This window comes from Pseudomonas rhizozeae (genome assembly GCF_031583775.1).
Lineage (GTDB): Bacteria > Pseudomonadota > Gammaproteobacteria > Pseudomonadales > Pseudomonadaceae > Aquipseudomonas.
This window is the reverse complement of the sequence record NZ_JAVLSB010000020.1, coordinates 1-87,043: the sequence shown is the minus strand read 5'-3', so window position 1 is coordinate 87,043 and position 87,043 is coordinate 1. Positions and strand designations below refer to the sequence as shown.

The following is an 87,043-nucleotide window of genomic DNA, read 5'->3' as shown; positions in this document are numbered from 1 at the left end:
GCAGATCAAAAGCAGATCAAAAGCAGAAGCGCCCGAGGCGGCCTAGTAGCCGACCTGGTCTCGGGTTGTACGAAATCCCCATATGGGAGCGAGCCTGCTCGCGAAGGCGGATTATCCGGCGATAGTTTTTTTGCCTGCAAAGCGGTCATCGCTGGGCAAGGCAGACTCTCGCAAGATCTGCAGCATCGGCAGCTCTCAATTAATCCCAAATCCCTCCAAAACCCTTCTATTTCAACCCTCGGCAAAAGTTGGAAGGCTTCTTGCAGTAGGGCTTCTGCGCCTGCGTTGGGCGTCAAAAGTTTGCTTTACGGGAACGGGGATATTCGGTGGATCGGTCTCAGATGCTTAGCAGTGCTCGCACAAACCTGACAGACCTCAGTCGAGGCAATCTGGGTGTGCCGCTGTTGCTGCTGGTTATGCTGGCGATGATGATGCTGCCGATCCCGCCGTTTCTGCTGGACGTGTTTTTCACGTTCAACATTGCATTGTCGATTGTGGTGTTGCTGGTCTGCGTGTACGCCTTGCGGCCGCTGGATTTCGCGGTGTTCCCGACCATTCTGCTGGTGGCGACGTTGCTGCGGCTGGCATTGAACGTGGCGTCGACGCGGGTGGTGATGCTCCACGGCCAGGACGGTCACGCCGCCGCCGGTAAGGTGATCCAGGCCTTCGGTGAGGTAGTGATCGGCGGTAACTATGTGGTCGGTATCGTGGTCTTCGCGATTTTGATGATCATCAACTTCGTCGTGGTGACCAAAGGCGCCGGGCGGATTTCCGAGGTGAGTGCGCGGTTTACCCTCGACGCGATGCCCGGCAAGCAAATGGCGATCGACGCCGATTTGAACGCCGGCCTGATCGATCAGAACCAAGCCAAGCTGCGCCGCATGGAAGTCGCTCAGGAAGCCGAGTTCTACGGATCCATGGACGGTGCCAGCAAATTCGTGCGCGGTGACGCCATCGCTGGCCTGCTGATCCTGTTCATCAACCTGATCGGCGGCATGGCGGTCGGTATCTTCCAGCACAACATGACCTTCGCCGACGCCGGCAAGGTGTACGCCTTGCTGACCATCGGTGACGGTTTGGTGGCGCAATTGCCATCACTGTTGTTATCGACCGCTGCCGCGATCATGGTGACCCGTGCGTCGGGCTCCGAAGACATGGGCAAGCAGATAAACCGCCAGATGTTCGCCTCGCCCAAAGCCTTGGCGGTGGCCGCGGCGTTGATGGCGGTGATGGGCCTGGTGCCAGGCATGCCGCATTTCTCCTTCCTCAGCATGGCCGCGCTTGCCGCCGGTGGTGCTTATCTGTTCTGGCGCAAGCAAAACGTGGTCAAGGTGCAAGCCTTGCAAGAGGTCAAGCGTCAGCAGGAGCTGCTGCCATCCCCGGCCCGCGCCATGGAGACCAAAGAACTGGGCTGGGATGACGTGACGCCGATCGACATGATCGGCCTGGAAGTCGGTTATCGCCTGATTCCGCTGGTGGACCGCAACCAGGGCGGGCAACTGCTGGCGCGGATCAAGGGCGTGCGCAAGAAGCTGTCCCAGGACCTGGGCTTCCTGATGCCGACGGTGCACATCCGCGACAACCTCGACCTGGCGCCCAGCGCTTATCGTCTGACCCTGATGGGGGTGATCCTCGCCGAAGCGGAGATCTACCCGGACCGTGAGCTGGCGATTAACCCCGGCCAGGTCTACGGCACGTTGAACGGCATCACCGCCAAAGATCCGGCTTTCGGCCTGGAAGCGGTGTGGATCGAAATCAGCCAGCGCGCGCAGGCGCAGTCACTCGGTTACACTGTGGTCGATGCCAGTACAGTAGTGGCCACCCACTTGAACCAGATTTTGTACAAGCATTCCAGCGAGCTGATTGGGCACGAAGAAGTCCAGCAACTCATGCAATTACTGGCCAAGAGTTCGCCAAAGCTTGCCGAGGAACTGGTACCGGGCGTGGTGTCGCTGTCGCAGTTGCTCAAGGTGTTGCAGGCGCTGTTGGCCGAGCAGGTGCCGGTGCGCGACATTCGCAGCATCGCCGAAGCGATCGCGAACAACGCGGCCAAGAGTCAAGATACTGCCGCATTGGTGGCAGCGGTTCGCGTCGGGGTGTCCCGCGCAATCGTCCAAAGCATTGTAGGCACTGAGTCCGAGCTGCCTGTGATCACTCTGGAGCCAAGGTTGGAACAGATATTGCTCAATAGTCTGCAGAAGGCAGGACAAGGCTCTGAAGAGGGCGTGCTGCTGGAGCCAAGCATGGCGGAAAAACTGCAGCGTTCGTTGATCGATGCCGCGCAGCGCCAGGAAATGCAAGGTCAACCGGTGATTCTGCTGGTGGCCGGTCCGGTTCGCGCCATGCTCTCGCGCTTCGGCCGTCTCGCCGTCCCCGGTCTGCATGTGCTGGCTTACCAGGAAATACCGGACAACAAGCAAGTGACCATCGTTGCGACAGTAGGGCCCAACGGCTGAGGTAGTGGTTTATGCAAGTTAAGCGTTTTTTCGCCGCCGATATGCGTCAGGCCATGAAGCTGGTTCGTGATGAGCTGGGCGCTGATGCCGCCATCATTGGCAACCGCCGCATTGCCGGTGGTGTCGAGCTGACGGCGGCGCTGGATTACAAATTGTCGGCGCTGGCCCCGCGGGTTCCTAACATGGAACTCGAGGATGAGCTGCGCAAGACTCAGTCGCGCATCGTCACCGCCCAGGCCGAACTGAGCCTGCGCAGCGATGGCGACAGTGACAAGGTCACCAACCGCCAGTTGTTCGCCGGCCTGCCGCTGACCGCTGCCGAGCCATTGATCGAACCGACCTACAACGAACCCAAGCGTCAGCCAGCCCCAGCGCCGGCCGCCGTGGGGGGCGTCGATCCGCGTGCCTTTGACTCGATGCGTTTCGAACTCAACAGCCTGCGCGAGCTGATGGAAGTGCAGCTCGGCACCCTGGCCTGGAATCAATTGCAAGGCAGCCGTCCGGCCCAGGCCAACCTGTGGCGTCGTTTGCAGCGCATTGGTCTGTCCGGGCCGTTGTCCCGCGACCTGCTGGCGATGATCACCGATATCGAAGAACCTCGTCAGGCCTGGCGCATGCTGCTGGCGCACCTGGCGCGGATGATCGCCACCCCGGAAATCGAGCCATTGGAAGAGGGCGGCGTGATTGCCATGGTCGGCCCTGCCGGCATGGGCAAGACCACCACCCTGGCCAAGCTCGCCGCCCGTTATGTGCTCAAGTACGGCGCGCAAAACATCGCGCTGGTGAGCATGGACAGCTTCCGCATTGGCGCCCAGGAACAGCTCAAGACCCTCGGCCGCATCCTTAATGTCTCGGTGACTCACGTCGATCCGGGCCAGTCGCTGGTCCAGGCACTGGAACCCTTGCTGCGCAAGCGCGTCGTATTGATCGACACGGCCGGCCTGCAAGCCAGTGACCCAGCGTTGCGCATGCAATTGGAAAGCCTGGCAGGCCGCGGGATCAGATCGAAGAATTACCTGGTTTTGGCCACCACCAGCCAGAAACAAGTGCTGACTGCCGCTTATCACAGTTACAAGCGCTGCGGGCTGGCCGGGTGCATCCTGACTAAACTGGATGAGACGGCGAGCCTGGGCGAAGTGTTGAGCCTGGCCATTACTCACGAATTACCGGTGGCCTACCTGACCGACGGCCCGCGGATCCCGGACGATCTGCACTTGCCGCGCCGGCACCAGTTGGTCAGCCGCGCGGTGAGTGTGCAAATGCAGGAAGAACCCAGCGAGGAAGCCATGGCTGACATGTTCGCTGATATCTACCACAGCCCGACCAAGCAGGTCGGCTGAGGTATTCATGAACACTTTTTGTACCTACATCGATGGTCTGCCATGCATTGTTCCATTGGTGAACGCGCAGCCAGTAATGTGGCCTCCGTCTAAGTAAGACAAGGTAAAGAAAAAAACATGGGCAGCATGCATCCCGTACAGGTGATCGCGGTGACCGGCGGCAAAGGTGGCGTCGGGAAGACTAACGTGTCAGTGAACTTGTCCCTGGCTCTAGCTGAACTTGGCCGTCGTGTCATGCTGCTGGACGCCGACCTGGGGCTGGCGAACGTCGACGTTCTGTTGGGGCTCACCCCCAAGCGGACGCTGGCGGACGTTATCGAAGGGCGCTGCGAGCTGCGTGACGTCTTGCTTCAAGGCCCCGGCGGGATTCGTATCGTGCCGGCCGCGTCCGGCACCCAGAGCATGGTGCACCTGAGCCCGGCGCAGCATGCCGGTCTGATCCAGGCGTTCAGCGACATCGGCGACAACCTTGATGTACTGGTGATCGACACCGCTGCAGGTATTGGTGACTCGGTAGTCAGTTTTGTCCGCGCGGCCCAGGAAGTGTTGCTGGTGGTGTGCGACGAACCGACCTCGATCACCGACGCCTACGCCCTGATCAAGTTGCTCAACCGCGATTACGGCATGAACCGCTTCCGCGTCCTGGCCAACATGGCCCAGAGCCCGCAAGAAGGCCGCAACCTGTTCGCCAAGTTAACCAAAGTCACCGACCGCTTCCTCGACGTCGCCCTGCAATACGTCGGCGCCGTGCCGTATGACGAAAGTGTGCGCAAGGCCGTGCAGAAACAGCGCGCGGTGTATGAAGCCTTTCCGCGTTCCAAATGCGCCTTGGCCTTCAAGGCCATTGCGCAAAAGGTCGACACCTGGCCATTGCCTGCCAACCCGCGTGGGCACCTGGAGTTTTTCGTTGAACGCCTCGTGCAACAGACGGCAGGACCCGTGCTATGACAGCCAGCGGCTACAACCTTTACAAGAAGTCGGCCCGTGATGCGCAGTACGAGTTGATCGAGCGTTACGCGCCCCTGGTCAAACGCATTGCCTACCACTTGCTGGCGCGTCTGCCGGCCAGTGTTCAGGTCGAAGACTTGATCCAGGCCGGCATGATCGGCCTGCTCGAAGTGTCGACCAAATATGACGCCAGTAAAGGCGCCAGTTTTGAAACCTACGCGGGCATTCGAATCCGCGGGGCCATGCTGGACGAGGTCCGCAAAGGGGACTGGGCGCCACGCTCGGTGCACCGCAATACCCGAATGGTCAGCGACGCGATTCGCTCAATTGAAGCTAAAACCGGTCGTGACGCTAAAGATCACGAAGTTGCGGCCGAACTCCAATTGAGTCTCGACGATTATTACGGGATTTTAAATGACACCTTGGGCAGTCGCCTGTTCAGTTTCGACGACCTCTTGCAGGACGGCGAACACGAAGGGCTGCACGAGGATGGCGCGAGTGCTCATCTCGAGCCGTCACGCGATCTGGAGGATGAACGCTTCCAGGCGGCGCTGGCGGATGCGATTGCCAATTTGCCGGAGCGTGAGCGACTGGTGTTGGCGCTGTACTACGACGAAGAGCTGAACCTCAAGGAAATCGGTGAGGTCCTGGGGGTCAGCGAATCGCGGGTCAGCCAGTTACATAGCCAGTGCGCGGCCCGTTTGCGGGGGCGTTTGGGGGAGTGGCGAGCGCGCTGAAGGCAGTGTGGGGACACTGCGAACGAGGCTGGCGGGTGCAAAAACCTGCCGGTCGCGATCTGTTGTGCTCCACGCAGCCATTGAGTGCTTTGCCAGATTGAATGAAATGGCGTGTCCAGGTGCTGGGCGCGTTTAAGTCTGCTTGGAGGTCGAATTGGACAAGAACATGAAAATCCTCATCGTTGATGACTTCTCAACGATGCGGCGGATCATAAAAAACCTGTTGCGTGACCTTGGGTTCACCAACACGGTCGAGGCTGACGATGGCACCACCGCCATTCCGGTCCTCAACAGCGGCAGCATCGACTTTCTGGTGACGGACTGGAACATGCCTGGCATGACCGGTATCGAACTGCTGCGCCACGTGCGCGCCGATGAAAAACTCAAAAGTCTCCCCGTGCTGATGGTGACCGCTGAAGCCAAGCGCGAACAGATCATCGAAGCAGCCCAGGCCGGCGTTAACGGCTATGTGGTCAAGCCTTTCACCGCCCAGGCGCTGAAAGACAAGATCGAGAAGATCTTCGAACGCATCGGTTGATCGCCACGCCACTGCGCCACGGGGGAGCTATGGAGCACAAAGAATCTTCACTGGGCGATTTTGAATCGACCCTGAAAAAACACGCGGTCGAACTGGTCGCCAGCCTTGAAAAAGGCAAGTTCGGCGACGCCGTGCAACTGATCCATGAGCTCAACCAGACCCGTGACCGCGGCCTGTATCAGGAAGTGGGCAAGCTCACCCGTGAGCTGCACAGTGCGATCGTCAATTTTCAGATTGACCCGCACATGCCGCAAGCCGAGGAAGTCTCGCAGATCACCGACGCTACCGAGCGCCTGGGCTATGTGGTCAAGCTGACCGAAGCGGCGGCGAATCGCACCATGGACCTGGTGGAAACCGCGACCCCGCTGGTCAATGCTCTGAGCACCGATGCCCAGGCCTTGAGCACCGATTGGGGCCGATTCATGCGCCGCGAAGTCGGCGCCGAAGAGTTCCGCGAGCTGGCTCGTCGCGTCGACGGTTTCCTGACGCGCAGCGCCGAGGACAACCGTGCTGTTTCCAGCAACCTCAACGACATTCTGCTGGCCCAGGATTACCAGGACCTCACCGGCCAGGTGATCAAGCGCGTGACCCAATTGGTCACCGAAGTGGAAAGCAATTTGCTCAAGCTGGTGTTGATGGCCAGCCAGGTTGATCGCTTCGCCGGGATCGAACACGACCGCGATGCGATGCTGGCTGAAAAAGATCCACAAAAACATCTCTCTCAGGGTGAAGGTCCGCAGATTCATGCCGATAAAAGAGAAGACGTTGTGTCCGGTCAGGACGATGTGGACGATTTGCTGTCCAGCCTTGGATTTTAGGTTTCTTTAGGAGCACCCCTACACATGAGCTTCGGCGCCGATGAAGAGATCCTTCAGGATTTCCTGGTTGAGGCCGGCGAGATTCTAGAGCAACTGTCCGAGCAACTGGTCGAGCTGGAAAGCCGTCCGGATGATGCGGATTTGCTCAATGCAATTTTTCGCGGTTTTCACACTGTAAAAGGGGGCGCCGGCTTCCTCCAGCTCAATGAGTTGGTGGAGTGCTGTCATATCGCCGAGAACGTGTTCGACATCCTGCGCAAGGGTGAGCGGCGCGTCGACTCGGAATTGATGGACGTGGTTCTCGAAGCACTGGACGCGGTGAACAGCATGTTCACTGAAGTCCGCGAACGTGGCCCGATCACCCCGGCCACGCCTCAATTGCTGGCGGCCCTGGCGCGTCTGGCCGAGCCGCAATCGGCTGACGAAGTGGCGCCGGCCGCTGAGGTCGAAGCGCCTGCCGCCGAAGCGGAACCGGGCGATATCACCGATAACGAATTCGAACAGTTGCTGGACTCGCTGAACGCCGTCAAGGCCCAGGCCGAGGCCCCCGTGTCTGCTGCCCCCGTGACCGCCAGCAGCGATGCGGCGAGCGATGAAATCACCGACGCCGAGTTCGAGTCGTTGCTTGATCAACTGCACGGCAAAGGCCAGTTCGCCGCCGACGCCGTCACGCCTGCAGGGGGCGCATCGTCGGCCGCCGCGGCAACGAAAGCGCCGGGTGACAGCTCCGACATTACTGACGACGAATTCGAAGCACTGCTCGACCAGTTGCACGGCAAGGGCAACTTTGCCGTTGATGCGCTGGAGTCGGCCATTGCCTCGGTTCCGGCCGCTGCACCGACCGCTGCGGCGGCGGGTAGCGACCTGATTTCCGATCACGAATTCGAATCGCTGCTCGACGAATTGCACGGCAAAGGCAAGTTCAGCGAGGTCAACGCGGGGGCCGCGGTGGGCTCTGCGTCCTCCAGCGCTGCAGTCGCCGAACCGGTGGCCAAGGCTGTGCCAAAACCGCCGGCCAAGGTCGAAGCACCGAAGACTGCCGCCGCGCCAGCCGCTGCCGCGCCGGCCCGTGCGCCAACCCCCGCTCCGGCCGACAAACCGGCCAGCGAAGCCGAGACCACCGTGCGGGTCGACACCGCACGCCTCGACGAAATCATGAACATGGTCGGCGAGCTGGTGCTGGTGCGTAACCGCCTGGTGCGCCTGGGTGCCAACAGCGCCGACGAAGCCATGTCCAAGGCCGTGTCCAACCTCGATGTGGTCACCGCCGATTTGCAGACCGCGGTGATGAAGACGCGGATGCAGCCGATCAAAAAAGTCTTCGGGCGTTTCCCGCGCCTGGTTCGCGACCTGGCTCGCCAGCTCAAGAAAGAGATCAACCTGGAACTGGTTGGCGAAGAAACCGACCTCGACAAAAACCTCGTCGAGGCCCTGGCCGATCCGCTGGTCCACTTGGTGCGCAACGCGGTCGACCACGGCATCGAATCGCCGGAAGAACGCGAAGCATCGGGCAAGGCCCGGGGCGGTCGCGTGATACTGGCGGCCGAACAGGAAGGCGATCACATCCTCTTGTCGATTTCCGATGACGGCAAAGGCATGGACCCTAACGTCCTGCGCTCCATCGCGGTCAAGCGTGGGGTGATGGACAAGGATGCCGCCGACCGGTTGAGCGACACCGAATGCTACAACCTGATCTTCGCGCCTGGCTTCTCGACCAAGACCGAGATCTCCGACGTGTCCGGTCGTGGCGTGGGCATGGACGTGGTGAAAACCAAGATTTCCCAGCTCAATGGTTCGATCAACATCTACTCGACCAAGGGCCAGGGCTCGAAGATCGTCATCAAGGTGCCGTTGACCCTGGCGATCATGCCGACCCTGATGGTGATGCTGGGCAACCAGGCGTTCGCCTTCCCGCTGGTCAACGTCAACGAGATTTTCCACCTCGACCTGTCGCGCACCAACGTGGTCGACGGCCAGGAAGTGGTGATCGTGCGCGACAAGGCACTGCCATTGTTTTACCTCAAGCGCTGGCTGGTCAGCTCCGCCGCTCACGAAGAGCAGCGTGAAGGCCATGTGGTGATCCTTTCGGTGGGCACCCAGCGGATCGGCTTTGTCGTCGATCAACTGGTGGGCCAGGAAGAAGTGGTCATCAAGCCATTGGGCAAAATGCTCCAGGGAACCCCGGGCATGTCCGGCGCCACCATTACCGGTGACGGCCGCATTGCACTGATTCTCGATGTCCCGAGCATGCTCAAGCGTTACGCCGCACGGCGTATTTGATTCTGGTGGAGCGGGGCGATGTTGCCCCGCGCCATCTAACGGAGTGTTTATGGCAGTCAAAGTCCTGGTGGTGGACGATTCGGGGTTTTTCCGCCGCCGCGTCTCGGAGATTCTTTCAGCGGATATCAATATCCAGGTGGTCGGTACCGCGACCAATGGCAAAGAAGCGATCGATCAGGCCCTGGCCCTCAAGCCGGACGTGATCACCATGGACTACGAGATGCCGATGATGGACGGCATCACCGCGGTGCGGCACATCATGCAGCGCTGCCCGACGCCGGTGTTGATGTTCTCCTCGCTGACCCATGAAGGCGCCCGGGTGACCCTCGATGCGCTGGACGCCGGGGCGGTGGATTTCCTGCCGAAGAATTTCGAAGACATCTCGCGCAATCCCGAGAAGGTCAAGCAACTGCTGTGCGAGAAAATCCTCAGCATCTCGCGCAGCAACCGTCGGGTCAGTGCCTACAGCGCTCCGACGCCAGCCCCGACGCCCGCGGCGGCACCGTCGACTTACGGCGGCAGCGCGCCGGCTCGTCCCGCGCCCGCAGCGATTCCCGCGCGTGCACCGGTAGCGACGGCACCGTCGTCACCCGCGCCGAAACGCAAGGCTTACAAACTGGTGGCCATTGGTACGTCCACCGGCGGGCCGGTCGCCCTGCAACGGGTGTTGACCCATCTGCCGGCGAACTTCCCGGCGCCGATCGTGTTGATCCAGCACATGCCGGCGGCCTTCACCAAGGCCTTCGCCGAGCGTCTGGACAAGCTGTGCCGCATCAGCGTCAAGGAAGCCGAGGATGGCGACATCCTGCGTCCGGGCCTGGCGTTGCTGGCACCGGGTGGCAAACAAATGATGATCGATGGCCGTGGCGCGGTGAAAATCCTGCCGGGCGACGAGCGTCTGAATTACAAACCGTGCGTGGACATCACCTTCGGTTCCGCAGCCAAATCCTACGGCGACAAAGTTCTGGCGGTGGTCCTCACCGGCATGGGCGCTGACGGCCGTGAAGGCGCACGTCTGCTGAAGCAGGGCGGCAGTGCGATCTGGGCCCAGGATGAAGCCAGCTGCGTGATCTACGGCATGCCCATGGCCATCGTCAAAGCCAACCTCGCGGACGCGGTGTATGGCCTGGACGATATTGGCAAGCACCTGGTCGAGGCGTGTATCTGATGGATGTATTAAGCCTGATTGGCATCATCATGGCGTTCGTCGCCATTGTTGGCGGCAACTACCTGGAAGGCGGCCACCTCGGCGCCCTGGCCAACGGCCCGGCGGCGTTGATCGTGATCGGCGGCACCGTCGGCGCGGCGTTGCTGCAGTCGCCGATGAGCGCCTTCAAGCGCGCCATGCAAATTGTCGGCTGGATACTGTTTCCGCCGCGCGTTGACCTCGAAGGGGGCATCGACCGCGTGGTGAACTGGAGCCTCACCGCGCGCAAGGAAGGCTTGCTCGGACTCGAAGGTGTGGCGGACGCCGAACCGGACAGCTATTCGCGCAAAGGTTTGCAGTTGCTGGTGGACGGCGCCGAGCCGGAAGCGATCCGTAGCATCCTCGAGGTGGATTTCTACACCCAGGAAAGCCGCGACATCGAAGCCGCCAAGGTCTTCGAAAGCATGGGCGGCTATGCGCCGACCATCGGCATCATCGGTGCGGTGATGGGCCTGATCCACGTGATGGGCAACCTGGCCGACCCGACGCAACTGGGCAGCGGTATCGCCGTGGCGTTCGTCGCCACCATCTACGGGGTGGCCAGTGCCAACCTGGTGCTGCTGCCGGTGGCGGCGAAACTCAAGTCCATCGCCTTGCGCCAGTCGCGTTATCGCGAAATGTTGCTCGAAGGCATTCTGTCGATCGCCGAAGGTGAAAACCCGCGCTCGATCGAGCTGAAGCTCCAGGGCTTCATGGATTGATGGGAGGCATGGACCATGGCACGACGCAGGCAACCTGAAGAACACGTCAATCACGAACGTTGGCTGGTGTCGTATGCCGACTTCATCACCTTGCTGTTCGCCTTCTTCGTGGTCATGTACTCGATTTCGTCGATCAACGAAGGCAAGTACAAGGTGATTTCCCAAGCGCTGATTGGCGTGTTCAACGATGCCGACCGCAGCCTCAAGCCGATCCCGATCGGCGAAGAGCGGCCGCAGACCGTGACCCCGGCCAAGCCGCTGGTCAAGGACAGTGAGCAGGTTGACGCCGGGATTGCCGGGGCCAGCGATCCGCTAAAAAGCATCGCCGATGACATCAGCGCGGCGTTCGGCGACCTGATCAGCTCCAACCAGATGACCGTGCGCGGCAACGAGTTGTGGGTCGAGATCGAACTCAATTCCAGCCTGTTGTTCGGCAGCGGCGATGCCATGCCCAGCGACATGGCGTTCAACATCATCGACAAGGTCGCGGGCATCCTCAAGCCGTTCGACAATCCGATTCACGTTGAAGGCTTTACCGATGACCAGCCGATCCGCACGGCGCAGTACCCGACTAACTGGGAGCTGTCCTCGGCGCGCTCGGCCAGCATCGTGCGCATGCTGGCGATGCAGGGGGTGAACCCCGGTCGCCTGGCGTCTGTGGGCTATGGCGAATTCCAGCCGGTGGCCAACAACGCCACCGCCGAGGGCCGTGCGCGCAACCGTCGCGTGGTGCTGGTGGTATCGCGCAATCTGGATGTGCGCCGCAGCCTCACCGGTACCGGGACCGCTCATGCGCAACCGGACGCCGCGCTGAAGCGTGCTGGCACACAAACTGCACCTCCGAGCGTCAAGCCGCCGGTACGAGAGAGCGCCGTCAATTCTCCGTCACCCGCTTTAACACGTTGAGCTATTTCTCGGTTGCCCCTGGCGACCGAGAGGAACCATGCACATGAGAGTCTGGGCCGTTGCCAATCAAAAGGGTGGTGTTGGTAAAACCACTTCCTCTATCGCTTTAGCCGGGTTGCTGGCCGAGGCGGGCAAACGCGTGGTCATCGTTGATCTAGACCCCCACGGCTCAATGACCAGTTACTTCGGCTACGACCCGGATGCCCTCGAACACAGTTGCTACGACCTGTTCCTGCACAAGGGCAACGTGCCCCAGGGCTTGCCCGGCCAATTGCTGTTGTCCACCAGCGACTCGCGCATTTCGCTGCTGCCGTCGAGCACCGCGCTCGCCACCCTTGAGCGTCAATCCCCCGGCCAAAGTGGCCTGGGCCTGGTGATCGCCAAGAGCCTGGCGCAACTGTGGCAGGACTTTGATTACGCGCTGATCGACAGCCCGCCATTGCTGGGCGTGCTGATGGTCAACGCCTTGGCCGCGAGCCAGCAACTGGTGATCCCGGTGCAGACCGAACACCTGGCCGTCAAAGGCCTGGAGCGCATGGTCAACACCCTGGCGATGATCAACCGCTCGCGCAAACAGGCGCTGCCGTTCAGCATCGTGCCGACCCTGTTCGACCGCCGCACCCAAGCCTCGATGGGCACCTTGCGGGTGCTGCGCGACTTGTACCCGGAAGACATCTGGCAAGGCTACATCCCGGTGGACACCCGCCTGCGCGATGCCAGCCGCGCCGGGGTCACGCCGTCGCAGTTCGATGGCAAAAGCCGTGGGGTGCTGGCCTATCGCGCGCTGCTCAAGCACTTGCTTGCGCAACAACTCGTCGCGCAGGTGGCCTGAACATGAGTCGGCCACTGAAACTCACCACGCGCCCGCAATTGGCGTTGCAGTCCTACCTCGACAATCTGCTGCAGGAAGCCACCGATGAACTGCCGGACCTGGTGGTTGAGGCGGCTGAAGTAGCGAGCCCGCTGGATGAGTTCCAGGCAGCGGTGCTGGAAGAGCAGGCGCGGGATGCGCGCAAGCCGATTGCGCCGAAAGTCGAAGCAGTCACGCCGGTTGTGGTCAGCGCGCCAGTGGTTGAAGTGCTGGAGGCTCCGACGCCGATCCTGGCCCCGGTCTCCACGGTGGCGCCGCTGTTGCAGGCCTTGGTCACGCCACTGGTCGAAGTACATATTCCGCCCAGCAACACGCCGCCACCGGTGGACACCGATGGCCGCCCGAGCTGGGCCGCCGAGCCGTTCGAATGCCTGTTGTTCGACGTCGCCGGGTTGACCCTGGCGGTGCCGCTGGTGTGCCTGGGTTCGATCTATTCGCTGGCCGGCCACGAGTTGACGCCGCTGTTCGGTCAGCCGGAGTGGTTCCTCGGCATCCTGCCGAGCCAGGCCGGCAACCTCAAGGTGCTGGACACTGCGCGCTGGGTCATGCCGGATCGTTATCGCGACGACTTCCGCCAGGGCCTGCAATACGTTATTTCGGTGCAGGGCTACGAATGGGGGCTGGCGGTGCATCAAGTCAGCCGTTCGTTGCGCCTGAACCCGAACGAAATCAAATGGCGTTCGCACCGTGGCCAACGGCCGTGGCTGGCGGGCACCGTGATCGAACACATGTGTGCCTTGCTCGATGTGTCTGAACTGGCGGCGCTGATCGCCAGCGGCGGCGCGAAACAGCTGAGCATCAGCAAACCACTTAAAACCAACTAACAAACACACGCCGGCCGCTTGCGCGCCGGCGAACGGAACACACACCGCCACAGCGGTTTTTCGAGGGGTCAGGGTATGAATGATAAGGCGACGGCGGCAAAAGGTTCTGAAGATCCGATCCTGCAATGGGTAACCTTCAAGCTCGATAATGAGACCTACGGCATCAACGTAATGCGCGTCCAGGAAGTGCTGCGCTACACCGAAATCGCGCCGGTCCCGGGTGCTCCGAGCTACGTGCTGGGCATTATCAATTTGCGCGGTAACGTGGTCACCGTGATCGACACCCGCCAGCGCTTCGGCCTGGGTACCGTGGAAGTCAGCGACAACACCCGCATCGTCATCATCGAAGCCGACAAGCAAGTGGTCGGGATCATGGTCGACAGCGTCGCCGAAGTGGTTTACCTGCGCCAGTCGGAAATCGAAACCGCGCCGAACGTCGGTAACGAAGAATCGGCCAAGTTCATCCAGGGCGTGTGCAACAAGAACAACGAGCTGCTGATCCTCGTCGAACTCGACAAGATGATGAGCGAAGAAGAATGGTCGGAACTGGAGAGTATCTGATTGATGCTTGAGGTAGCGGTCATTGTCCTGTTCCTGTTCTGGGCAGGCACCCTGGCGATGTTCCTGGCTTACATCCGTAGCCAGCGGCACATCGCCGCGCAACAGGCCCAAAGCGATGCGCTGCGTGATCAGCGCATCAAAGAGCTGGCCAAACGCGTCGACGACTATCAGAACGGCACCGTGCGCATGGGCGAAGCCCTGCACGAACTGCGCTCGGTGGTCAGCCCGATCCCGGACAAACTCGCGCAACTCGAACAGCGCGACCCCTCGAGCCTGTCCTTCGCCCAGGCCGCCCGCCTGGTCGGCATGGGCGCCAGCATCAACGAACTGACCCAGGCCTGCGGCTTGACCCAGGCTGAGGCAGAGTTGATGAGCAAGCTGCACAAGAGCTGAGCAGCGGGCTCGTGATCGTGTTGGGAGCGGGAAGCTGCTATCGCGAGCAGGCTCGCTCCCACAGGTCTGTGGTGTGATCCCAGAATCAGGCGCACGCCACTAAACTCTGTGGGAGCGGGCCCGCGATGGCGTCCTCGAGGCCTCAGTAATCCTCCCCCCGCTCAGTCACATCCTTCTCCAGCACCCCCGTCTCCTCATCAAACCCCTGCGGGAATTTGCCTTTTAGATTCCACGCAAACGCAATGATCTCGGCAATCGTGCGGTACAACTCCTCCGGAATACTGTCCCCCAACTCCATCTTCGCCAGCAGCCTTACCAGCTCCGGGTTTTCATAGATCGGCACTTCGCATTCGCGGGCAATCTTCAAAATCGCTTCAGCCAGTTCGTCGTCGCCCTTGGCGGTAAGGGTCGGGGCGTGGGTGCCGTCGTATTTGAGGGCGATGGCCTGGCGGGGGGCGTTGGCGGTGCTCATGCGGTTTCGTCCACCCAGCGTTGTTCGAGGCGGGTTGTCGGGCCTTGGGGCGGGGTGCCGTGGTGGCAGTCGAGGTCGCCGACGTTGAGGCCGGAGGCGAGCAAGCGTTCGCGCAGGGCTTGCAGGTTGGTTTCGATCAGGCTCGCGGTGTACGGGCGTTCGGCCCACAACTGACTGGAGAGGCTGCCCTTGATCAGTTGTGCCTGGATCTGCATCGGCCCGAGGGGTTCCATGTCGAAGGCCAGTTCGACGCGCCACAAGGATTGCTTGGGCTCGCGTTCGTCGCGGCGTTCGTGAGGCGGCTGTTTCTCTGACTCGGGGGATTCTTCGCGCTGGAACTTGACCTGCAACGGCACGATGTCTTGCAGGTTGCGCATCGGAATTTCCAGTTGCCAGGTACTTTGCAAGCGGCCGTCGCTGGTGACGCCGGTCTGTTCCAGGCTCGACAACTGATGGGTCTGCAAGCGCGACACGGCGGCGGCGGCGAGGCGCAGCAGGTGTTCGAGGCCACCTTCGCCTTCACCTTTCTGGATCAGCCGCTCGGACAACGGAAAACCGGTAGGCTCGGGTTTGGCACTTACTTGGCCGAGCATGCCGAGGGCGCTGCGCACGAAAGTCGGCATGGCCTGGGCCAGGGTGTTGGCGGCGATGATCGCGCTGAGGTGAGTGCCGCCGGGCAGGCCGGGGGTGAGTTGCGCGATCAGCCGCAGTAGGTCGCCTTTCATGTCGGCGGCAATATTCGTCGGCTGACCGGTCAAGAGCTTACTTTCGAGGAACATCCCGCTGTTGGCCAGCGCCAGGGCCACACCCTTGGCGGTGCTCAGTTGTTGAGCGTTGGGCAGGCCGGCGAGCAATTTGTCCACCGCCGCGCGCAGGTCGCTGGAGGTTTGATCAGACGCGGGCAGGTTTTGCAGCAGTTTGAGCAAGCCGTCCAGCGAACCCTGGCGGCTTTGCTGGCTGACCAGTTGTTGAGTGATCGCCAGTTGTTCCTGGCGATTGCTCAGCGGCACGAATTTGAGGGTTTGCGAATCCTGCACCAGGGCGCTGAGCAAAGTGCCGATGCGCAGTGGCTGCGGGCTGTCGATGTTCAGGGTGCTGCCGCTCAGCGCGGTGTTGAGCAGGCTGACCAGTGAGCGATACACCACCGGTTGACCGGGGACTTGCGGCATCAACTGGCTGGTTTGCACCTTGCCTTGCAACAGCGTGCCGACCGGCAGTTGCGCGGTGTCAATGCGGGTGAGGGTGGCGACGCTGGCCGCGATCGCCTGCTGCACGGTGACCGCCAGGTTGCCGGCTGATGGCTGCGTAATAGCGAAGTTGGTGCCCTGCGGCAACGGCTGGCTGCTGGTGGCCTGGACCGTGGTCTGGCGACCGCTGTCGAGGGTGACCTTGAGCAGCAACTGGAAAGTCTGGTCGGCCTGCTTGAGCGACAGCACTTCGGCCTTGGCGCTCTGCCCGGCGCTGATCAGGCCTTCGATCGGCGTCAGCAACTTGAGCAGGTCGCCGCTGACCACCAGCGGACGAGAGCCGCTCGGCGTCGGTTGCGGCATCGGCAGGATGTTCATTTCGCCAGTCATTCGCGGTTACAACCTATGGAAATTGCCCTCTTTAGAGTAGGGCATCGCATGTATAATGCCGCCCGTCTTTCGGGGAGTGGTGAAAACTTTGCATTTGTTTGACGCAGGTCTCTGGAACAGGCCGCCAAAGCCTCTATGCTGCCTCTCTTTAACGGCTGCGCGACGGCCGACTTGAATCGCCGCACTGAGCTGCTCCACTGATGCCGCACTGAACTGAATAGGCCTTTGATCCTTTGACCAGCCCGATCCTGCACACCGTTGGCCTTGCTTGTGAGCGAGATCTGCGGCTGTTGTTCGAAAATCTCGAACTGCGGCTCGGGCCGGGCGAAATGGTGCAGATCAGCGGGCCTAACGGCAGTGGCAAGACCAGCCTGTTACGCCTGCTGGCCGGGTTGATGCAGCCGACCGCCGGTCAAGTGCTGCTCAATGGCCAGCCATTGCACGAGCAGCGCAGCGAACTGGCGCGCAACCTGTTGTGGATCGGCCACGCCGCCGGGATCAAAGACCTGCTGACTGCGGAAGAAAACCTCAGTTGGCTCTGCGCGCTGCATCAACCGGCCAGCCGCGACGCGATTTGGCAAGCATTGGCCGCCGTCGGCCTACGCGGTTTCGAAGACGTGCCCTGCCATAGCCTGTCCGCTGGCCAGCAACGTCGCGTCGCGCTGGCGCGGCTTTATCTCGACAGCCCGCCGCTGTGGATTCTCGACGAACCCTTCACTGCCCTCGATAAGCAAGGCGTGGCCCAGCTCGAAGAGCACTTGGCCGCGCATTGCGAGCAGGGCGGCATGGTGCTGCTGACCACGCACCACACGCTGAGCCGGATGCCGGCCAGCTACCGCGATCTGGATTTGGGGCAGTGGGCCGTATGAGTGTGTTCGGACTGCTGGTGGCCCGTGAAGCGCGTCTGTTGTTCCGTCGTCCGGCGGAGTTGGCCAATCCACTGGTGTTTTTCGCGATCGTTATCGCCCTGTTCCCGTTGGCGGTCGGGCCTGAGTCGCAATTGTTGCAAACCTTGTCTCCTGGACTGGTCTGGGTCGCGGCGCTTTTATCAGTCCTGCTCTCGCTGGACGGGCTGTTCCGCAGTGATTTCGAGGACGGTTCGCTGGAACAGTGGGTCCTTTCGCCGCACCCCCTGGCTCTTCTGGTTTTGGCCAAGGTGCTGGCACACTGGCTGTTTTCCGGCCTGGCGCTGGTGTTGCTTTCCCCGCTGCTGGCGTTGATGCTCGGTTTGCCGGTCGCGTGCCTGCCGGTGTTGCTGGTTTCGCTGCTGCTGGGTACTCCAGTGCTTAGCCTGTTGGGCGCCGTGGGCGCAGCCTTGACCGTCGGCTTGAAGCGCGGTGGCCTGTTGCTGGCCCTGCTGATTCTGCCGTTGTACATCCCGGTATTGATCCTCGGCAGTGGCGCGTTGCAAGCGGCGCTTCAAGGCATGCCGGCGACCGGTTATCTCTTGTGGCTTGGTAGCCTGACTGCCCTCGCGATAACGTTGACACCTTTTGCAATAGCGGCTGGCCTGAAGATCAGCGTCGGCGAATAATGAGGTCTGGTCATTTATTGATCAGTAAAGACCCTTGGCTTGTCACCCTGATGACAAGCAACCGTGATGGAAACAGCAATGAACTGGACTTGGTTTCATAAGCTCGGCTCACCCAAATGGTTTTACGGCATCAGTGGCAAACTGCTGCCCTGGCTGAGCGTCGCGGCGTTGCTGCTGATTGGCGTCGGCATGATTTGGGGCCTGGCGTTCGCGCCGCCGGATTACCAGCAGGGCAACAGCTTTCGCATCATCTATATCCATGTGCCAGCGGCGATGCTTGCCCAGTCCTGCTATGTGATGCTGGCGGTGTGCGGGGTGGTCGGGCTGGTCTGGAAGATGAAACTGGCCGACGTCGCCCTGCAATGCGCGGCGCCCATCGGTGCCTGGATGACCGCCGTGGCGCTGGTTACCGGGGCGATCTGGGGCAAGCCGACCTGGGGCTCGTGGTGGGTGTGGGATGCGCGGCTCACCTCCATGTTGATTCTGCTGTTTTTGTATTTCGGCCTGATCGCCCTCGGCAACGCCATCAGCAACCGCGACAGCGCCGCCAAGGCCTGCGCGGTGCTGGCGATCGTCGGGGTGATCAACATACCGATCATCAAATACTCGGTGGAGTGGTGGAACACCCTGCACCAGGGCGCGACCTTCACCCTCACCGAAAAACCGGCGATGCCCGCCGAGATGTGGCTGCCGCTGTTGCTGACGGTGCTGGGTTTCTACTGTTTCTTCGGCGCCGTGCTGTTGCTGCGCATGCGCCTCGAAGTGCTCAAGCGTGAAGCCCGCGCCAGTTGGGTCAAGGCTGAAATTCAGACCAGTCTGGGGGGCGCTCGATGAGTTTCGCGTCATTCGGCGACTTCCTCGCCATGGGCCATCACGGCCTCTATGTGTGGTCCGCCTATGGCATCTGCCTGGCGGTGCTGGTCCTCAACGTGGCGGCGCCAGTCCTGGCCCGCAAGCGCTATCTGCAACAAGAGGCGCGCCGTTTGCGCCGGGAGAACGGTCAGTGAATCCGCTGCGCAAAAAGCGTCTTGTCATCATTCTTGCGATCCTGGTGGGCGTCGGCGCGGCCGTCGGCCTGGCCCTGAGCGCATTGCAGCAGAACATCAATCTGTTTTACACCCCGACCCAGATCGCCAACGGCGAAGCCCCGCACGACACGCGTATCCGTGCCGGCGGCATGGTCGAAAAGGGCTCGCTGCAACGTTCCGGCGATTCGCTGGACGTGCGCTTCATCGTTACCGACTTCAACAAATCCGTGACCATCACCTATCGCGGCATCCTTCCGGACCTGTTCCGCGAAGGCCAGGGCATCGTCGCCCTCGGCAAGCTGAATGCCGACGGCGTGGTGGTGGCCGATGAAGTGCTGGCCAAGCACGATGAAAAATACATGCCGCCGGAAGTGACCAAGGCTCTGAAAGACAGCGGCCAGTCGGCTCCCACTCCCGTCAAAGAGGGTTAACGGATGACCAGTGGAATCTTTATCCCGGAGCTTGGCCACTTGGCCATGATCCTGGCCCTGTGTTTTGCCCTGGTGCAGGCCGTGGTGCCGTTGCTCGGTGCCTGGCGCGGTGATCGTTTGTGGATGAGCCTGGCGCAGCCGGCGGCCTGGGGCCAGTTCGCGTTCCTCGCATTCGCGTTCGGCTGCCTGACCTATGCCTTCATGACCGACGATTTCTCGGTGGCGTACGTCGCCAGCAACTCCAACAGCGCCTTGCCGTGGTACTACAAGTTCAGCGCGGTATGGGGCGCCCACGAAGGTTCGTTGCTGTTGTGGGCGCTGATCCTCGGCGGCTGGACCTTCGCGGTGTCGGTGTTCTCCCGGCAACTGCCGCAGGTGATGCTGGCGCGGGTGCTGGCGATCATGGGCATGATCAGCATCGGTTTCCTGCTGTTCCTGATCCTCACCTCCAACCCGTTTGAACGCATCCTGCCGCAGATGCCAACGGACGGTCGCGACCTTAATCCGCTGCTGCAAGACATCGGCCTGATCGTCCATCCGCCGATGCTCTACATGGGTTACGTCGGTTTCTCCGTAGCCTTTGCCTTCGCCATTGCCGCGCTGCTCGGCGGCCGACTGGACGCAGCCTGGGCCCGCTGGTCGCGGCCGTGGACCATCGTCGCCTGGGCATTCCTCGGCATCGGCATCACCCTCGGCTCCTGGTGGGCCTATTACGAACTCGGCTGGGGCGGCTGGTGGTTCTGGGACCCGGTGGAAAACGCCTCCTTCATGCCGTGGCTGGTGGGCACGGCGCTGATCCACTCGCTGGCGGTGACGGAAAAACGTGGCGTGTTCAAGAGCTGGACCGTGTTGCTGGCCATCGCCGCGTTCTCGCTGAGCCTGCTCGGGACCTTCCTGGTGCGTTCAGGCGTGCTGACCTCGGTGCACGCCTTCGCGTCCGATCCGGAGCGCGGGGTATTTATCCTGATCTTCCTGTTGTTCGTGGTCGGTGGTTCGCTGACCCTGTTCGCCCTGCGCGCGCCGGTGGTCAAGAGCCATGTCGGCTTCAACCTGTGGTCGCGGGAAACCCTGCTGCTGGGCAATAACCTGGTGCTGGTGGTGGCGGCGTCGATGATTCTGCTCGGCACCTTGTACCCGCTGATTCTCGATGCGTTGACCGGGGCCAAGTTGTCGGTCGGCCCGCCGTACTTCAACGCGTTGTTTATCCCGTTGATGGCCTTGCTGATGCTGGTGATGGCGGTGGGCATGCTGGTGCGCTGGAAAGACACCCCGGTGAAATGGCTGCTGCGCATGCTGACCCCGGTACTGCTCGGCAGTGCCGCGCTGGCGGTGGTTGCCGGCATCGCTTACGGCGACTTCAACTGGGCGGTGATCGCCACCTTCATGCTGGCGGCCTGGGTGCTGCTGGCCGGGGTACGCGACATTCTCGACAAGACCCGCCACAAAGGCCTGATCAAAGGTTTGCCGACCCTGACTCGCAGCTATTGGGGCATGCAAATTGCGCACTTGGGCATCGCGGTCTGCGCCTTGGGCGTAGTGCTGTCGAGCCAGAACAGCGCCGAGCGCGACTTGCGCCTGGCGCCGGGCGAGTCGATGGACCTGGCCGGCTACCACTTCGTGTTCGAAGGCGCCAAGCACTTCGAAGGACCAAACTTCACGTCCGACAAAGGCACCGTGCGGGTGATCCGCGACGGACAGGAAATCAGCGTGTTGCACCCGGAAAAACGCTTGTACACGGTGCAGAACTCGGTGATGACCGAAGCCGGGATCGACGCCGGTTTCACCCGCGACCTGTACGTCGCCCTCGGCGAACCCTTGGGCGACGGCGCCTGGGCCGTGCGGGTGCACGTCAAGCCGTTCGTGCGCTGGATCTGGTTCGGCGGCTTGCTCACCGGTTTCGGTGGCTTGCTGGCGGCGCTGGATCGTCGTTATCGGGTCAAGGTGAAGAGCCGCGTGCGTGAAGCGCTGGGCATGACGGGAGCGGCGGCATGAGACGTTGGTTGATGCTGTTACCGCTGGCGATTTTCCTGGTCGTCGCGGTGTTCCTCTATCGCGGGCTCTACCTGAACCCCGCCGAGTTGCCCTCGGCGATGATCAACAAACCGTTCCCGGCGTTCTCGCTGCCGTCGGTGCAGGGCGACAAGACCCTGACCCGCGCCGACCTGCTCGGCAAACCAGCACTGGTCAACGTGTGGGGCACCTGGTGCATTTCCTGCCGGGTCGAGCACCCGGTGCTGAACAAACTGGCCCAGCAGGGCGTGGTGATCTACGGCATCAACTACAAGGACGTCAACGCTGACGCCTTGAAGTGGCTGGCAGAATTCCACAATCCGTATCAACTGGACATCCGCGACGAGGAGGGCACCCTGGGCCTCAACCTGGGCGTGTACGGTGCGCCGGAAACCTTCTTCATCGACGCCAAAGGGATCATCCGCGACAAGTACGTCGGGGTGATCGACGAGCAGGTCTGGCGCGAGAAACTCGCCGCCAAGTACCAGGCGCTGGTCGACGAGGCCAAACCATGAAGCGCTGGATCGCGGCGCTGATACTTGGCGTGAGCCTGGCCGGCGTGGCGCACGCGGCCATCGACACCTACGAATTCGCCAATGACGGTGATCGCGAGCGTTTCCGCGAACTGACCAAGGAACTGCGTTGCCCCAAATGCCAGAACCAGGACATCGCCGATTCCAACGCACCGATTGCCGCCGACTTGCGCAAAGAGATTTTCCGCATGCTGGGCGAGGGCAAGGACAACCAGCAGATCATCGATTTCATGGTGGATCGCTACGGTGATTTCGTCCGCTACAAACCGGCGCTGACCGGCAAGACCGCGCTGCTGTGGTTCGGCCCGGCCGGGCTGTTGCTCGGTGGTTTCGTCGTGATCGCGGTGATCGTTCGCCGCCGCCGCGTGCAGCGCAGTGATGCCCCGGACACCCTTTCTGTCGACGAGCGCGCGCGCCTCGACCATCTGTTGGATAAGACCAAGCATGATTGATTTCTGGCTCGCTGCAGGTCTGCTGCTTCTGGTAGCCCTGAGTTTTCTGTTGATTCCCGTCCTGCGTGGCCGCCGTGCCCAACTTGAAGAAGACCGCACCGCACTGAACGTCGCGCTGTATCAGGAGCGCGTGGCCGAGTTGCAGGTTCAGCAAGACGAGGGCGTACTCAACGCCGCGCAACTGGACACCGGCCGCGCCGAAGCCGCGCGCGAGTTGCTGGCCGACACCGAAGGCGTGGCCGCGCCACGGGTTTCGCGGCTGGGCAAACCGCTGCCGCTGCTGGCGGCGATTCTGGTGCCGGTGCTGGGCCTGGGCTTGTACCTGCATTTCGGTGCCAGCGATAAGGTCGAACTGACCCGCGAATTCGCCCAGGCGCCGCAGTCCATGGAAGACATGACCCGGCGCCTGGAGCGCGCGGTCGAGGCGCAGCCGGAATCCGCCGAAGGCCTGTATTTCCTCGGCCGCACCTACATGGCCCAGGACCGCCCGGCGGACGCGGCGAAGATCTTCGAACGCACGGTGACCGTGGCCGGACGTCAGCCGGAACTGCTTGGGCAATGGGCGCAGGCGCAGTATTTTGCCAACGGCAAAAAGTGGTCGCCGCAGATCCAGGCGCTGACTGATGAAGCGCTGAAAGCCGATCCGAAAGAAGTCACCAGCCTCGGCCTGCTAGGGATCGCCGCGTTTGAAGGTGAGCGCTATCAGGACGCGATCGACTACTGGAATCGCCTGCTCGCGCAATTGCCGGCAGAGGACGCTTCCCGCGCGGCGCTGCAAGGCGGCATCAGCCGCGCCACCGAAAAGCTGCAGGCCAGCGGCGGGCAAGTGGCTCAGGCACCGGCCGCCAAAACCGGCGCGCTGCTCACGGTGCGGGTTGATCTCGCGGCGGACCTCAAAGCCAAGGTCCAGCCTGGTGACAGCGTGTTCATTTTCGCTCGCGCCACCTCCGGGCCGCCGGCACCACTGGCGGCCAAGCGCCTGACCGTGGCCGATCTGCCGGTGACCGTGCAACTGGGCGATGCCGACGCGATGATGCCGCAGTTGAAACTGTCGAACTTCCCTGAAGTCCAACTGGTTGCGCGGGTGTCCCGTGCCGGCCAACCGACCTCGGGCGAATGGATTGGCCGCAGTGCACCGCTGGCCAGCAGCACCACGGCCGCGCAGCAACTGACTATTGACAGCCCGGATCAATAACCCAGAGATTTCGCCATGACCGCCATTGCTCGTATCACCCTGCTCAGTCTGGTTATGGGGTTAAGCGCGTGTGCGGTCCAGCGGCCGGAGCCGACACCGCTGCCGCCGATCCCGCCTTCGCAACCCAGCCCCACGCCATCGACCACGCCCGCGCCGGGCAAACCGGGCATCCCGGCGAAACCGGCCAAGCCGCTGCCGAAAACCTCCGCCAGCTTCGCGCCGCCTCCGGGTGGCAATAGCCATTGGGATGCCAAGCTCGGCGTGTATGTGCTGGATGACCAGACCAACACCTTCTACCGCCAGCGCACCTACTACCGCTGGAACAACGGCTGGAGCCGCTCGATCAGCCCGAACGGGCCGTGGGAAGACACCGACATCCACGGCGTGCCGGGTGGCCTGGGACGGCAGTTCGGCCAATAATGCGAAAGGCGACCTCAGGGTCGCCTTTTTTGTGTCGCGGCGATCGACCCGCCGGTGTCGCCAGACGTTGCCAGTGCTGGATGGGCTGTCAGGCCGCCATCGCCCTCAACCATTCACCAAACCTTCATCAAACAGTTACACCACCGACATGTGCAAGTCATAGGGCTGAAACCCCCCGCACCTAGATTGGGTTGAACTTCAATGCAGCCAAGGAAGGCTGTTCAACCTGACAGAGATGCCCATGAACGCAGCTATCCATGTCGACCATCTGAACAAGACCTTTGCGAAGAAAGCCGCGCTGGTCGACCTCGAGCTCTCCATTGGCCACGGTGAGATGGTTGCGCTGATCGGCGCGTCCGGTTCCGGCAAGTCCACCCTGTTGCGTCACCTCGCGGGCCTGGCCTGTTGCGACCGCAACAACGGCGGCAGCGTGACGGTGCTGGGCCGCGAAGTGCAGGCGTCCGGGCGCTTGAATGGCAAGGTTAGGCGCTTGCGTGCCGACATCGGCTACATCTTCCAGCAATTCAACCTGGTCAATCGCCTGAGCGTGCTCGACAACGTGCTGCTCGGTTGCCTGGGCCGCATGCCGCGCTGGCGCGGTAATTTCCGTCTGTTCAATGCTGAAGAGAAACAGTTCGCCATGGCCTCGCTCTACCGCGTCGGCCTGGCCGATCTAGCCGCGCAGCGGGCTTCGACCCTGTCCGGTGGCCAGCAACAACGGGTGGCGATTGCCCGGGCTCTGACCCAGCGCGCCGAGGTCATTCTCGCCGATGAACCCATCGCCTCGCTCGACCCGGAGTCTGCGCGCAAGGTCATGGAAATTCTCGCCGACATCAATCGTCGCGACGGCAAAACCGTGGTCGTGACCCTGCATCAAGTCGATTACGCCATGCGGTATTGCCCGCGAGCCGTGGCGCTCAAGGGTGGGCGCATTCATTTCGATGGCCGTGGCACTGAGCTCAGTGGCCAGTTCCTCAACGATCTGTACGGCGCCGACCTCGACACCAGCCTCATGTGCTCTGAACAGCTACGCCCCACCGAGGCCACGCCCAGGCTAGTGCTGGCTCGGGCCTGAACCTCCTTTGTTTTCCCACTACGTCGCCTCAGGAAACCCTTCCATGTTGAACCGTATCGGTCGCGTCTTTGCTGGCGCCGCGTTGCTCGCCAGCTGTGTGCTGGGCAGCGCCCAGGCAGAAGAAAAAGCCATTAACTTCGGCATCATGTCCACCGAGTCTTCGCAGAACCTCAAGAGCATCTGGCAGCCGTTCCTGGATGATATGCAGAAGCAAACCGGCCTGAAGATCAACGCTACTTTCGCCTCTGACTACGCCGGCCTGATCCAGGGCATGCGCTTTAACAAGGTCGACGTCGCCTGGCTCGGCAACAAGGCCGCCATCGAAGCGGTGGACCGCTCCAACGGTGAGATTTTCGCCCAGACCGCCGCCGCCAGCGGTGCCGCCGGTTACTGGAGCGTTTTGATCGCGCGCAAGGACAGCCCGATCAACTCGGTCGAGGACATGCTGAAAAACGCCAAGACCCTGACCTTCGGCAACGGTGATCCGAACTCCACCTCCGGCTACCTGGTGCCGGGCTACTACGTGTTCGCCAAGAACAACGTCGACGCCGCCACCGCGTTCAAGCGCACGCTCAACTCCAGCCACGAAGTCAACGCCTTGAGCGTGGCCAAGGGGCAACTGGACGTGGCCACCTTCAACACCGAGAGCTGGGATCGCCTGGAAGTCACTCAGCCGGACAAAGCCGCGTTGCTCAAAGTGATCTGGAAATCGCCGCTGATTCCCGCCGACCCACTGGTCTGGAGCAAGGCGTTGAGCGACAGCGAGAAGACCAAGATCCGCGATTTCATCTTCAGCTACGGCGACACCGATGCCGAGAAAGCGGTGCTGAAGAATATGCAGCTGGGCAAGTTCCTCGCGTCCAGCGACGACCAGTTGCTGCCGATCCGCCAACTCGAACTGTTCAAGCAGCGCACCACTATCGTTGCCGACACCAAGCTCGACGCCGCCGACAAAGCCAAGCGCCTGGCCGACATCGACGCCGAACTGGCCAAGCTGCAAGAGCGCATCACTTTGCTTGAGAAGAGCGACAAGAAAACCGCCGCCAACGCTGGCTGATTCATCGCAGATCAACTGTGGGAGCGGGCTTGCTCGCGAAGACGGCAGCCCATCCACCCTTGATGTCGACTGAACCACCGCTTTCGCGAGCAAGCCCGCTCCCACAAGGGGTCTTGCACCCGGCATGAGTTATGTGTCGCGCATTAATCAGAGAACGCCAATGACCACTCTTCACGCTGAAGCTGTCGGCAAGTACACCTGGCCGCGCTATGTCGGCTGGGGCCTGTTTCTGGTCCTGCTGGCCTGGGCCTGGCACGGTGCCGAGATGAACCCGATGGCGCTGTACCGCGACTCCGGCAACATGGCGACCTTCGCCGCGGACTTTTTCCCGCCGGACTTCCACGAATGGCGCGCCTACCTCAAGGAAATGATCATCACCGTGCAAATCGCCTTGTGGGGCACGGTGCTGGCGATTGTCTGCTCGGTGCCACTGGGCATCTTGTGCTCGGAAAACATTACCCCGTGGTGGATTCACCAACCCCTGCGCCGGGTGATGGACGCGTTTCGCTCGATCAACGAAATGGTGTTCGCCATGTTGTTCGTCGTGGCGGTCGGTCTCGGGCCGTTTGCCGGGGTGTTGGCGCTGTGGATCAGCACCACTGGCGTGCTCGCCAAGCTGTTCGCCGAAGCCGTCGAGGCGATTGACCCAGGCCCGGTCGAAGGGGTTCGCGCCACCGGCGCCAGTGCCCTGCAAGAAGTGATCTACGGGGTGATCCCGCAAGTCATGCCGCTGTGGGTCTCCTACGCGCTGTACCGCTTCGAAGCCAACGTGCGCTCGGCGACGGTGGTGGGCATGGTCGGTGCCGGCGGGATCGGCGTAATCCTCTGGGAAAACATCCGCGCCTTTCAGTTCGTACAAACCTGCGCGGTGCTGTTGGTGATCATCGTCGTGGTCAGCCTGATCGACATCCTCTCGCAACGCCTGCGCAAGCAGTTCATCTGATCTTCGGAGGGGTGCCCCTGGGCGCTTTTTTTTAAGCATGCAGTTGTCTAGACAAGATGAGCCGGTGTACCGCGAATTGGCCGACATCCTGCGTCGTGAACTGGCGGACTATCAGGCCGGGGACTTCCTGCCGGCCGAGGTGCAACTGGCCGAACGCTTTGGCGTCAATCGCCATACGTTGCGCCGCGCCATCGATGAATTGGTGTTCGAAGGCAGCCTGCTGCGGCGCCAGGGCAAAGGCACGCAAGTGCTGGAGCGGCCGCTGATTTACCCGATGGCGGCGGACAGTGCCTACAGCCAGTCGCTGTCGGCCCAAGGCCTGGGCGTCGAGGCGCTGTTACTCAAGCGCCGCTACTGCTACGCCAGCCGCGAAGAAGCCGAACACCTGGGCATCGCCGAGTTGGCGCCGATGATCGAGTTGCAGACCTTGCGCAAGCTCGATCACCAACCGGTCAGCCTGATCCGCCACCGCTACTGCGCCAGCCATGCGCCGATGCTGGCGGATTACAACGGCGGTTCGTTGCGCCAGTACATGCGCGAGCGCGACCTGCCGCTGACCCGCACCCTGAGCCTGATCGGCGCCCGTTTACCCAGCCGCGACGAAGCGGCGCTGCTGATGATGCCTCGGCATTTGCCGGCACTGAGTGTGTTCACGATTTCCCGCGACCGGGACGGCCGTGCGGTGGAACTGGCCCAGTCCACCAGCCGTTCGGATCGCTTCCAGTACCAGGTCGTCACTTGATGGAGAACTCCGCGATGAACCCCGTTCCTCATACCGCGCGTCAGCACTGGATCGGCGTGCTGGCCCGCGCCCGGCGCAGTGAATTGCAGCCCCACGAAGCCGCGTTGCGCGACGTCGAGTACCAACTGATCCGCGCCCCGGAAATCGGCATGACCCTGGTGCGCGGGCGCATGGGCGGCAACGGCGCGCCGTTCAACCTCGGTGAAATGAGCGTGACCCGTTGCGTGGTGCGCCTGGCCGATGGCCGCACCGGCTACAGCTATTTGGCCGGTCGAGACAAGGTGCATGCCGAACTGGCGGCGCTGGCGGACGCGCATCTGCAGGGCGGACAGCAAGGTCATTGGCTCGAGCAGATCATCACCCCGTTGGCCGAGGCCCAGGCGCAACGTCAGGCGCGCAAGGCCGCCGACACCGCCGCCAGCAAAGTCGAATTCTTCACCCTCGTTCGAGGAGAAAACTGATGCACGCACAGTTGTTGCAATCGGCGTTCAGCGACCCGGTGCTGGACGCTCAACGGGGCTTTCGCGCGGCACTCAAGGCCCTCGCCGGGCCCGGTGTGGTCCAGACCCTGCACGCCGCGCCGAGCCTCGAAGGCTTGGCCCCGGCAACCTACGCCTTGTGCCTGGCCTTGCTCGATGTCGACACGCCGCTGTGGCTGGCGCCGTCGTTCGATACCCCGGGCATTCGCGCCAACCTGGCGTTCCATTGCGGCTGCCCGCTGACGGCGCGCCGCGAAGACGCACGGTTCGCCCTACTCGACGCCGCTGACCTGCTCGACCTCAGCGGCTTCGATCTCGGCAACGAACGCTACCCGGATCAGTCCTGCACCTTGCTGGTTCAGCTCGAACGCCTCGATGGCGGCGCGACGTTGCACTGGCGTGGCCCCGGCATCGAACACAGCAACCCGGTCAGCCTGCCGCTGGCCGAGGGCTTCTGGCGCGAGCGCGATCGACGCAACGTCTTTCCCTTGGGCCTCGACCTGTTGCTGAGCGCTGGCCACGACTTGATCGGCCTGCCACGCAGCACCCGCATTGCACAGGAGCGTGCCTGATGTACGTAGCCGTCAAGGGTGGCGAACAGGCCATCGACAATGCCCACCGTCTGCTGGCGAAGAAACGCCGGGGCGATACTTCGGTGCAGGAACTCAGCGTCGAGCAGATCCGTCAGCAATTGCCGCTGGCGGTGGCGCGGGTAATGAGTGAAGGCTCGCTGTACGACACCGAACTGGCCGCGCTGGCGATCAAGCAAGCGGCGGGGGATCTGGTGGAAGCGATCTTCCTGCTGCGCGCCTATCGCACCACGTTGCCGCGCTTCAGCCCGAGCCTGCCGATCGACACCGCCCACATGCAGTTGAGCCGGCGACTGTCGGCGACGTTCAAGGACGTGCCCGGCGGCCAGTTGCTCGGCCCGACCTTCGATTACACCCATCGCCTGCTGGACTTCGCGCTGCTGGCCGAAGGCGAATACCCCGGCCCTGAAACTACTGTGGATGCCAGCCTCGAACCGTGCCCGCGAGTCCTCGGTTTGTTGGCCCAGGAAGGCCTGATCAAAAGCGAAACCGATCACGGCGAAGCCATCGCGGACATCACCCGCGACCCACTGGAACTGCCCGCCAGCCGTGCGCAACGTCTGCAAGCGCTGGCCCGTGGCGATGAAGGTTTCCTGTTGGCGCTGGGCTATTCGACCCAACGCGGTTACGGCCGCAACCACCCGTTTGCCGGGGAGATCCGCATCGGCGAGGTCGAGGTCTGGGTCGAGCCTGAGGAGCTGGGTTTCGCGGTGTGCCTGGGCGACATCGAAATCACTGAGTGCGAGATGGTCAACCAGTTCGTCGGCTCGGCCACCGAGCTGGCGCAGTTCACCCGCGGCTACGGCCTGGCGTTTGGGCATGCCGAGCGCAAAGCCATGGGCATGGCGCTGGTCGACCGCGCCTTGCGCGCCGATGAGTACAACGAAGAGATCGTGTCGCCGGCGCAGCAGGAAGAGTTCGTCCTGATGCACTGCGACAACGTCGAGGCCGCGGGCTTCGTTTCCCATCTCAAACTGCCGCACTACGTGGACTTCCAGGCCGAACTGGAACTGATCCGCAAACTGCGCAAGCCGGCCGAGGGCCACGACCATGAATGACCTGACGCAACCCTCGCTGAGGGATACGGCCTACAACTTCGCCTACCTCGACGAACAGACCAAACGCATGATTCGCCGCGCCTTGCTCAAGGCCGTGGCGATCCCCGGTTATCAGGTGCCGTTCGGTGGCCGCGAGATGCCATTGCCTTATGGGTGGGGCACCGGCGGCATGCAGCTGACGGCGGCGATTCTCGGGGATGACGACGTGCTGAAAGTCATCGACCAAGGCGCCGATGACACCACCAACGCAGTGTCGATCCGGCGCTTTTTCGCCCGCACCGCTGGCGTCGCCACCACTGAAAGCACCCCGGACGCGACGGTGATCCAGACTCGCCACCGCATCCCGGAAACCCCGCTGCACGCCGACCAGATCATGGTGTACCAAGTACCGATTCCCGAGCCGCTGCGGTTTATCGAGCCCTCGGAAACCGAGACCCGGACCATGCACGCGCTCAACGATTACGGGGTGATGCACGTCAAGCTCTACGAAGACATCGCCACCTTCGGCCACATCGCCACTGCGTATGCGTACCCGGTGATGGTCGACGAACGCTACGTGATGGACCCGTCGCCGATCCCCAAATTCGATAACCCGAAACTCGACATGAGCCCGGCGCTGATGCTGTTCGGCGCTGGTCGCGAGAAGCGTCTGTACGCGGTGCCGCCGTTCACCCGGGTCACCAGCCTGGACTTCGAGGATCACCCGTTCGAGGTGCAGAAGTGGCAGGAATGCTGCGCCATTTGCGGCAGCCGCGAGTCATTCCTCGATGAGCTGATCCTCGACGACGCCGGCACCCAGAGTTTCGTCTGTTCCGACACCTATTACTGCGCCCAGCGCGTCAGCCAACAGGAGCAGGGCCAATGAACTCGGCACTGAATAACCCTCTGTCGATGGCCACCGTCGAACCCTTGCTGCAGGTGCGCGACCTGGCGCTGTTGTATGGTCCGGAGAAGGGCTGCCAAGGCGTCAGTTTTGACTTGTATCCCGGCGAAGTGCTGGGGATTGTCGGCGAGTCCGGCTCGGGCAAATCAACCTTGCTCTCGCTGCTCAGCGGCCGCCTGCCACCCCAGGCCGGGCGCATTGGTTATCGCGACAAACAGGGCCAGTGGCTCGACCTGTACAGCGCCAGCGAAGCCGAACGCCGCACCTTGCTGCGCACCGAATGGGGCTTCGTCGAGCAAAACCCGCGTGACGGTTTGCGCATGGGCGTGTCGGCCGGGGCCAACATCGGCGAACGGCTGATGGCCCAAGGTGTGCGCAACTACCAGCAACTGCGCGGCGCCGGGCTCGACTGGCTGAGCCAGGTGGAAATCGACCCGCAACGCATCGACGACTTGCCGCGCACCTTCTCCGGCGGCATGCAACAGCGCCTGCAAATTGCCCGCAACCTGGTGTCGAGTCCGCGTCTGGTCTTTATGGACGAACCCACCGGCGGCCTCGACGTGTCAGTGCAGGCGCGCTTGCTCGACTTGCTGCGGGGGCTGGTGCGCGAACTCGACCTGGCGGTGGTGATCGTCACCCACGACTTGGCAGTGGCGCGGTTGCTGGCGGATCGCTTGATGGTGATGCGCCGCTCGCGGGTGGTGGAAATCGGCCTCACCGACCAGATCCTCGACGACCCGCAACACCCTTATTCGCAACTGCTGGTGTCTTCGGTGTTGCAGCCGTGAAGCCCTGTCCAACTGTGGAAATCCCAGCGATGAAAACCTTGATCGAGGTCCGTGACCTCTCGAAAACCTTCACCCTGCACCAGCAGCACGGCGTTGTCCTGGATGTGCTGCGCGGGGTGGATTTCAGCGTGGCGGGCGGCGAATGCCTGGTGCTGCACGGCCAGTCCGGCGCCGGTAAATCGACCTTGCTGCGCACCTTGTATGGCAACTATTTGCCGGCGGGCGGCAGCATCCGCGTGCAGCACGATGAGCAGTGGCTGGAGCTGGTCGGCGCCGAGCCGCGGGACATTCTGCAAGTACGCCAACGCACCCTTGGCTACGTCAGCCAGTTTTTGCGGGTGATCCCGCGGGTGGCGTGCCTGGACGTGGTGATGGAGCCGGCGCTGGCCCGTGGCTGGTCGAAAGCCCTGGCGCAATCGCGTGCCGAATTGCTGCTCAGTCGCCTGAACATTCCCCAGCGCCTGTGGCAATTGGCGCCGGGCACCTTCTCCGGTGGCGAACAGCAACGGGTCAACATCGCCCGAGGCTTCATGGTCGCCTGGCCGGTAATGTTGCTCGACGAACCCACCGCGTCCCTCGACGACACCAATCGCCAAGTGGTGCTGCAACTGATCAACGAGGCCAAGCAGGCCGGTGCCGCGTTGATCGGCATCTTCCATGATCGCGCGGCCCGCGAGGCGGTCGCCGACCGTCATCTCGACATGACTCCCGCCGCTGTGAATCACGAGGAATACGCCAATGTCCGTTGAACAGATCCTCAGCAATGCGCAACTGGTCACTGCTGACCGGGTGTTCCTTGGCAACGTGCTGTTGCGCGACGGCGTGATTGCCGATATCGCCGAAGGCCCGAGCCGCTTGCCCCAGGCCCAGGATCTGGGCGGTGATTTCCTGCTGCCGGGGCTGGTGGAGTTGCACACCGATAACCTGGAAAAACACATGACCCCGCGCCCCGGCGTGGACTGGCCGTCGATTTCGGCGGTGCTCAGCCATGACGCGCAAATCATCGCCGCCGGTATCACCACGGTGTTCGACGCGGTGTCGATTGGCGACGTCAATCCCAAGGGTAATCGCATGCAGAAACTGCCGGCGATGCTTGAGGCGATTTCCAGTGCCTCCGACGCCGGCCTGACCCGTGCCGAACACCGTTTGCACCTGCGCTGCGAGCTGTGCCATCCGGACACCCTCAGCGTGTTCCGCGATCTGGTGCAGCACCCGCTGGTGCAACTGGTGTCGGTGATGGACCACTCGCCGGGTCAGCGCCAATTCGTGCTGGAATCCAAGTACCGTGAGTACTACATGGGCAAGTACCACCTGAGCACCGAGCAGATGGATGAATTCATCGTGTTGCAGATGGCCAACTCCAAGCAGTACAGCACCCGCTACCGCGCAGCGATAGTCGAGGACTGCCTGGCCATGGGCTTGTCGGTGGCCAGCCATGACGACGCGACCCTGGCGCATGTCGAGGAATCGGCGCGCTACGGCATGACCATTGCTGAGTTCCCGACCACGGTCGAGGCCGCTCTGGGTTGCCGCCAGCAAGGCATGAGCGTGTTGATGGGCGCGCCGAACATCGTGCGCGGCGGCTCGCACTCGGGTAACGTGGCCGCCGCGGACCTGGCCGCCGAAGGTGTGCTGGATATCTTGTCCAGCGACTACTACCCGGCGAGTCTGCTGCAAGCGGCGTTCACCCTGGCGAGCCTGGATAACCCGATCGACCTGGCCCACGCGGTGCGCATGGTCAGCCTGACCCCGGCGCGGGCGGCAGGGCTGACGGACCGCGGTGAAATCGCCGTCGGTTTGCGCGCGGATCTGGTCCAGGCGAAAACCCGCGATGGCTTGCCGGTGGTGCAACAGGTATGGCGACAGGCGAAGAGGGTGTTTTGATGGCGGGCAGGTTGATCTATCTCATCGGACCTTCCGGTTCGGGCAAGGACAGCCTGCTGGACGCAGCACGTGCGCGGTTGGCCGCGCGCGGCTGCCGCATTGTGCAGCGCGTGATCACCCGTTCGGCGGAAGCGGTGGGCGAGGCGGCACAAGGTGTCAGCCCCGAGCAATTTGCCGAGCTACAGGCGCAGGGCGCGTTTGCTTTGAGCTGGCAGGCCAACGGCTTGTCCTACGGCATCCCGAAGCAGATCGACACTTGGCTGGCGGCGGGGGACGACGTGTTGGTCAACGGTTCCCGGGCCCATCTGCCACAGGTGCGCGCCCGTTACCCAGGGCTGCTGGTGCTGTTGCTGACGGTCGATCAAACGATCTTGCGCCAGCGCTTGCTGGCCCGGGGCCGCGAGTCCGTGCCGGAAATCGACGAGCGCCTGGCGCGCAACGCGCGGTTCAGCGAACACTTGCTGGCCGACCACGATCCCGCGGTGCATCTGCTCGACAACTCCGGCGCGCTGGAGCGCACGGTGGAACGCTTGCTGACCTGTCTCGACGGACAACCGGCATGCGCCTGACCCTGCTCGGTACCGGCGATGCCCGGCAAGTCCCGGTCTATGGCTGCGAGTGCGCCGCCTGCGATCGCGCTCGCCAGGATCCCGCGCTGCGCCGGCGGCCTTGCAGCGCGCTGATCGAGTGTAGCGACCAGCGCTGGCTGATCGACAGCGGCCTGACGGACCTCACCGAACGCTTCCCGCCGCGCAGCTTCAACGGCATCTTCCAGACCCACTACCACGCCGACCACGCCCAAGGCCTGCTGCACCTGCGCTGGGGCCAGGGCCTGGTGATCCCTGTCCACGGACCGGCAGACCCGGATGGCTTGGCCGACCTCTACAAACACCCCGGCATCCTCGACTTCAGCCAGCCGTTCAGCCATTTCGAAACCCGCCAGCTCGGCGACCTGAGCGTCAGCGCCGTGCCGCTGCAACACTCCAAACCAACCCTGGGCTACCTCTTTGAAAGCCAGGGTCGGCGCATCGCCTACCTCACCGACACCGTCGGCCTGCCACCGGCCACCACCACTTACCTGCAACGCCAACCCCTCGACCTGCTGGTCCTCGACTGCTCCATCCCGCCCCAACCCCAGGCGCCCCGCAACCACAACGACCTGACCCTGGCCCTGGCCTGCATCGAAGCACTGCAACCGGAGTTGGCGGTGCTGACCCATATCGGGCATGCGCTGGATGCTTGGTTGCTGGCGCATGAAGGGGTGTTGCCGGGGAATGTGCGGGTGGGGCGGGATGGGGATGCGTTGTAAGGCTGGTTCTCGGAGCAAGGCCACATTCGGTAAAACTTCCAGGCGTCATGCAGCTGATTTTTGTGCTTGAGTAAAGATAACTCTAGGGTTATTTTTATTGGGCCAGCAAGGAGGCTGTGTGCAGAGCAGGCAATTGATCAAGGAGCTGGAAGACGCCGGCTGGGTGTTGGACCGCGTCACCGGCAGTCATCACATTTTTACTCATCGCTACAGTCCATACACGATTCCCGTTCCCCATCCGAAAAAGGATTTGCCGGTCGGGACGGTCAAGAGCATCAGGAGGCGGGCGGGGTTGTTCTGCCCTATTGCCAGCTTCACAGGAGATTCGTAATGCAATATCCCATCTGTATCGAGTGGGGCGACGAGAATACCGCCATCGGTATTCAGATCCCCGATATTCCCGGTGCGGCCACGGCTGGGGATAGTTTTGAGGACGCGTACAACGCGGCGGTCGAGATCGCGCATATTTTGCTGCAGGAAATTGCCGCCGAAGGCGAGCCCATTCCCATGCCGACATCGGCGTCTGTCCATCGCGGCAATCCGGAGTTCGCCGACATGGGCTGGGGGATGCTTGAGCTGGATATCTCGCCTTATCTGGGCAAGACCGAGAAGGTCAACGTCACGCTGCCCGGCTATGTGATTCAGCGGATCGATCGCTACGTCCGCGAGCACAATGTCAAAAGTCGCTCTTCGTTTCTGGCGGATGCGGCGATGGAGAAACTGGTTCGGCATTGAGCCGTTGCAACAGAGACCTCGGAGAGCACGCGATGCTCTCCGAGGTTTTTTTCAAGCCGCGGCCAGCACCGGCTTTTGCCTTGCGCTCAAAAACCGCAGCAATGCCAGCAATGGAAACGCACTGCCGACGATGACGATCCACAACCAGCCGCCGTGTTCGTACACCGCGCTGGCCACCGACGAGCCGATCGCGCCGCCGATGAAAATGCTGGTCATGTACAAGGCATTCAAGCGGCTGCGGCTTTTCCCGTCGAGCGCGTAGACCGCGCGCTGGCCGAGGACCATGTTCATTTGCACGCAGAAGTCGAGGACCACGCCGGTGACCGCCAGGCCAATCACGCTGTAGAGCGGATGGATGAATGCTGGCAGGAAGCTCAGGCTGGCGAACACCAGCGCCAGCAGCGACGCGACGCGGGTGTGGCCGGCATCGGCCAGGCGCCCGGCGATGGGCGCGGCGATGGCGCCGATGGCCCCGACCAGGGCGAACAGGGCGATTTCGGTTTGCGACAGGCCATGGTTGCGCGCCAGTTCCAGCGGCACGGCGGTCCAGAACAGGCTGAAGGTGGCGAACATGCAGCCCTGGTAGAACGCGCGCTGGCGCAGCACCGGTTGCTGGCGCAGCAAGGTCCAGAGCGAGCCAAGCAACTGGCCATACGAGGCGCTGTGATCGGGCTGGCGCTTGGGGATAGTCACCGCCAGCACGATGCTGATCGCCGCCATCAGCAGCGCAGCAATCACGAACATCGCCCGCCAGCCGAAGTGGTCGGCCACCACGCTGGACACTGGCCGCGCCAGCAGAATGCCCAACAGCAAGCCGCCCATAATCCCGCCGACCACGCGGCCACGAGACTCTTCCGGTGCCAGGTGTGCAGCCAGCGGAATCAGGATTTGTACCGACACCGAACTGAAGCCCACCAGCAACGAAATCAGCAGGAACACATTGGGCCGATCGGTGAAAGCCGCGGCCAGCAGGCTGGCGATCGCTACCAGCGTGGTGATGATCATCAGGCGGCGGTTTTCCAACAGGTCACCCAGCGGCACCAGGAAAAACAGGCCAAGTGCGTAGCCGATCTGGGTCAAGGACACGATGAAACTGGCCATGGTGTCGCTGAGGCCGACATCCGGGGCGATCAGGCCAATGATCGGTTGGGCGTAGTAAATGTTGGCGACGATCGCGCCGCAACAGAACGCAAACAGCAGCACCATGCCTCGGGTCATCGTTGCCGCGCCGGCTAAAGGCGCTTGATTCGCTGGGTTCATAACGGGTCTCGCTGGACAAGGGGAATGCGTGGCAGGCTACGGGGCCGACCGATACGGCGGTAGAGAGGGCGTGGTGATAGTGTTTATTCCGCTCAGGAATGACCCAACTGCAGGGTCGATAACTTCATCTTGGTGGGATGGGCTGATGATACATTCTCTTACATCTTGTTCGATAGCGTGCTTAGGTTTGCTTCTTAGCCGCATTTCCACTGTTTGATCAATGGAAGCCTGTCCATGAATGCAATGTTCCGTTACCTGCTTCGCGCTGTGTCGACCCTGACCCTGATGGGCGTTTTCACCGCCAGCCTGGTTCACGCCCAAGATGGACTGCCCCTGCGCATCCGCGGTGAAATCACCGGGGTCAGCGCCGATACGTTGAGCGTCCACGTCAACAGCGGCGAAAACATTATCCTGCTCCTGGCCAAGGACCTCACCGTCCGTGCCGTTAGCTTGGCGAACATCGAAGACATCAAGCCCGGGAGCTACATTGGTTCGGCGGCGATCCCGCGAGCCGATGGCAGCCTCAAGGCGCTGGAAGTGCACGTGTTCCCGCCAGAGCTGGCCGGCACCGGCGATGGCCATCGGCCGTTTGATCTGGGCAAGGGCAGCACGATGACTAATGGCAGCGTCGGTGATTTGGTGGTCAGCAACGGGCGCATCCTCACCGTCAACTACAAGGGCGGCGAGAAGAAGATTGTGGTGCCGGAGGACGTGCCGATCGTCAACCTGGCGCCGGGCGACCGCAGTTTGCTGAAGGTCGGGACGAAGATCGTGACCTCCGCCAGTCAGAGCGATGACGGCACGTTGACTGCGTCGTCGATCTCGGCAGGGAAGGATGGATTGAAGCCGCCGATGTAAACGCGCCTTTGGGGGAGCGAGCCTGCTCGCGAATGAGGTGGGTCTGTTGGCACTGATGCTGGATGGGCCGACGTCTTCGCGAGCAGGCTCGCTCCCACAGTTGATCTGCAGTGAACACCGATTTTTCCAACACCTCGGAAACTGTGCGAGCTGGCTTGCCAGCGATGGCGCCCTGACAGCCAGCCCATCACTCACAGGGATTTTGCGCATCCGAAAATGAAAAAAGGCGACCCTCTCAGGTCGCCTTTTGCATGTCAGGCTTGTGGCTTATTTGCCGTAGATCTGGTCGAACAGCCCACCGTCGTTGAAGTGGGTTTTCTGGACGGTGCGCCAGTCACCAAACGTTTTCTCGACCGACAGGAAGTCGACTTTCGGGAAGCGGTCGGTGTACTTGGCCAACACCGCTGGATCCCGTGGGCGCAGGTAGTTGGCGGCGGCGATTTCCTGGCCTTCCGGCGACCACAGGTACTTCAGGTATTCCTCGGCGGCCTCACGGGTGCCTTTCTTGTCGACCACTTTGTTAACCACAGCCACCGGCGGTTCGGCTTCGGCGGAGACGCTTGGATAGATGACCTCGAACTGGTCGCGACCAAACTCACGGGCAATCATTTCCGCTTCGTTTTCAAAGGTCACCAGTACGTCGCCGATCTGGTTGGTCATGAAGGTGGTGGTGGCGGCGCGGCCACCAGTGTCGAGCACTGGCGCTTGCTTAAACAGTTTGCCGACGAAGTCTTTCGCCTTGTTCTCGTCGCCGCCGTTCTTCAGCACATAACCCCAGGCCGACAGGTAGGTGTAGCGGCCATTACCCGAGGTTTTCGGGTTAGGCACGATCACCTGCACGCCATCCTTGAGCAGGTCCGGCCAGTCTTTCAGAGCCTTCGGGTTGCCCTTGCGCACGATGAACACGGTGGCCGAAGTGAACGGCGCGCTGTTGTTCGGCAGCAGGGTGACCCAGTTGTCCGCCACCAATTTGCCGTTGTCGGCCAACGCATTGATGTCGGTGGCCATGTTCATGGTGATGACATCGGCGGGCAGGCCGTCGATTACCGAACGCGCTTGCTTGCTCGAGCCACCGAACGACATCTGCACGGTGATGTTTTCTTTGTGCTCTGCTTCCCAATGTTTCTGGAACGCCGTGTTGTAGTCCTTGTAGAAATCGCGCATCACGTCGTAGGAAACGTTCAGCAGGGTCGGTGCGGCCTGAGCGAAGTTGCTCAGGGCCAGGCCAGCGGCCAGAAGTGAGGCGCCAAAGAGTTTTTTCACTGCGCATTCCTTGTTCGAGTCAGCGTATTTATAAGAGATGAGGCATTTTGCCAGCGACTATAGCCGGGGTGGCATAGGCCTTTAAAGATTAAAAAGCACTTTGCTTATTCCACTTTCTGAAACAGCGCGTTGCCGCATCGCGAACAGAACGCCGCCGCTTGTTCGTGATTGCTTTTCTTGCACACCGGGCAATCGTGCTGCAGTTGCTCGCCGCGCATGGCATTGGCCAGTTCAGCGGTGAAAATCCCGGTCGGCACGGCGATGATCGAATAACCGGTAATCATCACCAGCGACGAAATCACCTGACCCAGCGGAGTCTTGGGCACGATGTCACCGAAGCCCACGGTGGTGAGCGTAACGATAGCCCAATAGATGCCTTTGGGAATGCTGGTAAAGCCATGCTCCGGGCCTTCGATCACGTACATCAAGGTGCCGAACACCGTCACCAGGGTGCAGACACTGACCAGAAACACCACGATTTTCTGCTTGCTGCCGCGCAGCGCCGACATCAGGTAATTGGCTTGTTTGAGGTACGGGCTGAGCTTGAGCACGCGGAAAATCCGCAGCATCCGAATGATCCGGATGATCAACAGATACTGCGCATCGGCGTAATACAGCGCGAGAATGCCCGGCACGATCGCCAGCAAATCCACCAGGCCGTAAAAGCTGAAGGCATAACGCAACGGCTTCGGCGAGCAATATAGACGCAGGCCGTATTCGATCAGGAAGATGAAGGTAAAGCCCCACTCGATGTAGGCCAGCACATCGGCGTAGTTCTGGTGAATGCTGTCGATGCTGTCGAGCATCACCACCACCAGGCTGGCGAGGATGATCAACAGCAAGATGCCGTCGAAGCGCCGCCCGGCCTTGGTGTCACTCTGGAAAACCATGACGTAAAGCTCTTCACGCCAGTTTCTGCTGCTGTCCATTTCACTCGCCCGAATCGAAGATCAGCGCAGCCTAGGGTGATTTTCCCCGGGAGCGCAAGCTGCGCGGTGGGCGCTGGCTTTACCGAACACTTGAATCGCCGAACGAAGCAGCCAGACCGCGAGGATAAAGGGCGCGGTCAGCGTCGGCACGCCGAGTGCGGCAAACAGGGGCGTCAACCATAACGCGCCGACAATGGCCAGCAATGGCAACCAAGGCGGCTGGCGCTGCGAGCTGAAAGCCAGGGCAGCGAGCACCGCGTTGTAACCACCCAGCCCCAGCAGTGCGCCATAGGCGTCGTGCTGCAGTAGGCTCCAGCCCATGCCAGTGATGGAGCCGAACAATGCCCAGCAAAAGGCGCGGCGATCAGCGATCAACAAACCGCAGGCAATCATCGCCCCGGCCAACGGATGACTGAGAAACATCACCTGGCCCAGCCCTCTGAGCGGAGCCGCGAGCAGGTTCGACGGACTGATTTCGATCAAGTGCGCCTGCGTCGACGGCGTGGCGAAGCACAGCAGACACCAGCTCAACATCACGAAAGGCGCGGTGCAGGCCGGCAGGTATTGGCTGATCCGCGCGCGCTTGAGCCATTGCTGGGTAAGCATCGCGCTCAAGCCGCCGGCGGCGATGATCAGCGGAGGCAACAACGCCGACCAAGGGAAATACACACTCAGCAGCAGCCCCAGCAACACGCCGTTGTAACTGAACAGCCCGGCTTGGCGATCGGCCTTGGCGTAGCCACGGCGTTGCGCGGTGAGCAACCCAGCCACCGCGCCCAACAGCGCACCGCCGAGCAGCTTCGGTGCGGTGAATAAAATCGCCAGCAAGCACAGCAGGCCAAACAACGGATGGCGCTGCAAAAAAACCTGGCTGAAGCCATTGAGCAGGGCAGTGGCCCAGTCGGGGCAGTGGGTGTTGAAGCGCTGAGTGGGCATGAAATAAATACCAGGGACTTGCGCAAACAACCTGTGCTGAGGGGCTTGGCCCCCAGGCCACAGGTTTTGCGCAGCGCTTACTGCTTGTCGCGAATCGAGAAGTTGGCCATGTGCTCCAGGCCCTTGATCAGCGCCGAGTGGTCCCAGTTGCTGCCGCCGATGGCCGCGCAGGTGCTGAACACTTGCTGGGCGTTGGCGGTGTTCGGCAGGTTGATGCTCAGCTCTTTGGCGCCTTGCAGGGCGAGGTTCAAGTCCTTTTGGTGCAGGCTGATGCGGAAGCCGGGGTCGAAGGTGCCCTTGATCATGCGCTCGCCGTGCACTTCGAGGATCTTCGACGAGGCGAAACCGCCCATCAACGCTTCACGCACCTTGGCCGGGTCGGCGCCGTTCTTCGCAGCGAATAGCAGGGCTTCGGCGACGGCCTGAATGTTCAGCGCGACGATGATCTGGTTGGCCACTTTCGCGGTCTGTCCGTCGCCATTGCCGCCTACCAGGGTGATGTTCTTGCCCATGGCCTGGAACAGCGGCAGCGCACGTTCGAAGGCATCGGCATCGCCGCCGACCATGATGCTCAAGGTCGCCGCCTTGGCGCCGACTTCACCGCCGGAGACCGGCGCGTCGAGGTATTGCGCGCCTTTCTGGATGACCTTGGCGGCGAAGGTCTTGGTCGCGGTAGGCGAGATCGAACTCATGTCGATCACCACTTTGCCCTTGCCGACACCGGCAGCAATGCCATCGGCGCGGAACAGCACGTCATCGACCTGCGGAGTGTCGGGCACCATGATGATGATGAACTCGGCTTCCTGAGCGACGTCTCGCGGGTTGGCCAGCGCGATTGCGCCGGCAGCCACCAGGTCGTCCGGGGCCGCGTCGTGGTGCGCGGAAAGGAACAGGCTGTGACCGGCTTTTTGCAGGTTCAACGCCATTGGGTGGCCCATGATGCCGGTGCCGATAAATCCGATTTTAGCCATGAAAAAATCCTCTTGTTTTTGTAGTGCTCAGTCTTGAGCGGTTGAGCTTTTGAGCTGTTGTGGCGAGGGAGCTTGCTCCCGCTGGGGCGCGCAGCGGCCCCAAGACCATTCACCGCGATGTAACAGGTCGAACCGGTACTCAGGTTTTGCGACTGCTCCCCAGCCGAGCGAAAGCAAGCTGCCTCTCTACAGGTATGTGTTGTTCTTTCAGATTGCGTTATGGCTCTTGAGCCAGGCGAGCCCTGCTTCGGTGGTGGTCAGCGGCTTGTACTCACAGCCGACCCAGCCCTGATAACCGATGCGGTCCAAGTGTTCGAACAGGAAGCGGTAATTGATTTCGCCGGTGCCCGGTTCGTTGCGGCCGGGGTTGTCTGCCAGTTGCACATGGTTGATCTCGCTCAGGTGCGATTGCAGCGTGCGGGCAAGGTCGCCTTCCATGATTTGCATGTGATAGATGTCGTATTGCAGAAACAGGTTGGCGCTGCCCACTTGTTCGCGAATCGACAGGGCTTGCGCGGTGTTGTTCAGGTAGAAGCCGGGGATGTCGCGGGTATTGATCGCTTCCATCACCAGTTTGATGCCGACTGCTTGCAGCTTCTCGGCGGCGTACTCGAGGTTGCTGACGAAAGTCTTTTCCACCAAAGCATCGTCGACACCTTTTGGACGAATCCCCGCGAGGCAGTTGACCTGGGTGTTGCCCAACACTTGAGCGTAAGCAATGGCCAGGTCGACCCCGGCGCGAAATTCTTCGACGCGGTCGGGCAGACAAGCGATCCCGCGCTCGCCCTTGGCCCAGTCACCGGCCGGCAGGTTGAACAGCACTTGGCTCAAGCCATTGGCGTCGAGCTTGGCCTTGATCTCGGCGGAGCTGAAATCGTAGGGGAACAGGTATTCCACTCCACTGAAGCCGGCCTTGGCGGCCGCTTCGAAACGGGCGAGAAAATCCTGCTCGGTGAACAGCATGGACAGGTTGGCAGCGAAACGCGGCATGGTGGTCTCCTGTTGAATAGGTGAGGCCGGCGAGTGGGAGCGAGCCTGCTCGCGAAAGCAGTGTGTGGACCGGCATCTGTGTTGGATGTGCAGTCGTCTTCGCGAGCAGGCTCGCTCCCACAGGGGAGGATCAATCAAGCATCGAAATCGCCGTCGGCGCGTCGTTGCCGACCAACGCCAGGTCTTCGAATTCGTTGACCGCGTTGATCTCGGTGCCCATGGAAATGTTGGTTACCCGTTCCAGAATGATCTCGACGATCACCGGCACTTTGAACTCTTCGATCAGCTCCTGAGCCTTGCGCAGGGCAGGCTGGATCTGGCCCGGTTCGAACACGCGCAACGCCTTGCAACCCAGCCCCTCCGCGACCGCCACGTGGTCGACGCCGTAGCCATTGAGTTCAGGCGCGTTGAGGTTGTCGAAGGACAGCTGCACGCAGTAATCCATGTCGAAACCACGTTGTGCCTGGCGGATCAGCCCCAGGTACGAGTTGTTCACCACGACGTGGATGTACGGCAGTTTGAACTGCGCACCCACGGCCAGTTCTTCGATCATGAACTGGAAGTCATAGTCGCCGGACAGCGCCACGACCTTGCGGCTCGGGTCGGCCTTGACCACCCCCAGCGCCGCCGGAATGGTCCAGCCCAACGGACCGGCCTGGCCGCAGTTGATCCAGTGCCGTGGCTTGTAGACGTGGAGGAATTGCGCGCCGGCAATTTGCGACAGACCGATGGTGCTGACGTAGCAGGTGTCTTTGCCGAATACCTGGTTCATCTCTTCGTACACACGCTGCGGCTTGACCGGCACGCTGTCGAAGTGAGTCTTGCGCTGCAGGCTGGACTTGCGCTGCTGGCAATCTTGCAGCCAGGCGCTGCGGTTTTTCAGCTTGCCGGCGGCTTGCCATTCGCGGGCGACTTCGATGAACACGGTCAACGCGGCGGCGGCGTCGGACACGATGCCCAGGTCCGGGGTGAACACCCGGCCGATCTGCGTGCCTTCGATGTCGACATGAATGAATTTGCGCCCTTCGGTGTAAACGTCGACCGAACCGGTATGGCGGTTGGCCCAGCGGTTACCGATGCCCAGCACCACGTCGGACTTGAGCAGCGTCGCGTTGCCGTAACGGTGCGAGGTCTGCAGGCCGACCATGCCGACCATCAGCGGATGATCGTCCGGAATCGTGCCCCAGCCCATCAGCGTCGGGATCACCGGGATGCCGGTCAGCTCGGCGAACTCCACCAGCAAGTCACTGGCGTCGGCGTTGATGATGCCGCCGCCGGCCACCAGCAATGGACGCTCGGCCTGGTCGAGCAAGGCCAGGGCCTTTTCAACCTGCACGCGGCTGGCGCTTGGCTTGGCCAGCGGCAGCGGTTGATAGGCATCGATGTCGAATTCGATCTCGGCCATTTGCACGTCGAACGGCAGGTCGATCAGCACCGGGCCCGGACGCCCGGAACGCATTTCAAAAAAAGCTTTCTGGAACGCGTACGGCACTTGGCCCGGTTCCAGAACGGTGGTTGCCCACTTGGTGACGGGTTTGACGATGCTGGTGATGTCCACCGCCTGGAAATCTTCCTTGTGCATCCGGGCGCGGGGGGCCTGGCCGGTGATGCAAAGGATCGGGATCGAGTCGGCCGAAGCGCTGTAGAGCCCGGTGACCATGTCGGTGCCGGCCGGGCCGGAGGTGCCGATGCACACGCCGATATTGCCGGCCTTGGTGCGGGTGTAGCCCTCGGCCATGTGCGAGGCGCCTTCGACGTGGCGAGCGAGGACGTGATCGATACCGCCGACTTTCTGCAGGGCGTTATACAACGGGTTGATCGCGGCACCCGGGATGCCGAAAGCGGTATCAACCCCTTCACGGCGCATCACCAGAACGGCGGCTTCAATTGCTCTCATTTTGCTCATGGTTTTGTGCCTCTTACGTTTTGTAATTGTATACAAGTGGCTTTTGCGCAGAGTGTATTCATGGTGTGCGCTACAGGTCAATCCGTTTTATCAAGCGCCCGTTTCAATCGTCGCCTGCCTTATCTGCGGTGATTTTCCGCCGATTTTTTTGCTTTGTGGATAAAATTGTATACATAAATTAATTTAATTGTGTTCTAGATTTACGCACTTCGCCGAACTTAATAGCTTGGGGCACGGCAGCATCATCCCGGCACTTAGCGCGTACTGATCCGCGATCAGGCCGGGAATGAGTTGGGAGCAGTGGGGCATCTAGCGGGATTTGTCGGAGGTGGACGAGCAATGCGCGATCAATGCAATCGAAGCAGCGGGGGTTGCGGGCGGATGCGGAGGGGAGATGTGTAGGATCTGATGGACCGCTTTCGCGAGCAGGCTATCCACCGGAAACATCCAGCTAAAACTCTGCCGCACTCTTCAGGAAACTTGTAGCTAGGCTTTCCTTAATTGATCACAAAAGGGGCAAAGGAATGCCTGAGCTGTCAGCTTCACATCGCCTGAGAATAGGACGATACAGCGAGCAGAATCGGATTTACCTGCTCACCACTAACACGATTGGCAGAGAGCCTGTTTTTTCAGATTTTGCCCTAGGGAGGTTAGTCGTCGCGCAGTTCCGGGCGGCGGAGCACAGAGGCTGCGCCAGTTCATTAGCCTGGGTGGTCATGCCCGATCATTTTCATTGGTTGGTCGAATTACAGTCGGCTCTTTGAGTGAGCTTATGCAGAGGACTAAATCCCTGAGTACTAAAGCTGTATGTCGGTATGCGGGCCGTGAAGCAAAGCTATGGCAGAAAGGGTTCCATGACCGCGCATTGCGTCAGGAAGAAGATTTGATAAAGCTCGCTCGCTATGTGGTCACTAATCCTTTGCGAGCGCGCTTGGTAGACAAGCTTGGCGACTATCCGTTGTGGGATGCGATCTGGGTTTGATCAAGAATCGAGTTGCCGCATTCGCGAGCAGGCTCGCTCCCGCACTTGGAAAGCATTCCCCTGTGGGAGCGAGCCTGCTCGCGAATAGCGGCGCTGCGGTCCGCTTACCGATCCGGCTCACACCCCTTCAACACCAACCGAATAATCGTCTGCGCCGCGGCTTCGTAATCGGCCTCATCCAGCTTGGCCTTGCCGGTGATGGCGGTGATTTGCCAGTCGAAGTCGGCGTAGGTCTGGGTGGCGGCCCAGATGCTGAACATCAGGTGGTTGGGGTCGACGGGGGCGATCTGGCCGCGGTCGATCCAGGTCTGGATGCAGGCGATGTTGTGCTTGGCCTGGCCGTTCAGTTGCTCGACCAGGTCCGGGCTCAGGTGGGGGGCGCCGTGCATGATTTCGCTGGCGAATACCTTGGAGGCGAAAGGCAGGTCGCGGGAGATGCGGATCTTCGAGCGGATGTAGCCGCTGAGCACTTCGCCGGGTTCGCCGTCCGGGTTGAACGGCGTCGACGCTTGCAGGATTGGCAGGATGATGCTTTCCAGGACCTCGCGGTAGAGGTTTTCCTTGGAGCGGAAGTAGTAATAGACGTTGGGCTTGGGCAGTCCCGCCTTGGCCGCGATGTCACTGGTTTTGGTCGCAGCGAAGCCCTTGTCGGCAAATTCTTCACTGGCGGCACGCAGGATCAGTTCTTTATTGCGCTCGCGGATTGTGCTCATAAACCAGGTGGTTCCTTGCCTGTTCTGGCGGTTGCGCATGGTAGCACCGGGCTCGCGCGGCGCTCAACAAAGCCCCATGCGCCCCCGTAGCGCGCTATGCTTCGCCCCATTCAATTCGAAGGAAGCCTGACCCATGGCAGGAAGCAGCTTGTTGCTACTGATCGACGACATTGCCGCCGTGCTGGACGACGTGGCGTTGATGACCAAAATGGCCGCGAAAAAAACCGCAGGCGTGCTCGGCGACGACCTGGCGCTGAACGCCCAGCAAGTCTCCGGCGTGCGCGCCGAGCGGGAGATCCCTGTGGTCTGGGCGGTGGCCAAAGGCTCGTTCCTCAACAAGCTGATTTTGGTGCCGTCGGCCTTGGCCATCAGCGTATTCATCCCGTGGCTGGTCACGCCGCTGCTGATGGTCGGCGGCGCTTACCTGTGCTTCGAAGGCTTCGAGAAGCTGGCGCATAAATACCTGCACAGCCCGGCGCAGGATCAGGCCGAGCATGCGCAATTGGTCGAAGCGGTCGCTGATCCGGCGGTGGACCTGGTGGCGTTCGAGAAGGACAAGATCAAAGGCGCGATTCGCACTGACTTCATCCTCTCCGCCGAAATCATTGCCATCACCCTGGGCACCGTGGCGGATGCGCCGCTGACCCAGCAGATCATCGTGCTGTCCGGCATCGCCATCGTCATGACCGTTGGCGTCTACGGCCTGGTAGCGGGGATCGTCAAGCTCGACGACCTCGGCCTGTGGCTGACCCAGAAGCCTGGGCAGATGGCTAAAAGCATCGGCGGCGCGATCCTGCGCGCGGCGCCTTACATGATGAAAGCGCTGTCGGTGATCGGCACGGCAGCGATGTTCCTGGTCGGCGGCGGCATCCTCACCCACGGCGTGCCGGTGGTGCACCACTGGATCGAAAGCGTCAGCGCCAGTGCCGGCGGCGCGGGGTTTATCGTGCCGACGTTGTTGAATGCCGTGGCCGGGATTGTTGCGGGGGCGGTGGTGTTGGCGGTGGTGATGGGTGTCGGCAAAATCTGGAAGTCGCTGAAACGCTGAGCCAGTGGGAGCGAGCCTGCTCGCGAAGAGGTCATCACATTCAACATTTATCTGGATGAGACAGCGCTTTCGCGAGCAAGCCCGCTCCCACACTGAATCTGCGGCGCAATTGAAAAAGGCCATTCGACTCCCATCGAATGGCCTTTTTCATTGCCGCCGATTTACTCGGCGATCTGCAACTTGCGCGACTCGGTGTAGACGTAGCGCACCTTCTCGTATTCGAACGGGGAGTTCAGCTGACCATAGCGGAAGCTGGTCTGGTAGCGGCGGTCGACCGCACGCAGGGCCCAGACTTCCGGGTGGTTGGAGCTGACTTCCGAGACGTTGAGGAAGTTGATCGCCGATTCGGCGGAGAAGTCCACCACCAAGCCGCCGGTGTCGCGCAGGTTGGACGGACCGAGGATCGGCAATACGAAGTAAGCGCCACCCGGGACTCCGTAGAAGCCCAGGGTCTGGCCGAAGTCTTCGCTCTGGCGCGGCAGGCCCATGGCGGTGGCCGGGTCCCAGAGGCCGGCGATGCCGATGGTGGTGTTCAGCAGCAGCCGCGCAGTGGTTTCCATCGAGCGTTGGCCCTTGAACTGCAGCAAGCTGTTCAACAGGTTCGGCACGTCGCCAAGGTTGTTGAAGAAGTTGCTGACGCCGGTGCGCAGGAAGCTTGGGGTGACGTAGCGGTAACCGTCGACCACCGGCAGGAACACCCACTGATCGAACCGATAGTTGAAGTGGTAAACGCGGCGGTTCCACTCTTCCAGCGGGTCGTAGACATTCAGCGCGTTCAGGGTCGAGCGCTCGAACTCGCGCTGGTCCAGGCCCGGGTTGAACTTGAGTTTGGTCAGCGGTTCCTTGAAACCATCGGAGTCAATTACCACCGGGGCATTGGCTTTGCTGTTGTCCGCGGTGGCGGTGCCGGCACAGAGTAACGCAGCGATAAGCAGGAGGTATTTAGCCACGGAAGAACTCCAGCATAGCGTCGCTGTTGACGCGGTAGTTAAGGTTGCCGCAATGGCCGCCCAGCGGGTAAACGGTCAGGCGATCGCCGAAGGTTTTGCGCAGGAAACCGAGGTCGCCCGGGCCGAGGATCACGTCGTCGGCGTTATGCATCACCGAAATTTTCGGGCTGTCGCGCAGGTAATCCTTGAGCGCATACAGGCTCACCTGGTCAACCAATTGCAGCAGGCTGCCGCCATCGGTGCGGGCACGCCACATCGGGATCACTTGTTCGGTCAGGTAGCAATCGAAGTCGCATTGCAGCGCACGCTTGAGGAACGGCGTGAGGCTGGTGCCTTCGGTAATCGGGAATTTCGGCGGGGTGATCAGGCCTCGACGGTTGATCAGGTCCGAGGTGAAGGCAATGTCGGCCGCGGAGAAGCGGAACGAGGTGCCGATCAGCATCGCCATCTGTTCATTGGTCAGGTGCTGCTTGGACTGCTGGAAGTCGTAGAGCAGGGCATCGTTGAGGTCGACGTAGCCTTTTTGCTGGAAGTAACGGGTGAGCTTGTTCAGTACCAACTCATAGAAGGTGGTGGTGCTGTTGATGCCCTTGACCTCGGTCTGCACCAGCTTGTCGAGGTTGGTGATCGAGGTGTAGAGGTTGACCGGCGGATTCAACAGCAAGACTTTCTTGAAGTTGAAGCTGCGACGGGTTTCGTCCAGGTGCGCGACGAACGCTGCATCTAGGGCGCCGAGGCTGTAGCCAGTGAGGTAATACTCGGTGACCGGCAGCTTCGGGTTTTGTGCCCGTACAGCCTGCATCACCCGGTACATGTCTTCGGCGTCTTCCTTGGTGATGCCGGGGGTGGCAAAACGCGAAGCGGCGCTGATGAAGTCGAAGCTGGTCGGCGACGACAGTTGCACCACGTGGTAGCCGGCCTTGTAGTAGAGCTTTTTCAGGTATTCGTTGAGGCTGCTGTCGTAGCGCGCACCGGTGCCGGCAATCAGGAAGATCAGCGGCGCGGGTTTGTCTTGGGTGGCGATGCGATAGGTGAGCTTTTTAACTGCCCAGAAATTGTCCGGCAGGATGAACTCACGCTCCGGGCGCAAGGTCAGGCTGCGGTCTTCCTGGTCGATGTCCTCGTTGGACGGCAAGTCAGGCCGAAGGTCCGGCGGCGTCGTGGCGATGGTCGCCTCGAAGGGGTTGGTCAGCGGGTAGCCATAGCTGGCGGCGTCGATGTCGACCGCCAGTGCGGACGCACTCAAAATAAGGCCGCCAAACAGGGCGGCGAAGCGCAAGGGTCGGAGCATGACTGAATCCCTTAGAGGAAGGTGCCGAATGAAGTTCGCAGGCTATGACCGCCGCAGTTGCGCCAAAGTGCCATGCCTCGGCACCAAATCGGCTCGAATCGGGGGTAATAGTAGCTGGACGATACACTTTGCAGCTGTTTCGTGAACAACTATCTAACGTTCGCCCTTGCTAACCGCTCGCGGCGGATTAAGCTGGGCGGCGTTTTGGCCCTTTGGAGTGTGTCATGTCCCGCCGTTTGCCCGTGATCTTGCTGCTGATTCTCCTGCCGTTGTGGCTGGCCGCCAGCTATGGCGCACGTTATGGCTTTATGGAGGATGCGCAGTGGGTTGGCGTGTGCGCGGACGACGCGGCGCGCTGGGAATGCCTGGTACGCGCCAATCTGGGGCTGATGATTCATTTCCAGGTGTTGGGCTGGGCGGCATTGCTGACAGCATTGCTCAGTTTCGTGGTGCCGGGCCGCGCAGGCTGGTGGCTGGCGGTGCTGGCGCTGGTGTTCGGCTGCCCGGCGCTCGCGTTGTACAACACGACCTTCGGGGTGTTTGCGGTGGTGATTGCGTGTTTGCGGCTAGTCCGGGCGTCCCGTCAGGCCTGATCAGAAGCCTTCGCGAGCAGGCTCGCTCATACGGCTCATGTAGAAGCGGGCTTGCCCGCGATAGGGCCAGTGAGAACGCTGAAAATCAACGAACCCGCAAACACCGCCATAACGCCACCACCATCAACCCGCTCACCAGCGCCCAGCCCCAGGCCTGCGGATTCTCTAGACCTTCGCGGAACAGTTGCGGGGCAATGCCGGCGCCGATGAAAAACGTCAGCAGGGCGATTTCGCGACGCGGTGCGTTCACCGGCCGGCACAGGTACACCAGCGCCGGCAGGATAAAGGCGACACTCGGGAAGCTGCGATAGCGCGGATCGAAGACCATTTCCAGCATCATCACCGCTGCGGCGAAACCGGCCACCGCCACCAGCCATCCGGCGCGACGCTCGAACCATTCGAAGGCCGCTGCCCGCCAGCCTTGGCGCGCGCTGAGGGTCAGCGCGGCATGGGCCAGCACCAGCACATTCAGAACCGTGAGCAAGCCGACCCACAGCCATTCACTGGCGAAACGCGTGGTGACCCGCGCCAGATCGCCCCAGGCGCCGATCGAGCACGCGGCGAGGGCGCCCAGCAGTGGCAACAGCAGCGCCGCTCGAGTGCTGCGGACGCGGCCACCGAGCAGCAAGGTGCCGAGGAAAAGCAGCCCGCCGACCGCCAGCCATTGCTGCCAGTACGGCACATTCGACACCGGGCCGGCGAGCACGCCTTTGTCCTGTCGATCAGCGTCGAACAAACCCCAGTAACCACCGACCGCGCCTTCGCTGGCGCGTTTCCAGGGTTGGTCGAAAGCTTCGATCAAGTTGTAGTGCCAGCCATTCTGTTCGGCCATGGCGACAAAACCGCGAATGAACTTGGCTTCGTTGACCCGGCTCGGCAGGGCGGTTTCCCGTTGGCGGCCCTCGCTTGGCCAGCCGGTCTCGCCGATCATCACGTCCTTGGGTGCAAAGCGATTGCCGAACACCTGGCGTACTTCGGCCACGTGTTGCAGTGCCGCGTCGATATTCGAAGGCTCATCTTCCCAGTACGGCAACAGGTGGATGGTCAGGAAATCCACCGCCGGGGCGATTTCCGGGTGCTGCAACCAGAATTCCCAGACATCGGCGTAAGTCACCGGTTGCTTGACCCGGGCCTTGACCTGGTTGATCAGCTTGGCCAGTTGCGCGCCGGTGACTTCTTTGCGCAGCAAGGTTTCATTGCCGACGATCACCGCCGTCACTACGTCAGCATTGGCGTTGGCCGAAGCGATCAGCAGTTCGACTTCCTTGGCGGTGTCCACCGGATTGCTATTGACCCAGGCGCCGATCATTAACTTCAAACCGTGTTTGCGCGCCAGGTCGGGCAGGGCGTCGAGGCCGGTCATGGAGTAGGTGCGAATGCATTCGAAGCGGGTGGCGAGCAGTGCGAGGTCGGCGTCCATGCGCTCGGGCCGCAACTTGAATGGCTGATCGAACGGCGATTGGTCTTTATCGAACGGCGTATAAGAGGCGCATTGCAGCTTGTGCGTGGCGCTGGCGACGTCGGGCAGGATCACCGGTTTGCCGAGGCCGTACCAGAAGCCGCCCAAGGCGAAGAGGCCAAGCGCGCAGGCGAAACAATAAGCCAGGAAAGGAAAGCGAGAAGTCGCGGACATGGGCAGGTCGTCTGACAGCAAAGCGCCGCATGTTACCTGTATTTGCACCCCGCTTGGGCCCTTGCATGGTTTTGACATGCAAAGTTCGGGCGGGAAACTCCCGGCTATTTAGTCGGCTCCCGGTTACTGGCGTTCTGATGTCGTTTCTCGTTGCATTGAGGTCGCTGGGAGAGCAGGTCGCGGTGGGCGTCAAGCCGATGATCAAGCCGTCAGTACTCCGCTGATGGTTTGAACCGGTTTTCGATGGGCGTGATGGGGGCGCCGTGCACCATAACAATACGTTGACGCCGCTCGGCATCCGTCGAGCGCAGCACTTTCGGGGAAGTAACGATGAAGATGCGACGACTTTTAGGCGCAGGTGCCGCTCTGGTGCTTGCGATGGGAACCACGCAGGCCTTCGCTGCGAAGGCAGCCGTCACCATCGGCTACGTCGACGGCTGGTCCGACAGTGTGGCGACCACTCACGTGGCAGCCGAAGTGATCAAGCAAAAGCTCGACTACGATGTGAAGCTGCAAGCGGTCGCGACCGGGATCATGTGGCAAGGCGTGGCCACCGGTAAGCTCGATGCCATGCTATCGGCCTGGTTGCCAGTGACCCACGGTGAGTACTGGACCAAGAACAAAGATCAGGTGGTCGATTACGGTCCTAACTTCAAGGACGCAAAAATCGGCTTGATCGTGCCGGAGTACGTCAAGGCTAAGAGCATCGAAGACCTCAAGACCGATGACAGCTTCAAGAATCGCATCGTCGGGATCGACGCTGGTTCGGGCGTGATGCTCAAGACCGACCAGGCGATCAAGGACTACGGTCTGGACAAATACACCCTCAAGGCCAGTTCCGGCGCCGGCATGATCGCCGAGCTGACCCGTGCCGAGAAGAAAGAAGAATCCATTGCCGTTACCGGTTGGGTGCCGCACTGGATGTTCGCCAAGTGGAAACTGCGCTTCCTCGACGACCCTAAGGGCGTTTATGGCGCAGCTGAAACCGTGAACAGCATCGGCAGCAAAGGCCTGGAAGCCAAGGCGCCGGAAGTGGCCAAGTTCCTGAAAAACTTCCAGTGGGCGTCGAAAGACGAAATCGGCGAAGTGATGCTGGCCATCCAGGACGGCGCCAAGCCTGACGCGGCGGCCAAGGCATGGGTGGCCAAACACCCTGAGCGCGTGGCCGAATGGATTAAATAACAGCAGAGGGCGCTATCCAGCTGCCCTGCGCTAAATGCTGTGGGAGCGAGCCCGCTCGCGAAGACGGACGCTCAGCCGACTTAAAAGTTGACTGATGCGCCGCCTTCGCGTGCAGGTCCGCTCCCACTTTTGTTTTGTGGATGCTGGAATTTGGCGATTCTGTCATGTCGTTCTAATACTAAGGTCGTCTGGAACCTGCCCCGCAGCCGCATAGAGTGGATACCGTTCCAACAATAATTTGTGCTGCGAGGATAAAAACAATGAACGACAGCATTTACCTCTCTATTCAGAACAGCCCGCGCTTCAAGGAGCTGGTTCGTAAAAGGGAAAGGTTCGCCTGGATTCTCTCGGCGATCATGCTTGGGTTGTACTCCGGATTCATTCTTCTGATTGCTTACGGGCCACAAGTGCTGGGGGCGAAGCTCAGCCCTGAGTCATCCATTACCTGGGGGATACCGATTGGAGTCGGTCTGATCATTTCGGCCTTCATCCTCACCGGGATCTACGTGCGACGTGCCAACGGCGAGTTCGACGACCTGAACAATGCGATTCTCAAGGAGGCTCAGCAATGATCCGGCGTCTAATGGCTCTATTGAGCATTGCAGCATTTGCCCCTGGGGCCTGGGCGGCTGACGCCCTGACCGGCGCCGTGGCAAAGCAACCACTGAACGTGGCGGCGATCCTGATGTTCGTGGCGTTCGTCGGCGCAACCTTGTACATCACGTACTGGGCCTCGAAGAAAAACAACTCGGCGGCCGACTACTATGCGGCCGGCGGCAAGATCACCGGTTTCCAGAACGGTCTGGCGATTGCCGGCGACTACATGTCTGCGGCGTCTTTCCTGGGTATTTCCGCCCTGGTGTTCACCTCCGGCTACGACGGCCTGATCTACTCGATCGGCTTCCTGGTGGGCTGGCCGATCATTCTGTTCCTGATCGCCGAACGCCTGCGTAACCTGGGTAAATACACCTTTGCCGACGTGGCGTCCTACCGCCTCGGGCAAACCCAGATCCGCTCGCTGTCCGCCTGCGGTTCGCTGGTGGTGGTGGCGTTCTACCTGATCGCGCAAATGGTCGGTGCCGGCAAGCTGATTCAGCTGCTGTTCGGCCTCGATTACCACGTTGCGGTGATCCTGGTGGGTATCCTGATGTGCCTGTACGTGCTGTTCGGCGGCATGCTGGCGACGACCTGGGTACAGATCATCAAGGCAGTGCTATTGCTGTCCGGTGCCTCGTTCATGGCGCTGATGGTGATGAAGCACGTTAACTTCGACTTCAACATGCTGTTCTCCGAGGCGATCAAGGTTCACCCTAAAGGTGAAGCGATCATGAGCCCGGGCGGCTTGGTGAAAGATCCGATCTCGGCATTCTCCCTTGGCCTGGCACTGATGTTCGGTACCGCTGGCCTGCCGCACATCCTGATGCGCTTCTTCACCGTCAGCGACGCGAAAGAAGCGCGTAAGAGCGTGCTGTACGCAACTGGCTTCATCGGCTATTTCTACATCCTGACTTTCATCATCGGCTTCGGCGCGATCCTGCTGGTCAGCACCAACCCGGCCTTCAAAGACGCGGCTGGCGCGCTGTTGGGCGGCAACAACATGGCGGCGGTGCACCTGGCCAACGCGGTGGGTGGCAGTATCTTCCTGGGCTTCATCTCGGCGGTAGCCTTCGCGACCATCCTCGCGGTCGTGGCGGGTCTGACCCTGGCCGGTGCTTCGGCGGTGTCTCACGACCTGTACGCCAGTGTGATCAAGAAGGGCAAGGCCAACGAGAAGGACGAGATTCGCGTCTCGAAAATCACCACCATCGCTCTGGCAGTATTGGCGATTGGCCTGGGCATCCTGTTCGAAAGCCAGAACATTGCGTTCATGGTCGGCCTGGCATTCTCGATCGCGGCCAGCTGTAACTTCCCGGTGCTGCTGCTTTCCATGTACTGGAAGAAGCTGACTACCCGTGGAGCGATGATTGGCGGCTGGCTGGGTCTGGTCAGCGCCGTGGGCCTGATGATCCTTGGCCCAACCATCTGGGTGCAGATTCTGCATCATGAGAAGGCGATTTTCCCTTACGAGTACCCGGCGTTGTTCTCGATGATTATTGCGTTTGTCGGGATCTGGTTCTTCTCGATTACCGATAAGTCGGCGGCCGGTGCGAATGAGCGGGCGTTGTTCTTCCCGCAGTTTGTGCGTTCGCAGACGGGGTTGGGGGCGAGTGGGGCGGTTTCTCACTGATTGCTTTTGATCGGATGTAAGCGGTAAAAGGGAAATGCCCTGGTTGAGAGACTGGGGCATTTTTTTGTCTTGGGGTTTGGGTGGTGTGTATATCCGTTGCTGCGGTAACGGCGGCTTAGGGTTGCGCCCTTACGGCGCCTCACTTTTTTCAAACGACAAAAAAGTAAGCAAAAAGTCTCGCCCCTGACGTACGGCCCCTCGCCTAGGCTCGGCGTATCTTCGCTCCGGCATTCATCCGGGGGCATTGCCCTCCGGTTGGCTTCGCTGCACCTACATGCAATGAGCCCGACTGCGTCGTGCGGCGCTTCGCGCCAATCCCCGGATAAACGCCTCCACTCAGCCTCCCGACGGGGCGGGTGGATCAAAAGCCAGATCAAGATCAAAAGCGCGGCGAGCTGACACTCGGCCTGATGGTATACGCAATTATTGCGGACACCTCCGCCCCCTGTGGGAGCTGCGGTGCGACGATTCGACTTGCCAGCGATGGCGGCCTTATAGCAAACCAACCCCTGCCAGATGTACCCAAATCCAAACTGTGGCAACTAGCCCGCTCCGGGCGGGGTTCCGACGAAGGGGTGACGTAAGGCAACACGTCTCCCTTTGTTAATCAGTCCCCCAAAAACAAAAACGGCCGCTATATAAATAGAGGCCGTTCCCGGTTCCAGCTAAAACCCTACTGCAAGACGTTTGTTACTTGCGGTCTTCCAGTTTGGTGATGTCGCGCGACTCGTAGCCGGTGTACAGCTGGCGCGGACGGCCGATTTTGTACGGGCTGGAGAGCATTTCTTTCCAGTGCGAGATCCAGCCGACGGTCCGCGCCAGGGCGAAGATTACGGTGAACATGCTGGTTGGAATGCCGATCGCCTTGAGGATGATGCCCGAGTAGAAGTCGACGTTCGGGTACAGCGAGCGTTCGATGAAGTACGGGTCAGTCAGGGCGATCTCTTCCAGGCGCATGGCCAGTTCGAGTTGTGGGTCGTTGTTGATGCCCAGTTCTTTCAGTACTTCGTCGCAGGTCTGCTTCATTACGGTGGCGCGTGGGTCGCGGTTTTTGTAAACGCGGTGACCGAAGCCCATCAGTTTGAACGGATCGTTCTTGTCCTTGGCCTTGGCGATGAATTTGTCGATGTTCGAGACATCGCCAATTTCGTCCAGCATGGTCAGCACTGCTTCGTTCGCGCCGCCGTGGGCAGGACCCCACAGTGCAGCGATGCCGGCCGCGATGCAGGCGAACGGGTTGGCGCCCGAGGAGCCGGCCAGGCGAACGGTGGAGGTCGATGCGTTTTGCTCGTGGTCGGCATGGAGGATGAAGATCCGGTCCATGGCCTTGGCGAGTACCGGGCTGATCGGTTTGATCTCGCACGGGGTGTTGAACATCATGTGCAGGAAGTTTTCCGCATACGACAGGTCGTTGCGCGGGTACATCATGGGTTGGCCCATGGAGTACTTGTAAACCATCGCTGCCAGGGTTGGCATCTTGGCCACGAGACGGACCGCGGAGATTTCGCGGTGCTGCGGGTTATTGATGTCCAGGGAGTCGTGGTAGAAGGCCGAGAGGGCGCCGACTACGCCGCACATGACGGCCATCGGGTGGGCGTCGCGACGGAAGCCGTTGAAGAAGGTTTTCAGCTGCTCGTGAACCATGGTGTGGTTTTTCACGGTGCTGACGAACTGGGCCTTCTGTTCTGCGGTCGGCAGTTCGCCGTTGAGCAGCAGGTAGCAGGTTTCCAGGTAGTCCGACTTTTCAGCCAGCTGTTCGATCGGGTAGCCGCGGTGCAGCAGGATGCCGTTGTCACCGTCGATGTAGGTAATCTTCGACTCGCAAGAGGCGGTCGACATGAAGCCCGGGTCAAAGGTGAAGCGGCCCGTGGCCGTGAGGCCCCGAACATCGATTACATCGGGACCAACGGTGCCGGTTAAAATGGGCAGCTCGACGGGGGCTGCGCCCTCGATGATCAACTGCGCTTTTTTGTCAGCCATGTGGCCTCCTATTTATGCTTGAAATCATCAGACAGACCCCCCACGCAGGGCCCGCACCACTATAGTGAGATAAATCCGAATGTCAATTTGCCTAAAGTCTTGCTCCAGAAGGCTTTAACCGTACTTTTTCCTCGAAATTGACTGCCATTTACGCCTTTTATACGACTTGTGCAATGAGCTATTAGGGGAAGGTGAACGCGTTGTCATTAGTAGCCTAACTGTCTATACTCGGCCACCGACCGCCAGGGGCTTTTGGGCCTGCTTCGCTGGGGGTCGCATCCCTGGGTGGTGAGACCTGACCAGTGCACTCCCCAACAACTTTGCCCTGATTGTTAGGGGCTCTTCAGTGTGAAAAAAAGCCGTGAAAAGCCAACGACCTGTAAACCTAGACCTAAGGACCATCAAACTCCCCATCACCGGCGTTACGTCGTTTCTTCACCGTGTTTCCGGCATCATTCTCTTCCTGGGCCTCGGCTTCATGCTTTATGCATTGGGCAAATCCCTGGGTTCCGAGGAAGGTTTCGCCGACGTGAAGGCAACCTTGACCAGTCCGCTGGCCAAGTTCGTAGCATGGGGTCTCTTGTCTTCCCTGCTGTATCACCTGGTTGCCGGCGTGCGCCATTTGATCATGGACATGGGCATCGGTGAGACGCTGGAAGGCGGCAAGCTGGGCTCGAAAATCATTATCGCCGTGTCTGCGGTGTTGATCGTTCTGGCGGGAGTTTGGATATGGTAACCAGCGTTACGAACCTGTCGCGTTCAGGCCTTTATGACTGGATGGCACAGCGTGTGTCTGCGGTCGTTCTCGCGGCTTATTTCATCTTCCTGATCGGGTACCTCGCAGCGAACCCAGGCATTGGCTACGACCAGTGGCATGGCCTGTTCGCCCACAACGGGATGCGTATCTTCAGTCTGCTGGCCCTTGTGGCCCTGGGCGCTCACGCCTGGGTTGGCATGTGGACCATCGCGACCGACTACCTCACGCCGATGGCGCTGGGCAAGTCCGCGACCGCAGTACGTTTCCTTTTCCAGGCTGTATGCGGCATTGCGATGTTCGCCTACTTCGTCTGGGGTGTGCAGATTCTCTGGGGTATCTGATTCATGGCTAACATTCCAACGATTTCTTTCGACGCCATCATCATTGGTGGTGGCGGTGCCGGCATGCGCGCAGCGCTGCAACTGGCACAAGGCGGTCACAAGACTGCCGTGATCACCAAGGTGTTCCCGACCCGTTCGCACACCGTGTCCGCCCAGGGCGGCATCACCTGCGCCATCGCTTCGGCCGACCCGAACGATGACTGGCGCTGGCACATGTACGATACCGTCAAGGGTTCCGACTACATCGGTGACCAGGACGCTATCGAATACATGTGTCAGGAAGGTCCGGCTGCTGTGTTCGAACTCGACCACATGGGCCTGCCGTTCTCCCGTACCGAGCAGGGCCGTATCTACCAGCGTCCATTCGGCGGTCAGTCGAAGGATTACGGTAAAGGTGGCCAGGCTGCCCGTACCTGCGCCGCGTCCGACCGCACCGGTCACGCACTGCTGCACACCCTTTATCAGGGCAACCTGAAAGCCGGCACCACCTTCCTGAACGAGTACTACGCTGTTGATCTGGTGAAGAACCAGGATGGCGCGTTCGTCGGTGTGATCGCGATCTGCATCGAAACCGGTGAAACCAGCTACATCCGCGCCAAGGCCACCGTTCTGGCAACTGGCGGTGCGGGCCGTATCTACGCTTCCACCACCAACGCCCTGATCAATACCGGTGACGGTATCGGCATGGCGCTGCGCGCTGGCGTTCCGGTGCAAGACATCGAAATGTGGCAGTTCCACCCGACCGGCATCGCCGGCGCCGGTGTTCTGGTAACCGAAGGTTGCCGTGGTGAAGGTGGTTACCTGATCAACAAGCACGGCGAGCGTTTCATGGAGCGTTACGCTCCGAACGCCAAAGACCTTGCCGGTCGTGACGTTGTGGCCCGTTCGATGGTTAAAGAGATCCTGGCCGGTAACGGCTGCGGTCCTAATGGCGACCACGTGATGCTCAAACTCGACCACTTGGGCGAGGAAGTGCTGCACAGCCGTCTGCCAGGCATCTGCGAACTCTCCAAGACCTTCGCTCACGTTGACCCGGTTGTCGCTCCGGTTCCGGTTGTTCCGACTTGCCACTACATGATGGGCGGCGTGCCGACCAACATTCATGGCCAGGCGATCACCCAGGACGCCGACGGCGTCGACACCATCATCCACGGTCTGTTCGCGGTCGGTGAAGTGGCGTGCGTATCGGTTCACGGCGCCAACCGTCTGGGCGGCAACTCGTTGCTCGACCTGGTGGTCTTCGGTCGTGCTGCCGGCCTGCACCTGGAAAAAGCTCTGACTGACGGCATCGAATACGATGACGCCACCGACGCTGATATCACCGCAGCCCTGTCGCGCCTGTCCGCTCTGAACGAGCGTACCGATGGCGAAGACGTGGCTACCCTGCGTCGCGAACTGCAAAGCTGCATGCAGAACTACTTCGGTGTGTTCCGTACCGGCGAATACATGCAGAAGGGCATTGCCCAGTTGGCCGACCTGCGCGTGCGCATCGCCAACGTCAAGATCAACGACAAATCGCAGGCGTTCAACACCGCCCGTATCGAAGCGCTGGAACTGCAGAACCTGCTGGAAGTGGCCGAAGCCACTGCCATCGCTGCCGAAGTGCGCAAAGAGTCCCGCGGCGCTCACGCCCGTGAAGACTTCGAAGATCGCGACGACGAAAACTGGCTGTGCCACACCCTGTTCTTCCCGGGTGACAAGCGCGTGGCCAAGCGTGCCGTGAACTTCTCGCCGAAAACTGTTCCGACTTTTGAACCTAAGATTCGGACTTATTAAGGGTGGCCGCCATGTTGCAAGTCAGTGTTTATCGTTACAACCCTGATCAGGACGCTGCGCCGTTCATGCAGGAATTCCAGGTCGATACCGGTGGTAAAGACCTGATGGTGCTGGACGTGCTGGCCCTGATCAAAGAGCAGGACGAGGGTTTCTCCTATCGTCGCTCCTGCCGTGAAGGCGTTTGCGGTTCCGACGGCATGAACATCAACGGCAAGAACGGCCTGGCCTGCGTCACGCCGCTGTCGGCTGTCGTAAAAGGCAACAAGTTGATCGTTCGTCCGCTGCCAGGTTTGCCGGTTATCCGTGACCTGGTCGTCGATATGAGCATCTTCTACAAGCAATACGAGAAGGTGAAGCCTTACCTGCAGAACGACACGCCGGCTCCGGCCATCGAGCGTCTGCAGTCCCCGGAAGAGCGCGAAAAGCTCGACGGTCTGTACGAGTGCATCCTGTGCGCTTGCTGCTCGACCTCTTGCCCGTCCTTCTGGTGGAACCCGGACAAGTTCCTGGGTCCAGCTGCGCTGCTGCAAGCTTATCGCTTCCTGGCAGACAGCCGTGACACCAAGACGTCCGAGCGTCTGGCTTCGCTGGATGATCCGTTCAGCGTCTTCCGCTGCCGCGGCATCATGAACTGCGTCAACGTATGTCCGAAGGGCCTGAACCCGACTAAGGCCATCGGTCACATCCGTAACATGCTGCTCTCGAGCGGCGTTTGATTCAGCGGCTGTACCGGTAACATCGCTGCACCGTACAAGCCGAGGCGCGGGCTTCAACCCGCGTCCTGGCTATAACCAGAGCAGCAGCCCATAAAGCTGCCGCTCTTATTTTGAAGAAATGAGACAAGCAGGGGCATCCGGGCTGGTACCCGGACTATCAGCGTGATCCTAAGTGGCTTGTTTTGGTCGCTGCATTCGGACTTCTGCAAGTGTGCTCGGTGTCGACGCCGATGGTGTTCCCCTAACCGAGGGTGACCAAGCATGCAAGAAAGCGTGATGCAGCGCATGTGGAACAGCGCCTACCTGTCCGGTAGTAACGCTGCCTATGTGGAAGAGCTCTACGAGCTCTACCTGCACGACCCTAACGCTGTGCCAGAAGAGTGGCGCAACTACTTTCAGAAGTTGCCAACAGAAGGCAACTCTGCCATCGATGTTTCGCACTCGACGATTCGCGATCATTTCGTGCTGCTGGCAAAGAACCAGCGCCGCGCCCAACCGGTTTCCGCCGGCAGCGTGAGCAGTGAGCACGAGAAGAAGCAAGTTGAAGTGCTGCGATTGATCCAGGCCTACCGTATGCGTGGCCACCAGGCAGCCCAGCTTGACCCGCTGGGGCTGTGGCAGCGTCCTGCACCTGCAGACCTGTCGATCAATCATTACGGCTTGACCAATGCCGATCTTGATACGACCTTCCGTGCCGGCGACCTGTTCATCGGCAAAGAGGAGGCGAGCCTACGCGAAATTCACGAAGCGTTGCAGCAGACATATTGCCGCACCATCGGCGCTGAATTCACGCACATCACCGATTCCGAGCAGCGCCAGTGGTTCCAGCAGCGTCTGGAAAGCGTACGCGGCCGTCCGACGTATTCCGCCGAGATCAAGAGCCACTTGCTCGAGCGCGTGACCGCCGGTGAAGGCCTGGAAAAATACCTGGGTACCAAATACCCGGGCACCAAGCGTTTTGGCCTGGAAGGCGGCGAGAGCCTGATTCCGATGCTCGACGAGCTGATCCAGCGTTCCGGTTCCTACGGCACCAAGGAAATCGTCATTGGCATGGCCCACCGTGGCCGCCTGAATGTGCTGGTCAACACCTTCGGCAAGAACCCGCGCGAGCTGTTCGACGAGTTCGAAGGCAAGAAGAAGGTCGAGCTGGGTTCCGGTGACGTTAAATACCACCAGGGCTTCTCGTCCAACGTGATGACGACCGGCGGCGAAGTCCACCTGGCCATGGCGTTCAACCCGTCCCACCTGGAAATCGTTTCGCCGGTGGTCGAGGGTTCGGTTCGCGCCCGTCAGGATCGTCGTAACGACCCGACCGGTGAAAAAGTCCTGCCGATTTCCATCCACGGTGACGCAGCGATCGCTGGTCAGGGCGTGGTCATGGAAACCTTCCAGATGTCGCAGACCCGCGGTTTCAAAACCGGCGGTACCGTGCATATCGTGATCAACAACCAGGTTGGTTTCACCATCAGCAACCCGCTGGACGCGCGCTCCACCGAGTACGCGACCGACGTGGCGAAGATGATCCAGGCGCCGATCCTCCATGTGAATGGCGATGACCCGGAAGCCGTGCTGTTCGTGACCCAGTTGGCCATCGATTACCGCATGCAGTTCAAGCGTGACGTCGTGGTCGACATGTTCTGCTACCGTCGTCGTGGCCACAACGAGGCCGACGAGCCTAGCGGCACCCAGCCTCTGATGTATCAGCAGATCACCAAACAGCGCACTACCCGTGAGCTGTATGCCGATCATTTGACCCAGAGCGGTGTGCTCGACGCGGAACGTGTTCAGGCGAAAGTCGACGAATATCGCAACGCGCTGGACAACGGTCTGCACGTCGTAAAAAGCCTGGTCAAAGAGCCGAACAAAGAGTTGTTCGTGGACTGGCGTCCGTATCTGGGCCACGCCTGGACCGCACGTCACGACACCCGTTTCGACCTCAAGACCTTGCAGGAACTGTCCGCCAAGCTGCTGGAAATTCCAGAAGGCTTCGTGGTCCAGCGCCAGGTTTCGAAGATCTACGAAGACCGGCAGAAAATGCAAGCCGGCGGCCTGCCGATTAACTGGGGTTACGCCGAAACCATGGCGTACGCGACCCTGGCGTTCGAAGGTCACCCGATTCGCATGACCGGTCAGGACATCGGCCGCGGTACCTTCTCGCACCGTCACGCCGTGTTGCACAACCAGAAAGACGCCGGTACCTACGTGCCGCTGCAGAACCTCTATAAAGGCCAGCCACGTTTCGACCTGTACGATTCGTTCCTGTCCGAGGAAGCGGTTCTGGCATTCGAATACGGTTACTCGACCACCGAGCCAAATGCGCTGGTGATCTGGGAAGCCCAGTTCGGCGACTTTGCCAACGGCGCGCAAGTGGTCATCGACCAGTTCATCACCAGCGGCGAGCACAAGTGGGGCCGTCTGTGCGGTCTGACCATGCTGTTGCCGCACGGTTACGAAGGTCAGGGCCCTGAGCACTCCTCGGCGCGTCTGGAGCGTTACCTGCAATTGTGCGCCGAGCACAACATTCAGGTGTGCTTGCCAACCACGCCGGCGCAGATTTACCACTTGCTGCGCCGTCAGGTGATTCGTCCGCTGCGCAAGCCGCTGGTCGTGCTCACGCCGAAGTCGTTGCTGCGCCACAAGCTGGCCATCTCGACGCTCGAAGACCTGGCCGAAGGTTCGTTCCAGACCGTGATCCCGGAAATCGACGTACTGGACCCGAAAAAGGTCGAGCGTCTGGTTCTGTGCAGCGGCAAGGTCTACTACGACCTGCTGGAAAAACGCCGTGCCGAAGGTCGTGATGACATCGCCATCGTGCGGATCGAGCAGTTGTACCCATTCCCTGAGGACGACTTGAACGAAGTCCTGGCTCCTTACACCAACCTCAAACATATCGTTTGGTGTCAGGAAGAGCCGATGAACCAGGGTGCCTGGTACTGCAGCCAGCACCACATGCGCCGTATCGTTGGTAATCACAACAAGTCTCTCGTACTCGAGTACGCGGGCCGTGATGCCTCCGCCGCACCTGCTTGTGGTTATGCATCGATGCACGCTGAGCAGCAGGAAAAACTGCTGCAAGACGCCTTTACTGTTTAACGCCTTCGCGCTGACTGAAACCGAATTTTAAGGACCCACAGATAATGGCTATCGAAATCAAAGCCCCGTCATTCCCGGAATCGGTTGCCGATGGCACCGTTGCCACCTGGCACAAGAAACCAGGCGACGCCGTAAAGCGTGACGACCTGATCGTTGACATCGAGACCGACAAAGTCGTGCTCGAAGTGTTGGCCGAAGCTGACGGCGTACTGGGCGCAATCGTTGCCGAAGAGGGCGCTACCGTTCTGTCCAACCAGGTACTGGGCTCGATCGAAGAGGGCGGTGCTGCCGCCGCCGCTCCGGCCGCTGCCGCTGCACCAGCAGCAGCTCCGGCCGCCGCACAGGCTGCCGCGCCTGCCGCCGATGGCGAAGACGATCCTGTCGCTGCCCCGGCTGCCCGCAAACTGGCTGAGGAAAACGGCATCAACATCGCTTCCGTTGCCGGCACCGGCAAGGGCGGTCGTGTGACCAAGGAAGACGTGGTGGCTGCTGTTGCCGCGAAGAAAGCTGCGCCGGCCGCCGCGCCTGCCAAGGCTGCTGCTCCTGCTGCTTCCGCTCCAGTGTTCGCCGCCGGTGACCGCGTTGAAAAACGCGTGCCAATGACCCGTCTGCGCGCCAAGGTTGCCGAGCGTCTGGTTGAAGCTCAATCGAACATGGCCATGCTGACCACCTTCAACGAAGTCGACATGACCGAAGTCATGGCCCTGCGCTCGAAGTACAAAGACCTGTTCGAGAAGTCCCACAACGGCGTGCGCTTGGGCTTCATGTCGTTCTTCGTCAAGGCTGCCACCGAAGCGCTGAAACGCTTCCCGGCCGTCAACGCATCGATCGACGGTGCTGACATCGTTTACCACGGCTATGCGGACATCGGTGTTGCCGTTTCCAGCGACCGCGGTCTGGTGGTTCCGGTTCTGCGTAACGCCGAGCTGATGAGCCTGGCTGAAATCGAAGGCGGCATCGCCACCTTCGGCAAGAAAGCCAAAGACGGCAAACTGTCGATGGACGAAATGACCGGCGGTACGTTCACCATCACCAACGGTGGTACTTTCGGTTCCATGATGTCGACCCCGATCGTCAACCCGCCACAAGCGGCCATCCTGGGCATGCACAACATTCTGCAGCGTCCTATGGCGATCAACGGTCAAGTCGTGATCCGTCCAATGATGTATCTGGCCCTGTCCTACGATCACCGTCTGATCGATGGCAAGGAAGCCGTAACCTTCCTGGTAACCATCAAGAACCTGCTGGAAGACCCGGCTCGTCTGCTGCTGGATATCTGATAGGAGCAGCGGCAAGTTTCGAGCTGCAAGCTGCAAGAGATCGCAGTTTGGCTTGAGGCTTGCCGCTTAAGCTTGCCGCAAAAAAGAGGATTTTTTGAATGTCGCAGAAATTTGACGTAGTCGTGATTGGCGCCGGCCCTGGCGGTTATGTAGCCGCCATTAAAGCCGCTCAGCTGGGGCTGTCGACTGCCTGCATCGAGAAGTACACCGACAAAGAGGGCAAACTGGCCCTGGGTGGTACTTGCCTGAACGTCGGCTGCATTCCCTCCAAGGCGCTGCTCGACAGCTCCTGGAAATTCCACGAAGCGCAAGACGGCTTCGCGATCCACGGTATCAACCACGCGGGCGTCACCATGGACGTTCCTGCCATGGTTGGCCGTAAAGCCAATATCGTCAAAGGCCTGACCTCTGGCGTTGCGACCCTGTTCAAGGCCAACGGCGTGACTTCCCTGCAAGGCCACGGCAAATTGCTGGCCGGCAAGAAAGTCGAGCTGACCAAGCCTGACGGTTCGGTTGAAGTGATCGAAGCCGAGAACGTGATTCTCGCTTCCGGCTCCCGTCCGATCGACATCCCACCGGCTCCGGTCGACCAGAAAGTCATCGTCGATTCGACTGGCGCACTGGAATTCCAGTCCGTGCCTAAGCGTCTGGGCGTGATCGGCGCTGGCGTCATCGGTCTGGAACTGGGTTCGGTCTGGTCCCGCCTGGGCGCCGAAGTGACTGTCCTGGAAGCCCTGGACACCTTCTTGATGGCTGCCGACACCGCCGTCTCGAAAGAAGCCTACAAAACCCTGACCAAACAAGGCCTGGACATCAAACTGGGCGCTCGCGTGACCGGTTCCAAGGTCAACGGCGAAGAAGTCGTGGTGAATTACACCGACTCCAACGGCGAACAGACCATCACCTTCGACAAGCTGATCGTAGCCGTTGGTCGCCGTCCAGTGACCACTGATCTGCTGGCCGCCGACAGTGGCGTGACCATCGACGAGCGTGGTTTCATCTTCGTCAACGACCAGTGCGAAACCAGCGTCCCTGGCGTCTTCGCCATCGGCGACGTGGTGCGCGGCATGATGCTGGCGCACAAGGCCTCGGAAGAGGGCATCATGGTTGTCGAGCGCATCAAGGGCCACAAAGCCCAGATGAACTACGACCTGATCCCTTCGGTTATCTACACCCACCCGGAGATTGCATGGGTCGGTAAAACCGAGCAGGCCTTGAAAGCTGAAGGCGTTGAAGTTAACGTCGGCACCTTCCCGTTCGCAGCGTCTGGCCGTGCCATGGCCGCCAACGATACCGGTGGTTTCGTCAAGGTCATCGCCGATGCCAAGACTGACCGCGTATTGGGCGTGCACGTGATTGGCCCGAGCGCCGCGGAACTGGTTCAGCAAGGCGCAATCGGCATGGAATTCGGCACCAGTGCCGAAGACCTGGGCATGATGGTCTTCTCCCATCCGACCCTGTCCGAAGCCTTGCACGAAGCTGCTCTGGCAGTGAATGGCGGCGCCATTCACGTTGCCAACCGCAAGAAGCGTTAAGACACAATAAGAAACCACGGCGGTACGGCCCGTCGTGAGTCTTGTGTGCAAGACTCACCGCGGAATGTCCGCTGGACGCAGTCTTGCGTAGCTGTACCGGTTGTCCGGAAAGGCTACGCGAGCAGCAGTCACAGGTGGTGCGGCACTTCAATAAGTGCAGCACCGATGCGCAGTACCTAACGAAGACGGTAATAAGCATGAATCTTCACGAGTATCAGGGTAAGCAGCTGTTCGCTGAATACGGCCTGCCAGTATCCACAGGTTACGCGGTAGACACCCCGGAAGCGGCAGCAGAAGCTTGCGACAAAATCGGCGGCAGCGAGTGGGTTGTCAAAGCCCAGGTTCACGCCGGTGGTCGCGGTAAAGCGGGCGGCGTTAAGTTGGTTCGCAGCAAAGAAGACGCTAAAGCATTCGCTCAACAGTGGTTGGGCAAGCGTCTGGTGACTTACCAGACTGATGCCAATGGCCAGCCAGTCACCAAAATCCTGGTTGAATCGTGCACTGATATCGCTAAAGAGCTGTACCTGGGCGCTGTCGTTGACCGTTCGAGCCGTCGCATCGTGTTCATGGCTTCCACCGAAGGTGGCGTGGACATCGAGAAGATCGCTCACGACACACCAGAAAAAATTCTCAAAGCCACCATCGATCCACTGGTAGGCGCTCAGCCATTCCAGGGTCGCGAGCTGGCATTCCAGCTGGGCCTGGAAGGCAAGCAAGTTGCTCAGTTCGCCAAGATCTTCGTAGGTCTGGCCAAGCTGTTCAAGGATCACGACCTGGCTCTGCTGGAAGTGAACCCGCTGGTGATCAAGGCTGACGGCGATCTGCATTGCCTCGACGCCAAGATCAACATCGACGCCAACGCGATGTACCGTCAGCCTAAGCTGAAGACGTTCCACGATCCGTCGCAAGACGATCCGCGCGAAGCGCACGCTGCCAAGTTCGAACTGAACTATGTAGCGCTGGAAGGCAATATCGGTTGCATGGTCAACGGTGCTGGCCTGGCCATGGGTACCATGGACATCGTCAACCTGCATGGCGGCAAACCAGCCAACTTCCTCGACGTGGGCGGCGGTGCTACCAAAGAACGCGTAACCGAAGCGTTCAAGATCATCCTGTCCGACACCAACGTCGCTGCAGTACTGGTCAACATCTTCGGCGGCATCGTTCGTTGCGACATGATTGCCGAAGGCATCATCGGTGCAGTGAAAGAAGTCGGCGTGAAAATCCCGGTTGTTGTTCGCCTTGAAGGCAACAACGCTGAGCTGGGCGCTAAAGTACTGGCAGAAAGCGGTTTGAACATCATCGCTGCAACCAGCCTGACCGACGCTGCTCAACAAGTTGTTAAAGCTGCGGAGGGCAAATAATGAGCGTCCTGATCAATAAAGACACCAAAGTTATCTGCCAGGGTATTACCGGTTCGCAAGGTAGTTTTCACACCCAGCAAGCCATCGAATACGGCACCAAGATGGTTGGTGGCGTTACCCCTGGCAAAGGCGGCACCGAGCACCTGGGCCTGCCCGTGTTCAACACCGTCAAGGACGCTGTAGAAGCCACTGGCGCTACCGCCAGCGTGATCTACGTTCCGGCTCCTTTCTGCAAGGACTCGATCCTGGAAGCAGCATTCGGCGGCATCAAGCTGATCGTCTGCATCACTGAAGGCATTCCTACCCTGGACATGCTGGATGCCAAGGTCAAGTGCGACGAGCTGGGCGTGGTCCTGATCGGCCCTAACTGCCCGGGCGTGATCACTCCAGGCGAATGCAAGATCGGCATCATGCCAGGTCACATTCACTTGCCAGGCAAGGTCGGTATCGTTTCCCGTTCCGGCACCCTGACCTACGAAGCTGTGAAGCAGACCACTGACGCCGGTTTCGGTCAGTCGACTTGCGTCGGCATCGGCGGTGACCCGATCCCAGGCTCGAACTTCATCGACATCCTGAAGCTGTTCCAGGAAGACCCGAAGACCGAAGCGATCGTAATGATCGGCGAGATCGGCGGTTCGGCTGAAGAAGAAGCGGCTGCCTATATCAAGGCACACGTGACCAAGCCGGTTGTTTCCTACATCGCGGGTGTGACTGCTCCTCCGGGCAAGCGCATGGGCCATGCTGGCGCAATCATCTCTGGCGGCAAAGGCACTGCAGACGAGAAGTTCGCTGCACTGCAAGACGCAGGCGTAAAAACCGTGCGTTCGCTGGCAGACATCGGCAAGGCCTTGGCCGAGCTGACCGGTTGGGCAGTCAAGTAAGCCTCGCGCTTAGCTGACGCTTCACCAGGCAAAGGCCACCTTCGGGTGGCCTTTGTTGTTTCTGGGGCGGGGGGCGCGAAGAGTGTGGCTATTGGAGGTGGCTTTTGTGGCGAGTGAGCTTGCTTCCGCTGGGGCGCGAAGCGGCCCTCGATTGGGTGGTCGCGGTCTATCAGGTCGACTGCGTGGCATGGTTTTTACGACTGCTTCGCAGCCGAACGGGAGCAAGCTCCCTCGCCACAAAAACCCTTCACCACCGGTGGGCTGAAAGTAAATTAGATACGTAAACGCGACACCGAAATGTCGCGCATCGGAATGTTTGCCCCTTAACAGTGCGTTTGCGGGACAAATTCGTTAGGCTAGCCGCCATTTTGCGACAGCCGCCCACAAGGCAGCCGCTTGCTCAAAGGGTCGGTCCCATACGGATCGACAGCATTTCCCTCACCCTTCAGGGAAATCCCCCTCTAAATTACGATTCAGCAGTGTGGTATTTCCTTAATGAAAGTGTTGAAAGGCCAGGACATTCTGGCACTGGGTTTCATGACATTTGCCCTGTTCGTCGGGGCCGGCAACATCATCTTCCCGCCTATCGTCGGTTTGCAGTCCGGGCCTCACGTTTGGATGGCGGCGCTGGGTTTCCTGATTACCGCCGTGGGCCTGCCGGTTATCACCGTGGTGGCGCTGGCCAAGGTCGGCGGCGCCATGGACGCCTTGAGCAGCCCGATCGGCAAGATCGCCGGCGGTTTGCTGGCTGCGGCGTGCTACCTGGCCGTCGGCCCGCTGTTCGCCACACCGCGCACCGCTACCGTATCCTTCGAAGTCGGCCTGGCGCCGCTCACCGGCGAAAGCCCGCTGGCGCTGTTCATCTACAGCGCGGTGTATTTCCTGCTGGTGTTCTTCATCTCGCTGTACCCCGGCCGCCTGCTGGACACCGTCGGGCGTTTTCTCGCGCCGCTGAAGATCATCGCCCTGGCCGTGCTCGGCATCGCCGCGTTTGCCTTGCCCGCCGGTGACATCGGCGTCGCCACCCCGGAATACGTCGCGGCACCGTTCTCCCAGGGCTTCATCAATGGCTACCTGACCATGGATACCTTAGGGGCGCTGGTGTTCGGCATCGTCATCGTCAATGCCATTCGCTCCCGGGGCGTCGACTCGCCAGCGCTGATCACCCGCTACGCCATCATTGCCGGCCTGATCGCCGGAGTAGGGCTGGCGCTGGTGTATGTCAGCCTGTTTCGCCTCGGCTCCGGCAGCCATGAAGTCGCGGCCGGCGCCACCAACGGCGCGGCGGTGTTGCACGCCTACGTGCAGCATACGTTCGGCTCCCTGGGCAGCGGCTTCCTGGCGGTACTGATCTCGCTGGCCTGCCTGGTCACCGCGGTCGGCCTGACCTGTGCTTGCGCCGAATACTTCAGCCGCGTGTTGCCGCTGTCGTACAAAACCCTGGTGATCATCCTGGCGGCGTTCTCGTTGCTGGTGTCCAACCTGGGGCTGACCAAACTGATCGCGTTCTCTATCCCGGTCCTCACTGCGATCTACCCGCCGTGCATCGTTTTGGTAGCGCTGAGCTTCTGCAAGGACTTCTGGCTCGATCAACGGCGCATCGTCGGCCCGGTGATGCTGGTGTCGTTCCTGTTCGGCCTGATCGATGCCCTTAAAGGTGCCGGGCTGGCGGCCTGGATGCCGTCGCAGTTATTGAACCTGCCGCTGAGTGAGCAAGGCCTGGCGTGGTTGGTGCCGTCGGTGATGACCCTGGTGGTCGCTGTGGTCTGCGATCGCTTGCTGGGCAAGCGTAGCGAAGCGTTGGCCTGAAGGCCCTTTCCTGCCACGAGCGGGTACGTCACGGAACGCAAAAATGCCCCGCATCCACCGATGCGGGGCATTTTGTTATGGGCGTTATGGTCTATACCTCTACACAAGCGTCCATGCCTGAAGTGACCAAGGAGAGTTGATGAGTATTCCGTTCTGGTGCGTGTTGATCAGTGCCTTGTTGATCTTCGTCGCCAAGATCCCAGTGGCCAAGGCGATGAACGATCAGGGGGGCTACGACAACCACCTGCCGCGGCAACAACAGGCGCAACTCACAGGCTTTGGTGCTCGCGCATTGGCGGCGCATCAGAACAGCTTCGAGGCATTCATGCTGTTTGCGGTGGGCGTGTTGATGGCCCACACCACGCAAACTCAGGGGTGGTTAATTGATTGGCTGGCTATCATCTTTGTCATTGCCCGCGTGCTTTATCTGCTGTGTTACTGGACCGATCTGGCTTGGCAGCGAAGTCTGATGTGGCTGGTGGGGTTAGTCTGTTCGCTGTTATTGATGATTAGTCCGACTTTTAGAACCGTTTTGCTCTAAACCGTTGGCTGGCAAAACCAATGGACAAAAGAAAACCCGCATTAAGCGGGTTTTCTTTTAAACGACTAAAACCAGATTAGTTGGTCTTAGGTGCGGCTTCTTTAGCCGCTGCTTCGTTCGATTCAGCCTGAGCTTTGGCGGCTTCAGCGTTTTCTTTCGCAGCGTCGTTCACTTTATCCTGTGCTTTGTTCATGTCTTGCTGAGCTTGCTCAGCATGTTGGTTAGCATCTTGAGCTTTGTCCTCGGATTTTTTATCGCAGGCTGCGAGACCGAGGGAAGCGGTCAACATCAAGGCAATAGCTAAAGTCTTCTGCATGGGGTGTTTCTCCTTATGGAAAATAACTACTGGCCTTTCGAGCACAGCCCTCAAGCTTAAGTTCCTCAAATCGTTCAGATATATAAGTTTATCAAGGTGCGGAACTTTCACCGTTGCGCGAGCTACTTCACCGGGACATTAAGCAGAGAGTTGAACCAATGCCGGAAAACCCCGTTTTTGAGCGTGCGACACGGTTTCTGTCAGCCTTACGCCATTGTCAGGTGCTCGGCTTGCGCCTGCATAGCGCCAGCGCGGACGGACTAACGGTCGTGTTGCCGTACAGCCTGCAGATCGTCGGTAACCCGCAAACCGGGGTCATTCACGGCGGCGCACTGACCTCGCTGATGGACACCGCGTGCGGCATGTCGACCTTGTGCGTGTTGCCGCAATTCGAAGTGTGCCCGACCCTGGACTTGCGCATCGACTACATGCACCCGGCCGAACCGCATAAAGATGTGTATGGATTCGCTCAATGCTACCGAGTCACCAGTGACGTAATCTTCGCCCGTGGCTTTGCCTACCAGGACGATCCCGAGCAACCGATTGCCCACGTGGTCGGCACCTTTATGCGTTTGGGCGCCGCCGTCAAAGGCACCAAAGGATTTGGCGGTGTCATTGCCGGAGGCAAGCCATGAGCGATCAACTGCAAACCCAACTGCAGCAAGCCCACGAACGGGGCGATTACGCGGCGTTGCTAGCACTGATTCCCTACGCGAAGCTGATTGGCGTGGAGTGCTCGCGCCTCGGCGATGAATTGTTGTTCTGCCTGCCTGCCAACAAAGACAACATTGGTAACCCTTTGCTGCCAGCCATCCACGGCGGGGTGATCGCCGGTTTCATGGAACTGGCCGCCGCCCTGCATTTGATGCTGGCCAGCGGTTCGCCGGGGGTTCCGAAGATCATCGATTTCTCCCTTGATTACCTGCGCGCCGGGCAGTTTCGCGACACCTACGCCAAGTGCCAGGTCTGCCGCCAGGGTCGACGGGTGGCCAACGTTGCGGTCACGGCGTGGCAGAGTACCGAGGCCGAACCGATCGCCACGGCCCGTGCACATTTCAAGATCGAGGAGCCTGCCGGCCCTTGAAATCCTGAACGCTGCCCCCAACTCTGATGACAACCCGCCGTCACCCCCTCTGGGTCACGGCTTATGCCATCTGATTGGAGTTTGATGACCATGAGTGTGGAAACTCAAAAGGAAACCCTGGGCTTCCAGACCGAGGTGAAGCAACTGCTGCACCTCATGATCCATTCGCTGTATTCCAACAAGGAAATCTTCCTTCGCGAATTGATCTCGAACGCCTCTGACGCTGTCGACAAATTACGCTTCGAAGCCCTGTCCAAGCCTGAACTGCTGGAAGGTGGCGCCGACGCCCTGAAAATCCGCGTGAGCTTCGACAAGGACGCCAAGACCGTCACCCTCGAAGACAACGGTATCGGCATGAACCGCGACGATGTGATTACCCACCTGGGTACCATCGCCAAGTCGGGCACCGCCGATTTCATGAAGAACCTCTCGGGCGACCAAAAGAAAGATTCGCACCTGATCGGCCAGTTCGGCGTGGGCTTCTACTCGGCGTTTATCGTTGCCGACAAGGTCGACGTCTATAGCCGTCGTGCCGGCACCGACGCCAGCGAAGGCGTGCACTGGTCGTCGAAAGGCGAGGGCGAGTTTGAAGTCGCCAACGTCGAGAAGGCCGAGCGCGGTACCCGCATCGTCCTGCACCTGAAGTCCGGCGAAGACGAATTCGCCGATGGCTGGCGCCTGCGCAACATCATCAAGAAGTACTCCGACCACATCGCCTTGCCGATCGAGCTGCCGAAAGAAGTCGCGGCCGCTGAAGGCGAGGAGGCACCGGCCGTTGAATGGGAAACCGTCAACCGCGCCAGTGCCTTGTGGACCCGTCCGCGTACTGAAGTGAAGGACGAGGAATATCAGGAGTTCTACAAGCACATCGCTCACGATTATGAAAACCCGCTGAGCTGGAGCCATAACAAGGTCGAAGGCAAGCTGGAATACAGCTCGCTGCTGTACGTGCCGGCCCGCGCGCCGTTCGACCTGTATCAGCGTGAAGCGCCGAAAGGCCTGAAGCTGTACGTGCAGCGCGTGTTCGTCATGGACCAGGCCGAGTCGTTCCTGCCGTTGTACCTGCGCTTCATCAAGGGCGTGGTCGACTCCAACGACCTGTCGCTGAACGTGTCGCGGGAAATCCTGCAGAAAGACCCGATCATCGACTCGATGAAGTCGGCGCTGACCAAGCGCGTGCTCGACATGCTGGAAAAACTCGCGAAGAACGAGCCTGAGCAATACAAAGGCTTCTGGAAAAACTTCGGCCAGGTCATGAAAGAAGGCCCGGCAGAAGACTTCGCCAACAAAGAGAAAATCGCCGGCTTGCTGCGTTTTGCATCTACCTCGGGTGAGGACGGCGAGCAAGTGGTGGGCCTGGCTGATTACCTGGCTCGCGCCAAGGAAGGTCAGGACAAGATCTACTACCTGACCGGTGAAACCTACGCGCAGGTCAAGAACAGCCCGCACCTGGAAGTCTTCCGCAAGAAAGGCATCGAAGTGCTGCTGCTGACCGACCGTATCGACGAGTGGCTGATGAGCTACCTCAGCGAGTTCGACGGCAAGAGCTTCGTCGACGTGGCGCGCGGTGATCTCGATCTGGGCAATCTTGATTCGGAAGAAGACAAGAAAGCCGCAGAAGAAGTCGCCAAGTCCAAAGAAGGTCTGGTCGAGCGTCTGAAAACCGCGCTGGGCGATTCGGTTGCCGAAGTGCGGGTTTCCCATCGTTTGACCGACTCCCCGGCGATCCTCGCCATCGGCGAGCAGGACCTGGGCTTGCAGATGCGTCAGATCCTCGAAGCCAGCGGGCAGAAGGTGCCGGATTCGAAGCCGATCTTCGAATTCAACCCGACCCACCCGCTGATCGGCAAACTCGATGGCGAGCAGAGCGACGAGCGCTTCGGCGACCTGGCGCACATTCTGTTCGATCAGGCCGCACTGGCAGCGGGCGACAGCTTGAAAGATCCGGCTGCCTATGTGCAGCGGCTGAACAAGCTGCTGGTTGAACTGTCGGTTTAATCAGGTTTTAGAAAAACCCGCTTCGGCGGGTTTTTTCGTTCTGGTGTTTACAGATTAGGAGTCAGGAAATGAGTCAGATCACTGTGCGTTCCATTGCTTATCAGATTGACGGCCAGACCTATGAAAGCCGTTTGGCCTTCGACACCGAACACAAGGGCCCGCTGCCTGGGCTGCTGATGGCGCCGAACTGGATGGGCGTCAGCGCCGGGGCGGAAGACATTGCCAAGTCGGTCGCGGCCAAGGGCTATGTGGTGTTGATCGCCGACCTCTACGGGCAAACCGTGCGGCCGAGCAACAATGACCAGGCGGGCGCGGCGATGATGCCGTTAAAGGACGACCGGGCCTTGCTGCGCAAGCGCATGCAAGTCGCGTTCGAGCATCTGCAGAGCCAGGGCGAAGCGGCGGTGGACACCTCGAAACTGGCGACCTTCGGCTTCTGCTTTGGCGGCTGCTGCGCACTCGAGTTCGCCCGTACCGGTGCGCCGGTGCAAGCTGCGGTGTCGTTCCACGGCACCCTCGACACGCCGAATGCCAGCGACGCCAACAACATCAAGGGCAAGGTTCTGGTGCTGCACGGCGCCTCCGACCCGCTGGTGCCGAAAGAACAACTGCCGGCCTTCGAAGACGAAATGAACGCCGCTGGCGTGGACTGGCAACTGCTCAGCTACGGCGGTGCGTTTCACTCGTTTACCGACAAACACGCCAACGTGCCGGGCATGATGATGTACGACGCCAAAGTCGCAGCTCGGGCGTTTACCTCGATGCACAACCTGCTGGATGAAGTGTTCAAGGGTTGAGATTGAGCGGGCGGTACAAGTACCGCGCTATTCGCGAGCAAGCTCGATCCCACAAGTGGATGAATCCTAAAGTGGGAGCGAGCCTGCTCGCGAAGGTGGCCTGACAGGAACCCGTGCGTTCAGGGCAGTTCAATCCGTTCAACTTCCCCCGGCACCGTTGGCCAATCCCGTGCCGCCCAGCGCCGACGGGCTTCATCGATTGCCGCCGGATCACTGGCAACAAAATTCCAGTTGATCCGCCGTGGTCCATCCAATGGCGCACCGCCAAACAGCACGGCGTGGCAATCGATCTCGGCAAACAGGCTCATTTCCTCCCCGGCCGGCAACACCACCAGCGAATGCGGTTCTACGCGCTCACCATCGAGTTGCGCGTCCCCGCTGAGCACGTACAGCGCTCGTTCTTCATGTTCTGTGGGAATCAGCAAAGTGGTTGCGGTTTGCAGCCGCAGCTCCGCATACAACGTAGGCGACAGCACCGGTACCGGCGATTCCAGGCAGAACCCCGAGCCGGCAATCATCCTGATTTGCACCCCGAGGTTATCGCTGACCGGCAACGTCGCGGCCGGGTGGTGGCTGTAATGCCCCGGGCCTTGTTCATGCGCCTGAGGCGAGGCCAGCCACACCTGCAAACCGTGCATCGTGAACCCACTGTTTTTCAGCGCTTCTGGCGTGCGCTCGACGTGGGCGATGGCGCTGCCGGCGGTCATCCAGCTGACGTCGCCGCTGTCGACCACTTGATCAGAGCCAAGGCTGTCCTTGTGTTGGACTTGCCCTTGGAACAAGTAGGTCAGGGTCGACAGACCGATGTGTGGATGCTGGCGGATATCCATGCCTTTGCCCGCCGGATAACGGGTCTCGAGCATGTGATCAAAAAACACGAAAGGCCCGACGCTGCGGCATTTGGCGGAAGGCAATGGGCGAAGAATCGGCTGGCCTTCGACGTCTTCGGCGCGGGGACGGATGACGAGGGGAATGTTCATGCGGACTACCAGGCTAAGCGGGAGATGCCGTGCAGCATACCCCGCTTGCGCACAGGTTGCCGCTACTGGCTGAACGCGCCTTCGGAAAGGTGCGTCTCGACGCTGATTTCAGCGGTGGTCATCAGCTTGTGAATCGGGCAGCGATCGGCGACGCGATGCAGTTCTTCACGCTGGGCATCGGTCAAAACGCCCTTGAGGGTAAGCTTCACGTGCAGAGCATATTTGCCTTTCTGCTCTTCGCTGTTGTCGCGCTTGACCTCGACCGTGACTCCGGTCAGCGGAATGTCTTTCTTTTTCGCATACATCTTCAAGGTGATGGCCTTGCACGTGCCGAGCGCGGCATCGAAGTAATCGTGTGGCTCCGGCGCCGAACCGTCGCCACCGACTGATTTCGGCGCATCGGCAAACAGTTCGTGGTCATCGATCTCGACGCTGTGACGCAGGCCATCGCTGGAAACGGTATTGACGGTAACGGACATGGGAAACCTCGCGGGCAGTAGGAAAAGTCATTCGATCAAAAAAGACTTCGCAGTTATAGAACATTACGCGCGTATCGCGTTCCACTTTCGTCGCTGCTGAACCCCGTTGCGCACCGTGCGGTCTACGCTGTTCCTACCTGCTGGAGATCCCACGTGCCCTTTATTCGCTTGAGCCTTGCCTGCCTGCTGGCGTACTCCGTCACGCAGGCCAGTGCCCGCGAGTATCGTTACAGCGACGCGCACCTGCATTACGTGGATTTCTTCCAGGAATCGGCCGGCATGCCCAAGCTGCTCAAGGCGATGGCGGATAATCGAATCGAGCATGTGATGATTTCCGGCATTCCAGTGGCGAAGAAATGGCACGAAGACGAACCCAAACGTCCGCGTTACTACGCCGGCGATGACGCGGACGCCTATTGGTACAGCGCCACTGACGTGATCGTCGCGGCGGCGGTGAACAAGCTTCCCACAGAACAGCGCCGGTTCTTCCACCCGTTTCTGTCGGGCTTCAACCCTAACGACAAGAATTCCGACGCGCACATCCAGCGCATGCTCGATCTCAACCCGGGACTGTGGCAGGGCATCGGTGAAGTGTTTACCCGGCACGATGACCTTACGGCCCTGACCTCCGGCGACACGCCGCGGGCGAACAACGAGGCAATGACGCGCATTTATCACCTGGCCGCGGAGAACGATTTGCCGGTGATGCTGCATTCCAACATCACCTCCAAGCGCGAAAGAAATCCGCTGTATCTGGCAGAGATGGAAGAGCCGCTGCGCAATCATCCGCATACCCGATTTATCTGGGCGCATGCGGGCACCAGCCACGAGATTCACCGGCATCAGACGCGGCTGGATTTTCTGCTGCCGACATTGAACCGGATGCTAGAGACCTATCCCAACCTGTTCATCGACCTGTCTTGGAGCCTGCTCACCCCCTATTTGCTGGACGAGCAGGGCAAGCCTCGGCAAGAGTGGCTTACGCTGGTAGAGCGCTTTCCGGAGCGCTTCATGCTGGGGTCAGACGTTGTCGGGCGATTTAACAAGCTTGGTCAGGAAATGCACAGCTTCGATCCGTTCCTCGACGCCTTGCCCGAAGACGTCGCCCGCAAGGTCGCGCGGGATAACTTTCTGGCCGTGCTCCCGCGGTCAGCTCCGAGGTAGCCGTGGCGCATGCTCGGCCAGCAACTCGACCACCCAGTCGATGAACACCCGCAGTGGCTTGCGCACATACCGGTTGGGCGAATACGCGACGTAGAGCGGCATCGGCTCAATCCGCCAATCGCTAAATAGCCGTACCAGCGCACCCTGTTCAGCGTGCGCCTTGGCCATGTAATCCGGCAGCCACAGCACGCCAAGACCTGCCAGCCCGGCGGTCAGGTAGGCGTTGCCGTCATCGATCGCCAGCACGTGGCGGCCATTGATGTTCAGGCGCTCGTCGCCTCTATACAGGGTGTACGGCAGTGGGTTGTCCCAGCGGTAGCGAACGATGCGATGGCTGGCCTCCAGCAGTTCATCCGGGTGTAGCGGTGTGCCGGCCCGCGCCAGGTAGGAGGGCGCGGCATACACGCCCAGTTGCAAATCGCCGACGTGGCGCGCCACCAGTGAAGCATCCTTGACCTCACCGCCACGCACCACGCAATCGACGTTGTCGCCGATCAAATCGACCTGGCGATCACTGGCGCCCAAGTCGAGCTGGATATCAGGGAAACGGTCGAAGAAGCCGGGCAATGCCGGCACCAGCAGGATATTGGCGAATGGGGCCGGCACATCGACCCGCAGCAAACCACGGGGCGCAGTGGAGGCGCCGGGCAGGTTGCCTTCAATGTCTTCAAGATCGGCGAGCAGACGCACCACGCGTTCGTAATAAGCTGCTCCGTCGGTGGTGACGTTGACCTTGCGCGTGGTGCGGTTGAGCAGCTTGATGCGCAAATGCGCCTCCAATTGCTGCACCAGTTGCGTCACCGTGGTCCGGCTGATCCCCAGATTTTCCGCGGCCTTGGTAAAGCTGCCTGCTTCCACTACCCGGACAAACGCCCGCATGCCGTCAAACCTGTCCACGTTCGCGCTCCAGTGCTTTGTTTGGATTGTACAAACAGTGTTGTTGGATTTCTCAGGTTTATCCAAATAAACCGAGCGCCTACAGTGCCTCAATCAATCCACACGAGGAGCACCCGCCATGAGCATACGTGACGCTGTTTTCCCCACCGGTCGGCAGGACCTCTACACGGCCCATGCCTATTCCGCCGCGATCAGATCCGGCGATCTGCTGTTTGTTTCCGGCCAAGTGGGCAGCCGCGAAGATGGCTCACCGGAGCCTGACTTCGAAGCACAGGTCCGACGAGCCTTCGACAATCTCCAGGCGACGCTGAAAGCAGGGGGATGCGGGCTCGACGATATCGTCGATGTGACGTCTTTCCACACCGATCCAGAAAACCAGTTTGGCACCGTCCTGACCGTGAAAGGCGAGGTGTTCCCGGCAGCGCCATATCCGAACTGGACAGCGATTGGCGTCAACTGGCTCGCGGGGTTCGATTTCGAGATCAAGGTGATCGCGCGGATTCCCGCCTGATCTGATTTGCGAACCGTGAAATGAAAAACGCCCCGAACCAGTCGGGGCGTTTTTCATGTGGTGAGTAGCGGGGCGTGTGTTACTTGCCCTGCCAGCGTTTCAGCACCAGGGTAGCGTTGGTGCCACCGAAGCCGAAGCTGTTGCTCATCACGGTGTTGATGGTGGCGTTTTCGCGAGTCTCGGTGAGGATCGGCATATCGGCCACGGCCGGGTCCAGCTCGTCGATGTTGGCAGAACCGGCCATGAAGTTGCCTTCCATCATCAGCATGCAGTAGATCGCTTCATGAACGCCGGCGGCGCCCAGGGAGTGACCGGACAGGCTCTTGGTGGAACTGATGGCCGGGGCCTTGTCACCGAACAGCTTGCGTATGCCTTCCATTTCCTTGACGTCGCCGACAGGGGTGGAAGTGCCGTGGGTGTTCAGGTAATCGATCGGCGTATCCACGGTGGACATGGCCATTTCCATGCAGCGAATTGCGCCTTCGCCGCTTGGAGCCACCATGTCGTAGCCGTCGGAGGTTGCACCGTAGCCAACGATTTCCGCGTAGATTTTCGCACCGCGGGCCAGTGCGTGTTCCAGCTCCTCAACCACCACCATGCCGCCGCCGCCGGCGATGACGAAACCGTCGCGCTTGGAATCGTAGGCGCGGGAGGCTTTTTCCGGGGTGTCGTTGTATTTGCTGGACAGGGCGCCCATGGCGTCGAACAGGAACGACTGGCTCCAGTGCTCTTCTTCACCGCCGCCGGCGAACACGATGTCCTGCTTGCCCATCTGGATCTGTTCCATGGCGGTACCGATGCAGTGAGCACTGGTGGCGCAGGCAGACGCGATGGAATAGTTCAGGCCCTTGATCTTGAACGGCGTGGCCAGGCAAGCGGAAACGGTGCTGCTCATGGTCCGGGTGACGTAGTAAGGCAGGACTTTCTTGATGCCTTTCTCGCGCAGAATGTCCAGCGCCTCCATCTGGTTCAGCGTGGACGCACCGCCGGAGCCGGCGATCAGGCCGGTACGCGTGTTGGACACCTGATCTTCGGTCAGGCCGGAGTCTTCCACGGCGCGCTGCATAGCCACATAGGCGTACGCCGCAGCCTGGCCCACGAAGCGGAAAGTCTTGCGATCGATCAATTCTTTGAGCGGCAGGCTTTTGTCAATGGAACCGGAAACCTGACTCTGCAGACCCATTTCAGCATATTCCGGGTTGAACCGGATGCCAGGGCGGCTTGCACGCAGGTTAGCGGAGACGGTCTCTTTGTCATTGCCCAGGCACGAAACGATGCCCAGACCAGTGATAACGACGCGGCGCATGCGAATAACCCTTAGAAGTTGTCAGTGGAGGTGAAAACGCCGACCCGGAGGCCTTCGGCGGTGTAGATCTCGCGGCCATCGACACTGACCGAACCGTCGGCGATGGCCAGGTTCAGCTTGCCCTTGAGCACGCGTTTGATCTGAATGTTGTACGTGACTTTCTTGGCGGTCGGCAGGACCTGGCCAAAGAACTTCACTTCGCCCGATCCCAGGGCGCGGCCGCGGCCCGGCAGACCTTGCCAGCCGAGGAAGAAGCCAACCAGTTGCCACATGGCGTCGAGGCCCAGGCAGCCCGGCATCACCGGATCGCCTTCGAAATGGCAGGCGAAGAACCACAGGTCCGGGGTGATATCCAGCTCGGCGACCAATTCACCTTTGCCGTACTTGCCACCCTCTTCGCTGATGTGGGTGATGCGATCCACCATCAGCATGTTCGGGGCGGGCAGTTGCGCGTTACCTGGGCCGAACAGCTCACCGCGACTGCAGCGCAGCAGATCTTCCCGGGTAAAGGCGTGTTGTTTGGTCATGCGAGCTCCTCAATAATCCCATGCGGCAGGTGGGGCAAATCTTCCCGGCCGATCGACGCATTCACGCCTCGTACCGGTAGCCTACTCATAGACTATTGCGTTGTGGTGAAAGTCACAGCACCAAGGACATGAAAGTACACTTGTGCACTGAAATAATTATTCAAGCCCCTTTTCGGGCCTGTTCGGGTGCCTAAGACTGCCGCACTTTCGCTTTTCATGCCAGTCACAGATGGTCGAAAGCGCGGTTCTACTGCACCCAGCGCTGCAGAATTTGTTGCAGGTCTGTGCGTTTGAACGGCTTGGCGAGGTAATCGTTCATGCCTGCCGACAAACAGACTTCGCGGTCGCCCTGTAAGGCGTTGGCGGTCAACGCAATGATCGGCACGTCGCGGCAACCGGGCAATTGGCGGATCTGCCGGGTCGCCTCATAACCGTCAATGATTGGCAGTCGGCAGTCCATCAGGATTGCTTCGTAGATCAGGCTTTCTGCACTGTGCACCGCTTGCGCGCCGTCGGTGGCGACGCTGACGGTAAAGCCGAGGCTGCGCAACATGGCTTCGATCACGGTCTGGTTGACCGGGTTGTCTTCCACCAGCAACACATGCCGCCCGGCGCCCAGGCCGTTGTTTTTCGGCGCTTTGACGGAAGTCACCGGCAAGCTGTGCTGATACAACGCCAGTGGGATCTCCAGGGTGAACACCGAACCCAGGCCTTCTTCACTTTGCGCCCGCAAAGTGCCGCCCATGCGTTCGGCCAAGGTGCGGGCGATCGGCAAACCGAGGCCGGTGCCGCCGTAGCGCCGGGAAATCGAACTGTCAGCCTGCTGGAAGGCGTCGAACATCTTGTCCAGGCTCTCGGCGGGAATGCCGATGCCGCTGTCGCGCACGGTGCAGGTGAACCACAACAATTGGTGATCCAGCGATTGCCACTGTGATTCGATCGACACGCGGCCCTGCTCAGTGAATTTCAAGGCGTTGCCGATCAGGTTGACCAGAATCTGCCGGATGCGCGTTGGATCGCCCTGCACCTGCAAGGCCTGCATGTCTTGCGGCACGCTCAGCTCCAGCGCCAGGCCACGCTGCGCGGCGCTGTGCTGGAAAGCCTGGGCGCAGCTGGCGATCAGCTCACTGAGGTTAAACGGAATGTGCTCCAGTTCCAGGGCCGCGCGTTCGATGCGCGAGAAATCGAGAATGTCGTTGATGACCTTTAATAAATGCTCCGTGGATTCCGAGGCGAGGGCGGCGTATTCCACCTGTTCGTCGGTCATCTCGGTAGTTTCCAGCAACTGCAACATGCCCAGCACGCCATTCATGGGCGTGCGCAGTTCGTGGCTCATCATCGCCAGGAAATCGGATTTGGCGTTGTTGGCTTTTTCTGCTTCTTCGCGGGTCTTGATCAATTGCGCCATGGCTTGCTGCTGTTCGCGACTGGCCTGTTCAAGGCCCGCCGCGAGGTTATTGATGTGTTGTGACAAGGCGCCCAACTCGGCATCGTCGACGATCGGCAACGGCCTGCTGTAGTCGCCTTGCTGGATCGCCTTGACCGCGTCGCCGATGTCGCGGATCGGCTGCGCCAGCCCACCGGCCAGACGCCGGGCGATCAGGAAGGTGAACAGCAGCGCAAACAGCGCCAGGATCCCGGCCTTGAGCAGGATCTCCTGCTGGCGCTGGCTGAAGGCATCGCTGGACAGGCCAACGATCACCCGCCCCAGATAGTCTTCGCCGCCGGTCCCGACCTTGATCGGGCTGTCTTGTAGAAAATCACTACTCAGACGAATCCGCTGCAAGCGCACCGGTGCCTGGAACACTTCGACCTGCTGCGAGCGGTCATGGGTTTCCGACGGTTGCTCGACGTACACCAGAATCCGGTTGGCGCTGTCCTGCACTTCCAGAAAGCGCACGTGCGGCGTGGCCAGCGTGGCTTTGAGCAAGCTATCGAGCACTTCGTTGTTGCCGGAAATCACCCCGTATTCCGTAGCCGGTGCCAACTGGTTGGCGATCAACTGGCCGGTGTGATTGAGCTCCTGGCGCAAATCCTGGATGCGCACAAAGGTAAAGAAGCTGATCAGCAGCAAGGTCAACAGCAGGGCTGGGCCCACGGCAATCAATTGCGTGCGGGTGCTGATGTCCAGGCGACGGCGCAGGATCATGGACGGTTTTCTCCTTCGGCCAACTCGGTGGCAACAGCGAGTTCGTCAATGGGTTCGATCCCTAATGAACGAGCGACCTGTGGATTACTCAAGACTTTGAAATGCGGAGAATAGAGGCTGCGCGGCCAATTCAGCGGCGGCAGGTCGAGCAGGTTGTCGAGGGTTGCCAGCCAGTCGGCCTGATCGCTGTAACTGCTGGCCAGGCTGCCGGCGCGGACGAAACCGGCGTTCGGTCCCACCAGCGCGACCTCCCGGGCGTAACTGCTGAGCAACAGGTTTTTCGCGGTTTTCGGGTTGAACAGGTCGGGATCGTCGACGCCGAGCAACACATCGCTGCGGTCCAGCAGTTTCTTGAGTGGTTGGCTGTCCTGAGTGTTTTCCCAAGGTTCGGCGACGATTTCCAGGTTCAGCGAGAGGGCGGCGAGGCGCAGTTCGCTGAGCAGGAATTCACTGTGCCGGTCGTACAGCACGCCGACCCGCCGCACTTGCGGCATCAGCGTCTGGATCAGGTTCAATTGCCGGTGGGGCGCGGGATCACTCCACAGCAAGCTCAAGAACGGCGGCACATTGACCCCGAGGCGCTGCCGAGCTTGCAAGCGACTGATGCGCAGCACCAGGGCCGACGGGCCGGCGCTGTCTTGCACGCGCCACTCCAGGCTCGGCAGGTCGAGCAGAATCAGGCGTGTGGCCGGATTCAACTGGCCGGGCGGGGTGAGATTGGCCAGCGGCAGGAAGCGGACCGTGTCGTCGGGGCGCAACGCTCTCAGCGCCTGGGTAAACGACTGCACGCCGGCGGTGTCTTCGCCGGCCACCAGCAATATGTCCGCGGCTCGGGCGGTCGAGCTGAATAACGCGGCCCACCACAGACACAACACGCCGAGCCAGAGGCATAGCGTGGAGGCCTTGCGGGACGGGGCGGCTGGCATGATCAGAAGACGCGCCCCGCAGGTGGGCGGCCGGGCACCACCAATATCAGCGATGAACGAGGGAAAACAGATCCAATAGACACGGCACAGCCTTGAACGCAGGGGAATGGCGGGCATGTTAACCGAGCCGCTCGAGTTTTCCAGTGACGATGCCGGCATTTTCGCTGGTTTTGCAGGTCTTCTTTCTACAACCGCCGGTAATTGCCGCCGGGGCTGGCCGCGACTGGGCCGCTCCGTATAATGCCGGCATCGCCACTGGTATGGATTAACGGATTGCATATGACTGAACAGCGCCCGATCGCGGTCCTGGGAGGCGGAAGTTTTGGAACCGCCGTGGCCAATCTGTTGGCCGAAAACGGTCATCAGGTCCGGCAATGGATGCGTGACCCCGAGCAGGCCGAGGCCATCCGGGTCCATCGCGAAAACCCGCGCTACCTCAAAGGCATCAAGATCCTGCCGGGGGTGGAGCCGGTCACCGATTTGCTTTCCACGCTCGACGCTTGCGATCTGTGCTTCGTCGCCCTGCCGTCCAGCGCCTTGCGCGCGGTGCTGGGGCCGCATGCCGAGCGCTTGAGCGGCAAATTGCTGGTGAGCCTGACCAAAGGCATCGAAGCCCAGTCCTTCAAGTTAATGAGTGAAATCCTTGAAGAAATCGCCCCGCAGGCGCGTATCGGCGTGCTGTCCGGGCCGAACCTGGCCCGGGAAATCGCCGAACACGCGCTGACCGCCACGGTGGTCGCCAGCGAAGACGAAGAACTGTGCCAGCGCGTGCAAGCAGCGCTGCACGGCCGCACCTTCCGCGTCTACGCCAGCGCCGACCGCTTCGGCGTGGAGTTGGGCGGGGCGCTGAAAAACGTCTACGCCATCATCGCCGGCATGGCCGTGGCGCTGGGCATGGGCGAAAACACCAAGAGCATGCTGATCACCCGTGCCCTGGCGGAAATGACCCGGTTCGCGGTGAATCAGGGCGCCAACCCGATGACCTTTCTTGGCCTGGCCGGTGTCGGCGATCTGATCGTCACCTGTTCATCGCCCAAGAGCCGCAACTACCAGGTCGGCTTCGCTCTCGGCCAGGGCTTGAGCCTGGAAGAGTCCGTGACCCGGCTGGGCGAAGTCGCTGAAGGGGTCAACACCCTCAAAGTGCTCAAGGCCAAGGCTCAGGACGTCGGCGTCTACATGCCGCTGGTCGCCGGGCTGCACGCCATCCTGTTTGAAGGGCGCACGCTGGAGCAGGTAATTGAACTGCTGATGCGCGCCGAACCGAAAACTGACGTCGACTTTATTTCCACCAGCGGTTTCAACTGAGACCGGGAGCCCGAGATGAGTGATCCGAAAGTAGAAGCCAAGTATGAATCCATTCTGCTGCGTGTACTGTGGATGGTGATTTACCTGGTGGTGTGGCAGGTGGCGCAATTTGTCCTTGGCGCCGTGGTGCTGGTGCAATTGGTGTATCGGCTGTTCTACGGCGCGCCGAGCCTGACGCTGATGAATTTCGGCGACAGCCTGAGCCAGTTTCTGGCGCAGATCGGTCGTTTCGGCACTTTCCACAGTGACCAGAAACCCTGGCCATTCGCCGACTGGCCGACGCCGCGCGTCCCGGAAGGAGAAACCCCGCACGTGGTGCCACCAGCCGCCCATCCGGTCCGCGATGAGGAGCCCAAGCTATGAAACTCTGGATCTTGCGTCATGGTGAAGCCGTGCCCCACGGCTCGGGGCCGGATTCCGAACGCGCCTTGACCGATCATGGTCGTGAGGAGGTGCTGCGTAGCGCCGTCGAGTTGCTCGGCCAGCCAATCACAGCGATCTACGCCAGCCCTTATCTGCGCGCCCAGCAGACTGCGGAAATCGTCCGCGATGTGCTGAATTTCGCGCCGGAGATTCGTACGGTGGACTGGCTGACCCCGGATAACCGCCCGCAAGCGGTGGCTGAGCAGTTGGTGTCGGTGGATGGCGCATTACTGGTCAGTCATAACCCGTTGGTGGGCACATTGCTGGGTTATTTACAGCACGGTCATGTGCAAGAGCCTGAGAACGTGAAGACTGCAGGGTTGGCTGAATTGGAAGGGGATGAGTTGCTGGTGGGGGCGATGAAGCTCAACGGGATCAAACACCCGTAGTTTTTTGTCGGCAGTGCCATACCCGGTGGAAGCGAGTCGGCTCCGGGCGGCGTTCCGACGAAGGCGCCGAGCCTGCTGACGAGTAAATTGCGCATGTCCCCAAACTCTGTGGGAGCTGCGGTGCGACGATTCGACTTGCCAGCGATGACTTCTGTTCAGGCACTAGAGAGTTGGCAGGTGTACATATCCATTCCTTAGGTGATGGCCTCTAT

Annotated in this window: 87 protein-coding genes and 1 pseudogene; 66 read left to right on the top strand and 22 right to left on the bottom strand. The window is 60.7% G+C overall.

Features of this window, described 5'->3' with window-relative positions:
• Nucleotides 1–341: 341 nt before the first annotated feature.
• The 14 genes from flhA (at nucleotide 342) to RG836_RS04215 (ending at nucleotide 14,580) form a co-directional block, all read left to right on the top strand.
• The gene (flhA, locus tag RG836_RS04280) at nucleotides 342–2,456 is read left to right on the top strand and encodes a flagellar biosynthesis protein FlhA (RefSeq protein WP_409078053.1); all 2,115 of its coding nucleotides are present in this window, start codon (nucleotides 342–344) and stop codon (nucleotides 2,454–2,456) included.
• A gap of 11 nt (nucleotides 2,457–2,467) precedes the next feature.
• The gene (flhF, locus tag RG836_RS04275; RefSeq protein WP_310843493.1) at nucleotides 2,468–3,796 is read left to right on the top strand and encodes a flagellar biosynthesis protein FlhF; all 1,329 of its coding nucleotides are present in this window, start codon (nucleotides 2,468–2,470) and stop codon (nucleotides 3,794–3,796) included.
• 117 nt (nucleotides 3,797–3,913) lie between these two features.
• On the top strand, nucleotides 3,914–4,744 hold the full coding sequence (fleN, locus tag RG836_RS04270; protein WP_003222917.1) for a flagellar synthesis regulator FleN: 831 nt from the start codon (nucleotides 3,914–3,916) through the stop codon (nucleotides 4,742–4,744).
• Nucleotides 4,741–5,481, top strand: a complete 741-nt coding sequence (gene fliA, locus RG836_RS04265) for an RNA polymerase sigma factor FliA (protein WP_007894214.1) — start codon at nucleotides 4,741–4,743, stop codon at nucleotides 5,479–5,481. Before fleN ends, fliA begins: the two co-directional genes overlap by 4 nt.
• Before the next feature lie 166 nt (nucleotides 5,482–5,647).
• Nucleotides 5,648–6,019 carry a chemotaxis response regulator CheY gene (locus RG836_RS04260; protein ID WP_185752709.1) on the top strand — a complete coding sequence of 124 codons (372 nt, stop codon included), beginning with the start codon at nucleotides 5,648–5,650 and terminating at the stop codon, nucleotides 6,017–6,019.
• A gap of 29 nt (nucleotides 6,020–6,048) precedes the next feature.
• Nucleotides 6,049–6,837, top strand: coding sequence for a protein phosphatase CheZ (locus RG836_RS04255; RefSeq protein WP_310843483.1), 789 nt, complete (start codon nucleotides 6,049–6,051; stop codon nucleotides 6,835–6,837).
• Nucleotides 6,838–6,861: 24 nt separating this feature from the next.
• Entirely contained in the window at nucleotides 6,862–9,117 is a 2,256-nt protein-coding gene (locus RG836_RS04250) for a chemotaxis protein CheA (protein WP_310843482.1), read from the top strand.
• A 49-nt stretch (nucleotides 9,118–9,166) separates the two neighbouring features.
• Nucleotides 9,167–10,285: a protein-glutamate methylesterase/protein-glutamine glutaminase gene (locus RG836_RS04245; protein WP_310843480.1), complete on the top strand. Its 1,119-nt coding sequence runs from the start codon at nucleotides 9,167–9,169 to the stop codon at nucleotides 10,283–10,285.
• Nucleotides 10,285–11,025, top strand: a complete 741-nt coding sequence (locus RG836_RS04240; protein WP_310843479.1) for a flagellar motor protein — start codon at nucleotides 10,285–10,287, stop codon at nucleotides 11,023–11,025. The genes RG836_RS04245 and RG836_RS04240 overlap by 1 nt, the downstream gene beginning before the upstream one ends.
• Nucleotides 11,026–11,040: 15 nt before the next feature.
• Nucleotides 11,041–11,931: a flagellar motor protein MotD gene (motD, locus tag RG836_RS04235; protein WP_310843478.1), complete on the top strand. Its 891-nt coding sequence runs from the start codon at nucleotides 11,041–11,043 to the stop codon at nucleotides 11,929–11,931.
• A gap of 43 nt (nucleotides 11,932–11,974) precedes the next feature.
• The gene (locus tag RG836_RS04230; protein ID WP_310843476.1) at nucleotides 11,975–12,763 is read left to right on the top strand and encodes a ParA family protein; all 789 of its coding nucleotides are present in this window, start codon (nucleotides 11,975–11,977) and stop codon (nucleotides 12,761–12,763) included.
• A gap of 2 nt (nucleotides 12,764–12,765) precedes the next feature.
• A complete protein-coding gene (locus tag RG836_RS04225) occupies nucleotides 12,766–13,626 on the top strand; it encodes a CheW domain-containing protein (RefSeq protein WP_310843474.1) in 861 nt (286 codons plus the stop codon).
• A 75-nt stretch (nucleotides 13,627–13,701) separates the two neighbouring features.
• The gene (locus RG836_RS04220; protein ID WP_310843473.1) at nucleotides 13,702–14,187 is read left to right on the top strand and encodes a chemotaxis protein CheW; all 486 of its coding nucleotides are present in this window, start codon (nucleotides 13,702–13,704) and stop codon (nucleotides 14,185–14,187) included.
• A complete protein-coding gene (locus tag RG836_RS04215; protein ID WP_310843471.1) occupies nucleotides 14,188–14,580 on the top strand; it encodes a DUF2802 domain-containing protein in 393 nt (130 codons plus the stop codon).
• 142 nt (nucleotides 14,581–14,722) lie between these two features.
• Here RG836_RS04215 and RG836_RS04210 read toward each other — a convergent pair whose 3' ends face one another.
• Both RG836_RS04210 and fliK read right to left on the bottom strand, forming a co-directional pair.
• Nucleotides 14,723–15,052 carry an EscU/YscU/HrcU family type III secretion system export apparatus switch protein gene (locus tag RG836_RS04210; protein WP_310843470.1) on the bottom strand — a complete coding sequence of 110 codons (330 nt, stop codon included), beginning with the start codon at nucleotides 15,050–15,052 and terminating at the stop codon, nucleotides 14,723–14,725.
• Nucleotides 15,049–16,629 (bottom strand): flagellar hook-length control protein FliK, encoded by a 1,581-nt coding sequence (fliK, locus tag RG836_RS04205; protein WP_310843468.1) that lies wholly within the window; start codon nucleotides 16,627–16,629, stop codon nucleotides 15,049–15,051. Before fliK ends, RG836_RS04210 begins: the two co-directional genes overlap by 4 nt.
• Nucleotides 16,630–16,862: 233 nt before the next feature.
• Between fliK and ccmA the strand changes: the two genes are divergently transcribed.
• The 25 genes from ccmA to RG836_RS04080 all read left to right on the top strand — a co-directional run bounded on the left by ccmA (nucleotide 16,863) and on the right by RG836_RS04080 (nucleotide 35,775).
• Nucleotides 16,863–17,498, top strand: a complete 636-nt coding sequence (ccmA, locus tag RG836_RS04200; RefSeq protein WP_310843467.1) for a cytochrome c biogenesis heme-transporting ATPase CcmA — start codon at nucleotides 16,863–16,865, stop codon at nucleotides 17,496–17,498.
• Nucleotides 17,495–18,163, top strand: coding sequence for a heme exporter protein CcmB (gene ccmB / locus RG836_RS04195; RefSeq protein ID WP_310843465.1), 669 nt, complete (start codon nucleotides 17,495–17,497; stop codon nucleotides 18,161–18,163). Before ccmA ends, ccmB begins: the two co-directional genes overlap by 4 nt.
• A 78-nt stretch (nucleotides 18,164–18,241) precedes the next feature.
• The gene (locus RG836_RS04190; protein WP_310843461.1) at nucleotides 18,242–18,997 is read left to right on the top strand and encodes a heme ABC transporter permease; all 756 of its coding nucleotides are present in this window, start codon (nucleotides 18,242–18,244) and stop codon (nucleotides 18,995–18,997) included.
• Complete coding sequence (ccmD, locus tag RG836_RS04185) at nucleotides 18,994–19,170, top strand: heme exporter protein CcmD (protein ID WP_310843459.1); 177 nt, start codon at nucleotides 18,994–18,996, stop codon at nucleotides 19,168–19,170. Before RG836_RS04190 ends, ccmD begins: the two co-directional genes overlap by 4 nt.
• A complete protein-coding gene (ccmE, locus tag RG836_RS04180; RefSeq protein WP_310843457.1) occupies nucleotides 19,167–19,622 on the top strand; it encodes a cytochrome c maturation protein CcmE in 456 nt (151 codons plus the stop codon). The genes ccmD and ccmE overlap by 4 nt, the downstream gene beginning before the upstream one ends.
• 3 nt (nucleotides 19,623–19,625) lie before the next feature.
• On the top strand, nucleotides 19,626–21,614 hold the full coding sequence (locus RG836_RS04175) for a heme lyase CcmF/NrfE family subunit (protein ID WP_310843455.1): 1,989 nt from the start codon (nucleotides 19,626–19,628) through the stop codon (nucleotides 21,612–21,614).
• Nucleotides 21,611–22,147, top strand: coding sequence for a DsbE family thiol:disulfide interchange protein (locus RG836_RS04170; protein WP_310843454.1), 537 nt, complete (start codon nucleotides 21,611–21,613; stop codon nucleotides 22,145–22,147). Before RG836_RS04175 ends, RG836_RS04170 begins: the two co-directional genes overlap by 4 nt.
• Entirely contained in the window at nucleotides 22,144–22,617 is a 474-nt protein-coding gene (locus tag RG836_RS04165) for a cytochrome c-type biogenesis protein (protein ID WP_310843453.1), read from the top strand. The genes RG836_RS04170 and RG836_RS04165 overlap by 4 nt, the downstream gene beginning before the upstream one ends.
• Nucleotides 22,610–23,812, top strand: coding sequence for a c-type cytochrome biogenesis protein CcmI (gene ccmI, locus RG836_RS04160; RefSeq protein WP_310843452.1), 1,203 nt, complete (start codon nucleotides 22,610–22,612; stop codon nucleotides 23,810–23,812). Before RG836_RS04165 ends, ccmI begins: the two co-directional genes overlap by 8 nt.
• Nucleotides 23,813–23,827: 15 nt before the next feature.
• A complete protein-coding gene (locus RG836_RS04155; protein ID WP_310843450.1) occupies nucleotides 23,828–24,232 on the top strand; it encodes a hypothetical protein in 405 nt (134 codons plus the stop codon).
• 241 nt (nucleotides 24,233–24,473) lie between these two features.
• The gene (gene phnC / locus RG836_RS04150; protein WP_310843449.1) at nucleotides 24,474–25,307 is read left to right on the top strand and encodes a phosphonate ABC transporter ATP-binding protein; all 834 of its coding nucleotides are present in this window, start codon (nucleotides 24,474–24,476) and stop codon (nucleotides 25,305–25,307) included.
• A 43-nt stretch (nucleotides 25,308–25,350) separates the two neighbouring features.
• Complete coding sequence (gene phnD / locus RG836_RS04145) at nucleotides 25,351–26,364, top strand: phosphonate ABC transporter substrate-binding protein (protein ID WP_310843448.1); 1,014 nt, start codon at nucleotides 25,351–25,353, stop codon at nucleotides 26,362–26,364.
• A gap of 160 nt (nucleotides 26,365–26,524) precedes the next feature.
• Nucleotides 26,525–27,307 (top strand): phosphonate ABC transporter, permease protein PhnE, encoded by a 783-nt coding sequence (phnE, locus tag RG836_RS04140; protein ID WP_310843446.1) that lies wholly within the window; start codon nucleotides 26,525–26,527, stop codon nucleotides 27,305–27,307.
• Nucleotides 27,308–27,344: 37 nt separating this feature from the next.
• A complete protein-coding gene (gene phnF, locus RG836_RS04135) occupies nucleotides 27,345–28,049 on the top strand; it encodes a phosphonate metabolism transcriptional regulator PhnF (protein WP_310843444.1) in 705 nt (234 codons plus the stop codon).
• 14 nt (nucleotides 28,050–28,063) lie between these two features.
• Nucleotides 28,064–28,510, top strand: coding sequence for a phosphonate C-P lyase system protein PhnG (gene phnG, locus RG836_RS04130; protein WP_310843443.1), 447 nt, complete (start codon nucleotides 28,064–28,066; stop codon nucleotides 28,508–28,510).
• Nucleotides 28,510–29,100, top strand: a complete 591-nt coding sequence (gene phnH / locus RG836_RS04125) for a phosphonate C-P lyase system protein PhnH (protein ID WP_310843442.1) — start codon at nucleotides 28,510–28,512, stop codon at nucleotides 29,098–29,100. The genes phnG and phnH overlap by 1 nt, the downstream gene beginning before the upstream one ends.
• Nucleotides 29,100–30,176 carry a carbon-phosphorus lyase complex subunit gene (locus tag RG836_RS04120; RefSeq protein ID WP_310843440.1) on the top strand — a complete coding sequence of 359 codons (1,077 nt, stop codon included), beginning with the start codon at nucleotides 29,100–29,102 and terminating at the stop codon, nucleotides 30,174–30,176. Before phnH ends, RG836_RS04120 begins: the two co-directional genes overlap by 1 nt.
• On the top strand, nucleotides 30,169–31,041 hold the full coding sequence (locus RG836_RS04115; RefSeq protein ID WP_310843438.1) for an alpha-D-ribose 1-methylphosphonate 5-phosphate C-P-lyase PhnJ: 873 nt from the start codon (nucleotides 30,169–30,171) through the stop codon (nucleotides 31,039–31,041). Before RG836_RS04120 ends, RG836_RS04115 begins: the two co-directional genes overlap by 8 nt.
• Nucleotides 31,038–31,847, top strand: coding sequence for a phosphonate C-P lyase system protein PhnK (gene phnK / locus RG836_RS04110; protein ID WP_310843437.1), 810 nt, complete (start codon nucleotides 31,038–31,040; stop codon nucleotides 31,845–31,847). The genes RG836_RS04115 and phnK overlap by 4 nt, the downstream gene beginning before the upstream one ends.
• 29 nt (nucleotides 31,848–31,876) lie before the next feature.
• Nucleotides 31,877–32,596, top strand: coding sequence for a phosphonate C-P lyase system protein PhnL (gene phnL, locus RG836_RS04105; protein ID WP_310843435.1), 720 nt, complete (start codon nucleotides 31,877–31,879; stop codon nucleotides 32,594–32,596).
• Nucleotides 32,586–33,731, top strand: a complete 1,146-nt coding sequence (locus tag RG836_RS04100) for an alpha-D-ribose 1-methylphosphonate 5-triphosphate diphosphatase (protein ID WP_310843433.1) — start codon at nucleotides 32,586–32,588, stop codon at nucleotides 33,729–33,731. Before phnL ends, RG836_RS04100 begins: the two co-directional genes overlap by 11 nt.
• Nucleotides 33,731–34,300, top strand: a complete 570-nt coding sequence (gene phnN, locus RG836_RS04095) for a phosphonate metabolism protein/1,5-bisphosphokinase (PRPP-forming) PhnN (protein WP_310843431.1) — start codon at nucleotides 33,731–33,733, stop codon at nucleotides 34,298–34,300. The genes RG836_RS04100 and phnN overlap by 1 nt, the downstream gene beginning before the upstream one ends.
• Complete coding sequence (gene phnP, locus RG836_RS04090; protein WP_310843430.1) at nucleotides 34,291–35,040, top strand: phosphonate metabolism protein PhnP; 750 nt, start codon at nucleotides 34,291–34,293, stop codon at nucleotides 35,038–35,040. Before phnN ends, phnP begins: the two co-directional genes overlap by 10 nt.
• A 118-nt stretch (nucleotides 35,041–35,158) precedes the next feature.
• On the top strand, nucleotides 35,159–35,371 hold the full coding sequence (locus RG836_RS04085) for a type II toxin-antitoxin system HicA family toxin (RefSeq protein ID WP_310843429.1): 213 nt from the start codon (nucleotides 35,159–35,161) through the stop codon (nucleotides 35,369–35,371).
• A complete protein-coding gene (locus tag RG836_RS04080; RefSeq protein WP_310843426.1) occupies nucleotides 35,371–35,775 on the top strand; it encodes a type II toxin-antitoxin system HicB family antitoxin in 405 nt (134 codons plus the stop codon). Before RG836_RS04085 ends, RG836_RS04080 begins: the two co-directional genes overlap by 1 nt.
• Nucleotides 35,776–35,826: 51 nt before the next feature.
• On the opposite strand, the gene RG836_RS04075 is transcribed toward RG836_RS04080, so the two are convergent.
• On the bottom strand, nucleotides 35,827–37,035 hold the full coding sequence (locus RG836_RS04075) for an MFS transporter (RefSeq protein ID WP_310843425.1): 1,209 nt from the start codon (nucleotides 37,033–37,035) through the stop codon (nucleotides 35,827–35,829).
• 234 nt (nucleotides 37,036–37,269) lie between these two features.
• On the opposite strand from RG836_RS04075, the gene RG836_RS04070 reads away from it, so the two are divergent.
• The gene (locus RG836_RS04070; protein ID WP_310843424.1) at nucleotides 37,270–37,893 is read left to right on the top strand and encodes a hypothetical protein; all 624 of its coding nucleotides are present in this window, start codon (nucleotides 37,270–37,272) and stop codon (nucleotides 37,891–37,893) included.
• 267 nt (nucleotides 37,894–38,160) lie between these two features.
• Here the strand turns inward: RG836_RS04070 and RG836_RS04065 are convergent, their stop codons facing one another.
• The 6 genes from RG836_RS04065 to gcl all read right to left on the bottom strand — a co-directional run bounded on the left by RG836_RS04065 (nucleotide 38,161) and on the right by gcl (nucleotide 44,888).
• Nucleotides 38,161–39,156, bottom strand: coding sequence for a sulfate ABC transporter substrate-binding protein (locus RG836_RS04065; RefSeq protein ID WP_310843422.1), 996 nt, complete (start codon nucleotides 39,154–39,156; stop codon nucleotides 38,161–38,163).
• A gap of 104 nt (nucleotides 39,157–39,260) precedes the next feature.
• A complete protein-coding gene (locus tag RG836_RS04060) occupies nucleotides 39,261–40,085 on the bottom strand; it encodes an ion transporter (RefSeq protein WP_310843420.1) in 825 nt (274 codons plus the stop codon).
• A gap of 21 nt (nucleotides 40,086–40,106) precedes the next feature.
• Nucleotides 40,107–41,021, bottom strand: a complete 915-nt coding sequence (locus RG836_RS04055; protein WP_310843418.1) for an urea transporter — start codon at nucleotides 41,019–41,021, stop codon at nucleotides 40,107–40,109.
• A gap of 77 nt (nucleotides 41,022–41,098) precedes the next feature.
• Nucleotides 41,099–41,992, bottom strand: coding sequence for a 2-hydroxy-3-oxopropionate reductase (locus RG836_RS04050; protein ID WP_310843416.1), 894 nt, complete (start codon nucleotides 41,990–41,992; stop codon nucleotides 41,099–41,101).
• A 207-nt stretch (nucleotides 41,993–42,199) separates the two neighbouring features.
• Nucleotides 42,200–42,982, bottom strand: a complete 783-nt coding sequence (hyi, locus tag RG836_RS04045) for a hydroxypyruvate isomerase (protein ID WP_310843415.1) — start codon at nucleotides 42,980–42,982, stop codon at nucleotides 42,200–42,202.
• Between the two features lie 130 nt (nucleotides 42,983–43,112).
• On the bottom strand, nucleotides 43,113–44,888 hold the full coding sequence (gcl, locus tag RG836_RS04040) for a glyoxylate carboligase (protein WP_310843413.1): 1,776 nt from the start codon (nucleotides 44,886–44,888) through the stop codon (nucleotides 43,113–43,115).
• A 524-nt stretch (nucleotides 44,889–45,412) separates the two neighbouring features.
• Between gcl and RG836_RS04030 the strand changes: the two are divergent.
• A pseudogene (locus tag RG836_RS04030) lies at nucleotides 45,413–45,870 on the top strand (REP-associated tyrosine transposase).
• Between the two features lie 104 nt (nucleotides 45,871–45,974).
• Here RG836_RS04030 and RG836_RS04025 read toward each other — a convergent pair.
• Nucleotides 45,975–46,583: a TetR/AcrR family transcriptional regulator gene (locus RG836_RS04025; RefSeq protein WP_310843410.1), complete on the bottom strand. Its 609-nt coding sequence runs from the start codon at nucleotides 46,581–46,583 to the stop codon at nucleotides 45,975–45,977.
• Between the two features lie 133 nt (nucleotides 46,584–46,716).
• Between RG836_RS04025 and RG836_RS04020 the strand changes: the two genes are divergently transcribed.
• Nucleotides 46,717–47,631, top strand: a complete 915-nt coding sequence (locus RG836_RS04020; protein WP_310843408.1) for a DUF808 domain-containing protein — start codon at nucleotides 46,717–46,719, stop codon at nucleotides 47,629–47,631.
• Between the two features lie 161 nt (nucleotides 47,632–47,792).
• Here the strand turns inward: RG836_RS04020 and RG836_RS04015 are convergent, their stop codons facing one another.
• Nucleotides 47,793–48,581, bottom strand: a complete 789-nt coding sequence (locus RG836_RS04015) for an MlaA family lipoprotein (protein WP_310843406.1) — start codon at nucleotides 48,579–48,581, stop codon at nucleotides 47,793–47,795.
• Nucleotides 48,574–49,872: a serine/threonine protein kinase gene (locus RG836_RS04010; protein WP_310843405.1), complete on the bottom strand. Its 1,299-nt coding sequence runs from the start codon at nucleotides 49,870–49,872 to the stop codon at nucleotides 48,574–48,576. Before RG836_RS04010 ends, RG836_RS04015 begins: the two co-directional genes overlap by 8 nt.
• Before the next feature lie 224 nt (nucleotides 49,873–50,096).
• Here RG836_RS04010 and RG836_RS04005 point away from each other — a divergent pair, with 224 nt between their 5' ends.
• Nucleotides 50,097–50,465 (top strand): hypothetical protein, encoded by a 369-nt coding sequence (locus RG836_RS04005; RefSeq protein ID WP_310843404.1) that lies wholly within the window; start codon nucleotides 50,097–50,099, stop codon nucleotides 50,463–50,465.
• 85 nt (nucleotides 50,466–50,550) lie between these two features.
• Here the strand turns inward: RG836_RS04005 and RG836_RS04000 are convergent, their stop codons facing one another.
• On the bottom strand, nucleotides 50,551–52,140 hold the full coding sequence (locus tag RG836_RS04000; RefSeq protein ID WP_310843495.1) for a glycoside hydrolase family 17 protein: 1,590 nt from the start codon (nucleotides 52,138–52,140) through the stop codon (nucleotides 50,551–50,553).
• Nucleotides 52,141–52,428: 288 nt separating this feature from the next.
• On the opposite strand from RG836_RS04000, the gene RG836_RS03995 reads away from it, so the two are divergent.
• From RG836_RS03995 to RG836_RS03985, 3 genes are all read left to right on the top strand, one after another.
• Nucleotides 52,429–53,280: a glycine betaine ABC transporter substrate-binding protein gene (locus RG836_RS03995; protein WP_310843402.1), complete on the top strand. Its 852-nt coding sequence runs from the start codon at nucleotides 52,429–52,431 to the stop codon at nucleotides 53,278–53,280.
• Nucleotides 53,281–53,540: 260 nt separating this feature from the next.
• On the top strand, nucleotides 53,541–53,852 hold the full coding sequence (locus RG836_RS03990; protein WP_310843400.1) for a DUF485 domain-containing protein: 312 nt from the start codon (nucleotides 53,541–53,543) through the stop codon (nucleotides 53,850–53,852).
• On the top strand, nucleotides 53,849–55,507 hold the full coding sequence (locus RG836_RS03985; RefSeq protein ID WP_310843398.1) for a cation acetate symporter: 1,659 nt from the start codon (nucleotides 53,849–53,851) through the stop codon (nucleotides 55,505–55,507). Before RG836_RS03990 ends, RG836_RS03985 begins: the two co-directional genes overlap by 4 nt.
• 690 nt (nucleotides 55,508–56,197) lie before the next feature.
• Here the strand turns inward: RG836_RS03985 and gltA are convergent.
• Nucleotides 56,198–57,487: a citrate synthase gene (gene gltA / locus RG836_RS03980; protein WP_310843397.1), complete on the bottom strand. Its 1,290-nt coding sequence runs from the start codon at nucleotides 57,485–57,487 to the stop codon at nucleotides 56,198–56,200.
• Between the two features lie 361 nt (nucleotides 57,488–57,848).
• Here gltA and sdhC point away from each other — a divergent pair, with 361 nt between their 5' ends.
• The 11 genes from sdhC (at nucleotide 57,849) to RG836_RS03925 (ending at nucleotide 71,580) form a co-directional block, all read left to right on the top strand.
• Entirely contained in the window at nucleotides 57,849–58,223 is a 375-nt protein-coding gene (sdhC, locus tag RG836_RS03975) for a succinate dehydrogenase, cytochrome b556 subunit (protein WP_310843396.1), read from the top strand.
• Nucleotides 58,217–58,585 (top strand): succinate dehydrogenase, hydrophobic membrane anchor protein, encoded by a 369-nt coding sequence (sdhD, locus tag RG836_RS03970; RefSeq protein ID WP_007919900.1) that lies wholly within the window; start codon nucleotides 58,217–58,219, stop codon nucleotides 58,583–58,585. Before sdhC ends, sdhD begins: the two co-directional genes overlap by 7 nt.
• Before the next feature lie 3 nt (nucleotides 58,586–58,588).
• Nucleotides 58,589–60,361 carry a succinate dehydrogenase flavoprotein subunit gene (gene sdhA / locus RG836_RS03965; protein ID WP_310843395.1) on the top strand — a complete coding sequence of 591 codons (1,773 nt, stop codon included), beginning with the start codon at nucleotides 58,589–58,591 and terminating at the stop codon, nucleotides 60,359–60,361.
• 11 nt (nucleotides 60,362–60,372) lie between these two features.
• On the top strand, nucleotides 60,373–61,077 hold the full coding sequence (locus RG836_RS03960) for a succinate dehydrogenase iron-sulfur subunit (protein WP_008063297.1): 705 nt from the start codon (nucleotides 60,373–60,375) through the stop codon (nucleotides 61,075–61,077).
• Between the two features lie 261 nt (nucleotides 61,078–61,338).
• Nucleotides 61,339–64,170, top strand: a complete 2,832-nt coding sequence (locus RG836_RS03955) for a 2-oxoglutarate dehydrogenase E1 component (protein ID WP_310843392.1) — start codon at nucleotides 61,339–61,341, stop codon at nucleotides 64,168–64,170.
• A gap of 44 nt (nucleotides 64,171–64,214) precedes the next feature.
• Nucleotides 64,215–65,450 (top strand): 2-oxoglutarate dehydrogenase complex dihydrolipoyllysine-residue succinyltransferase, encoded by a 1,236-nt coding sequence (odhB, locus tag RG836_RS03950; protein ID WP_310843391.1) that lies wholly within the window; start codon nucleotides 64,215–64,217, stop codon nucleotides 65,448–65,450.
• A gap of 98 nt (nucleotides 65,451–65,548) precedes the next feature.
• Complete coding sequence (lpdA, locus tag RG836_RS03945; RefSeq protein WP_310843389.1) at nucleotides 65,549–66,985, top strand: dihydrolipoyl dehydrogenase; 1,437 nt, start codon at nucleotides 65,549–65,551, stop codon at nucleotides 66,983–66,985.
• 197 nt (nucleotides 66,986–67,182) lie between these two features.
• Complete coding sequence (gene sucC, locus RG836_RS03940) at nucleotides 67,183–68,349, top strand: ADP-forming succinate--CoA ligase subunit beta (RefSeq protein ID WP_007919879.1); 1,167 nt, start codon at nucleotides 67,183–67,185, stop codon at nucleotides 68,347–68,349.
• Nucleotides 68,349–69,230, top strand: a complete 882-nt coding sequence (gene sucD / locus RG836_RS03935) for a succinate--CoA ligase subunit alpha (protein ID WP_008082972.1) — start codon at nucleotides 68,349–68,351, stop codon at nucleotides 69,228–69,230. The genes sucC and sucD overlap by 1 nt, the downstream gene beginning before the upstream one ends.
• Nucleotides 69,231–69,725: 495 nt before the next feature.
• Nucleotides 69,726–71,039 (top strand): branched-chain amino acid transport system II carrier protein, encoded by a 1,314-nt coding sequence (gene brnQ, locus RG836_RS03930; protein ID WP_310843375.1) that lies wholly within the window; start codon nucleotides 69,726–69,728, stop codon nucleotides 71,037–71,039.
• Between the two features lie 139 nt (nucleotides 71,040–71,178).
• A complete protein-coding gene (locus RG836_RS03925; protein WP_310843374.1) occupies nucleotides 71,179–71,580 on the top strand; it encodes an MAPEG family protein in 402 nt (133 codons plus the stop codon).
• 76 nt (nucleotides 71,581–71,656) lie between these two features.
• Here RG836_RS03925 and RG836_RS03920 read toward each other — a convergent pair whose 3' ends face one another.
• The gene (locus tag RG836_RS03920) at nucleotides 71,657–71,896 is read right to left on the bottom strand and encodes a hypothetical protein (RefSeq protein WP_310843373.1); all 240 of its coding nucleotides are present in this window, start codon (nucleotides 71,894–71,896) and stop codon (nucleotides 71,657–71,659) included.
• A 158-nt stretch (nucleotides 71,897–72,054) separates the two neighbouring features.
• Here RG836_RS03920 and RG836_RS03915 point away from each other — a divergent pair, with 158 nt between their 5' ends.
• The 4 genes from RG836_RS03915 to RG836_RS03900 all read left to right on the top strand — a co-directional run bounded on the left by RG836_RS03915 (nucleotide 72,055) and on the right by RG836_RS03900 (nucleotide 75,775).
• Nucleotides 72,055–72,531 (top strand): PaaI family thioesterase, encoded by a 477-nt coding sequence (locus RG836_RS03915; protein WP_310843371.1) that lies wholly within the window; start codon nucleotides 72,055–72,057, stop codon nucleotides 72,529–72,531.
• Nucleotides 72,528–72,980: a PaaI family thioesterase gene (locus RG836_RS03910; RefSeq protein WP_310843368.1), complete on the top strand. Its 453-nt coding sequence runs from the start codon at nucleotides 72,528–72,530 to the stop codon at nucleotides 72,978–72,980. The genes RG836_RS03915 and RG836_RS03910 overlap by 4 nt, the downstream gene beginning before the upstream one ends.
• A gap of 90 nt (nucleotides 72,981–73,070) precedes the next feature.
• A complete protein-coding gene (htpG, locus tag RG836_RS03905; RefSeq protein ID WP_310843366.1) occupies nucleotides 73,071–74,978 on the top strand; it encodes a molecular chaperone HtpG in 1,908 nt (635 codons plus the stop codon).
• Nucleotides 74,979–75,046: 68 nt separating this feature from the next.
• A complete protein-coding gene (locus tag RG836_RS03900; RefSeq protein ID WP_310843364.1) occupies nucleotides 75,047–75,775 on the top strand; it encodes a dienelactone hydrolase family protein in 729 nt (242 codons plus the stop codon).
• A 119-nt stretch (nucleotides 75,776–75,894) separates the two neighbouring features.
• Here the strand turns inward: RG836_RS03900 and RG836_RS03895 are convergent, their stop codons facing one another.
• Together RG836_RS03895 and RG836_RS03890 are read right to left on the bottom strand one after the other, a co-directional pair.
• On the bottom strand, nucleotides 75,895–76,755 hold the full coding sequence (locus RG836_RS03895; RefSeq protein WP_310843363.1) for a pirin family protein: 861 nt from the start codon (nucleotides 76,753–76,755) through the stop codon (nucleotides 75,895–75,897).
• Nucleotides 76,756–76,817: 62 nt separating this feature from the next.
• Complete coding sequence (locus RG836_RS03890; RefSeq protein WP_310843362.1) at nucleotides 76,818–77,234, bottom strand: OsmC family protein; 417 nt, start codon at nucleotides 77,232–77,234, stop codon at nucleotides 76,818–76,820.
• A gap of 153 nt (nucleotides 77,235–77,387) precedes the next feature.
• On the opposite strand from RG836_RS03890, the gene RG836_RS03885 reads away from it, so the two are divergent.
• Nucleotides 77,388–78,398: an amidohydrolase family protein gene (locus tag RG836_RS03885; protein WP_310843360.1), complete on the top strand. Its 1,011-nt coding sequence runs from the start codon at nucleotides 77,388–77,390 to the stop codon at nucleotides 78,396–78,398.
• On the opposite strand, the gene RG836_RS03880 is transcribed toward RG836_RS03885, so the two are convergent.
• Complete coding sequence (locus tag RG836_RS03880; protein WP_310843357.1) at nucleotides 78,384–79,295, bottom strand: LysR family transcriptional regulator; 912 nt, start codon at nucleotides 79,293–79,295, stop codon at nucleotides 78,384–78,386. The genes RG836_RS03885 and RG836_RS03880 overlap by 15 nt on opposite strands.
• 118 nt (nucleotides 79,296–79,413) lie before the next feature.
• Between RG836_RS03880 and RG836_RS03875 the strand changes: the two genes are divergently transcribed.
• Nucleotides 79,414–79,806, top strand: coding sequence for a RidA family protein (locus tag RG836_RS03875; RefSeq protein ID WP_310843355.1), 393 nt, complete (start codon nucleotides 79,414–79,416; stop codon nucleotides 79,804–79,806).
• Between the two features lie 79 nt (nucleotides 79,807–79,885).
• On the opposite strand, the gene fabB is transcribed toward RG836_RS03875, so the two are convergent.
• The 4 genes from fabB to RG836_RS03855 form a co-directional block, all read right to left on the bottom strand.
• A complete protein-coding gene (gene fabB, locus RG836_RS03870) occupies nucleotides 79,886–81,112 on the bottom strand; it encodes a beta-ketoacyl-ACP synthase I (protein ID WP_310843354.1) in 1,227 nt (408 codons plus the stop codon).
• 11 nt (nucleotides 81,113–81,123) lie between these two features.
• The gene (fabA, locus tag RG836_RS03865) at nucleotides 81,124–81,639 is read right to left on the bottom strand and encodes a 3-hydroxyacyl-[acyl-carrier-protein] dehydratase FabA (RefSeq protein ID WP_310843352.1); all 516 of its coding nucleotides are present in this window, start codon (nucleotides 81,637–81,639) and stop codon (nucleotides 81,124–81,126) included.
• 247 nt (nucleotides 81,640–81,886) lie between these two features.
• Nucleotides 81,887–83,788 carry an ATP-binding protein gene (locus RG836_RS03860; RefSeq protein WP_310843350.1) on the bottom strand — a complete coding sequence of 634 codons (1,902 nt, stop codon included), beginning with the start codon at nucleotides 83,786–83,788 and terminating at the stop codon, nucleotides 81,887–81,889.
• A complete protein-coding gene (locus RG836_RS03855; RefSeq protein WP_310843348.1) occupies nucleotides 83,785–84,714 on the bottom strand; it encodes an ABC transporter substrate-binding protein in 930 nt (309 codons plus the stop codon). Before RG836_RS03855 ends, RG836_RS03860 begins: the two co-directional genes overlap by 4 nt.
• Nucleotides 84,715–84,993: 279 nt before the next feature.
• On the opposite strand from RG836_RS03855, the gene RG836_RS03850 reads away from it, so the two are divergent.
• The 3 genes from RG836_RS03850 to sixA are packed head-to-tail and all read left to right on the top strand — an operon-like array spanning nucleotide 84,994 to nucleotide 86,831.
• Nucleotides 84,994–86,019, top strand: coding sequence for an NAD(P)H-dependent glycerol-3-phosphate dehydrogenase (locus RG836_RS03850; protein WP_310843346.1), 1,026 nt, complete (start codon nucleotides 84,994–84,996; stop codon nucleotides 86,017–86,019).
• 15 nt (nucleotides 86,020–86,034) lie between these two features.
• Nucleotides 86,035–86,382 carry a DUF4389 domain-containing protein gene (locus RG836_RS03845; RefSeq protein ID WP_310843345.1) on the top strand — a complete coding sequence of 116 codons (348 nt, stop codon included), beginning with the start codon at nucleotides 86,035–86,037 and terminating at the stop codon, nucleotides 86,380–86,382.
• Nucleotides 86,379–86,831, top strand: a complete 453-nt coding sequence (sixA, locus tag RG836_RS03840) for a phosphohistidine phosphatase SixA (RefSeq protein WP_310843344.1) — start codon at nucleotides 86,379–86,381, stop codon at nucleotides 86,829–86,831. The genes RG836_RS03845 and sixA overlap by 4 nt, the downstream gene beginning before the upstream one ends.
• Nucleotides 86,832–87,043 lie beyond the last annotated feature (212 nt).

Bases quoted from the DNA above. Each gene is read 5' to 3' on its own strand.
- flhA (WP_409078053.1), top strand. From the start codon at position 342: ATGCTTAGCAGTGCTCGCACAAACCTGACAGACCTCAGTCGAGGCAAT.
- flhF (WP_310843493.1), top strand. From the start codon at position 2,468: ATGCAAGTTAAGCGTTTTTTCGCCGCCGATATGCGTCAGGCCATGAAG.
- fleN (WP_003222917.1), top strand. From the start codon at position 3,914: ATGGGCAGCATGCATCCCGTACAGGTGATCGCGGTGACCGGCGGCAAA.
- fliA (WP_007894214.1), top strand. From the start codon at position 4,741: ATGACAGCCAGCGGCTACAACCTTTACAAGAAGTCGGCCCGTGATGCG.
- RG836_RS04260 (WP_185752709.1), top strand. From the start codon at position 5,648: ATGAAAATCCTCATCGTTGATGACTTCTCAACGATGCGGCGGATCATA.
- RG836_RS04255 (WP_310843483.1), top strand. From the start codon at position 6,049: ATGGAGCACAAAGAATCTTCACTGGGCGATTTTGAATCGACCCTGAAA.
- RG836_RS04250 (WP_310843482.1), top strand. From the start codon at position 6,862: ATGAGCTTCGGCGCCGATGAAGAGATCCTTCAGGATTTCCTGGTTGAG.
- RG836_RS04245 (WP_310843480.1), top strand. From the start codon at position 9,167: ATGGCAGTCAAAGTCCTGGTGGTGGACGATTCGGGGTTTTTCCGCCGC.
- RG836_RS04240 (WP_310843479.1), top strand. From the start codon at position 10,285: ATGGATGTATTAAGCCTGATTGGCATCATCATGGCGTTCGTCGCCATT.
- motD (WP_310843478.1), top strand. From the start codon at position 11,041: ATGGCACGACGCAGGCAACCTGAAGAACACGTCAATCACGAACGTTGG.
- RG836_RS04230 (WP_310843476.1), top strand. From the start codon at position 11,975: ATGAGAGTCTGGGCCGTTGCCAATCAAAAGGGTGGTGTTGGTAAAACC.
- RG836_RS04225 (WP_310843474.1), top strand. From the start codon at position 12,766: ATGAGTCGGCCACTGAAACTCACCACGCGCCCGCAATTGGCGTTGCAG.
- RG836_RS04220 (WP_310843473.1), top strand. From the start codon at position 13,702: ATGAATGATAAGGCGACGGCGGCAAAAGGTTCTGAAGATCCGATCCTG.
- RG836_RS04210 (WP_310843470.1), bottom strand. From the start codon at position 15,052: ATGAGCACCGCCAACGCCCCCCGCCAGGCCATCGCCCTCAAATACGAC.
- fliK (WP_310843468.1), bottom strand. From the start codon at position 16,629: ATGACTGGCGAAATGAACATCCTGCCGATGCCGCAACCGACGCCGAGC.
- ccmB (WP_310843465.1), top strand. From the start codon at position 17,495: ATGAGTGTGTTCGGACTGCTGGTGGCCCGTGAAGCGCGTCTGTTGTTC.
- RG836_RS04190 (WP_310843461.1), top strand. From the start codon at position 18,242: ATGAACTGGACTTGGTTTCATAAGCTCGGCTCACCCAAATGGTTTTAC.
- ccmD (WP_310843459.1), top strand. From the start codon at position 18,994: ATGAGTTTCGCGTCATTCGGCGACTTCCTCGCCATGGGCCATCACGGC.
- RG836_RS04175 (WP_310843455.1), top strand. From the start codon at position 19,626: ATGACCAGTGGAATCTTTATCCCGGAGCTTGGCCACTTGGCCATGATC.
- RG836_RS04170 (WP_310843454.1), top strand. From the start codon at position 21,611: ATGAGACGTTGGTTGATGCTGTTACCGCTGGCGATTTTCCTGGTCGTC.
- RG836_RS04165 (WP_310843453.1), top strand. From the start codon at position 22,144: ATGAAGCGCTGGATCGCGGCGCTGATACTTGGCGTGAGCCTGGCCGGC.
- ccmI (WP_310843452.1), top strand. From the start codon at position 22,610: ATGATTGATTTCTGGCTCGCTGCAGGTCTGCTGCTTCTGGTAGCCCTG.
- RG836_RS04155 (WP_310843450.1), top strand. From the start codon at position 23,828: ATGACCGCCATTGCTCGTATCACCCTGCTCAGTCTGGTTATGGGGTTA.
- phnC (WP_310843449.1), top strand. From the start codon at position 24,474: ATGAACGCAGCTATCCATGTCGACCATCTGAACAAGACCTTTGCGAAG.
- phnD (WP_310843448.1), top strand. From the start codon at position 25,351: ATGTTGAACCGTATCGGTCGCGTCTTTGCTGGCGCCGCGTTGCTCGCC.
- phnE (WP_310843446.1), top strand. From the start codon at position 26,525: ATGACCACTCTTCACGCTGAAGCTGTCGGCAAGTACACCTGGCCGCGC.
- phnF (WP_310843444.1), top strand. From the start codon at position 27,345: ATGCAGTTGTCTAGACAAGATGAGCCGGTGTACCGCGAATTGGCCGAC.
- phnG (WP_310843443.1), top strand. From the start codon at position 28,064: ATGAACCCCGTTCCTCATACCGCGCGTCAGCACTGGATCGGCGTGCTG.
- phnH (WP_310843442.1), top strand. From the start codon at position 28,510: ATGCACGCACAGTTGTTGCAATCGGCGTTCAGCGACCCGGTGCTGGAC.
- RG836_RS04120 (WP_310843440.1), top strand. From the start codon at position 29,100: ATGTACGTAGCCGTCAAGGGTGGCGAACAGGCCATCGACAATGCCCAC.
- RG836_RS04115 (WP_310843438.1), top strand. From the start codon at position 30,169: ATGAATGACCTGACGCAACCCTCGCTGAGGGATACGGCCTACAACTTC.
- phnK (WP_310843437.1), top strand. From the start codon at position 31,038: ATGAACTCGGCACTGAATAACCCTCTGTCGATGGCCACCGTCGAACCC.
- phnL (WP_310843435.1), top strand. From the start codon at position 31,877: ATGAAAACCTTGATCGAGGTCCGTGACCTCTCGAAAACCTTCACCCTG.
- RG836_RS04100 (WP_310843433.1), top strand. From the start codon at position 32,586: ATGTCCGTTGAACAGATCCTCAGCAATGCGCAACTGGTCACTGCTGAC.
- phnN (WP_310843431.1), top strand. From the start codon at position 33,731: ATGGCGGGCAGGTTGATCTATCTCATCGGACCTTCCGGTTCGGGCAAG.
- phnP (WP_310843430.1), top strand. From the start codon at position 34,291: ATGCGCCTGACCCTGCTCGGTACCGGCGATGCCCGGCAAGTCCCGGTC.
- RG836_RS04080 (WP_310843426.1), top strand. From the start codon at position 35,371: ATGCAATATCCCATCTGTATCGAGTGGGGCGACGAGAATACCGCCATC.
- RG836_RS04075 (WP_310843425.1), bottom strand. From the start codon at position 37,035: ATGAACCCAGCGAATCAAGCGCCTTTAGCCGGCGCGGCAACGATGACC.
- RG836_RS04070 (WP_310843424.1), top strand. From the start codon at position 37,270: ATGAATGCAATGTTCCGTTACCTGCTTCGCGCTGTGTCGACCCTGACC.
- RG836_RS04060 (WP_310843420.1), bottom strand. From the start codon at position 40,085: ATGGACAGCAGCAGAAACTGGCGTGAAGAGCTTTACGTCATGGTTTTC.
- RG836_RS04055 (WP_310843418.1), bottom strand. From the start codon at position 41,021: ATGCCCACTCAGCGCTTCAACACCCACTGCCCCGACTGGGCCACTGCC.
- RG836_RS04050 (WP_310843416.1), bottom strand. From the start codon at position 41,992: ATGGCTAAAATCGGATTTATCGGCACCGGCATCATGGGCCACCCAATG.
- hyi (WP_310843415.1), bottom strand. From the start codon at position 42,982: ATGCCGCGTTTCGCTGCCAACCTGTCCATGCTGTTCACCGAGCAGGAT.
- gcl (WP_310843413.1), bottom strand. From the start codon at position 44,888: ATGAGCAAAATGAGAGCAATTGAAGCCGCCGTTCTGGTGATGCGCCGT.
- RG836_RS04025 (WP_310843410.1), bottom strand. From the start codon at position 46,583: ATGAGCACAATCCGCGAGCGCAATAAAGAACTGATCCTGCGTGCCGCC.
- RG836_RS04020 (WP_310843408.1), top strand. From the start codon at position 46,717: ATGGCAGGAAGCAGCTTGTTGCTACTGATCGACGACATTGCCGCCGTG.
- RG836_RS04010 (WP_310843405.1), bottom strand. From the start codon at position 49,872: ATGCTCCGACCCTTGCGCTTCGCCGCCCTGTTTGGCGGCCTTATTTTG.
- RG836_RS04005 (WP_310843404.1), top strand. From the start codon at position 50,097: ATGTCCCGCCGTTTGCCCGTGATCTTGCTGCTGATTCTCCTGCCGTTG.
- RG836_RS03995 (WP_310843402.1), top strand. From the start codon at position 52,429: ATGAAGATGCGACGACTTTTAGGCGCAGGTGCCGCTCTGGTGCTTGCG.
- RG836_RS03990 (WP_310843400.1), top strand. From the start codon at position 53,541: ATGAACGACAGCATTTACCTCTCTATTCAGAACAGCCCGCGCTTCAAG.
- RG836_RS03985 (WP_310843398.1), top strand. From the start codon at position 53,849: ATGATCCGGCGTCTAATGGCTCTATTGAGCATTGCAGCATTTGCCCCT.
- gltA (WP_310843397.1), bottom strand. From the start codon at position 57,487: ATGGCTGACAAAAAAGCGCAGTTGATCATCGAGGGCGCAGCCCCCGTC.
- sdhD (WP_007919900.1), top strand. From the start codon at position 58,217: ATGGTAACCAGCGTTACGAACCTGTCGCGTTCAGGCCTTTATGACTGG.
- sdhA (WP_310843395.1), top strand. From the start codon at position 58,589: ATGGCTAACATTCCAACGATTTCTTTCGACGCCATCATCATTGGTGGT.
- RG836_RS03960 (WP_008063297.1), top strand. From the start codon at position 60,373: ATGTTGCAAGTCAGTGTTTATCGTTACAACCCTGATCAGGACGCTGCG.
- RG836_RS03955 (WP_310843392.1), top strand. From the start codon at position 61,339: ATGCAAGAAAGCGTGATGCAGCGCATGTGGAACAGCGCCTACCTGTCC.
- odhB (WP_310843391.1), top strand. From the start codon at position 64,215: ATGGCTATCGAAATCAAAGCCCCGTCATTCCCGGAATCGGTTGCCGAT.
- lpdA (WP_310843389.1), top strand. From the start codon at position 65,549: ATGTCGCAGAAATTTGACGTAGTCGTGATTGGCGCCGGCCCTGGCGGT.
- sucC (WP_007919879.1), top strand. From the start codon at position 67,183: ATGAATCTTCACGAGTATCAGGGTAAGCAGCTGTTCGCTGAATACGGC.
- sucD (WP_008082972.1), top strand. From the start codon at position 68,349: ATGAGCGTCCTGATCAATAAAGACACCAAAGTTATCTGCCAGGGTATT.
- brnQ (WP_310843375.1), top strand. From the start codon at position 69,726: ATGAAAGTGTTGAAAGGCCAGGACATTCTGGCACTGGGTTTCATGACA.
- RG836_RS03925 (WP_310843374.1), top strand. From the start codon at position 71,179: ATGAGTATTCCGTTCTGGTGCGTGTTGATCAGTGCCTTGTTGATCTTC.
- RG836_RS03920 (WP_310843373.1), bottom strand. From the start codon at position 71,896: ATGCAGAAGACTTTAGCTATTGCCTTGATGTTGACCGCTTCCCTCGGT.
- RG836_RS03915 (WP_310843371.1), top strand. From the start codon at position 72,055: ATGCCGGAAAACCCCGTTTTTGAGCGTGCGACACGGTTTCTGTCAGCC.
- RG836_RS03910 (WP_310843368.1), top strand. From the start codon at position 72,528: ATGAGCGATCAACTGCAAACCCAACTGCAGCAAGCCCACGAACGGGGC.
- htpG (WP_310843366.1), top strand. From the start codon at position 73,071: ATGAGTGTGGAAACTCAAAAGGAAACCCTGGGCTTCCAGACCGAGGTG.
- RG836_RS03900 (WP_310843364.1), top strand. From the start codon at position 75,047: ATGAGTCAGATCACTGTGCGTTCCATTGCTTATCAGATTGACGGCCAG.
- RG836_RS03895 (WP_310843363.1), bottom strand. From the start codon at position 76,755: ATGAACATTCCCCTCGTCATCCGTCCCCGCGCCGAAGACGTCGAAGGC.
- RG836_RS03890 (WP_310843362.1), bottom strand. From the start codon at position 77,234: ATGTCCGTTACCGTCAATACCGTTTCCAGCGATGGCCTGCGTCACAGC.
- RG836_RS03875 (WP_310843355.1), top strand. From the start codon at position 79,414: ATGAGCATACGTGACGCTGTTTTCCCCACCGGTCGGCAGGACCTCTAC.
- fabB (WP_310843354.1), bottom strand. From the start codon at position 81,112: ATGCGCCGCGTCGTTATCACTGGTCTGGGCATCGTTTCGTGCCTGGGC.
- fabA (WP_310843352.1), bottom strand. From the start codon at position 81,639: ATGACCAAACAACACGCCTTTACCCGGGAAGATCTGCTGCGCTGCAGT.
- RG836_RS03860 (WP_310843350.1), bottom strand. From the start codon at position 83,788: ATGATCCTGCGCCGTCGCCTGGACATCAGCACCCGCACGCAATTGATT.
- RG836_RS03855 (WP_310843348.1), bottom strand. From the start codon at position 84,714: ATGCCAGCCGCCCCGTCCCGCAAGGCCTCCACGCTATGCCTCTGGCTC.
- RG836_RS03850 (WP_310843346.1), top strand. From the start codon at position 84,994: ATGACTGAACAGCGCCCGATCGCGGTCCTGGGAGGCGGAAGTTTTGGA.
- RG836_RS03845 (WP_310843345.1), top strand. From the start codon at position 86,035: ATGAGTGATCCGAAAGTAGAAGCCAAGTATGAATCCATTCTGCTGCGT.
- sixA (WP_310843344.1), top strand. From the start codon at position 86,379: ATGAAACTCTGGATCTTGCGTCATGGTGAAGCCGTGCCCCACGGCTCG.